Raw genomic sequence first — 114,464 nt, 5'->3', positions numbered from 1 at the left:
TCTGGGGCTTCGAAGAGCAGGGCGTGGTGCCCGACATCATCACAATGGCCAAAGGGATGGGCAACGGCCATCCACTGGGCGCTGTGATAACCCGCCGTGAGATTGCCGAAGCATTAGAGGCCGAGGGGTATTTTTTCTCCTCGGCAGGCGGCAGTCCGGTCAGTTGCCGGATTGGTATGGCGGTGCTGGATGTCATGGAAGAGGAAAAGCTCTGGGAAAACGCCGAAATCGTCGGCGAGCATTTCAAGTCCCGGCTGCAGGCCCTGATCGATATCCATCCGCTGGTCGGCGCAGTTCACGGCATGGGCTTTTATCTGGGCGTCGAGTTAGTGCGCAATCGCCAGAGCCTGGAACCCGCCACAGAAGAAACCGCCTACCTGTGCGATCGCCTGCGCGATCTTGGCATCTTTATGCAGCCCACCGGCGACTACCTGAACATCCTGAAAATCAAACCACCGATGTGCACCACCCGCCAAAGCGTGGACTTTTTTGTGGATAGCGTGTCGAAGGTGTTGGCTGAGTTGGAATGACTGCTGATGCTCTCGCGGCCAAAGCCGCTCTCTTGAAAGCATGCAAACTACTGGGATTGAAATGCATTTCTGTAGGAGCTGCCGAAGGCTGCGAAGCATTTCTCCTGGTACACCGCGATCGCAGCCTCCGGCAGCTCCTACAGGCCCTGTGTTTGCTGCGCGACCGGGCTTGTACAGATTAAATTGTAGATTTATGTCGGCCTTAAAGCCTGAAATATGTATTTAATTCTGCTTTTTAGCTTTTAACCCCGATTTTTATCGTCTATAAAGTCGCCAACTATCGATTGTTCGATTCGACGCCTCACTGGAGACCTGATCACCCATGACCACTCTCAACAGCACTCCACGCGCCGACGGCTTTTATATGCCTGCCGAGTGGGCTCCTCAGACCCAGACCTGGATGGTCTGGCCTGAGCGTCCGGACAACTGGCGTCTGGGTGGCAAGCCGGTGCAGACGGCTCATGTTGCAGTCGCCAAAGCCATCGCCCGTTTCGAGCCCGTGACTGTCGCGGTCTCGGCAGCCCAATACGACAATGCCCGCGCGCGCCTGAACGTACCCAATATCCGCGTAGTGGAGATCAGTAACGACGACGCCTGGGTGCGCGACACCGGCCCGACCTTCGTGATCAACAATCAAGGCGAAGTGCGTGGTGTGGACTGGGATTTCAATGCCTGGGGTGGATTCGATGGCGGCCTGTACGCGCCCTGGAATCTGGATTCGCAGCTGGCCAGCAAGGTGATGGAAATCGAAAGGTGCCCGCGCTACGCGACGCCAGGATTTGTACTGGAGGGCGGTTCGATCCATGTTGACGGCGAAGGTACGCTGATCACCACCGAGGAATGCCTGCTTAATCGCAACCGTAATCCGCACCTTTCTCGTGAAGAGATTGAAGCAGTGCTTAGCGCCAACCTGGCTGTGGATAAAGTTGTCTGGTTACCGGACGGGCTGTTTAACGACGAAACCGACGGACATGTCGATAACTTCTGCTGCTATGTGCGTCCTGGCGAGGTGTTGCTGGCCTGGACAGATGATCCCAAAGACCCCAACTACCCAAGATGTCACGCGGCATTGAGTATTTTGGAAAACACCCGGGATGCAAAGGGCAGGGCATTTGTCGTCCATAAGATGCCAATCCCGGGTCCTTTGTTCGCCACTGAAGAAGAATGTGCGGGCGTCGATCAGGTGCACGGCAGTCAGGAACGCAATCCTTCGGTGCGTCTGGCGGGTTCTTACGTGAATTTCCTGATCGTTAATGGCGGGATCATTGCCCCCAGCTTTGACGATCCGATGGACGAAAAAGCCTTGGAAATCCTCCAGCAACTGTTCCCGGAGCATGAAGTGGTCATGGTCCCGGGTCGCGAGTTACTGCTGGGTGGCGGCAATATTCACTGTCTCACCCAGCAACAGCCAGCGCCCCATCGGGCCTGAATGAATAGGGGCGGTTACAATCGCGTTACATAGTTGGCGTCGTTCTTGCTGTGATCAAGCCCATCCAAGTGATGGGCTTTTTTGTGGGTTTCGCTTCTGGCGTCTTAACCTGGTGGATGGGTCGACGGCCGGTATTGAAACGTCCCCGCTTAGCCTTTCTGTCACAAAGGGCCAGTACATTTAGCCCCTCACGACTTAAGAGGTTGTCCTATGAACGCAGGTCTAGAGCATCGCGCTCGTGGTTTGTCTGCTAGTAGCGAAACGCGCCAGATGATGGCTGACTGGTTGAGAGCGACCAGTATGCGTAAACCTCAACGCCCGGACGTGAGGCAGATGTTGCTTCAGCGTTATCCGGCGGGCCTTTTCAACGAGGCCGAGCTTGAAGCGCTCCTGAGCGTGCTCAAGGATGAAGGCCTGTCCAAAGACGGTCGAGCAAGACAGTTATAAGCATAGAAAGTTTCGTAAATTGACACTTTTATGACCGGCGGCTAGGATTCGCGTCCTCCGCCTGTGGCCCTTGCGCCATGTACGTGCATCAGTAGTCCACTGCGATGATTTCGTGCGGGCTCCGCGAATATGACATTCGGGAGCCGCAGACACCCTCTGGGTTGTCGCCACAGCGCGTGATCAAATCAGCAGAAAAAAGGACAACTAGAAATGCTCAATAAACGCATCAGTTTGCTTGCACTGGGTCTGATCAGTGCCGGCCAGGTCATGGCTGACAGCCAGGCAGATTCCAAGGGTTTCGTCGAAGACAGCCACCTGAATCTCGCACTGCGCAACGCTTATATCAATCGCGATTACAAAAACGTCGCACCAAACTCTGACCGTGCTGAGTGGGGTCAGGCTTTCACCGCCAACTTCGCATCCGGCTTCACCCAAGGCACCATCGGTGTCGGTGTCGATGCTTTTGGTCTTTACGGTGTTCGTCTGGACGGCGGTAAAGGTCGCAGCGGCGGCGCTGGTATCGACTTCTTCAAGCAGGGCGACAGCGGTGAAGCTGCTGATGATCTCGCGCGTGCCGGCGCTGCCGTCAAAGCACGTATTTCCAACACCGTCATCAAGTACGGCGACCAAATGCCTGCGCTGCCTGTGTTGAGCTATGACAACGGTCGTCTGTTGCCAGAAAGCTTCACCGGTACTCTGATCACTTCCAAAGAAATCGATGGCCTGGAAGTCAACGTCGGTCGCTTCACTCAGGAAGCCCGCAAGTCTGCCGAAGGGCGTGACAGCGGTGGCCTGAAAAGCATCAATGTTTACGGCGCCAGCTACAAGTTCACCGATGAGTTCACCGCAGCGTTCTACGCTTCGGACAACGAAGACGTGTTCAAGAAGCAGTACGTGAACCTGAACTACGTGTTTGCCTTGGCTCCTGACCAGTCGTTGACGTTCGACTTCAACGGCTACAAGACCAAGATGGACAGAAACTTCTCGACAGCCACTGAAGCTGGCGCCCGTGACAACAAGATCTGGAGCCTGGCGGCTACCTGGGCTGTGGGTATCCACTCCTTCACCCTGGCGCACCAGCGCAGCACTGGCGAAACCGGCTACAACTACAGCGGCTACCAAAGTGCAGGCGGCTTCGGTGACGGTGGTAACACTATCTACCTGGCGAACTCCTACTGGTCCGACTTCAACGGCAAGGACGAGCGTTCGTGGCAAGCAGCCTACGGCGTTGACCTGTCCGGTCTGGTCACTCCTGGCCTGAGCTACAAAGCGGCCTACGTGCGCGGTAGCAACATTGATGACGGCACCACTCGTGGCAATGGCACAGAGCGTGAAATCTTCAGCCAGCTGACTTACGTCGTGCAGAGCGGCCCGGCCAAGGACTTGTCCCTGCGTCTGCGCAACTCGTTCCTGCGTGTTTCCAACAACGCCAGCGAATACAACGTTAGCGGCAACGAAACCCGTATCTTCGTTGACTACCCGATCAACGTTTTCTGATGATCGTGTAAAGGGGCGCGCGTAGCGTTCCCCGTGGGACCGGTTAAAGCCGGTCCCACAACGCGTAGATACAATCTTCCTGCCCCATGTACGGCTACTATGTGCTCCAACTTAGCCTGACTCGGTCACTCCCCATGGCCCTCGCTGCACCTCCTGACCTTTCTGATACCGCCGTGCCTGTGCAACCTCTGGCGCGTACTTATCCACGTGGGCGTTACATCGAGCCGCATGAACATGTGTGGGGTCAGGTGCTGTACGCCACCTCGGGTGTAATGTGGGTTGAAACGCCGCTCGAAGCTTTGGTTGTGCCGCCGCAGCGTGCCGTGTGGCTGCCGCCTGGCGTGATACATGGCATTCGCGTGGTCACTGATCTGGAGATGCGCAACATCTACCTGCGTCCAGCCATTGCCGACACGCTGGAAAAAACCGTACAGGTCTTCGAGGTTGGCCGCCTGCTGCGCGAATTGATTCTGGGTTTGGTCGAGCAGGCCGATAATCAGGAGTCGCAGTATTACGATGCACTCGTCGGGCTGGCGCTTCTGGAGCTGCGGCGCGCCAAACGCTCCATTCTGAAAATCCCCATGCCGGATAACTCTGACCGGCGTCTGCGGAGTCTTTGTCAGGCGGTCATGAGCGAGCCGTCGCTGGATATCCCGTTTGAGCAGCATGCCGAAAACGCCGGCGCGAGCGTTCGAACCCTCGCGCGCCTGTTCCAAAGTGCATTAGGCATGGGCTTCGCTGAGTGGCGAAGACAAGTACAGTTGGCGACAGCGGTGGCTGAAATCATCCAGGGCGTACCGATCAGCACGATCGCGCGCTCATTGGGCTATTCGCCCAGCAGCTTCAGCGACATGTTTCGACGTGAGCTGGGCGTGGCGCCTTCGCAGTATTCAGTGGGGGATCGGTAGCGACGCAGCTCCAGGCAAACAAAACATACGCTAATGAATTGAAATGCATCCCTGTAGGAGTGAGCTTGCTCGCGATAGCGTCAGGCCAAAAAATAATTCTCAACAGGTCTACCGTTATCGCGAGCAAGCTCACTCCTACAGGTCCCCGTGTGTTCCTATAGATACGTGTGCATTCATCCTGACCGATATTCAGAAGCCCTTGGCCGATAGCTTTTTCCACCCGCCTCTAAACTGCGTGCATTAGCAAATTGTGCACGGGGTTCATCATGAGTTACCTCATTTCCATCGTTATCGGCATCGGCGTAGGCCTGCTCTATGGCGCTCTTGATTTCCGCTCGCCAGCACCGCCCGCCGTGGCACTGGTTGGCCTGACCGGCATGTTGCTGGGTGAAAAGCTATGGCCAATGGGTAAGCAACTGGTTGCGACCTGGCTGTCCTGATCGATTATTCCTACTTAAAGGAGGCTCCCATGAAAGCCCTGCAATTTTCAAAAACCGGCGATCTTGCAGCCCTGCAATACGTCGAGCTGCCAACGCCCGTACCTGCCCAGAACGAAGTCCTGATCGAGGTCAAAGCCGCTGGCCTGAACCCCAGTGACGTGAAAAACGTTCTCGGGCGTTTTCCCTACACCACATTGCCGAGAGTGCCGGGTCGGGATTTTGCTGGCGTGGTCGTCCAGGGCCCCAAGGAATTGTTGGGGCAGGAAGTCTGGGGTACGGGTAAAGAGCCGGGTTTCTTTCGCGACGGCTCTCACGCGCAGTTTCTGACATTGCCTGCTCAAGGGGTGGCGCTCAAACCAAAGAGTTTGAATTTCAGTCAGGCTGCCAGTCTCGGTGTGCCTTACACCACCGCGTGGGATGCTTTGCAACGCAGCCTGGTTGGCGCCGAAACGCGCTTGCTGGTCATCGGGGCCAATGGCGCAGTGGGTAGCGCGGCACTGGCGCTGGGCAGAATTCTCGGCGCTCGGGTACTGGGCGCAGTGCGTCGCCCGGAGCACATCGTCGCGCTGCAAGAACAGGGTTTCGAAAGCATTCTGCTGGACAAGCCAGAAGGACTTGCGGCGCAGGTTAATGGCGTCTTCCAGAGCGGTGCCGATGTGATTTTCGACACCACCGGCTTCTGGCTTGCGGCTTCAGTGCCTGCGCTGGCCACGTTCGGTCGTATCGCGATCATCGCGGCTCCGGTGGACGGCCACGTAAAGCTGCCGTCGCTGGCGCTGTACCGTAAAGGCGGATCAGTGGTGGGGATCAATTCGCTGCTTTATGACTGCAACGCTTGCGCGAAGATGCTCGATCAGTTTGGCCGGTTCTTCGACGAAGGCAGCTTGCCGCTGCCAACAGGTTTGGTCGAGTCACCGCTGAGCGAAGGCCTGGCGCGGTACGAAGAGGTCAATCAGGGCGCAGGGGAAAAGGTGATTTTGTTGCCATAAGGATATTGTGGGTTGATGCATTCTTAGCAACACCCCTGCCTCGTTGTCCCTGGCAACGCGCTGTCGCGAAGCAAGCATAGGACCTGTAGGCGCTGCCGAAGGCTGCGAAAGCGGTGTGTCAGGATGAATGCTTCGCAGCCTGCGGCAGCTCCTACAGAAATGCCATTCCCGTTCAAGGGTTGGCATTCTGTTTGATGGAGGCGATGCTGCTAGCGGTTAAACCGCTCAACCAATGCGCGCAGTCCGCGGGAGGTGTTTTCCAGTTCGGTGCCCCGTGCTACCGCCGCGTTGGCATTGCTTGCGGAGGTTTCGAAGGTCGCTGCGACGTTATTGATTTGCCGGGAAATGTCCTCCGCCACATGGGACTGTTCTTCGGAGGCGGTCGCCATTTGGTGACCCATATTACTGATACGTGCGATGACCTCGCGGATACCCTGCAAGGCATTTTGCGCTTCGATCACCTGTGCAACGCCATTGTCGGCTTCGCTGATGCCTAGCTGAGCGATGCTCACTGCTTCGTCCGCACCTTTTTTAAGCGACTCGATCACCGCCTGAATCTGTTGGGTCGACTCCCGCGTTTTGCCTGCCAGCGCGCGAACCTCGTCAGCCACCACGGCAAAACCGCGACCTTGTTCCCCGGCTCTGGCTGCTTCGATCGCTGCGTTGAGTGCAAGCAGGTTGGTCTGATCGGCGATCGCCTGAATGACGCTGGCCGCCGACATGATCTGTTGGGTTTCGTTGGCCAGATTATCTACGGCATTGCTGATGCTGGTTACCGTCCCTGCCAGACGCTGAATGGCTTCGCGGGAGGTGCCTGCAACCTTGCTGCCCTGTTCCGCCAGCTCGTTCGCTGTCGTGGCTTCTGCCGCTGTGTGCTGCACGTGTTTGGATACTTCGTTGATGGATGCTGCCATCTCGGTCATGGCCGCAGCCGTCAGGTCGGTTTCCGCACGTTGCTCCAGCAAGGCGTGCTCGCTTTGCGTGGACAGATGCGAAGAGTGCCCGGCTGCTTCCGAGACTTGTGCCGCCAGGTCGCTCAGACGGGTCAGCGCGGTGCGCAGACGAGCATCTTCGCTGACCAACACCATCTCCAGACGAGCGCTGGTCCCGTAGGCGTCGCTGTAGGTCAGGGCGCTCACCGGGTCGGTAAAGGCGCCGGGTGCACTGCGAATGATGCCTGACAGTTGCTGCTCAAAGCGCATGTGCGCCCACCCACCCAAGGCCAGAAACAGCACGGCGGTCGCCACATGAGCAATGGTGCCAGGGAAGAGCACGTTGACACCGACCCCCAGGACGGCAGCAATTGCCGGTACAGCCATTACGCTGAGAAACGCAGTGAGATGACGCGAGCTGGCGACCGCTTTTTTACCGCTGCGCAATCTGGCGTAAAGGGCTTCCGCGCGGCTGACTTGCTCCCTTGTTGGCTTGACCCGTACGGACTCGTAGCCGATCAGTCGGCCGTCTTCGAGGATCGGCGTGACGTAAGCGCTGACCCAGTAATAGTCGCCGTTCTTGCAGCGGTTCTTAACGATGCCCATCCAGCTTTTACCGGCCTTCAGGTAACTCCACATTAATCCGAAGACAGCTGCGGGCATATCAGGATGGCGCACCAGATTGTGCGGGCTACCAATAAGTTCGGCTTGCGAGTAACCCGCGATTTTCGCGAATTCATCGTTGCAGTAGGTGATTTTGCCTTTCGTATCAGTCGCTGAAATCAAGCGTTGTTCGGCAGGGAAAGTTTGTTCAGTTTGAGTGATATGTTTGGCCATCTTCAGCATCCGTATGAAGTTACTTCAGGCACCGGTGAAATCCATTTGCGAGGAATGGGTTCGACCTGTCGGGTGGTCTGTATTCGAGGTTAAAGCTATCTAAAACAGCAGGTTATAGATTATCGCTCGGCCAGCGTCTCTGTCTGGCTTCGAATCGCCGCTTGATTGAGGTCTTCCGTGATGGCTGTGTACACACTCAAATGATGGAGGGAGTATAGATAGCGTCACGCGCTTATCAAATGTCCTGCCTATGACGTTGAAACCTGCTGTCTGGTGGCCTGCTATCGGCCTGCTTCGGGCGTTCTAAAGTCGCAGATGATCAATGGTTGAAACGATTCATCAGCGTGCTGAAAGAAAGTTGTTCGGCCCGGCAACATTGACAAGCGCCATACGAAAGTTTTAAAAACATCGCATTGTTTAATGGCGTGCATGTTTATGCTTCCTACCACCGGTTACGAACTTTCCGCTTTTGGCTTTAATGCCAAGGCGCAGACTCGTGCCTGTGCCGCCAATAAATCGAAGAAACAGTCGCTCATGTGACCGGGGCGCGCTGTCCCGTCAGATGAGCTGACAGGACAATGAGCGCCACGCAGACACTGCCCGCCGCACACCTCCTTTCTCTCGCTTCTGACGGTGACTTTTCGGTCAATCATCAGGAGAACACGCATGTCATCGTTTCAAGGAATCTGGGTTCCGGTCGTCACCCCTTTTCAGAATGACGCCATCGACTTCGGCGCGTTGCGTCGTCTGGTTGCTCATTTGCTGGAGGGTGGCGTTGCAGGGTTAGTAGTCTGCGGCACGACTGGCGAAGCGGCGGCGTTGAGCAAGGCTGAGCAATTGGCAGTGCTTGATGCGGTGCTGGAAATGACCTCGCCAGACAGGGTCGTAATGGGCCTTGCCGGTAATAATCAGGCCGAGCTGTTGCGCTTTCAACAGGACATTCTGCAGCGTCCCATCGCTGGCTTGCTGGTGCCCGCGCCGTATTACATTCGCCCGTCCCAGGCAGCGCTCGAAGTGTTCTTCAATACCGTCGCCGATGCCTCAAGCGTGCCTGTCATTCTCTACGACATTCCTTATCGCACCGGCGCAACCCTGCACAAAGACACCTTGCTACGCATCGTGCAGCATCCTCGAATAGCTGCGATCAAAGACTGTGGCGGCAATCAGGATACGACCCTTGCGCTGCTGGCGAGCGGCAATGTTGATGTACTCGCCGGTGAAGATGCCCAAATGTTCAGCGCCATGTGCCTGGGTGCGACCGGCGCAATCGCTGCCTCAGCGCACATCCATCCACAGCAGTTCGTGCGCTTGCATCGAGAAATCCAAGACGGCCAACTGCAGGCGGCGCGTGACAATTTCTTCCAATTATTAACGCTGATTCAGACTCTGTTTATCGAACCCAATCCCGCCCCGGTTAAAACCGCATTGGCACTGCAAGGCTGGATCAACGACGAGGTGCGTGCGCCGATGCTGGCGAGCTCAGAAGCGATGATTGAGCGATTGCGGGGGATGATCTGAGCGCTAGGGGAGCTTGAGGGCGGCGGCGGGCGTCAGTTTCAGAAAAAACTGACCTGAGAATAAGTCACTGGAATACTTTCTTCTGACCCAACATTGCTCGCTCATTCACGTAACCATTCAAAGTGGCAAATGAACGCTGATAGAAGAAAAGACATATGGCCGTTGCAAGGTGTGATGTGTCACATCACAATGCGTCGATGATTCTTGGGTGGAAACACAAAGGGTTGAGGCTGTTTTTCGAAACGGGTTCAACCAGTGGGATCAGGCCCGATCACTCAAGGAGGTTAGCTCACATACTCACAGTCTTGAATCGCGCGGAAAATCCAGAGGACTTGAATCTCCCTGGCTGGCGGTTGCATCAGCTTAAAGGCAATCTTTCAGGTTTCTGGTCTATCACAGTTACTGCCAATTGGCGGGTGATTTTCAGATTCGTCGAGACGGATGTCGAGTTGGTCAGCTATCTGGACTATCACTGAAGGAGATTGTAATGGGAATGTTCAACCCGCCTCACCCCGGAGCGATCCTGCGCGAGGATGTCATTCCTGGCTTGGACACGACGATAACCGAGTTTGCTAGACACTTAGGCTTTGCCCGAGAAACACTTTCCAGAATTTTGCATGGTCATGCACCGATCAGCCCTGATCTGGCAGTCAGGCTTGAACGGGCAGGGATCAGCACTGCTCGCCTTTGGTTAGGTATCCAGGCTGACTATGATCTGTGGCAGGCGGAGCATCGTGAGCAGCCACCCATTGAGCGCTATGCTCGGGCTAATAATTAAAGCTCCTCCTGAGCGTCGATAGCATTCTGTCGGGTGTCAACTCGCTGATCTGATACGGGAGCTGTGGATGCAATGTTCACAGCTTTTCTCGTGCTGGGACTCTCGTTGCGCAGCGTGCCCCCATTGTCTCGCTTGTAAATTCTGATTCGCACTCTTCTCCATTTTTAGTGACATCCATCACAAATTTTCCCCCGCCCCGGAACTTTTCTCAGATCGGCTGTCTGTTTCAGCGTTGATACACTTTGTTTAAATTTTCCGATGTTTGATGGCACTTTGCTGCTATTTGCCGGTATCTAGCCGGTATCCAGGCTTGCACCTCGCGGTTGATTTTTCCTCTTGCTGGCGCATTTCAAACGAAACGCCTGCGACATATCGATGGAATGTTTATGTTTGCCTCCCCACGGACGTGGCTGCATTCGTGCGCCCTTTTGTTTGCTATCGGTTCGCCTGTGTTCGGCGCAACAGTGCCAACCCCAGGTGATCAGGACCTGATTCGTGATCGACAGAATCGCCTGATTGAAGAACAGCAACGCCGACTCCAGGAACTCAAGGAGCTGCCAGGCTCCAGCACTGAGCCTGCTAAACCGGCTTCGCCCGAAGATGCCCGCTGCTTTCCCATCAAGACGATAGAACTCCAGGGTGCTGAGCGCCTTGACGGCGTTGATCGTGACCGGCTGCTTAAACCTTATGTGGATCGTTGTCTGGCCGTAGCTGACTTGAATGAGCTGCTCAAGGCCGTTACCAACTACTACCTCGATCAAGGGCTGGTCACCAGCCGGGCATATTTGCCGCAACAGGACCTGTCCAAAGGGCACCTGATTGTGTTGGTGGTGGAAGGCAAGCTCGAAAGCCTGAAGAGTGCGCCAGGCAGCAATGTGTCCGACCGCGAGCTGGCGATGGCCTTTCCGGGGAAAAGCGGCGAGGTCCTGAATCTGCGTGAAATCGAGCAACTGGTGGACCAACTCAATCGGTTGCCGTCCAGACAGGCGCAGATGGAGTTGGCGCCAGGTAAAGAGGTGGGTGGCAGTGACGTGCTGGTGCGCAACGAGCCACAGAAGCCTTGGCGTGCAAGCCTTTCGCGCAATAACGATGGGCAGAAAAGTACCGGCGAGCAGCAAGTCGACGCCGGTCTTGAATGGGACAGCCCGTTGGGTATCGCCGACCAGTTGATTGTGCGTGGCGGACACGACGTGGTCAGTGATCACAAGTCCACCTCCAAAAACGCAATGCTCTATTACAACGTCCCGTATGGCTGGTGGAACTTCAGTTACAGCTACAGCCAGAGCGAGTATCGCTCGCAGGCTCAAGGTGATGGGTTCAGCTTCAAACAGAACGGTGACAGCCAGAATCACCAGTTTCTCGCCGAGCGTCTGATCCATCGCGATGCCGTCAGCAAAACCTCGGTCAGTGCCGGATTGGCTCACGTGCGCACCAACAACTACATCGAAGACAGCCGACTTGAGGGCAGCAGTAACCGGATTACTGAAGCGCAGTTCGGTATCAACCATGGTCGGCGGATCGGCAACTCCTTCGTCAACCTTGATCTGGGCATGCAGCAGGGTATCGGTGCATTAGATGCGCAACAGGATGCTCAGCGGCGCGACGAATTGGGCAACCTCACTGCCACTCCGCGCTATCGCAAATACACCGCTACCGCGAGTTACTTGCTGCCGTTCAACTGGCTGGGTGAGTCATTCAGCTTCAGCAGCCTGGCAACCGGGCAGCGCAGTGAAGACGTGCTGTTCAGTTCGCAACGTATCAGCGTCGGTGGCAGCTCTTCCGTGCGTGGCTACAAGGATCAATTCCTGTCTGGCTCCAGTGGTGGCTACTGGCGGAACGAGCTGCGCTGGACGCGGCCGGTAACGCTGGATTGGTTGCGCCCCGCATTCAATCAGTACGGCACCAGCGTCGGTTACGACCAGGGTGTGGTCAGTAACGATCGGTACAGCGGTGGCTTCAACGGGCGCGTGTCGAGTAACTCCCTGCAGCTGTTTGCCCGAGGCGAGCACGTCAGCGCCAGCGTGACGTTCGCCCACTCGCTGGAGCGCCCAAGCGTGCTCACCGAGCGTGAAGCTCCGATCTATTTCCAGGTCGACCTGTTTCTCTAATTAATCAAATTTGTTGCCGCGAGACTTCGAAAATGGATGTTCATCAGTTTGCATTTCTGGCCCGCCAACCTTCCGCTGAGTTAAACCCGCGCAAGCGCTTCCTTGGCGTGTCCAAGCGTGGGTTAGCGGTGCTGATGATCAACGTCGTGTTCTGGCAGCCTATCTGGGCGCAGGCTGGCGGCATCGTGGTGAGCGGCGGCACAAAAACCACCGTGGGGCAGGCCGGTAATGGCGTCACGGTGATCAACATCGCCAAGCCTAACGGCTCTGGGCTGTCCCATAACCAGTTCACCGACTACAACGTCGGCAAGAACGGCGTGATCCTCAATAACTCCACTAATAGCGTGGAGAAGACCCAACTGGGTGGCTATATCAACGGCAACAGCCAGTTGGGTGGCAAAGCAGCCGGGATCATCCTCAACGAAGTCAACGGCGGCAGCGCCAGTCAGCTCAACGGCTACACCGAGGTAGCGGGCAAGTCGGCGCGCGTTATCGTTGCCAACCCTTACGGCGTGACGTGTAACGGCTGCGGCTTCATCAACACGCCTCGCGTTACGCTGAGCACCGGTAAGCCCGTGATTGACGGCAACGGCAAGCTTGATCATTTCGAGGTCGACGGCGGTAGCATCAATATCGAGGGCGATGGCCTCAACGCCAGTAATGTTGACCAGTTCGACATCATCACCCGTTCGGCGAAAATCAACGCAAACATCTACGCCAAGCGCCTGAATATTGTGGCAGGCGCCAACGACGTTAAAGCTGACACGCTGGAGGCCAAGGCCCGCGCAGCCAATCCTGCGGACAAGCCAGAACTGGCCATCGATTCCTCTGCGTTGGGTGGCATGTACGCCAACACCATCAAACTGGTGGGCACGGAACAAGGCGTCGGCGTAAAACTCGCGGGCGATATGGCTGCCAGCGGCGGTGACATGCAGATCGATGCGAACGGGCATCTGACCATGGCCAAAGTCGCCACCAGCGGCGCCGTCAAGATCAATGCCGAGAGCCTTGATGCACAGGAATCGGTTTATGCCGGGACATCGGTTGATGTCAAAACCCGCGGCACCCTGAAAAACCAGAAAGTGCTTGCCGCGCGGGACCGCATCACGTTGAGCAGCGATGGGCAGCTGAATAACAGCGGTACGATTCAGGCCGGCATCAACGCCGACAACACCCGCAACGCCAACGGTGACGTCAGCCTCAACGGCAATACGATCAGCAACACAGGCAATGTCATCGCTAGCCGTAACCTGACAGCCACTGCCGCGCAATCACTGGACAACAGTGGTGCGATCCAGGCGGTTGCTGCTGCAAGCGCGCCAGTCGATAGCGGCAACGTCACCCTTAACGGTAAAACGGTCAATAACACCGGCACTGTCGTTGCTAGCCAAAAGCTGTCGACCGCTGCCACCGAAAGCCTGAGCAACGACGGCGGCACGATGGCTGCCGGTAAAACGTTGGTCGCTAAAGCTGCGACGTTGAGCAACCAGAATAAAGGCCAGATCCTGAGCGACGGCAGCATTGAGCTGACGGCTGATAGCCTGGTCAACACTCAAGGTGGCTACATCAGCAGCGCGGGCGCATTGATCGCAAGAGCTGGCGCAATCAACAATCGGCTTGGCGTCATCGAAAGTGGCACTACGCTGGATTTCAGCGCCAGCAGCCTGGACAACACTCAGGGCGAAATTCGTTCTCTGGGCCGTGGCGGCAAAACCCGCTTTGCCATTGGCGGCCTTTTGGACAACAGCAACGGCAAGCTGGAAACGGCCAACACCGACCTGAGCCTTGCCGCGAGCAGCTTCCAGAACCTGGGCGGCAGTGTGTTGCACGTTGGCAGCGGCGCGCTTGATCTGGACGGTTTGAACCTTAATAACGCTGGCGGCAGCATCGTCACCCAAGGTGATCTGACCTTCAAAAAGACCGGCTGGACCAACAGCAGTGTCATTCAGGCGAATCGGCTGGATCTCGACGTCGACAACTTTGAGCAGACCGCTACGGGTCAGCTCCTGGGCACCAACAGCTTCGTCGGCAAAGGCCTCAACTGGAACAACAGCGGTGTCATCGCCAGTGATGGCACCGTCGATCTGACCCTTTTCAATCAGTTGACCAACAGCGGTCGCATCACCTCCGCGACCAGCGTTGGCATAAATGCGCCACGCGTTACTAACCTCGGCACCCTGGCAGCCGGTCAGGTACTGGCGGTCAGCACGGGCAGCCTGCTCAATGACCACGCGCTGATTTTCAGTGGCGGCAATATCGACCTGCGGGTTGATGAGCTGAACAACCGCTACTCGGACATCTACGCGATGGGTAACCTGAGCGTCGACCGTGACGGTCTGGGTGGATTGGCCCGCCTGATCAGCAACAGCTCTTCGAACATACAGGCTGACGGCACGCTTAGTCTGGCAGCCAGCACTATCGAAAATATCCGGACCATTTTGACCGTCGAGTCCGGGATTTACAGTGCATCCATTACGCCTACCGCATGTATCGAAGGTGTAACAGGCGGCGACTGCCGGGGTGGTAAGGAAAACCGTGTTTTCCTGATCAGCCAGCGCGACCATCTGGCCGTAACCGACGCCAGTGCAGCCTCGAGTATTACTTCGGGCGGCAGCATGTTGCTCACCGGCGGCAGCTTGACCAACAGCAGCAGTAGCATCGCGGCTGGCGGTGACCTCACTGCCGTTTTCGATCAAGTAACCAACACCGCGATTGAAACTCACGACACCCAGACTGACCGCGTATTTGCGACCGTGCGCACGCGCAACCCGGGCGGCTGGAACAGGCTGGCTGCTGCCTTCACCAGCAAGTATTCGCAGGAAAGCCCGACTTACGACCCGAACGCTCTAGGTGGCCTGGAAGCCGATTTGGCGCAGTTCATCGGTACGACTCAAAACGAAGTTCCTGGCCAAGCCTCAACTACCCAATTGTCGACGCCTGACCAAAGCTACTCTGCGGTCATACAGGCGGGCGGCGCAGTCAACGTAAAAGCCAAAAACGGTATCGACAACACCGTCGTTCGCGGTGGCTACACCTACGTTGGCAGCGGCGCGAAAACCGATACCAGCGAGCCGGGTTACTCCACGGTCGTCAAACTGAACCCGCAACTGCCGCCGGATCAAACGCAGCAGCCGGTCAACCCGATAGACCTGCCGGGCTTCCAGCTGCCAACCAGCCAATTCGCCTCCAACCCGCAAAAGTACCTGATCGAAAGCGATCCGGCGTTCACCAATCTGGGCCGCTTCTTGAGCTCGGATTACATGCTCGACAAGCTGGGCTACAACCCCGACGAAGCCCAAAGACGTCTGGGTGATGGTTACTACGAGCAGAAGCTGATCCAGCAAGCAGTCATTGCCCGTACCGGCCAGCGTTTCATCGACGGCCAGACCAGCGATGCAGGCCTGTTCAAATACTTGATGGACAATGCTATTGCCAGCAAGGACGCCCTCAATCTGTCCGTGGGCGTGAGCCTGACCGGCGAGCAAGTCGCAGCGCTGACCCACGACATCGTGTGGATGGAACAGCACGAAGTCGCGGGTCAAAAAGTGCTCGTGCCTGTCCTGTACATGGCCCAGGCCAACAACCGGCTCGCTCCTAACGGCGCATTGATCACCGGCAACAACGTCTCCCTGATCAGCGGCCAGAACCTCAATAACAGCGGCACCCTGCGCGCCACCAACAACCTCGGCGTCAGCGCTGGCAGCAACCTGACCAACTCAGGCCTGGTCGAAGCGGGCAACCTGCTGCAGATGCGCGCCAACAACAACCTGACCAACACCGCAGGTGGGGTGATCGCCGGGCGCAATGTCGAACTCGTCGCCGTCAATGGCGACCTGCTCAACGAGCGCAGCGTCACCACGCACCAAAGCGACAGTGGCTACCGCTCCGAGCGCACCCAGTTCGTCAATAACGCCGCGCGCATCGAAGCCGCCGACACCCTGACGATGCAAGCCAAACGCGACGTCAACAGCATCGGCAGCGTGATCAAGAGTGGCGGCGACACCACTGTTCAGGCGGGACGCGACGTCAACATCGTCTCCGCCCAACAGGAAAACAGCGGTGCAATCGGCACACGTTCAAATCATCAGAACCTCACCCAGTACGGCTCTGTCGTAGAGGCCGGCCGCGACTTCCAGGTCGTAGCCGCGCGCAACATCAGCGCCGTCGCCAGCCAGATCAGCGCCCAGCGCAACCTGACCCTGGACGCCGCCGAAAACCTCAACATTGCCTCCGCGGCCGATGAGCAGCATTCGTACAGCAAGAGCAAAAAGGTTAAGGCTCAGGAAGATCATGTCAGCCAGGTGTCGAGTGTGCTCAAGGCGGGTGGCGATGCGACGCTTCGCGCCGGGCAGGACATGGCGCTGACTGCCAGTCAGGTCAATGCGGGGAATGAAGCCTATCTGGTCGCCGGTAACAACCTCGCCATGCAGGCAGCTGAAGATCAGGACTACAGCTTCTACAGCAAGACCAAGAAAAGCTCCTCCGGCAAGAAATTCCGACTGGATGAAACCAGCAGTACCACCAATGTGGGCAGTCTGGTCAGTGCGGGCGGCGACAGTGTTGCAGTCGCTGGTCAAAACCTTCTGCTTGCTGGCAGCGCTGTCACCTCCGAAAAAGGCGCTGCAAAGCTGGTGGCAGGTCAGGACGTACAGATTCTCGCAGTCACTGACTCTGCCGGTGAGCGCCATGAGCGCAAAGAAAGCAAAAGCAGTTGGGGTGGCCTGAAGTCCAGCAAACTCCAGACAAAAGTTGACGAAAAAACCACCAGCGCAGCAGGCAGCATGGTTTCCGGTGAAACAGTCACTGTTTCAGCAGGGCGTGATGCCGCTGTCACGGGTTCGTCCTTGGTCAGCACCGGTGACCTCGTGGTCGAAGCCGTACGCGATCTGAAAGTGGATGCTGCGAAGAACACCTTCTCGCGCACTGATATGCACAAGGAAAAAAGTCGTGATCTGACCGGCGTCCTCACGGCCAATAACCTTGGCCTGGACGACATCACTGGCAATCAGCATCTGTCCATCAGTAGCCAGAAACACAATGGCACCGCAGCAGAAACCACCTTGAGCGGCAGCACTATTGGTTCCAGCGCGGGCAACGTTTCGCTGGTTGCCGGACGAGACCTCAGTGTGACGGCCAGTGATTTGGTTAGCACCAAGGACATGTCCTTGAGCGGTTCCAATGTCACCATCAGCGCTGGCACTGAAACAGCCAGACAAACCACAGAGGACAGTTCCAAGAGCCTGGCAGTTGGACGCGTTGTGGGCGGCTCGGTGGTCGACACTGCCAGAAGCATTCGCGACGCCAGTAAAGCGGCTCAAGACGCAGACGACCCGCGCCTCAAAGCCGTGAAAATAGCCCAGGCAGCTATGGCCGCCTACAACCTGGGCGGCCAGGCCATGGAGGCCAACGGCCAGAGCACTGGCTTCAAAGACAAGCAAGGCGGCACCGCCAGCAATGGCTCACTGATTAAAATCGGTACTGAGCTGGCTAACACGCGCAGTAAGAGCAGTAGTGAGTACAACGCGCAGACGGCCAGACAGAGCACATTAAAGACGGGTGGTGACCTGTTAATTGTTGCTACGGGCCAAGCCGCGGATACCCAAGGTGATATCCGGATAACGGGCAGTAGTCTTGAAGCTGCAAATACCTTTTTGCTTGCAAAAAATGATGTGGTTTTGCAAAGCGCGCAGAACACCATGGACCGTAAAAACGACGGTTCCAGCAATAAAACCGCCATTGGTGCCAGCTTTAACATTGGTGAACAAAACGGCTTCACGCTGGACTTGGGGGCTCAGGCCGCCAAAAATATGGGCGACGGGAACTCTGTAACGCAGGTCAATACCACGCTCGATACCGGGTCATTGGTTTTGCAGAGCGGTAGAGATACCACCTTGGCCGGAGCTCAGGTCCGCGCCGATGCCATCACAGCCACAATTGGCCGTGACCTCAATATTCTTTCCCGCCAGGACACTGAAAGCTCCAGCAGTAAGCAAAGCAGTGGCGGTTTCGGTGCGAGCATCTGTGTCCCACCGTTCTGCTACGGTTCGACAGTCGCTGGCTCGGCCAATATTGCCGCTGGCAACATGAACAGTGACTATCAGGCAGTTACCGACCAGAGTGGATTCTTCGCCGGTAAAGGCGGCTACGACATCAACGTGGGCAAGACCACGACGCTGCAAGGCGCGGTCATCGCCAGTGAAGCCTCTGCCGATAAAAACCGTCTCAGCACTGATCGCCTTAGCGTCAGCGACATAAAAAATACCAGTGAGATAAGCGTCAAGTCAGCCGCGCTCAGCATCTCGTCCAGCAGTGCTGGCGGTACTTCTCCGGGGGGAAGTATTCCGCTTGCCCTTTCCGAGGACGCCAGTAGTGACACTCGCAGCGCCGTGAGTGACGGAACGGTAATTGTCAGAAATGCCGAGGGAGCAAATGATCTGGTTGGGCTTAATCGTGATACTGCGAACGCCAACCAGCAACTCGACCGACCAGACCAGAAGGCTATCCAAGAGCGGGTTGACCTGGTACAGAGCACAGCACAGCTATCCAGTGATGTGATCAGTGCTGTCGCCAAAGCCAAGGCAGAGGACGCGAAGGAGCAAACCCGAAAAGCTGTAACGATCGAACAGATACAGGCTGCCACTCTGGCCCGCGCCGAGGCCGCGCGTTGGCAGGTGGGCGGTGACAAGAAACTCATGGCTGACATCGCCACTGGTTTGCTGGCTGCTGGATTGGGCGGCGTCGGCGGTAGCACGGCTGTCGGTATCGTAGCCAAAACGTCTTCCAGCGATATCTTCAACAAATTGGGTGATTTCGCAGACGCCCAGCGAGATAAGGCAACTGGCGCAGCCAAGGCCGCATGGGCAGACGGTGGCGCTGCGCGGATCATGCTTCATGCGCTGGGTGGCGCTGCCATTGGTTTGTCCAGTGGCAGTGCAGCGAGTGGCGCCGCGGGTGCCGGGGCCTCGGCCGCGTTAATTCCATCCCTTTCCCAAGCGATGCTTAAAAGCGGCATGAGTGAAGCCGACACCGATACGGTTTCGGCCCTGATTGCTGCAGGTGTTGGTACTACGGTGGGATCCGCCAATGGCGTAAGCGGTGCAGCCGTCGCTGGCTCGACGGCCGTCGATGTAGAGAGATTCAACCGTCAACTTCACAAGTCGCAAGAACTTCCAATCCTGAAGAAAAAGGCCGGAGAGCTTGAGGCCACTGTTGGTAAGACTCGATCAGGTGCGCTTTGGCAAGATTTGCTCCTATTGGCCAGTGGCGCTCAGATTGATGCGGCTGATCAGAATCGTTTAAAGCAGATATTAGGCAAAAGCAGTGGCTCCGACCCTGAGTCGCGTAATTTTGCCGAGGATATGAGTGTTGCCTATGGTGTTGTCGCTCAACTGGCCGCTCAGAAGGTTCCGCTGACCTGGAGCGACGGCAGCCCGATCATTGCCAATGGTGACGTGGTTTACGCGTTCAACTCCACCGACAAACAATTCAAAGACGCCAGTCTCTTCAACTCCACGCGGACCAATGCTTACGGGTCAATGTCGGACTTTGATCTCTGGATGCAGTTCGGCAAAGATCAGGCTCAAGCGCATGACGCTGAAATCCTCCCGCTTTCGACCTCGACCTACAATGTTGGCGAGGCAGTAGATCGGCTGTCGGCAGTTGCAGGCAAAGGCATTCTCGATGTCAGTGCCATTGATGATGCAATCCTGTCGATGACCGGGCTCAAGGGCGGCAAAGTCGCTATCGATCTGGCGCTTGAGATTATCAGCAAGCGGCAGGCTGCGAGGGCTGAGCTTCTTGCTGCCAGAGAAGCAGGCGCAGCGTCTGTGAAGAAAGATCCTTGCTGTTTCGCAGCAGGGACAAAAGTTTCTACACCGGATGGCGATCGCACAATTGAGTCGCTCAAAGTCGGTGATGTGGTCTGGAGCAAGCCCGAGAAGGGCGGGAAGCCATTCGCTGCCGCCATTCTGGCAACGCATGAGCGCTCCGATCAACCCATCTACCGGCTCAAACTCAAGAATGTCCGCGGCGACGGTTCTGCCGAAGGCGAAACCCTGCTGGTTACACCAAGTCACCCTTTCTATGTCCCGGCCAAAGGCGACTTCATTCCAGCCATCGATCTGGAGCCAGGTGACTTGCTGCAGTCGCTGGCTGATGGCGACTCGGAAAACACGTCATCACAAGTCGAGTCATTTGAACTGTACTTGCCGGTTGGTAAAACCTACAACCTGACGGTCGACATCGGACATACGTTCTACGTTGGCACGCTCAAGACCTGGGTGCACAATACGGGGCCGTGTGATCTGCCTCCGAATTATTTTACAAGTGGAGGCAATAAGGGGGGGGCTGAAAATGCGGTAGACGGTGTTCCCCAAGTCACCCAGAATCACAGAAACGGCTCAGCGTTTGAGAAGCAAGTAATTGAAGCATTTGGTCACGTCGGTGGCGAAAAAAACACGACGTTGGTGACGGTTCAGCTCCCGAATGGTAAGACGGTGACAACAATCCCCGACATGTGGGAAGACAGCACAGTTGGAATTCTCGAAGTCAAAAATGTTAAAGAACTGTCGATGTCCGACCAACTGCGTGCACAGTTGCAGCTGTCGGAAATGACTGGACAGCCTTTTAACCTGGTTGTCAGTCCTCGAACGCAGAGTGTTTCCGCGCCGCTAAGAGCCAGGATCGAGGCGGTGACAAGCAAAGTAGGTGGTGGGTTATATCGATATGATCCTGCAACCGATGTACTGACACATTTTTAATCTGATCGGGTGACCTATGCTGCGCATGTCGGTAATAACAAAAACAGATACCAAGAGCTGGCTTGTCGGTGAGCGAGTCATCTCGGTTTTTTCAGATAGGCATCCAAAACTTTTGCCGGAAAGCCTGTTTCAATGGGAAAACAAAGTAGCAGATTTTGAAAGCACCGCTGCATCTGAGAAGTATTGGGCTCAAACGGCGACTCTAGAGGTTCAGGGCTCGACAATGGAGTTTCCAGTCGGGCTTCGCTGGAAAAGAAAAAAAGTAGCGAAATACGACGCTGAGATTAATCACACGCAGCGAAATATTAAGGGTGAGTTGATAGATGGCTCTCTCAATGTACAGGCGCAGTTTAATAATAAAGTCGATTGGCTAGACGCCTTCAGGTCGTCCTGTCTAGCAATGGATGCGCATTTTGCGCTTCTACATATTTTTTCCAGCTGCGAGACTGCTAATTTAAAGTCAGGAACACCCGAGAGCTATTTCTTTTCCGGGATTCTGCACCGTGGCGAGATACCGAATATTGGATGGGCTATGTTCTATGGCGGTGCATTAGCTGAATCAGTTGACTTTAAGAGAATCGCGAATGCCGGGTTCCCTATTGAGAAGATAGGGGAGGGGTATTTGGTTAGAGTCACAGAAGATATAGAAGATATTGTTAACGACTTCTCCCTATTCTCCCAGCGCAGAGCCGAGCTGAAGGCGTTATTCGATGGGGGCTTTTTTCTGATTCAGCACGAGCCCTTAGTGTAGGTTTGATGATGAGTGACCATTGGCAGAGAAAAATGGGTCAGACCACGATTCTTCTAGAATTTCCATTTGCTTAATAATGGTCTGCCCCCAATTCTCCCTTGGTATCTCATTCCAGGAATTGATCAATAACAGCCCGAAAAAACATCAAAACCAATCATCAGGATTTCAAAGGCATGATCATGCCAGTCTCCGAGATACCAAAATGAGAGTCGATGCCGCGCTCCGGTTACTAGCCGTACCGTTGTGCGGAGCGCTGGTCTACGCCGCCGTTATGCCCGTAATCAAGGGGTTGAGTGCCACATCGCTTTTTACGGGCTTGCTCTACGGTTTCATCGTTTCAATGGCGGTGGGCGTTCCGCTGTTGCTGTTGGGGGACAGGTTTTTCCCTGCGTCCAAAGCTCGCCATATCGTCAGCAGCTTGCTGCAGAGTTTGCTGATCTACGTGGTTTATGGCGGCTTCTCCGGACGCCTGCTGCTCGTGGCAATCGTCGGTGGCCTTGTACTCGGTTTGCTGTACACCGCAGTCGCTAAAGGCATAGAACGTTACGCGGCGAAACATCAAGAGCGACAGCAGGGCAAGGCTTACGTGCTGGGCATTCCGCTCTGCGGAGGTATACCGGTAGCTGTCCTTATCACGTCGGCAATCGGCGATGGATCCGGGACGACTCTGACTTCCTGGATTTTCCTCTTCCTGGTGGGCGCTGGCCTCAGCATGCTGGCCGGTCCTTTGGCTGACCGAGCGAATTCTCACGACCCATTGGCGCTATGTCATCGGAGGAGTGATCACCGGATTGCTGATATGGCTGCTCTTTGGTGCTCCGGGCTTGCATCCGACTCCTGCCGCACAGCACATGAGTTTTCTGATGCACCAGATCAAATACGGTGTGCTTCTTTTTGTCTCGATGGGTTGTGTATCCGGTTTGCTGTTTACCGGCTTCCATTGGATCTATTCGTGGTTAGCCCGCCGCAAAGGCAACGCTGCCCATTAAGCGCAATTGCTTCTGACACAGCAGCTTAAGCGCGACACCCTGTTTCACTCTACGGAATAATCGACTTATGAAAAAAGTAACACTCCTGGTATTGGCTGTTGCTCTGGCAGGATGCCAATCCAACGTCAGAAGCTCCGCACCCACGCTGCTCAAAGACGGCGTTCAACTGCAGCAAAAGCAAGTTGTCGCGGATGCTGAGCACGCCAAGATCATCATGAAAGCCACCGGCTTCACTTACCCGGTTCAATTCTCGGTGCGCCGTGCTGCTGACCCTGATCAGCGCCCGGAGATACTGGGGCGCGTGGTCGATTCCGGTCGTGGCAAGGTCTTTGGCTGGATTGCCAAGATGAACGAGGTCGCCAACAGCGCAGCAGTCAAACGCTTCCCTCAACTCGAAGTACAGGCAGACCCCGGGCAATCCATAGAGGTGATTGGTGAATCCAGAGTCATTCAGGAGAACGGGATTTTCCCAGACTCCGTGGTGTACGACTGCGGCCCCATGCGCTCGATGTTCAAGCCTGAAAAGCAGAAAACCTATCTGGTTGAATTTGTGATCATCGGGAAGGGCTGCGAACAGCATGTCTATGACGTAACTCAGCCCAATGCACGTGTACCTGTCAGTACCGAGCAGAGTGGCAGTTGAAAAAAAGGCGTGAACAAGTGCGTTGTGCGGGAGTAAGACACGTCACAAGAGGGGCCTTCTTATGCGGGACGAGCCTTCGATCTGAGACGCTGAGGGTCGAGGTCTTGAACCTGGTCATAGTCAACCGGGACCTCACGAACTAGTTCCCAATTCCCCAGTCAGATCAGCGCCCGATTTCGATCATCAGAGCAGCCTCGTCTCATGCGCCTGACCTCACGTTTCACCTCGCTGTGCTTCATCGCCTTGCTCCCACTTTTCGCCAGCCACGCTCATGCCACCGAGGAGCGGCAACTGGTCTCGGTCATCAACGACTATCGCGCACAGCCTTCGCGTTGTGAGGGGCGAGTGGTGCGTGGTTTATCGCCGCTGGAGCTGAGGCAGGATCTCGCGCTGCCCATTGGTTTTGCCGGCGACATGCGCGACGCCTTGAAAGCTTCCGGCTACCGGGCAGTGGCAGTGCGTAGCATTCGGCTAGTCGGTGCTCAGGACGCGAAAGGCGCCTTTGCCATGCTGCAAAGCCGCTACTGTGGCGCATTGCTGGATAACCAATACGCCGACATCGGCATCACTCAATCAGGCAGGGACTGGCGACTGGTATTGGCCAAGCCTCTGCTCGACGGTCACCTGGGCGATCAACAATCGGCGGGCAAAACCCTGTTGGCTCAGGTCAACGCCGCGCGCGCCAAACCACGCATGTGTGGCCGCCAGCCTTACGCGGCTGCACGACCGTTGAAGTGGAATGCATCGCTGGAAAACGCCGCTCGACGTCACAGCCAGTCGATGGCCAGCGGCGGCTACTTCTCCCATCAAGACCCCAATGGCGACGTCGCCCGAGACCGCGCCCAAGCGGCGGGCTACAACGGGCGTCAGGTCGGTGAAAACATTGCCTGCGGCCAAGGCTCGGCCGACAACGCCATGCAAGGCTGGCTCGCCAGCCCCGGCCACTGCGCCAACCTCATGAACCCGATGTTCACTGAGGTCGGCGCCGCTTACGGCACCAACCCGAACAGCCAGGCGGGGGTTTACTGGACCATGATGTTTGGGGCGCCTTGATGCCTAGCGAACTGCGGCGTACGGGCGATTCTTCCTCGGCAAAAACGCCTGCCACTCAGACTTAAACGGCTACTGCCCGTATGAACGGTGCATGGTGGGCATTTTGCGAGTTTTTCCGGGGACGTGAGGCGGGGGGATGATTGATGGGTGGTTTTTGGAGATAACCTAAGCAAAGCCTGAAAACTGAATCAGCAATCCGACGGCGAACACTGTTCCTGTAGGAGCGAACCTGTTCGCGAAGCGATGGATCTGACACAACGTGTAGTCAAGATGCACACCTTTTCAGCGGACATTGCTCGAGTATGTCCGCTCGTGTGTCTATCTATCACCGCAATATCGCGCCCAACCTTTCCCCACGTGAAATTCAAAGCATTGAAATCAATTCATTCACCCCTCAATAGTCAGAAGTCGCAGCCGGGTTCGAAGTGTCTTCCAATTCAGTCGAGCTAGCGGGACCGGGAAGGCAACCGTTTTTTGAGGCTGCGAGCGTTTACGGGATGCATCGGCATGCACTGAGTCTAAGCAGGGGGGAGGAGCTAATGCGCCAAGCTGAAGGTAGGTTATGAGCAAGATGTTTGTTTGCTGACGCTTTGGTCTCCGGACGCAATTGCATCGATTTGAAGGGATACGAAGGAAATACCTTAATTAACAGATGCTTAGGATTCTCATAAAGATGTTTTCTATACGGCAGTTACACATGAACTATTTTTTCTGGTGCCAACAGCATCGGCGGGTTATAACTTAGTGGTGATGTCGTTGTGCTAGTGGTGCTTGGGAAGCAAGGTATTTGCGCATTTACTCTTGGAGAGTGACATGGAGTTCGAGGAAAAACTTGCGGGTTTGGCCGCAAAAATACGCCAACAGGCGTCTGCAATTCAGACTGAAGAAGCCACAAAAAACGCTTTCATCATGCCGTTTATTCAGTCTGTGCTGGGTTACGATGTATTCAATCCGCTTGAAGTGGTACCCGAGTTTACTGCTGACGTCGGTACCAAAAAAGTTGAGAAGGTTGATTACGCAATACTCAAAGACGGGCAGATCCAAATACTTATCGAGGCGAAAAAGATTGGTGAACCGCTGAACATAAATCATGCAGGCCAGCTTTTTCGTTATTTTCACGTCACGACAGCTCGCATTTCAATTCTAACCAATGGCCAGGTCTATAAGTTTTTCACCGACCTGGACGCGCCTAATAAAATGGATGATAAGCCATTTCTTGAATTCGATTTGTTGGATATAGATGATCACGCGGTGCCTGAGTTGCAGAAGCTAACAAAGAGTGCGTTTGATGTAGAGTCAATTATTAGTGCAGCAGGCGAGCTGAAATATGTAGGCCAAATCAAGCGTGAATTGGCGAATCAGTTCTCTAGTCCGGATGAGGACTTTGTAAAATTTTTCGCAGGCCGCGTGTATGAAGGCGCAGTCACCCAGAAAGTGCGTGAGCAATTCACAGTGCTTACCCGTAAGGCAACAGCACAGTTTCTCAGCGATCAGGTTAACGATAGACTGAAGTCTGCAATCAGCGGCTCTAGCCAGCCGGTGATTATCAGTCAGGTCAAGGTTGAAACGCCAGTTTCTGGAAAGGCAGAATCTATCCTCGACGATAAGGACAAGGTGGTTACAACTCAGGAGGAGATCGAGGGGTTTAATATTATTAAAGCTATCGTACGTTCCGAGGTGGAAGCCAGGCGTATCGTTCCTCGAGATACTCAAAGCTATTTCGGGGTGCTTTTGGATGACAATAATAGAAAGCCTATCGCCCGTTTACACTTCAATCGAACCCAAAAATACTTGGGAATATTCGACAGCGAGAAGAAAGAGACTCGTCATGCGATTGAATCTATTGATGATATTTTTCTCCACGCAGAAAGTTTGCGCGCTACTGCAAAACTCTTCGCGGAGGTTTAGCCGCGGATAGTGACAGTAGCCGGTATGACTTCTCCGGCCACTGTCACACCGTGCCGCTACGACTTAAAACGGGTGGTGATATTTTTGGCAGCTACTTCTTGCTTCTAGAATTTTCCAACCCCGCCACCGAAGCCTCAACCAGCGCTCTTGCAGCCTCGATCTGATGCACAACCGATCTCGCCAACGGACGAAATTCCAGCGTGCTGTTGTCTGCCGTTTCATACGCCGTAGCGGCGGCGCAGCTTAGATATTCCGATGCGAGAACCAGCGCGTCTTCGATCTTGATATCGGGCTTTACAGTGAACAGGCTGAGGTTGCCCAGGTTGGTATTGCTGACGAGGTTTTGCTTTATGGGCTTAGCAGGGGGATGTGGCGTGGATCTGATCATGGTGACTCTCCCGACATAGTTGAGCCATCACTCTTTGCGACTAAACAAAGGGTGGCGGCTGTGCGCGGGTTAGTCGACCGGGAGTCAGGCAGCCCGGCGCACCCGAAGGTGCCCCTTGCACAGCCACCATAAAGCGCCATCACCCGTGTCGTGGGACACGGGCAATGAAGGTGGACCGCACTGCGACCAGACATTAGGCGGGCGACTAAACCCGATCGTTGAAATCAACGACAGGCAGGAAGGTAGTCGCCCCGTCAGGCATCTACAAGCGGACGCAGAGCATATCCTGAATTTTCAGAAAGGTCCTACAGGCCGCGGGTTTTGGGGCTGAAGGTTGTTTCTGATTGTTGGGTAGCTGCACTGAATAATATTCAAATGATCGCGGCTGGCTTTTGCATCGCAAAAACATCAAGAAAGGCACGCCAAAAGTTGACCATGGCGACAGGCAGCAGGCAGCCACAACTTAACGGTGCAGCAATCGAGGAATAACGACCTCAGATTTCCCGACTGCCCCACCGTGTATTTGCCGCCCTACTTTACAGCAGGCACAAGCATCTGCTTAGATAAAGGCACTTTGATATCATGACGCTACTTCGATCCCCGCCGAGATCCCCAAATGGAAAATGGACAAAAGAAACTCAAGGAGCTTTTCGATGGAAGAAAGGTATTTAGCATCCCTGACTATCAACGAGCATATGCGTGGGACAAGACCCGCCAGCTCCCGGACTTCCTTGAAGATATAGAGAACCAGTCGCTAGGCCGCGATTACTTCCTAGGGACCATCCTGTTCCAGGAGCGGGATGAAAAAATGCAAGGCTACGATGTCATTGACGTGGTGGATGGCCAGCAGCGCATCACCACTATCATCATTTTCATGAAAGCCTTGCTTGACGAGCTAGTGAATAGGCTGGGCGCCGAGGAGTTTGTGGACAAAGGGCTTGATCTCGTTACGGAAACGTACATCAAGAGTCGGAACCGCAGCAAACTCAACGCTATTTCTCCCGACAACGACTTCTTCCAAGACTACATCCTCGAAGATCAGGATGGCGCGGACTACATCACGACGCCATCACAGCGCCGGCTTTACAGCGCCAAACGATTCTTTTCCGAAGCGCTAGCGAAAAAGTCGGTCGACGAACTACTGGAGCTGAAGACCAAGCTGGACTCACACACCAAAGTCCTGACGTACTCCGTGAAAGACACGGCGGAAGCAACGCTGATCTTCGAAACCACCAATGATCGTGGCAAGGGCTTGACTCACTTGGAGAAGATCAAGAGCTTCCTTATGTATAAGACCTACCTGGCTACCGGTGAGGACGTCGACATCCACCTTCGCTCCATTCAGGAACGCTTCACGGAAATCTATCGGGAACTCGAGCAATTTGATGAAAAGCTGTCGGAGGACTCGGCACTCCAATACCATTGCATTGCGTTCGAAAAGTGGAGCGACAAGAGCGACTATCAGCAACCGGTCAACTACATACGCAATAAGATCAACCCGCTCATCAACTCCAACAAAAAGGATGAAGCCCTAAGCTTCATCGATCGCTTCAGCAAAGAGTTGAAGGAAAGCTTCACCATCCTCAGGCTGCTGATGCAGTCGCAAAGCGAAGGCTTCAGAGACCTTGTCTGCCTGGACCGTCTTGGCACGTTCTATCCGCTGCTGATCAAGGCTTACAAGCTGGACACCTTGCCCACGAAGGCCAACTTCGACCTGACCTGCAAGTATCTGGAGATGTACAGCTTCCGTGTCTTCTCGATTCAACAGGCGCGTTCGAATACCGGCCAGCCGGCATTATTCGGCGCGGCAAGAGATTTTGCGGGTAAATTCACCCCGTTGTTCGATAAGCTCACGGCCCTGCTCAGCCACCACAGTCCCAACAAGTTCTTCAAGGAAAACCTGCAGTACACCAACTTTTATGAGTACATGCACTCCAAGGACATGAGCTATCTGTTCTGGAAGTATGAAAACCATCTCCGCCAGACAGAACAACCCATCTGCGCCGATATGTCGGAGCGTGAGTACAGAGACGCCACCAGGCGCACCAACCTGACGATAGAACACATTGCTGCGCAAAACCCCGAAGAGCTGGGTATTGTCCGTAACACTTCTATACTTCCGACCTTGAATGAAAAGTTCCTCGAAGACCATATCAACCGGCTCGGCAACCTGACCTTCGACCCCGCCTCTGCCAATTCGTCGAAAGGCAACAGCAACATCCAAGTGAAGAACTCCAGTTACTTCAAGAAGGCCCCCTACAAGACTCAGAACGAACTGGACAGTTTCATTGTCAACGGCAAATGGGCTGCCAACTCCATCGACGCACGTGGAAAAAAAATCATCAAGTTCTGCCTACAACGCTGGAATCCCGAGTATCTAGAACTCCCATGAACCGGGCGGTGGACGTCTGCGTTTATTGACGTGCACAGCCTAAAAATCTTTGCGCCCCGGCGGACCTCTCAGCGCCGGGCCTTACGCAATCCCGTACGCAGCCAATCTGTGCATCAACCAAGTGAGTCCAAAAGCCAACGCGAACACTAATCAAATTTGTAAAATTAATAATTCAAGTTTATTAAGTGTTCAGTCTCGCTCTATGAGAGCGGTAAAGAAATGCGATTTTTACTTTAAGTAGCAGCGGGTATTTCTTTAAGATCATATGCTAAGAGATTTTGTTAAATAGTAGGAAGATGGCAATCCGAGGTACCCTTAGAGGGTTGCTGATTTGACAGTTTTGCTCGGATTTCTGATATGAAATATAACTTGATGAATAGTTTTGTTTATGATGACAAGGAAGTGCATGTATATGTCTGATCCAAAAAAGCACCACTATGTTCCAAAAGGTGTACTAAAGAATTTTACATTTGACAAACATAAGAAAAAAATAAATTTCATCGATAAATATTCTGGGTTGTCATTGAGTAGCAGCATAGCAAAGGTTGCAAGTGAGAGATATTTATATAGGTTTTCCGATGGAGGAGTTTGCCTTGAAAAAAGCTATTTTGGTGAGATCGATGATTCCGGTGCAAGTGTCATAGACAAAATAATATGTGACTCATCAATCAATAATTTGACGCTTAAAGAACAGCGAGATTTGCGTAGATTTGTTTCTGCTCAGATGTTGAGGGTGCCAGCCGTTCTAAAGCAGTTAGAGAATTTTGAGGAGGATATCTCAAGCGCATTTGATGGGGAACATTCAGTAATAAAGGAAACTGCGCATACTGACTTCCTTAAATCCATTCTGAAAGGAGTGGAGCTCTATGAAGCTCTCCTAGCAAAAAAACACATGATTGTACTGGTCCAGAGAAAATCATCAGAATGCTTTGTAATCGGTGATGTACCAGTTGTTCAGAGAAACTATGGGGCTGACTCGACTTCACAGGTTGGTCATTCGTTGCCGATTATTGATTGGGATTTTGTCGCTCTTCCTATATCACCTAAGTATCTGTTGGTGTATTTCAATCAGGCTTGTCAGGTCGATATTAGGCAGTTCGCGCTGGAAAATAATGACTGGCAGTTTATACAGGCTGATAAGTTTGTCTATTCTGAATCGAAGGAGAGATTGTCGTTCGCGCTTAAAATATACCACCAGAATTCTTATCGATATATAGAGTCGGTTCGACCTGACTACATAGAAAGGTATTCTATAAAATATGGAGACAAGGTCGAGATCGGCTCTCCAAGGCTGGCATTCACGGATGTTGCTAGGAAACAGTTAAGAGATTTATTTTCTAGGGTTTCGAAAAGCAAGTAGACCGGTTGTGGGGTTTGGGAGAAAAATGGGGTCAGACCACGGTTTTCGGTATTTAATTGAAAATGTAGTCTTACCCTGTCCCTTGTACCTATTCCTCCGTAGTTAATCAAAGATGTCTATTCCGTTTCTATTGGCCAGCTGGAGCGTCCCAACAATCGGCTTTGCGCGAACAGACATCGTATTGCCGGTCCATAGCGGTCATGCGGTCAATATGAGCCTGCTTTGCAATCTTGAATGACTCCTCACTGGTCATTACGTACTGTATGAGTCGATCGTTCATACGCGTACTCCATTGTTGCCTGGTCTTTTCATCCAATGTTTTGGGTGCGGTCGACATCACCTGAAGCGTGCTGCTGTCTACCCGATCCAGCTCGTCGTTGTAAGTCTTGATGTACTGCTCGCGAGCAGCATCATGCTGATGGTTAAGGTCGAATTGAAGGGCTTCCAGGTTTTGTTTGTAAAGTTTCCAATAGCTGTCAGGTAACGTGAATCCGATTTCCTTACGCAACATGGCAATACGACTATCGTTACTTTGTGTTGGATTGAGTACCGGTTTGTGCGATGAAATAACAGTTGGGTCACTGGCGATAATTCGCTCGATCATCGCAGTGCGCTCAGTATTTTGGGGAATGATCTGGCCCAAGGGCTCAAGCTGCACAGGCGCACTCTGTGAAGCAGACTGTGGCGCTACGCAACCGGCAAACAGCATGCAGGTCGATAACATTGTGATTGCAGCAGTGTTGCGAAGCATAGTCTCTCCATGAGTATTGATACGGTAGGCAAGTGCGCCAACGCGCGGCACGCCGAATGTTATCGGCTTATCTGTCAGGCACTTGAGCACTGTGTCGGAGGCCTCTCCGGCCGTCCTTGATGTCTTCGCCGCCAACGCTCACAGAAGATTGTGGAAAACGGAGCAAGAGCACGATTTTCGGTACTTAATTGAAAATGTGGTCTGAGTCGGCTCCTACAGGGTGAGGATAGCGGGGCATTTGTCGTTGTATTGGATGACGCCTTCGCAGCCTTCGGCAGCGCCTACAGAAAACACACGCGCACAAAAAAGGCCCACCTTTCGGTGAGCCTTTTTCGATGTAGCGTATGGTGCCGGCACCAGGAGTCGAACCCGGGACCTACTGATTACAAGTCAGTTGCTCTACCAACTGAGCTATACCGGCGTGATGGGCGCTGAGTATATAGAGTTTTTTTTGCCTGTAAACCTTAGCTCACTGATTTCGCTTAAAAATTTCCTGAGCGGTTCGCTCCACGCTGTCGGGTCGCGCAAGCTTTGAGGGAGTGAGCCTTTATCGGCGTTGTGCGGCATAGCTGGAGGGCGGTTCGTCAGGTGGGGCGGGGTTTTTTTGGGGTTTGTGCGCTGGGCTTCAGCTTGGCGTGTGGGGCGTTTGCGGTGTGGCAAAGCTTGCTAATATGTCGCGTCGCAATGGATAGCAAGCTCAATGCCCAGAACACGTACGTATTACGACGAGCTCAATGTCGCTCGGGATGCCTCGCCAGAGGATATCAAGCACGCCTTCCGCAAGCTGGCGCAGCAGCTGCATCCTGACCGCAATCACTCGGCCAACGCGTCTGATCAAATGGCGGTGGTCAATGCTGCTCATGACGTGTTGGCCAATCCCGAGAAGCGTGCTGCGTATGACGCCAGTTTGATTGCGCAAGCGCAGTCGGCGCGTCAGGCGGCGACTCAGCGACGTCAGACAGCGCCGCAATCCGCCGCCCGGCCGCAGGCTCGCCCTTCCGCAAAACCCACAAATAAGTCAGCCAAATCAGCGAAGCCAGCGCGGCGCGGCAGTCGTTTGCGTTGGGTTGCGGTGTTTGTGGTTGCCTGTGGCGCGGGGGCCTGGATGGGTTATGACCGCGACGCGGGCAAGGCGTCTATTCCGCCGCCACCCGCTGTGGTGGACGACATGGCGATTCTGGCTGAGGCGCAGGCCAAGGCGGAGGCCGTTGCTGAAGCGGCCAGGGTTGCTGCTGCGGTGCCGGTTAATACGCCCGTGAAGATTGTCGAGCCGGGGCAGCCGGAATGTGTGCCGCCGCTGGTTGACCCTTTGGGAGCGCCTTGGCCGTCTACGGCAGGTTATATCGCGGGCATGCCGTTGATGCGTGACGGTGGCTGGTCGGAGATCACTGTGGATAACACCGCGGGCGAGCAGGCGGTGTACGTGAAGATTACGGATACGACCGGCAAGCGGGATTTCCGGCATGCCTACATTCCGGCGCGCAGCCGTTTTACGTTTGGGCGCATGGATGTGGGTTATTACCAGCTCAAGTACAAGATGCTTGATACCGGCTGCGCCTATGCGTCGAGCCGGATTCGGCTGGAGGAGACGCTGGTGGGGGACCGGATCAAGTCGAGCGTTTACAAGCTGACGCTGCGCAAGCTGCAGAATCGGAATTCGCAGTTTTCGAATGTCAGGAGTGAGGAGTTTTAAGGGATCAATACCGCGCTGGTTCCAGGGTCAGCTCAGTGGTTGATATCTGGTTGACCCTATCGCGGGCAAGCCTCGCTCCCACAAGAACGTACTCCACTGTAGCGGCCGAGCTTGCTCGCGATGAAAGATAACGCAGCGTGTCTGTTCAGCGTTCCGTTTTAGTTGGGAGGACGTCGGGACATTCGCCAAAATCTCCTTCGCCATACATATTGCTCCCCCGGCTGAAGCCGGTCCTACGGGTGCAGTTCAGAGGATATTGCGATGTTGTGGGGCCAGGATGTGGCCCCACACTCAGGCGATTACATCAGCAAGCGCAGCACTTCCGGCATTTTGGTCATGGCGGCGAGGTTGTTGATGACCAGCATGTCGAGCAGCTTGAGGATCATGAAAGCCAGGATCGGCGAGATGTCCAGACCGCCAAGGTTTGGCAGGATCCGGCGCAGCGGGGCCAGCAGCGGCTCGGTGATCTGGTTGACCAGTTGCGCGCCTGGGTTGTGACTGGCAGGGGCGACCCACGACAGGATCACGCTGATGATCAGGGCGTAGAAAAAGATGTTCAGGAACAACCCGGTCACGCCGATGATTGCCCAGAGCAGCAAGTGCAGCGGGTCGCCGGTGATGCCGTAAGCCAGCAGCAGGGTCAGTGCCATCAGGATCATTTGCACGATGATCGCCAGGATCAGCGAGGACATGTCCAGGCCGAACAGGCTCGGAATAATCCGGCGCAGCGGCTTGAGCAGTGGCTGGGTGGCTTTGACTGCGAATTGGCTCAGCGGGTTGTAGAAGTCCGCGCGCACCAGTTGCAGCACGAAGCGCAACAGGATGATCAGCAGGTACATACTGCCGATGGTTTGCAGCACGTAGATTGCAGCGGTGTTCAGTCCGATCATCGGTCTGCTCCTCAATGGCCTAAAAAGATTACTTGCCCAGTTGCTCGGCCATTTCTGCCGAACGATGTGCGGCGGCTGTCAGCGCGGTGTCTACCAACGCTTCGAAGCCTCCGGCCTGGAATGACTTGATTGCGGCTTCCGTGGTGCCCGCTGGCGAGGTGACGCGGCGGCGCAGCTCGGCAGCATCCACGTCGCTACCGGTCGCCATCAGCGCAGCGCCCAGTGCAGTTTGCATCGTCAGTTGTGCGGCCACGTCCTGTGGCAGGCCGAGTTTCACGCCTGCTGCGGTCATGGCTTCGATCAACAGGAAGAAGTACGCCGGGCCGCTACCGGAAACGGCCGTGACGGCGTCCAGTTGCTGCTCTTCTTCCAGCCACAGCGCGATGCCGACGGCCGACAGCAATTGCTCGGCCTGGGCGCGTTGCGCGTCGTTGACTTGCTCGGTGGCGTACAGGCCGCTGACACCCTGACGCAGCAGCGCCGGGGTGTTGGGCATGCAACGCACGATAGGTTGCTCGCCCAGCCAGTTTTTCATGCTGGCGCAGGTGATACCGGCCGCGATGGATACGATCAACTGGTTTGGCTTGAGGCTCGGGCGCAGCGCTTCGCAAACGGCTTTCATGGCTTGCGGCTTGACCGCGATCAGCACCACGTCGGCACCTTCTGCGGCTTCGGCGTTGTCAGCGAAAACTGTGATGCCGTGTTCGGCGGCGATCTTGGCGCGTGTTTCAGCACCGGGATCGCTGGCGCGGATCGAGTCGGCTTCGACGCCTTGGGCGCGCAGCCCTCCGATCAGGCTGGCGGCCATGTTGCCGGCGCCGATAAAGGCGATGCGGGTCTTGCTCATGTCGGGTTCCTTGCGTCAGAGGTCATGGCTGGCCGTAATCACGGGCGCCAAAAAGGGCAGTGCCAATCCGCACCCAGGTGGCGCCTTGTGCGATGGCGGCCTCCAGGTCGTGGCTCATGCCCATGGAAAGTGTGTCCAGCGGCAGGTTCAGTTGCGCCTGCAACGTGCTGACAGTCGCGAATGCAGCGCTCTGTTCAGCAGGGTCATCGGTGGGTTCAGGGATCGCCATCAAGCCACGCAGCTTCAAGCGAGGCAAGGCGCTGATCGCTTCAGCCAGGGCGGGCAGGTCGGCGGGTGTACAGCCGGACTTGCTGGCTTCGCCACTGACGTTGACCTGAATGCAGATGTTCAGCGGTGGCAGTTCAGCCGGACGTTGCTCGGACAGGCGTTGCGCGATTTTCAGGCGATCCACTGAATGTACCCAGGCGAAGTTCTCGGCGATTGCGCGAGTCTTGTTCGACTGAATGGGGCCAATGAAGTGCCAGCACAAGGGCAGGTCGGCCAATTCGAGCTGTTTGCCCAACGCTTCCTGCAAATAGTTTTCGCCAAAGTCCCGCAAACCTGCTGCATACGCTTCGCGCAGGGCTTCGGCCGGTTTGGTTTTGCTCACTGCGAGCAGGCCGACGGACGCCGGGTCGCGCTGCGCGGCTTGTGCGGCGGCGCTAATTCGCTCGCGGAGCGTTGAAATGTTCGCTGCTATCATGGACATTGATTTGCGCCAGCAGGGCTAAAGTCTGCGGCATTCTATGTGATTGAGGAGCTGTATGGATATTACCGAGCTGCTGGCATTCAGCGCCAAGCAAGGCGCATCGGACTTGCACCTCTCGGCTGGCCTGCCGCCGATGATTCGTGTGGACGGTGATGTGCGCCGGATCAACCTGCCCGCATTGAATGCCAAGGACGTGCAGGCGCTGATTTACGACATCATGAACGACAAGCAGCGTCAGGATTTTGAAGAGTATCTGGAGACGGATTTTTCTTTCGAAGTGCCGGGCGTGGCGCGTTTTCGGGTTAACGTGTTCAACCACAATCGCGGCTCAGGCGCGGTGTTCCGGACCATTCCAGCGAAGATCCTCACCCTTGAAGAGCTGGGCATGGGAGAAGTGTTTCGCAAGATTACCGACGTTCCTCGCGGTCTGGTTCTGATCACCGGGCCGACTGGTTCGGGCAAGTCGACGACGCTGGCGGCGATGATCGATTACCTGAACGTCAATCGTCATCACCATATCCTGACCATTGAAGACCCGATTGAATTCGTTCACGAGTCCAAGAAGTGTCTGGTCAACCAGCGTGAAGTGCACCGCGACACACTGGGCTTCTCCGAAGCGCTGCGGTCGGCACTGCGTGAAGACCCGGATGTGATTCTGGTTGGGGAAATGCGTGATCTGGAGACCATTCGCCTGGCGCTGACGGCAGCGGAAACCGGGCACTTGGTGTTCGGCACGCTGCACACCACGTCGGCGGCGAAAACCATTGACCGGATCGTGGATGTGTTCCCGGCTCAGGAGAAATCCATGATCCGCTCGATGCTGTCGGAGTCACTGCACGCGGTGGTGTCTCAGGCGCTGTTGAAGAAGGTCGGTGGCGGTCGGGTTGCCGCTCACGAAATCATGATGGGCACCCCGGCGATTCGTAACCTGATCCGTGAAGACAAAGTCGCGCAGATGTATTCGGCGATTCAGACGGGTGGATCGCTGGGGATGCAGACACTGGACATGTGTCTAAAAGACTTGCTCGCCAAAGGCCTCATCACCCGCGACGCCGCGAAGGAAAAGGCCAAGGTGCCGGATAATTTCTAAAAGTGCGAATCCCTGTAAGCGCAGCCTCCGGCAGCGCCTACAGGGATTTGCGTATCAACGCTGAACAACCCGCAACGGCGCGGTCTGCTTCGGCAATACGCGCTTGGCAACCATGTAATGGCTGTTCCAGTACGGCTTCTTCAGGGTGTCGACACTGACTTTCTTGCCACGACGCGGGGCGTGGACGAAGCGGTCGTTGCCCAGGTAAATCGCGACATGATTGACCTTGCGGCTTTTGATGTTGAAGAACAGCAAGTCGCCGGGCTTCAAATCTTTGCGATCAACCTTCACGCCGTGGCCTTCAGCCATTGCATTGGAAGTGCGCGGCAAATCGACTTCAGCCACGTCGTTGAACGCATATTTCACCAAACCGCTGCAGTCCAGCCCTTTACCTGGGGTGTTGCCGCCCCAACGATAAGGAGTACCGACTGCTTGCAGAGCACGGCTGACGACCGAGTTGCTCTGCTTGATGTTTGGCCCGCCTGGCGTCGGCAGCGTTTTCACGTTGGCGACGGCTTTGGAATTCTTTGCCGGAGCGCGGTAAATAACGGTCCGGGAGCTGTGGCCACGTGGAGAGATGACAGACGCAGGCTCGGTGGTTTGAGTGGTCGCGATGGCTGGCGAAGAATGAGTTTTCGCGGTGTAGCCGGTGAAGCTCGCGGGTAGTTGTTGCTCACGATTGGTGGCGTGGGCGGCCAGTGGCATAAGTAGGCAGATGGTTAGCCATGACTTGAAAAAAGGACGCATTCGGCAGGGCTCTTGTGGGTTAGCGCGCAACTTTATAACAGCTTTTTGCGGTTTTCTGACCCCTCATGACAGAACGATTACGGCACGATCGTTTCAGATTCTGCGACAAACTCTCTCAAAACACGGGTAAATCCCTTGTGTTACAAGGGTTTGTTATAAGCGTCAGAGGTTCCTGCCATACGTCGGACAACGGTAAAAAAGTCACACGCTTTACGGATATTTTTTTCTATCAGCGCAAAAGAGGTCCAAATGAACACCTATCAACATGATTCACAGCGTCAGGACACCCACAGCAAATTGCTCGGTTACCTGCTGTGGATTGTCGGCTTCACCGGCGCTCATCGCTTCTATTACGGCAAGCCGGTCACGGGCACGATCTGGTTCTGCACGCTGGGCCTGCTGGGCATTGGTTGGCTGATCGATTTGTTCCTGATTCCAGGTATGGATCGCGAAGCCGACCTGCGTTTCACGGCAGGCCCAACCGACTACAACGTGGCCTGGCTGCTGCTGGCGTTTCTCGGTGTATTCGGCGTGCATCGCATGTATCAAGGCAAATGGATCACCGGGATCATTTACCTGTTCACGGGCGGGCTGTTTCTGGTGGGCGTGCTGTATGACCTGTGGACGTTGAACGATCAGATCTCGATCAAGAATGCCCAGCGCGGTTAACGTAGGTTAGTGGGTGCTCCCACAGCGGTTCGCGGTCACCGGTAGGAGCGAACGTGTTCGCGAAGCAATGCGCCTGACACACTGCTTCGCGAACAAGTTTGCTCCTACCGTGAGCCTCAACCGGTGTGCGTAATCCGCCCATCCACGAGCGTGTAACGCACGGCACCCGGCAAGCAATGACCGAGGAACGGGCAGTTTTCGCCTTTGGACAGCCACTTCTCACCGGCAACCGTTGAGGCGGCAGGGTCAAACAGCACGATGTCGGCGGGTGAGCCTGCGCTCAGTTGTCCAGCAGGCAGGCGCAATGCTGCTGCCGGGCCGCTGCTCAGGCGGGCGAGCAGGGTTGGCAGATCCAGAAGGCCATCTTCAACCAGTGTCATCGCCAGTGGCAGCAGCAATTCAACGCTGCTGATGCCCGGTTCGGTCGCGCCGAATGGTGCCAGCTTGGCGTCGCGCTCGTGCGGCTGGTGATGGCTGGAGATCGCGCTGATCACGCCGGATTTGACCGCTTCACGCAGGCCGTCACGGTCCGCGCGGGTGCGCAGTGGTGGTTGCACGTGATATAGGCTGGAGAAGTCGATTAGCGCTTCGTCGGTCAGGATCAATTGATACAGCGCCACGTCAGCCGTGACCTTCAAGCCACGGGCCTGTGCCTGCGCGATCAGTGCCGCGCCGCGAGCACTGGTCAATTGGCTGAAGTGTGCGCGTACACCGCTTTGCTCAACCAGCAACAGGTCGCGGGCCAATGCCACGGTTTCAGCGGTTTCAGGAATGCCTGCCAGGCCAAGGAAGCTGGCGGTCGGGCCTTCGTGAGCCAGGCCACCTTCGGCCAGATCACGGTCCTGAGAATTGAAAATCACCGTCAGGTCGAACGTTGCAGCGTATTCCAGCGCGCGGCACAGGGTGCGGGTGTTGCGAAAGCTCTCCAGACCGTTGCCGAAGGCCACGCAGCCCACGTCGCGCAACGCAACCAGTTCGGCCAGTTGCTCGCCTTCCAGGCCTTTGCTGAGTGCACCAATCGGGAACACCTTGCTGTGCCCGGCTTCGCGGGCGCGGTCCAGGATCAGCTCAGCGACCGCCGAGGTATCCAGAATCGGTTTGGTGCGCGGCGGGCAGCACAGACTGGTCACGCCACCGGCTGCGGCGGCGCGGGTTTCGCTGGCGATCGTGCCTTTGCGGCTGTAACCCGGTTCACGCAGCGCAACGTTGAGGTCAACCAAGCCGGGCGCGGCGATCAGTCCGGTGGCGTCGATGGTTTGTACCGGCTCGAAACCCGCTGGCGCTTCGCCGATCGCGAGCACCTTGCAGGCTTCCAGGTGCAAGTCTGTAATTTGGTCCAGACCACTTTTGGGGTCGATGACGCGAGCGCCGAGGATGCTGAGCTTCACTGGGCGTTCTCCTGTTCGAATTGTCGTTGCGCGGTCTGGCCGCTCATGGCCATGGACAGCACAGCCATGCGCACGGCGATGCCGTAGGTCACTTGATTGAGGATTACCGAATGCGCGCCGTCGGCCACTGCCGATTCGATTTCAACGCCGCGGTTGATCGGGCCGGGGTGCATGACGATGCAGTCTGGCTTGGCGCCCGCCAAACGTGCGGTGGTCAGGCCGAACAGGCGGTAGAACTCGCCCTCGCTCGGCAGCAGGCCGCCCTGCATGCGTTCGCGTTGCAGGCGCAGCATGATCACGACGTCGACGTCTTTGAGGCCTTCGTTGAGGTCGGTATAGACCTTCACGCCGTATTGCTCGACGCCAACCGGCAACAAGGTTTTCGGCCCGATCACGCGGATGTCAGGGCAGCCCAGCGCTTTGAGGGCGATCATGTTCGAGCGTGCCACCCGCGAGTGCAGGATGTCGCCGACGATGGCCACAGACAGATTTTCGAAGCCGCCTTTGTGGCGACGAATCGTCAGCATGTCGAGCATGCCTTGGGTCGGGTGCGCGTGACGGCCGTCGCCGCCATTGATGATCGCCACTTCCGGGCACACATGCTCGGCAATGAAGTGCGCCGCGCCCGAGTCACCGTGGCGCACGACGAACATGTCGGCAGCCATGGCTTCCAGATTGCGCAGGGTGTCGAACAGCGTCTCGCCCTTGCTGGTCGAGGACGTGGACACGTTGAGGGTGATCACGTCCGCCGACAGCCGCTGTGCCGCCAGTTCAAAGGTGGTGCGGGTGCGCGTGGAGTTCTCGAAGAACACGTTGCACACGGTCTTGCCGCGCAGCAGCGGGACTTTTTTCACCGCCCGGGCACCGACTTCCAGAAAGGAGTCAGCGGTGTCGAGAATTTCAGTGAGCAGCTCGCGAGGCAAGCCATCGAGGGACAGGAAATGGCGCAGCTGACCTTGATGGTTGAGCTGCAGCGGGCGCTTGGCGTCGAGGGGCGTCATCGCAAAGGACTCTTTCAAGGGCGGTTAAAGGGCGGAGGCGGTGGACAGGTCTTGAATGTCGAGGGCCAGCGGGGCAGGGCCGCTCAGCTTGACCCGCTCGTTGGCAGCCAGCGTCAACGTCGCGCCAACCACATCAGGGCTGATCGGCAGTTCGCCAGCGTCCAGGTCCAGCAGGCACACCAGCGTCACGCTGGCCGGGCGGCCGTAGTCGAACAACTCGTTGAGGGCGGCGCGAATCGTCCGGCCACTCATCAGGACGTCATCAATCAGCACCAGATGCTGACCTTCGATTTCGAATGGCAGCTCGGAAGGGCGCACTTGTGGGTGCAGGCCGTTCTGGCTGAAATCGTCCCGGTAGAACGAAACGTCCAGCGTGCCCAGCGGCTCTTCGCGGCCCAGGGTTTTGAGCAGTTCCTGCGCGACCCACACGCCGCCAGTGCGAATGCCGATGAAGCGAGGTTCGCTGACGCCGCGCTTGTTGAGGTGCGCGTTCAGGTCAGTGGCCATCTGACGAATCAGTTCGGCGGGGTTCGGCAGGTTCATGAAGTTGCTCCTGAAAGTACCCGAGCCGGGGCAAGGCCTGGCTCAGGCGGAAACGAAAATTCAGATTGTTAACGCCAAGCCTTGTACAGGCTAAATGTGTCAGGCACTGAACAGCTCGGCGTTTGCATCCATCCAGCCCTGCAACAAGAGCATGGCGGCGATGGCATCGACCGGGTTGTCTTTGTAGCTGCTGCCGCGCTGACCGCCGCGGCTCATGCGCTCGCCCTTGGCTTCGAAAGTCGTCAGGCGTTCGTCATGGGTATAAACCGGGATGTTGAAGCGACCGTTGATCCGCCGGGAAAACTTCTCCGCCTTGACGCTCATGTCGCTGGGCGTGCCGTCCATGTTCAGCGGCAGGCCGACGATAATGGCGTCGGGTTTCCATTCGCGAATCAGCGCTTCGATCTGGCTCCAGTCCGGAACGCCTTGCTGGGCTTTCAGGGTGCAGAGATCGCGCGCCTGGCCGGTAATCACCTGGCCCACCGCAACGCCGATCTGTTTGGTGCCGTAATCGAAACCCAGCAGTAAACGCAGTGCGGCCATCAGGCGTGGCCTGCCTGACTAGTGAGCAAGCTCAAATTAACGCCAAGGCGCGCAGCAGCGGCGTTCAGGCGCTGGTCACTGTCCACTTCAAAGAGGATGGCTGGGTCGAACGGGCAGGTCAGCCAGGCGTTGGCAGCCATTTCAGCTTCCAGTTGGCCTGCATCCCATCCGGCGTAACCGAGGGTGATCACATTTTGATCAGGCCCGTAGCCGTCTGCGATGGAGAACAACACGTCCTGCGAGGTAGAGAGCGCCAGGTCGCCGAGTTCGACGGTCGCTTGAAAGATCTGCCCTCTGGGGTGAAGCACGAAACCGCGATCGGTTTGAACCGGGCCGCCGGTGTGGATCTGTATGTCCTGGCAGCGCACCGGAGCGGGGAGCTCGGGGCGCAATTGCTCAAGGACATCCGCCAGCGTCAGGCTTTGCGGTCGGTTGATGACCAGCCCCATGGCTCCATTGGCGTTGTGCTCGACGATATAAGTCAGCGTCTGCGCAAAGTTCGGGTCCACCATGTGCGGCATGGCGATCAGGAATTGATGCTTGAGATAACTCACAGATACGTTTTTCATGAGCCCTAGTGTGGCGCTGCGCGGCGGGCCTGACAACTGGCAGTTCTGACAGGCCTGCAGGTTTGTGAAGGAGCCGTCAGTTACTGGAAAGCTTGTCGCCCCGGGCGAATTTCCAGGTCCGGATGATTTCAAGCCGGTCAATGTCAGCCAGATCGCCGGTGAACGGTGCAAATGGAGCCGCCAATCGCACGATTCGCTGCGCAGCCTGATCCAGCAACGGTTGCCCGGAGGACTCCAGCACCAGCACTTCATACAGCGAGCCGTCGCGATTGATCGAGACCATCAGGCGTAAATTGCCGTAAATCTGTTGGCGGCGGGCTTCTTCCGGGTAATTCAGGTTGCCGACACGCTCGACCTTTTTGCGCCAGTCATCTTTGTACCAAGCGCCTTTGTCGCGCATGGTCGACGCGGCATTGAGGCGATGAATCTTCGGCCGCTTGGCGTACAGCTGTTGCTCATTGGAAAGCTCGGCTTCGAGGCTGGCGATTTCGCTGCTCAGTTGCGAGCTGTCGAATTCTGGTGCGGCCTTGGGCGTTGGATCAGGTTTGACCTCTTCACGTTTGGCAACAGTCTTTTCCGGGGTCTTGGCCTTGGTGGCGACCACGGTTTTCGACGATTCCTGCTTTTGCACAGGCTTGGCGGCCGGAGGCGGGGTCACTTTGTTGATTTTGGTGTCCTGAAACGGCGCAAGCTCAGTGGTCTTGGGGATTTCCGCCTTGTCCAGGGTGCCGCTGCCTTCCTGATTGTCTTGAGCCAGAAAGTCAGCCTGTTTGGGCTTGGTTTCGCTTTTGAAGGTGGCGAGGGTGATTTCCAGAGTCTGGCTGATCTGTTCAGGTTTGACGTAGGTGAAGCCCACACCAAGGATGATCGCCACGTGAATCAACGCCGCAATCAACAGGGTAAAGCCCAGACGATCCGCCGGGCGCACGCCTGATTGGGTAAGTTCGTATGGGAGATCGACAGCAGTCATCAGCGGTTTAGCGTCTCTTGGGGCGGAATTCTTCGGGCCGCGCATCATAACTCAAGACCGGGCGCGAACCCTGTAGGAGTGAGCTTGCTCGCGATAGCGTCAGATCAGTCGATGACTTGATCGCCTGTGAAAATCGAATCGCGAGCAAGCTCACTCCTACAGAGAATTGCGCTCCCGCAGATTTATCGAGCGTTCAGCTTCTTCTCGATCACATCCATCAGCATCCCGCCAATGTTAGTGCCGAATGCATTGTCGATTTCACGGATGCAGGTCGGGCTGGTGACGTTGATTTCGGTCAGATGCTCACCGATCACATCCAGACCGACGAAGATCAGGCCTTTTTCGCGCAAGGTTGGGCCGATTTGCTCAGCGATGTAGCGATCTTTTTCGGTCAGCGGACGCGCTTCGCCACGACCGCCTGCAGCCAGGTTGCCACGCGTTTCGCCAGCTGCCGGAATGCGCGCCAGGCAATACGGGACCGGTTCGCCGTCGACCATCAGGATGCGTTTGTCGCCGTCCTTGATGGCAGGCAGATAACCTTGCGCCATGATTTGCTGGGTGCCGTGTGCGGTCAGGGTTTCGAGAATCACCGACAGATTCGGATCACCCACGCGATGGCGGAAGATCGACGCGCCGCCCATGCCGTCCAGCGGCTTGAGGATTACATCGCCGTGCTCGGCAGCAAACTCACGCAGGATGTCGGCACGACGGCTGACCAGCGTCGGCGGCGTCAGGTGTGGGAACTGGGTGGCAAACAGCTTCTCGTTGCAGTCGCGCAGGCTCTGCGGCTTGTTGACGATCAGTACGCCAGCGCGCTCGGCTTGTTCCAGCAAGTAAGTGGCGTAGACGAACTCCATGTCGAACGGCGGATCCTTGCGCATCAGGATCACGTCCAGATCGTCCAGGCCGCTGTCCACTTCGGTACCGAATTCGAACCACTTGGCCGGGTCGGCGAAAACTTTCAGCGGTTTCATGCGAGCGCGGGCCTGGCCAGCGTTCTGATACAGGTCCTGCTGCTCTATGTAGAACAGCGACCAGCCGCGTTCTTGAGCGGCAAGCAGCATGGCCAGTGAGCTGTCCTTTTTATAGGAGATGCGCTCAATCGGGTCCATGACAATCCCTAGGCGAACGCTCATGGGCAAATTTCCTCTGATCGATAACGGCCGCGTCGGCCTTGAAATAGGCGTCAGGGTGGCGCTCCGCTTGCTCCGGGTCAAGAGGCAAGCACGTGGCGGCCGCCTTTATGGATTGAGTCTGGAGAGTGTGCTAAAAAGGCTCGGCGCCTGAATTTGGCATTTGGCCTTCAGCCCCTGTAAATCAGGAGCTGGCAGTACGATCAGGCTCCCGTGCCGGGCTGAACACGCATAATCACGCCACGGCGATGGAAGAGCAGATATGGAACAGCATTCATCAGCACTGAAAGTCATGGTCATCGATGATTCAAAGACGATTCGTCGCACAGCCGAAACGCTGCTGAGGAACGTCGGGTGTGAGGTCATCACGGCAATCGACGGGTTCGATGCGCTGGCCAAGATCGCCGATAATCATCCGCGGATCATCTTTGTCGACATCATGATGCCGCGTCTGGATGGCTATCAGACCTGCGCGCTGATCAAGAACAACCGGGCGTTCAAATCGACGCCGGTGATCATGCTCTCGTCCAAGGATGGCCTGTTCGACAAGGCCAAGGGACGAATTGTCGGCTCCGATCAGTTTTTGACCAAACCGTTTAGCAAGGAAGAACTGCTCAGCGCGATCAAGGCCCACGTGCCGGGGTTCGTTGCGGTAGAACAACAAGTTTCGTGACGCCTGCTGCCCACAAGGGCTGCGGGCATTCATCCTTATGGGGAACACCATGGCTCGAATTCTGATCGTCGATGACTCGCCGACTGAAATGTACAAATTGACCGGCATGCTGGAAAAGCACGGTCATGAAGTCCTCAAGGCCGAAAACGGTGCCGACGGCGTTGCCCTGGCACGCCAGGAAAAGCCCGATGCTGTGTTGATGGACATCGTCATGCCAGGCCTCAACGGTTTTCAGGCCACCCGCCAGCTGACCAAGGATGCGGACACCAGCATGATCCCGGTGATCATGATCACCACCAAGGATCAGGAAACCGACAAGGTCTGGGGCAAGCGCCAAGGTGCGCGTGATTACCTGACCAAGCCGGTGGACGAAGAAACCCTGATGAAAACCCTGAACGCGGTACTCGCCGGCTGACCGCCGGTTCGTCATGGCTGAGTCTCAAACCGCTTTCCAGCTGCTGTTCGACATCGACCAACGCTGTCGAGCACTGGCGGCGGGCCTGCCGTTTCAGGAAACCCGTCAGCAGGACTGGAGCGGTATCGGTTTTCGCATGGGCGAGCGTTGCTACGTGGCGCCCATGGGCGAAGTCAGCGAAATCCTTCACGAGCCACGCTATGCAGCGCTGCCCGGCGTAAAGCCTTGGGTCCGGGGCGTGGCCAATCTGCGTGGCAAGCTGTTGCCCATCATGGATCTGTGCAGCTTTTTCGGTCATGACCTGTCGCCCCTGCGTAAAGAGCGGCGGGTGCTGGTCGTTGAGCACCATGATGTATTCGCCGGTTTGCTGGTTGATGAAGTTCTCGGCCTGCAGCATTTCAGTCAGGTCAGCCTGATGCCCCGGGAAGTGGCTGACATGGATGACGACATCACACCGTTCATTCGCGGTCAGTTTCTGCGTGATCAGGCCTGGCTGGTGTTCAGCCCGTGGGCGCTGGCGCAGTCGCCGGGCTTCATGGACGTAGCGCTGTAAACGTATTGGGCAGGCCAGCGACGCTGGCCTTTTTTGCTTGCGCGATAAACATCGCATTCGGTCCAGGTGGGACATGAGTAAGACAGGCAGATCCTTGGAAGGCCTACGCAGCCGCTCGCAAATCGTCGTGCTGTTCGTCGCGCTGATCATTTTCATCATATTGCTGTTCGTCAATTTTGCTTACCTCAACACGCAATCGACTTACGACAAGCAATACATCGGTCACGCTGGCGAGCTGCGCGTGTTGTCCCAGCGCATTGCCAAGAACGCCACCGAGGCCGCTGCGGGTAAGCCGCAAGCCTTCAAATTGCTTGCCGATGCCCGCAACGATTTCGACATGCGCTGGGGTTACTTGCGCAAGGGCGATAAAGCCACGGGCTTGCCGCCAGCGCCTCAAGGCGTGCGCGACGAGTTGCAGACGGTGCAGACCGACTGGGAAGCCCTGCGTAGAAGTACGGACGTGATTCTGGCCAACGAGCAGACCGTCCTGTCGTTGCATCAAGTGGCCGCGACCCTGGCCGAAACCATTCCGCAATTACAGGTCGAGTACGAAAAAGTCGTCGATATCCTGCTGCAAAACCGCGCGCCTGCCAGCCAGGTGGCGGTCGCCCAGCGGCAGTCGCTGCTGGCTGAACGGATTCTCGGTTCGGTCAACAAAGTGCTGGCGGGTGATGACACCGCTGTTCAGGCTGCCGACGCCTTCGGTCGCGACGCCAGCCAGTTCGGCCGGGTGCTCAGCGGCATGCTCGACGGCAACGTGAACATGCGCGTCGCTCAGGTTGACGACCCGGACGCCCGGGCGCGTTTGGCAGAGATCGCCGAGTTGTTCCAGTTCGTGTCCGGCTCTGTAGATGAGATTCTCGAGACTTCGCCTGAGCTGTTCGAGGTGCGCGAGTCCGCAGGCAACATTTTCAACACGTCGCAAACCCTGCTCGACGAAACCTCGGTGCTCGCCAACCGGCTTGAGCATCTGGCCAATGCGCGCTCGTCGAACACCATCGGCGGATACGTGTTGGGCTTGCTGGCCTTGATGTCGATCATCCTGATTGGCCTGGTCATGGTGCGCGAAACCAACCGCCAGCTTCGCGAGACCGCCGAGAAAAGTGAACGCAACCAGAACGCGATCATGCGTCTGCTCGATGAAATCGAAAACCTGGCGGACGGCGATTTGACCGTGGCCGCGTCGGTGACCGAAGACTTCACTGGCGCGATCGCTGACTCCATCAACTATTCCATCGACCAGCTGCGCGAGTTGGTGGCGACCATCAACCTCACCGCCGAGCAAGTGTTCGGCGCGGTCAAGGACACTCAGGGCACTGCCACGCAACTGGCTGCGGCGTCGGAGCATCAGGCGTTGCAGATTGCTGCCGCGTCCAACGCGATCAACCGCATGACGGGCTCCATTGACCTTGTGTCGGCTAACGCCCATGAGTCCTGGTCGGTGGCCGAGCGTTCAGTCGCCATTGCCAACAAAGGTAACGAGGTGGTGCACAACACCATCAATGGAATGGACAACATTCGCGAGCAGATCCAGGACACGTCCAAACGGATCAAGCGTCTTGGCGAGTCGTCTCAAGAGATTGGCGATATCGTCAGCCTGATTGACGACATCGCCGATCAGACCAACATCCTCGCGTTGAACGCTGCGATTCAGGCGTCGATGGCCGGTGATGCCGGACGCGGCTTTGCAGTGGTGGCCGACGAAGTGCAGCGTCTGGCCGAGCGTTCTTCCTCCGCAACCAAGCAGATCGAAACCCTGGTGCGAGCGATTCAGAACGACACTAACGAAGCGGTGATCTCCATGGAGCAAACCACCACCGAAGTCGTGCGCGGTGCGCGGCTGGCGCAGGATGCCGGGGTGGCGCTGGAAGAGATCGAAGGCGTGTCGAAAGTCCTCGCGGCACTGATCCAGAGCATCACCAATGCTGCTCAGCAGCAATCCGAACTGGGGCTGCAGATTTCCCAGACCATGACCGTTATTCAGCAAACCACCTCGCAGACCACCTCGGGCACCGCAGCCACGGCGCGCAGCATGGGTAACCTGGCGAAGATGGCCAGCGCGATGCGCCGCTCGGTGTCGGGCTTCACCTTGCCGTCGTCGAAGGATCGCGGGTGATGAGCACGAAATGTATAGCTCCGCACGCTCATGGAGCCTTGAAATACATGATCTGTAGGAGCTCACCGAGGTTACGAGGCCAGCGATGGCGGAGTGTCAGACAAACCGCTATAGCTGGCCTCGTAACCTCGGTGAGCTCCTACAGGTTCGGGTTCAACTTCGGTATAAGCAATCAAGCTGGGTATTGGAGTCGTCATGGCTGATCGGCACGACTATGTGGCGCTGGAGTGGGTAAAAGGCGAAATCGCCGAAACCCTCAAGCAGGCCCGCCACGCCCTCGATACATACATTGCCGATCCCGGTCATACGGCCGCGATGGACGAGTGTCTGGATTGCGTGCATCAGGTGCACGGCAGCCTGCAAATGATCGAGTTCTACGGCGCAGCGTTGCTGGCCGAAGAAGTCGAGCAACTGGCGCTCGCCTTGCAGCAGGATCGCGTGGCGGAACGTGCCGAGGCGCAGCAATTGCTGACCCAGGCCCTGACGCAACTGCCTGCCTATCTGGACCGCATTCATTCTGCCCGGCGCGATTTGCCGCTGGTGGTCTTGCCGTTGCTCAACGACTTGCGCAGCGCTCGGGGTGAAAGCCTTCTCTCGGAAACCAGCCTGTTCGCGCCGCAACTGGTCAGTGTTGCGCCGCTGGATGCGCAAACTCTCGCGCAACGGGACAGCCCCGAGCTGGCCGCGCTGTTGCGCAAATTACGCCAGACCCTACAAACCGCACTGGTCGGCCTGTTACGTGAACAGGACGTGCAGACTCAGCTTGGCTACATGGGCAAGGTCTTCGCGCGCCTCGAACAGCTGTGCGATAACGCGCCACTGGGGCCGCTTTGGCAGATTGCCTCGGCGCTGGTGGAAACCATGCTCAATGGCAATTTCACCAACAGCCCGGCATTGCGCAGCCTGTTCAAGGATGCCGACAAAGAACTCAAACGTTTGTTGGAGCAAGGCATCGTCGGCATCAATCAGCCTGCGCCGGACGAGCTGCTCAAAAGCCTGTTGTTCTACATTGCCAAGTCCGACAGCCAGGCGCCGCGAATGGTGGACCTGAAGGACCAATACGGTCTGGACGAAGCGCTGCCCGACACCACGCCGCCCAGCCAGCAGCGGACGAGCCTTGGGCCCGACCGCGACGCGATGCGCTCGGTGATCAGCGCCTTGTGTGAAGAGCTGGTGCGGGTCAAAGAACGCCTCGATGTGTTCGTGCGCGGTGATCGAAAGTCGGTCAGCGAGCTAAACAGTTTGTTACCCCCGCTGCGGCAGATCGCCGACACCCTGGCGGTATTGGGTTTCGGTCAGCCACGTAAAGTCATCATCGATCAATTGGCCGTGGTGCAGGGGTTGGCGCAGGGCCAGCGCGAACCGAGCGACGCAGCACTGATGGATGTGGCCGGGGCGCTGCTCTATGTCGAGGCAACACTGGCCGGAATGGTTGGCCCGGTTGAGCAATCCGCCAATCGTGAAGACAGCCGTCTGCCCACTACCGACCTGACGCAGATCCATCAACTGGTGATCCGTGAAGCGCGGGTCGTGTTGCAGCAAGCCAAGGATGTGATCATCGATTACATCGACGGTGAATGGGATCGCCAGCGCCTTGAGCCTTTATCGGCGCTGCTGGTGCAAGTGCGCGGTGCGCTGGCGATGATTCCTCTGGCCCGCGCAGCGAGTTTGCTGGCGGCCTGCAACGACTACATTCTTGAACACCTGCTGATCGACGAAACCCGCCCGGCCTGGACCCAGCTCGACAGCCTCGCAGACACGATTACCGGCATCGAGTATTACCTGGAGCGCATGGGCGAAGACCATGAGGCGCCGGGCGAACAGGTGCTCGACATGGCACAGGAAAGTCTCGCGCGGCTGGGCTACACGCCAGCGTCGGATACCCTCGACGTGCCGGTGCTGGAAGAGGTCATCAGCCAGGACGAGATTCTCGAGCTTGAAGCCCGCAATGCATTGGTCAGCCCGACGCAAACCATTGCCGATGTGCTGGCCAGTCCGATGTCTGGCGTAAACCCGCCCGCGCTTGATACCCCCGACAGCCTGTTGCCGCCGCCTGCCGATGAAGAAGCGGTGGACGACGAGTTACTGGAAGTCTTTCTCGAGGAAGCCGAGGAAGTTCTTGCAGCCTTGCGCGAATACCTGCCGCAATGGATTGGCTCTCTCAACGATGCGCGCAGCAACACCACCGCGCTGACCGAAGTGCGTCGCGCTTTTCACACCCTCAAGGGCAGTGGGCGGATGGTGCGTGCGCTGATCCTTGGCGAGCTGGCATGGGCGGTGGAAAACCTGCTCAACCGCATACTGGAAAACAGCGTCAAGCCCGACGAGCATGTTCAGCAACTGCTCAACGAAGTGCTGGCGCTGCTGCCGTCAGTCCTCAAGGATTTTGCTCAGGGCGCTCAGCGTCAGCGTGATGATGTCGACCGCCTCGCTGCCCGTGCGCATGCCTTGGCCAGAGGGCAGGGACTGCTGACCTTCGACGTCGCAGCCGAAGACGAAAACGACGAACTCGACCCGCAACTGCTGGAAATTTTCCGTCAGGAAGCCTTGAGTCATCTGGACAGCCTCAAGCGTTTTCTGGAAGGCAGCGCCAACGATCCCGAGCCCGCCATCAGCGACGATTTGCTGCGTGCGCTGCACACCCTCAAAGGCAGCGCCTCCATGGCGGGTGTGCTGCCAATCGCCGAACTGACCAGCCCGCTGGATCAATTGGTGCGTGAGTACAAGGCGCACATGCTGGCGCTGGGGCAGGCCGAGCTGGAATTGCTGCGCAGCGCCGAGCCGCTTTTTCTCGCCGGATTGGCGCAATTGTCGAGCAATCCGCTGGGGCCGATTCCCGGTGCGGCCGCGCTGATCGAAACCGCCCAGAATTTGCTTCAGGAACGGCTCGCGGCGGTATTGAGTGCGTCCAACAATGGCCTGCGGGTCAAACGTAATCCACAACTGATCGAGCGCTTTCTCGCCGAAGGCATGGACATTCTGCTGGACGCGGAAAACCTCTTGCAGCGTTGGCGTGAACATCCTGGCGAGCGGCAAGAACTCTCTGCGCTGCTGGATGAACTGACCACGTTGGGGCACGGCGCGCACCTCGCCGATCTGCCGCAAGTAGACGAACTCTGCGAAGCCCTGCTTGACCTCTATGGCGCAGTGGAAGAAAGCAGTCTGGCGGTTAGCGAACGCTTTTTCGATGAGGCCGAGCAGGCTCACGAAGCGTTGATCTGTCAGCTCGATCAACTGGCCGCCGGGCAAGAAGTCGAAGCCTGTCCGGCACGTATTCAGGCGTTGCGAGACCTGCTTGATCAAGCGCTGGCCCCCTCGGCCACTGGCTTGATCAAAAGCGACGGCAGCCAGACGCTGAGTATCACTGAGCTGAACGCGGCCACTGAAAAACTGGCCAGTCATGCGCCTATTCACGACGACCCGCTGACTCTGGACGACGAGATCGTCGAGATCTTTCTTGAGGAAGCCTTCGATATCCTCGACAGCGCCGGGCAGGCTCTGCAACGCTGGCTCGATGACCCGGAAAACCCGCTGCCGCTGTCGGCTTTGCAGCGTGACCTGCACACCCTCAAAGGTGGCGCGCGCATGGCGGAAATCGGTCCCGTCGGCGATTTGGGGCATGAGCTGGAAAGCCTGTACGAAGGCCTCATCGACCGTCGCTACAGTCATTCTCCGGCATTGGCCGATTTGCTGATTCAGAGCCACGATCAGTTGGCGTTGATGCTTGAACAGCTGCAAAAACACCAGGCGTTGAGTGATCCGACGGCGCTGATTGATGCCATTCAGGCGTTGCGCTTGGGCACCACGCCGGTATTGACGGGTGAGCCGGAAGCCAAACCGACACAATCCAAAATCCAGGCCGATGCGCCACCGGAGCGCGACAACGAGTTAATCGAGATCTTTCTCGAAGAAGGCTTCGACCTCATCGAAAGCTCCGGCGCAGCGCTGACACGGTGGCAGGCCGACCCCGAGAATTTGCTGGAAGTGGAAAACCTGCTGCGCGATCTGCACACCCTCAAAGGTGGCGCGCGCATGGCCGAAATTGCACCCATCGGCGATCTGGCTCACGAGCTGGAGGCGCTGTATGAAGGTCTGTCAGCCGGAACACTGAAGCCTGACCCGATCACTGTGAGCCTGCTGCAAAGTGGCCACGACTTGCTCGGCGACATGCTCGACGCGGTGCGCTCCGACAAGCCGTTGCCGGGTGCTGCGCTGCTGATCGAGAGCATTCGCAAGCAAGCCTCGGGTGACCTTTCAACTGCTTTGCCGGTCTCGCCGGTCATGCTCGAACCGTTAGCGCCCATACTGATGCCCGAGCCTGGCCCTGCCGCTGATGCCGATGGCGAGCGCGCGGCCAGCGAGATGGTCAAGGTGCCGGCGCAAGAACTGGAAACGCTGGTCAATCTGGCTGGCGAGACATCGATTTTTCGCGGGCGCATCGAACAACAGGTCATCGACGCCGAAGGCACCCTCGCAGAAATGGCCACTACGATTGAGCGGATGCGCGATCAGTTGCGGCGCCTGGACATGGAAACGCAAGGCAGCATCCTCAGCCGCGAGCAGGTGCAGGCCGAGCGTTTGGGCTACGAAGATTTCGACCCGCTGGAAATGGATCGCCACTCTCAGCTGCAACAACTGTCCCGCGCCCTGTTCGAGTCCGCGTCTGACTTGATGGACCTCAAGGAAACCCTCGACGCACGCGCCAATGACGCGCAAACCCTGCTGCTGCAACAGGCGCGGGTCAACACCGAACTGCAGGAAGGCCTGATGCGCACGCGCATGGTGCCTTTCGAACGCATGGTGCCGCGCCTCAAACGCATCGTGCGCCAGGTGTCCGCCGAGCTGCACAAAAAAGTCCATTTCGAAGTCGGCAATGCTGAAGGCGAAATGGACCGCACTGTGCTTGAGCGTATGGTCGCGCCGCTGGAGCACATGCTGCGCAACGCCATCGATCATGGCCTTGAAAGTACCGAGGAGCGGCTGGCCCAGGGTAAGCCCGAATTCGGCACCATTGTGCTGGACCTCAAGCATGAAGGCGGCGATATCGTCTTCGAGATGAGTGACGACGGTAAGGGCGTTGACCTGGAGGCGGTGCGCAAAAAAGCGATCAAGCGCGGCATGATCCCGGCTCATGCGCAGCCGGGTTATCACGAAACACTGCAGTTCATTCTGGAGCCGGGATTCTCCACGGCCGAAACCGTCACCCAGATTTCCGGACGTGGCGTTGGCATGGACGTAGTGCACGCCGAGGTCAAGCTGCTGGGCGGCACCATGGTCATCGAGTCGGAGTCAGGGCAGGGCGCGCTGTTCCGTATTCGGCTGCCGTTCTCCGTGTCGGTCAATCGGGCACTGATGGTGCAGTGCGGCGAAGAGCAGTACGCCGTACCGCTCAATACCGTTGAAGGCATTGTGCGAGTCATGCCGGGCGAGCTGGAAAAATGCTACTTGTCGACGCCTCCACGTTATCAATACGGCGAGCGGGTCTACGAACTGCGCTACCTGGGCGAACTGCTCAACAACAGCCAGCCGCCCTCGCTGATAGGTCAGACCCAACCGTTGCCGGTATTGCTGGTGCATGTTCAGGATCAGTGGGTAGCGGTACAGGTTGATGCGTTGGCGGGTTCGCGGGAAATCGTCGTCAAAAGTCTCGGACCGCAGTTTGCCCGGGTGCAGGGTATTTCCGGTGCGACCATTCTGGGCGATGGCCGCGTGGTGCTGATTCTCGATTTGCTGGCGCATATTCGTCGGCTGCATGGCCGCTTGCAGGCCGAGCAAGCTGCGGGGCGCAGCCTACCGGTGTGGCGCGACGCGGAGCAGGGTCGACCGCTGCTGGTATTGGTGGTCGACGACTCGGTCACGGTGCGCAAGGTCACCAGTCGCCTGCTGGAACGTCACGGCATGAACGTACTGACGGCCAAAGACGGGGTCGACGCCATGCTGCTGCTCAAGGAGCGCGTACCGGACGTCATGTTGCTGGATATCGAAATGCCGCGCATGGACGGCTTTGAAGTCCTCGGCCACGTTCGTGCCGACGAGCAGCTCAAGGAATTGCCGATCATCATGATCACCTCCCGCTCCGGCCAGAAGCATCGCGATCGGGCCATGGGGCTGGGCGTTAATGAATACCTGAGCAAGCCGTATCAGGAATCGACGCTGCTCGAAAGCATCGCTTATTGGAGTCAGGTCAATGCCTAACGCTGCCAGTGTCACGCAACTGACCGGCTTGATCCTGCCCCTGAGCGACCGCAACCTTCTGCTGCCCAACGTTGCCGTGGCAGAGCTGATCGACTATCAGGATTGCAGCGCCGACAGTGATGCGCCTGATTGGTATCTGGGTCCGATCAGCTGGCGCCAGCGCAATTTGCCCCTGCTCAGTTTCGAAGCCGCATGCGGCGGCCGGACCCTTGTTGGCGGCCGTGCACGTATCGTCGTGCTCAATGCCCTGGGCGGCCGTGATGAGCTGAAATTCATCGCCCTGCTGACTCAAGGCATTCCCCGTTCCTGCAAGGTCGACAACCAGCTCAGCTATGTTGACGTCCCCCTCGATGCGCTTGAACTCGCGGCCGTACAAATCGGCGAGACCGTCGCGAAAATCCCCGATCTGGTGGGGTTGGAGCAATGGTTGGTGGATGCTGGCCTGACACAGCATTCCCTGTAGGAGCTCACGAGCGCCGCGGGGCAGCGATAGCATCTGCCTGACACACCGCCATCGCGACCTCGCGTTGATCGTGCGCTCCTACAAAAAATCGCATCCCGTCAGGAAGGTGAGCCGATTAAATCGGCTATTCGGCTCACCTAATGAGCCGAATAGGGCTATTATTCGGCTCATGTGCATAACGGCCGTCATCATGAACGAACCCTTGAACTGGATCTGGCAGCATCCTGACTGGCCGCATTTTCGCTGGCAGACAGAGCGGCTTGCTTCACTGTTGCGCTGCTGCTCCCAGGCGCAGGGCCAATTACTGGGCATGTTGGGTGCGGCCGGTGTCGATGCGAGCGCACAGACGGAGCTTGATGCGCTGCTGCAAAACATCATCACCTCTTCGGCCATTGAAGGGGAGCAACTGAATGTCGGCTCGGTACGTTCCTCACTGGCCAAACGTCTGGGCCTTGAGGCTGATCAGCGGGTCAGCCCACGCAGCGAAGGGCTGGCCGAGCTGATGCTTGATGCCACCCAGCAACACACTGCGACGCTCACGCTTGAGCGGATACTGCACTGGCATACGCTGCTGTTTCCGGCTCAGGAGTCTCTGCTGTCGCATGACATTCGGGTCGGTGCGTTGCGGGGTGACGAGCTGATGCAGGTGGTGTCGGGGCGTGTGGACCGGCCAACCGTGCATTTCGAAGCCCCGGCGCGCGAAGGCCTGGAGGGACAACTCGATGCGTTTCTCGATTGGTTCGCCGCCAGCCGGGAAGATGTCAGCCTTGACCCATTGCTGCGTGCGGGCATTGCGCACTTCTGGTTCGTGACGCTGCATCCCTTCGATGACGGCAACGGCCGTCTGACGCGAGCAATCACCGACCTTGCTTTGGCGCAGGCCGAGAACCAGGCGATCCGATTTTACGCCATGTCCGCCAGCATCCTTGCGGATCGACGCGGCTACTATGAAATCCTGGAGCGCAGTCAGAAAGACGGTCTGGACATCACGCCGTGGCTTGAGTGGTTTCTGCAAACCCTGCTGCATACCCTTGAGCAAGCGATCAAACGCATCGACCGCGTATTGGCGAAGGCGCGCTTCTGGCAGCAACACCGGGAAGACGGTTTATCGCCAGAGCAAATCAAAGTGCTCAATCGTTTGTTGGACGGAAGTTTGCTGGCCGACAAACCGGGTTTCGAAGGCGGCATCAGCGCCGCGCAATATCAGGCCGTCGCCAAGGTCAGTAAAGCCACTGCAACCCGGCACCTGGCTGATCTTCTGGAAAAGGGCTGCGTGCTGAAACTGCCGGGGGGAGGGCGGAGTACGCGGTATCGGTTGGTCTTGGATTGAGCGTTGTTGTCGATTAGTAGTTACCGCATTTGTAGGAGCTCACGAGCAACGCGAGGCAGCGATAGCGTCCTGCCTGATACACCGCCATCGCGGCCTCGCGTTGCTCGTGCGCTCCTACAAAGTTCGCGTTTACATCTTGCGTGCACGCCACTGGTGCGATGAGTTAGATGTTTGTTACCCGCCGAGATATTGAGCCACAACTTCCCCGCTCTACAGCCAGACATCGCCCTTTCCCTTGAGTGAAATTTCCGAAAAAAATTTGGACCAACTAAGCATTTCGTTGATGTCGAATTCTAATTACTTGAATTTCTTGATCGTTTATTCGGTAAAGCGCTAAAAATGGGTAGCGAACAAAAACCAGCTCACGAACCCCTGGACGTAGAGCCGGGCGCCCCATGCTGCTGAAAATCGTTAGTGGGTCCAGCTTTTCGAGGAGGTGGAGAATAATGCCAGCTGCTACCTTTGGACCTGCGTTTGCAACGTAGTATTCGTGGATAGAAAGCAGGTCGCTTCGAGCTTTCTCAGTCAGCGCTATTGTTCGCACGTGCTAACCACTCAGCTTTTACTATTTCAAGATCGGTGAGACGTCCCGCTTCAGCGTCTGCAATACCTTCGTCTATCGCCTGCAACTCTTCGAATGCTGTCGCCAAATATTGTTCTAACGCCCGTTGCAGATGGTATTGGCGGTCTCGATTTGAAGCCGACACGAGCTCGTCGAGTTTTGCTGCCAATGAGTCATCAATAAAGAATGACAACGTGGATGATGCCATGACGTACTCCCCGAATTGGCAATTATAGGTTTGCGCGCAACGCTTGGGAGTATACCGCTGCTGTGAGTGCAGAGAGGTTTCGCTATTCAGGTGTGTCATTGCTTTGAAGTTTTCGCAGGAAATTTGGGCTTTGAAATTTATCAAGGGATGCCTACTTTTTTGAGTTAGATATTTATTGCCTGCGCAGATGTTGACTCGTTCTATGGCCGTTCGATAGCAAGAAGCCTCCCTTTCACTTGAGTGAAATTTCCGAGAAAATCCCGGCCTATTGCGCCCTGTGAATTGGGTCTCTAACCTCCTACCGTCGCTGCAAAATCAGCGATCAGGTTTGGTAGACCTAGGTTATGTAGGCGCAAGGCGCCACCTTCAGCGAGGCGCTTTCTTACGGTCTGTTTATGGTGGCCGTGCGCATGGCGTCCTCGGACGCGCCGGACGCCTACACCGGTTCTACCAACTTGCGTACGGCCGCCACCCTTCGTTTGGTAGCGAAGGCAGCGGCTCCTTAAGTCATGTAGGAATTAAATAAAATGCCCGAAACATCACCCCAAATACCCTTCCTCGCCAATCACGCCCTGACCCAGGAGCAAGCCCTGACTCACGCCTCGGACCTGCTGCGCTGCGCCATGGCCACCGCTTACGAATGCGGCGACAGCCTGACCGGTTCGAAGCGCGATCTGGCGTTTTCCGTTGTGCATCTGGTTGAAATGGCCAAAGCGATGGTTGAGCGTTCGCTTCGATAGTTGCTGCGAAGCTGCTGCCTCCTGTGGGAGCTGAGCTTGCTCGCGATGAACGATGATGCGATCTGCCTGAAACACCGCGGGCAAGCCCAGCACCCACAATAATCTGAGCCTTGCACTACAGCTTTTGGGCCAGCATTAGCCGCCATCAACTGATCATTACTCCAACCGTAACGATCCCACGCTCTACTTGATTGATGCCCCGCACCCTTAGCTCCTAAGGTGGCCCACGACAGCGAAATCGTGGAGTGGACATGACAACAATAACGACCCCCGACGCGCGCTGGTCGCGTCGTCGCACCGAGAAACAGCGGCGGCTCGAGCAGGTGCGGCATCTTGCCGATGGTGTGGTGTTGCCGACCGACAACATCGTCGCGGCGCTGGAAGCCTTGATGGTGTCCGGTGACCGTGTGGTGCTGGAGGGCAACAACCAGAAGCAGGCGGACTTTCTTTCCCGTGCCCTGGCCAAAGTCGACCCGGCCAAGCTGCACGACCTGCACATGATCATGCCCAGCGTCGGGCGCTCGGAGCATCTTGATCTGTTCGAACGCGGCATCGCCCGCAAGCTCGATTTCTCTTTTGCCGGTACGCAAAGCCTGCGCATCAGCCAGTTGCTGGAAGACGGCCTGCTGGAAATCGGTGCAATTCATACCTACATCGAGCTGTACTCGCGGCTCGTGGTCGATCTGATTCCCAACGTCGTGCTCTCCGCCGGTTTCATGGCTGATCGGGCGGGCAACATCTACACCGGGCCAAGCACCGAAGACACTCCCGCCTTGATCGAACCTGCCGCGTTCAGCGACGGCATTGTCATCGTTCAGGTCAACCAGTTGGTGGACGACGTCAGCGATCTGCCTCGCGTTGATATCCCTGCGTCGTGGGTCGACTTCGTGGTGGTGGCCGACAAGCCGTTTTACATCGAGCCGCTGTTCACCCGCGACCCGCGCCACATTAAACCGGTGCACGTGTTGATGGCGATGATGGCGATCCGTGGCATCTACGAAAAACATAACGTGCAGTCGCTCAACCACGGCATCGGTTTCAACACCGCTGCCATCGAATTGATCCTGCCGACCTACGGCGAATCACTCGGCCTGAAGGGCAAGATCTGCCGCAACTGGACGCTCAACCCGCACCCGACACTGATCCCCGCCATCGAAAGCGGCTGGGTAGAAAGCGTGCATTGCTTCGGCACTGAGCTGGGCATGGAAAACTACATCGCCGCCCGGCCGGACGTGTTCTTTACCGGTCGCGATGGCTCAATGCGTTCCAACCGTATGGTCTGCCAACTGGCCGGGCAATACGCGGTGGATCTGTTCATCGGCGCGACCTTGCAGGTGGACGGCGACGGTCACTCTTCAACCGTGACCCGTGGTCGCCTCGCCGGTTTTGGTGGCGCGCCAAACATGGGTCACGACCCTCACGGTCGTCGCCATCCAACCCCCGCGTGGCTGGACATGCGTCAACAGAGCGGCGATGGCCCGGACGCTTATCTTGAACGCGGTAAAAAGCTCGTGGTGCAGATGGTCGAGACGTTCCAGGAAGGCGGCAAACCGACCTTCGTGGAAACCCTCGACGCGGTCGAAGTGGCGAAGAAAAGCGGCATGCCCCTCGCGCCGATCATGATCTATGGCGATGACGTCACCCATTTGCTCACCGAAGAAGGCATCGCCTATCTGTACAAGGCACGCAGCCTGGAAGAGCGTCAGGCGATGATTGCGGCGGTGGCCGGCGTGACCGTGATCGGCATGCGCCACAACCCCAAAGACACCGCCCGCATGCGTCGTGAAGGCTTGATTGCGCTGCCTGAAGATCTGGGTATCCGTCGCACCGATGCCAGCCGCGAACTGCTCGCCGCCAAGAGCATTGGTGATCTGGTTCAGTGGTCGGGCGGCTTGTACAACCCGCCTGCCAAATTCAGGAGCTGGTGATGAGCGCACTCGCACACAAAGCCAAATCTGACAGCCCGTTGTTCGCCGAACAGCTGGCTGACCTTGCCGTCGACGCGTTGATTGACGAGGCTGATCTGTCTCCCAAGCCGGCGCTGGTGGATCGGCGTGGCAGCGGCGCGCACAGCGATCTGCATCTGGGCCTGATGCACGCGTCGGCGCTGTCGCTGTGGCCGATGTTCAAAGACATGGCTGAAGCCGCCGAACAGTTCGGCGAAATCGGCCAACCCTTGCGCGAGGCCTTGGGGCGCATTGGCCGCGAAGGTGAAGCAGCGATGCTTCGCACGACCAATGGCGTAAACACCCACCGTGGTGCGATCTGGGCGTTAGGCCTGCTGGTTACCGCTGCCGCGCTTGAACCGGATAACTGCAGCGCAGCGCAGTTGAGCTTGCGTGCTGCAAAGCTGGCCTTGATTGAGGACCGCAACGTGGTCGCGCAACTTAGCCACGGCGCACAAGTGGCCCAGCGTTACGGCGCCATGGGCGCGAAAGAGCAGGCGCAACTGGGCTTTCCAGCCGTCATGCAAAAAGGCCTGCCGCAACTGCAACGCAGTCGGGCGTCCGGCAGTGGCGAGCAGAACGCGCGACTTGATGCCTTGCTGGCGATCATGACCACGCTGGCGGACACCTGCGTCTTGTATCGCTCCGGCCTTGAAGGCTTGCACGCCATGCAGGAGGGCGCGCAACGGGTGCTGGATGCAGGCGGCAGCGCGAGCCTGGCCGGTCGTCGCTGTTTGCATGCACTGGATCAGCAGTTATTGCAGCTCAACGCATCCCCCGGTGGCGCTGCCGACTTGCTCGCCGCATGCCTGTTCATCGATAGCCTTGAGCCTGTGCTCGGCTCTGAATCGAGGAGTGTTTGACCATGGAAACCCTGTCTTTTGAATTCCCCGCCGGGCAGCCGCCGCTAGGCCGTGCGCTGGTGGGTTGTGTCGGCTCCGGTGATCTGGAAGTGCTGCTCGAACCCGGTGTGCCCGGCAAGTTGTCGATCAACGTGGTGACGTCGGTGAACGGTGCGTCTGCCCGCTGGCAGCATTTGTTCGAGCGCATGTTTGACGGTCAAACGCCGCCTGCACTGGCCATCGATATTCATGACTTCGGCGCGACGCCGGGTGTGGTTCGTTTGCGTCTGGAACAAGGCTTCGAGGAGATCGGCCATGACTGATACCGCACGCTTGCTCCAGCAACACAGCTTCGTCGAATTGGGCGCTCGGCAACGGGCCAAGGTCTTGCTCGACGAAGGCAGCTTTCGTGAATTGATCGGGCCTTTTGATCGTGTCATGTCGCCCTGGCTGATCAAGCAAGGCATCGTTGCTCAGGCGGATGACGGGGTGATTGTCGCCAAGGGAACGGTCGGTGGTTTGCCAGTGGTTATCGCCGCCATCGAAGGTGCGTTTCAGGGCGGCAGCATGGGCGAAGTGGGCGGCGCGAAAATGGCCGGTGCTCTGGAACTGGCCGCTGAAGACAACCGCAACGGTATCCCGACTGCCGCGATTTTGCTGCTGGAAACCGGTGGCGTTCGCTTGCAGGAAGCCAACCTTGGCCTGGCGGCGATTGCCGAAATTCACGCCGCGATTGTCGACCTGCGCCAATACCAGCCGGTGATCGGCGTGGTGGCAGGCAGTGTCGGTTGTTTCGGTGGTATGTCCATTGCGGCGGGCCTGTGCAGTTACCTGCTGGTGACTCAGGAAGCGCGGCTTGGCCTGAATGGCCCGCAAGTGATCGAGCAGGAAGCGGGCATCGAAGAATACGACTCCCGCGATCGGCCTTTCATCTGGAGCCTGACCGGAGGTGAGCAGCGTTACGCCAGCCACCTGGTGGACGGTTTTGCCGCTGACGATGTGCAGGCGATCCGTGAACAAGTGACTGGCTGGATCAGCCTCGGTGTTCCGGCTCAGGAGCGCAGCAGTCAGTACGACACCTTTCTGCATCGTCTGGCGCGTCTGGATACGACTTCCCAAATCGAACCGCAGGCAGTTCGCGATCTGTATGTAGGAGAAAAGCGATGAGCGCTTCCCAACGAGGTTTGAACTGGTTCAAGGCGCTCAGCGTCAATGCTGCTGAAGTGGTCGGTTTGCCGCATTCAGTCAAAGCAGCCGACGGTGTGTTGGGCGATCAGCCGGTGCGCTTTCTGGCGGTGGTTGCCGATGCTGAAAACCGTTTCCCGCGTGCCCGCAGCGGCGAGGTCGGCTTGCTGGAAGGGTGGGGCCTGGCCAAAGCCGTGGATTCCGCCATCGAGCTGGATCGCGATAACGAACACAAGCGGGCGTTGATCGCCATCGTCGATGTGCCAAGCCAGGCATATGGACGACGCGAAGAGGCGCTGGGCATTCATCAAGCGTTGGCGGGCGCTGTGGACAGTTATGCTCGCGCGCGATTGGCGGGCCATGCAGTGATTGGTTTGCTGGTGGGCAAGGCCATGTCCGGGGCGTTTCTGGCTCACGGTTATCAAGCCAATCGACTGATTGCCCTGCGCGATCCGGGCGTCATGGTGCATGCCATGGGCAAAGAGTCGGCAGCGCGGGTCACGTTGCGCAGCGTCGACGAACTGGAAAAACTCGCCGCCAGCATCCCGCCCATGGCGTACGACATCGAGAGTTACGCCAGCCTTGGCCTGCTCTGGGAAACCTTGTCGGTGAGCCAGATCGAACAGCCTTCCGCGACTGATATCAGCCACGTTCAAGACGTGCTGAACAGTGCGATCAAAGACGTGAAGGCCACTGGGAATGACTTGAGTAGCCGACTCGGCGCGAGCAATCGTCAGGCCTCGTCGAAAGTACGCGAACTGCTGCGGGCGCAGTGGTAAATGAACGCTGACCTGACGGTGCTGCCCCACGACTTGTTGTGGGGCATGCCCGTGTCCGCATTGCCTGCCGATGCGCCGGACTGGGTGGTTGAGGCCGTGCGCTTCGGGCATCCGGTGGTGGTGCGTCGTTCGCTGGCGCCGCGAGCGCTCGTCGCGGTGGGCATTCGTGGCGAGCGTCGTGAGCAGCGGTTTGCAGCACTGATGCCGCGAGATGCTATCGAGCGTTGTGTTCGTCCTGAGCAGTTGATCCATGTTCGTGGGCAGCACGATTGGCCTGCACTGCAAGCGCTGGATCAGATTCGGCCGTTGATGGATCTGCTGGGGCTGCCTTGGGGCGTGAGCGGTAGCGCTGGTTTCGAATTGGCCAGCGGCGTGGCGGCACTGCATCAGAACAGCGACCTGGATTTGATTGTGCGTACGCCGCGATTTGTCAGCCGCGATTGGGCGGCCGAACTGGTACAGGTTCTGGATCGTTCTGTGTGCCGTATTGACGTGCAATTGCAGACGCCTTTTGGCGCGCTGGCATTGCGCGAGTGGGCAGGGGCTTCGCGTCAGGTGTTGCTCAAAAGCGAACTCGGCGTCTGGCTGGTCACTCAACCGTGGCAGCCCACCGAGGCCTGCGCATGAGCAGCTTCTGGGTGTTCCCCGGCCAGGGCGCGCAGCAGCCGGGCATGTTGAATCAGTTGCCCGATGAGCAACTGATACGTGATTGCCTGAGCGAAGCCAGCGATGCGTTGGCGGAGGATGTATTACTGCTGGATTCAGCCGACGCATTGCGATCTACCCGCGCCGTTCAACTGTGTTTGTTGATCGCCGGTGTCGCCAGTGCTCGGGTATTACAAGCACAAGGCTGCGCGCCTGACACCGTTGCCGGACTGTCCATCGGCGCCTATCCGGCGGCGGTCATTGCGGGTTCATTGGCATTTGCTGACGCCGTGCGTCTGGTGGCGTTGCGTGGCGAGTTAATGCAAAGCGCTTATCCCGAGGGCTATGGCATGACGGCAATTATCGGGCTGGATCAAGCCGCCGTCGAAGCGTTGGTCGCTGACGTGCACGGTCACGCGTCGCCTGTGTACCTGGCCAATATCAACGCCGAAAACCAGTTTGTGATCGCCGGAAGCGCCGAGGCGATGGCTGAAGTGGCGCGCCTGGCGAAAGCCGGAGGCGCGGCAACGGTCAAGCGTCTGGCGGTGAGTGTGCCATCCCACTGCGCGCTGCTTGAGCAATCGGCGCAGACCCTGGCCGAGGTTTTCGCCACTGTGACGATTAAAGCTCCCGCCGTGCGCTATCTGAGCGGCAGCACGGCACGGCCGATGCTGACTGCGGACAAGCTGCGCGACGATCTGGCCTTCAACATGTGCCGTGTCATCGACTGGCGCAGCACGGTGCAAACCGCGTATGAGCGGGGCGCTCGCCTGCACATCGAGTTCCCGCCGGGCACCGTGTTGACCGGGCTGGCGCGCAAGGTATTTGAACAAGGAACGGCAGTCGCTTTTCAAGGCGCTCGCCTGGACAGTCTGGTCGCGTTGTCGCGTGAGGAGGGCAGCCGCAACCCATAGATCGCAAGGACGCAGGACCGTTTCGAAGAACAAGAACAACAACTTCGTAAGGCAAACTGAGGAATAACAATAATGATTATCTACGGTGTAGCACTGCTGGCTATCTGCATGCTTGCAGGGGTGATTCTCGGTGACTTGCTGGGCGTAATGCTGGGCGTCAAATCCAACGTGGGCGGTGTCGGGATCGCGATGATCCTGCTGATCTGCGCCCGTTTGTGGATGGAGAAGCGTGGCGGCATGAGCAAGGAATGCGAGATGGGTGTTGGCTTCTGGGGGGCGATGTACATCCCGGTAGTCGTCGCGATGGCGGCTCAGCAAAACGTTGTCACGGCCCTCAAAGGCGGCCCTGTCGCCGTACTTGCAGCCGTGGGGTCGGTGGTCTTGTGCGGTTGCACCATTGCCTTGATCAGCCGCATCAACAAGGGCGAGCCGCTGCCTCCGGAAGAGCCGGTGATCATTCCGGGCATCACGCCGACGCCAACCTCATCGCCAGTAACAGCAGGGAGCCGCTGATATGTGGGAAATCATTGATAAAGGCTTGATCAGCAACGGGCTGGTCACGGCGTTCGCATTCGTCGGCGTGGTGATGTGGATTTCCGTCGTGCTCTCCAAGCGCCTGACGTTTGGTCGGGTGCATGGTTCAGCCATCGCCATTGTCATCGGCCTGATTCTCGCCTGGGTCGGCGGCACGATGACCGGCGGGCAGAAAGGCCTGGCGGATGTCACGTTGTTTTCCGGCATTGGCTTGATGGGCGGCGCCATGCTGCGTGATTTCGCCATCGTTGCCACGGCGTTTGAAGTGCAGGCGACTGAAGCACGCAAAGCCGGTTTGATCGGTGTGATTGCCTTGCTGCTCGGCACGATCCTGCCGTTCATTGTCGGCGCGAGCATTGCCTGGGTGTTTGGCTACCGCGATGCGGTGAGCATGACCACCATTGGCGCGGGCGCAGTGACCTACATCGTCGGCCCGGTTACGGGTGCAGCGTTGGGGGCGACGTCTGATGTGATGGCGCTGTCGATCGCAACAGGCTTGATCAAGGCAATCATCGTGATGGTCGGCACACCCATGGCCGCACGCTGGATGGGTCTGGACAATCCACGCTCGGCGATGGTTTTTGGAGGTCTGGCTGGCACCGTCAGCGGCGTGACGGCGGGGCTTGCCGCAACGGATCGGCGACTGGTGCCTTACGGCGCACTGACTGCAACGTTCCACACCGGGTTAGGTTGCCTGCTGGGTCCGTCGTTGTTGTACTTCGTGGTGCGCGCTATCGTTGGTTGACCCACGTCATCAGTGTCTTGTGGGAGCCGAGCTTGCTCGCGAAGAGGGCGCCGTGGATGTCTGGTCAATCGTGTTCAGTCTTATCGCGAGCAAGCTCGGCTCCCACAGGTATGAGGTGATCCCACGATTTGCGCCGTGCCTTGGGACCGGCTTTAGCCGGGAAGAGGCCGGTACAGTCACAACATTTTTATCGTCCGAAATGCCATTTCCCGGCTAAAGCCGGTCCCACGTCAGATTTTGGGTGAGCATTGAATTTCCTACAGGAGACCGCATTCCACTTCGGTTTAATCGGCGGACAACCTGTTTGAATACATCCGCCCCTCCGCAATCAATGCCAATAGATTCGGGTCGCGCTCCTTCGACTTTAGAAACACCATGCCGATGTGCTGTTGCATGCGGTAGCGCTCTTGCAGCGGGATCAGCTTTACCCGATTCTCGTAAACCGCTGCGATACGCCCCGGCAACAGCGCATACCCCACGCCTGAGCTGACCATGCTCAGCAAGGTGAAGATGTCATTCACCTGCATCGCCACTTTGGGTTCAAACCCGGCCTGCTGAAAAACCCGGATGCCATCGCGATGGGTGGCGAAGCCTTGGGTCAGGGTAATGAACGTCGCTTCGCGCAGGTCGCTCAGGTCCACTTCGCTGTGTTGTGAGAACGGCGAATCAGCCGGGACCGCGAGAAAGATGTCGTCGGAAAACAGCGGCAGATGTTCGCAGTCCGGGTCGTTGACGCTTTCGTCCAGCGACACCAGGATCGCGTCCACTTCCATGTTCTTGAGCTTGTAGAACAGATCGATGTTTGAGCCCATGATCAAGTCGATGTTGAGCTCGCTGCGGCGTATCTTCAGGCCCATGATCAACTGCGGCACGGTCTTAACTGTCAGCGAATACAGCGAGCCGAGCTTGAAGCGTGCAGCGGAAAACCCGGCGGCCTGACGTGTCAGCTCAACCGTGGCGAGCACGTCCTGAATCAGCTTCTGTGCTCGCTCCTCCAGCACATAAGCGCTTTCCAGCGGCGTCAGGTTGCGGCCTTCATGCTTGAACAGCGGGCAGCGCAGGGCGCTTTCCAGTGAGTGAATCGCGCGGTGCACACTGACGTTGCTGGTGTTCAGATCAGCGGCCGCTTTCGTCAGGTTGCCGGTGCGCATGAAGGCCAGGAAAATTTCCAGCTTTTTCAGGGTCAACTCATCGTCGATTTGCATGTCGTGAGGCTTCTTGTTTGAGTGCCCCGATTGTGCACATTTCGACAGCCACTGGCTGTAATAAAAAACTGATTGGCTAATGCATCGCTTGCGCTTTACGTCCCTAACCTAGAGCCTTGCGCAGCGGTTCAGATCAACGAGGTAGTGTGCGGATGTATTACGGAGAAAAATTCAACGCCTGGTCCCATCTGGTCGGCGCGGTGTTGGCTTTGGTAGGTGCTGTCTGGTTGCTGGCCATTGCCAGTTTGCAGGGCGATATCTGGAAGATAGTCAGTGTCGCGATTTACGGCGTAACGCTAGTGTCGTTGTACAGCGCGTCCACCGTGTACCACAGCGTTCGTGGGCGGGCGAAAGCGATCATGCAGAAGGTTGATCACTTTTCGATCTACTTGCTGATCGCGGGCAGTTACACGCCATTTTGTCTGGTGACCTTGCGCGGCCCTTGGGGCTGGACCCTATTCGGCGTGGTCTGGGGGCTGGCGGTGATCGGCATCCTGCAGGAAATAAAGCCGCGATCCGAAGCGCGGATCATGTCCATCGTGATCTACGCGGTCATGGGCTGGATCGTGCTGGTCGCCGTCAAACCGCTGATCGCCGCGCTTGGCACTGTAGGCTTCACATGGCTGGCAGCAGGCGGTGCGCTGTACACCATCGGCATCATCTTCTTCGCCTACGACACCCGCTTTCGCCACTGGCACGGGATCTGGCATTTGTTCGTGATTGCCGGGAGTCTGCTGCACTTCGTGGCGATTTGTTTTTATGTGTTGTAAGTAGGCAGTGCTCTCATCAGACAAAATTTAACTATCTGATTTGGAGAGCATTTTCTGTAGGAGCTCACGAGCTTCGCGAGGCAGCGATGGCGTCCCGTCTGACATACCGCTATCGCGGCCTCGCGGTGCTCGTGCGCTCCTACAGGTGCGCGGTTTGCCGCGAGACAGCGCAGAAATATCGATTCACCTGACGCCCCGCATCAGTGCACACCGTTGTACGCTTCCAACCGATCGCCCACCCACTCTCCTCGTAGCGCGCCGCCCCGTGCGGCCGCACCAAATCGGCAGGCTTTTGCACTGCATTGAAGCATTTAATTCATTATTTAAAACTGTTGAATTATTTGATTCTTGCTCCTAGTCTGTTCCTCGACCCGCCTGCTGGCGACTTCTTGAAACGACTGAGTTCGGGAGCAATTGATGAACGTGAAAGTACTCTTGAGTATGGCGGTGGCCACTGCGTTTTCGGCGTCTACATGGGCTGCGGACTGGACGGTGGGTGCCAACGTCGGCAACGTTCCGTGGGAGTTTCAGGACGCTAAGGGCGAGATCGTCGGCTTTGAAGTCGATGTGGTCAAAGAAGTCGCCAAGCGGGCCGGGAAGACGGTCGAGTTTGTGAATATTCCTTTCAACGGCCTGTTCAGCGCCGTGCAGTCCAAGCGCGCAGACATTGCCATTTCGTCGATCACCATTACCCCCAAACGTCTCGAATCGGTGGGCTTCGCTCAGCCGTATTACGACAGCGATCAGTCACTGTCGGTGCTGACCAAATCGGGCATCGATGGCCTCAAAGGCATGCAGGGCAAAGTGGTCGGCGTAGACACCGGTTCGACCGGCGACATGTGGGTCACTGCGCATCAGGCCGAGTACAAGTTTGGTGATGTGTCTCGCTACGAAGGGCTATCCCCAGCGATGCTCGACCTGGCTTCCGGGCGTATGGACGGCTACATCAGCGATATCCCTGCCGTGCTCTATTACATCAAGGACAAGCCGCAATACCGGGTGGTTGCCCGCATTCCCACCGGTGAGAAGTACTCGTTGATGCACGCTAAAGGCTGGGCGTCTGCGACTCAGGTCAACGACATCATCACCGCCATGAAAAAAGAAGGTGTGATCGCTGATTTGCACAAGAAGTGGTTTGGCGCAGACGCCGATCCAGAGTCCAGCACCGTCAAGGTTGTCGACGTTCTGAAATAAGCCTTTCAAATAACGACTGACGTTTTAAACCCGGCGCCCGGCGCTTTCACCAAGGAGTCCTGATGGAGCTGGTCCAGACTTTCTTCAACTGGGGTGTGTTTGTCGACGCACTGCCGCAGATGCTGCGGGGCCTCGGGGTGACGGTGTTGCTTGGCGTGGTCAGCATCATTCTTGGTCTGGTCGGCGGCCTGATGCTGGCCATGCTGCGTCTGTATGGCTATGCACCGATTCGTCTGCTGGCACGGATCTACATCGATGTGATGCGCTCGATTCCATTGCTGGTGTTCCTGGTGTTGATCTACTACGCGCTGCCGTTTGTGGGGATTCGGCTTTCCTCGTTCGCCGCAGCAGTGGCAGCGTTATCGCTGGTGTCGTGCGCTTACTCAGCTGAGATTTTTCGCTCCGGCATCGAAGCCATTCCCCGTGGCCAGTTCGAAGCGGCGGCCTCGCAGGGCATGAGCTTTTTCAACACCATGCGCGACGTGATCCTGCCGCAGGCGATGCGGATCGTGTTGCCACCGATGACCAGCAACTGCATCAACGTCATGAAAGACACGGCGCTCGCTTCGGTGGTCGCCATGCCGGATCTGCTCAAGCAGGCAACACAGGCGCAGGCACTTGCTGCCAACCCGACACCGCTGGTGGGAGCCGCGATCATGTATTTGTTGTTGCTGCTGCCCTTGGTGCAACTGGTTAGCTGGGTCGAGCGGCGCAACAGTGCGGGGAGGAAGAACGGATGAGCGCAGTCATCGAGATCGATGGGGTCGCCAAGTTCTACGGCCGGTTCCAGGCGCTGGTGGATATCAACCTGTCGGTGGAGCAGGGCGAAGTGGTGGTGATTCTCGGACCGTCAGGCTCAGGCAAGTCGACGTTGATTCGCTGCATCAACTTGCTGGAGCAATACCAGGAAGGCGAGATTCGGGTCGCGGATCAGCGGGTCGAGACCGGTCCGAAGCTGGCGGGTATCCGTTGTGAAGTCGGCATGGTCTTCCAGAATTTCAATCTCTACCCGCACATGACGGTGCTGGCCAATGTGGCGCTGGCGCCTGTGCGTGCGCGCGGCTTGTCACGCCGTGATGCGCAGGACCGAGCGCGGGTTTTACTGGAAAAAGTCGGCATGAGCGCACATGCCGAAAAATACCCCAGCCAGCTTTCCGGTGGTCAGCAACAGCGCGTAGCCATTGCCCGAACCATGGCCATGGAGCCTCGGGTGATCCTGTTCGACGAGCCGACTTCTGCGCTGGACCCGGAAATGGTCGGTGAAGTGCTCGACGTCATGCAAAACCTGGCGCGCTCAGGCGTGACCATGGTCGTGGTCACCCATGAAATGGGCTTCGCTCGCAAAGTCGCAGACCGGGTGATCTTCATGGAAAGCGGCCGGATCATCGAACAAAACAATCCGCATGATTTTTTCACGGCCCCTCGCGAGCCGCGAACCCAAGCCTTTTTGCAGGCCATCCTGCACCACTGATTCCTTTTGGAGACTGCCCAATTGAACGCCCTCGATATCGATTATGTTCGCCGCCAGTTCCCCATGCTGGCCGATGGTTTTGCGTATCTGGACAACCCCGGTGGTTCGGCGGTGCTCGGGCGGGTGGCTGACCGGGTCCGCGATTACCTGATCCACAGCAGCGTGCAATTGGGGGCGTCCTACAAAGGTTCAGCTTCAGCAGGGGCGTTAGTGCTGCAAGCCCGGGAGTCCGTGGCGCAACTGATCAACGCGTACCACCCCGAAGAATGCGTGATGGGCGGCTCGACCACGCATCTGCTGCAAATCCTTTGCCGCGCTGTTGCGCCGTCGATCAACAGTGGCGACGAAATCATCGTCACCCACAGCGATCACGAAGCGAATATCGGCCCGTGGCAGCGGTTGTGCGAGGAGCGGGGCGCGACGTTGCGAGTGTGGTCAGTCGATCCGCAAACGCTGGAACTGGAGCTCGATGACCTGGATGCACTGCTTGGCTCGCGTACCCGCTATGTGGCCATGACCCATGCGTCGAACATCTTGGGCAGCGTCAACCCTGTGGCCGAAGTCGCTCGTCGTGTGCATGCCGTTGGCGGCAAATTGTGCGTCGATGCTGTGGCGTACGCGCCCCATCGTCTGGTGGATGTGCAGGCCAGCGGCGCTGATTATTACGTGTTCAGTTTCTACAAGGTATTCGGCCCGCACTTCGCTGTCCTGTGGGGCCATCGTGAGGCGCTGCTGGAGCTGCCGAGCCTCAATCACTTTTTCATCGGGCAGGACGTGATCCCTTACAAGCTGCAACCGGGCAACCTCAATTACGAACTGTCTTACGGCTGCATGGGCATCAACGAATACCTGCTGGATATCGGTCAGCGTCTGGGCGCCAGCGGCAGCCCGCGCCAGATCATGCAAGCCGCATTCGATGCGTTCGAAGTACAGGAAGATCTGCTCGCCGAAACCTTGCTGTCATTTCTGCGTGAAACAACCGGCGTGCGGATTATCGGTAAGCCGCAAGTGACGGCGGGTGATCGGGTGCCGACCATCAGCTTCGTGGTTGAGGGTGTGCAATCCGAAGCCATCGTGCGGCGTATCGATGAGCACGGGATCGGGATTCGCTTCGGTGACTTCTACGCGCGACACTTGATCGAACACTTGGGCCTGGCCCGGTTCGGCGGTGTGGTGCGTGTCTCGATTGCGCACTACAACACGGTCGACGAAATGCAGCGTCTGGTCAGGCATCTGGCCGAGGCGATCAACGATTTGCGTCCATCCTGATTTTTACGAGCGACCTTCCATGTCAGCAGTACCTCAAACCCTTGCCGAGCTACGTGCGGCTATCGTCGAGCAGCAGGATCGCTTGACCGCACGCATGCGTGATGCGGCGTGCTACCTCACCGAGCATCCCCATGACGTGGCGCTCAACACAGTGGCTGCGCTGGCGGAACGCTCGGGGATTGCTTCATCGGCTTTCATTCGTCTGGCCAAGGCGCTGGGGTTCAACGGTTTCAGCGACTTGCAGCGATTGTTCAAGGCACCGTTGCAGCAGGCGGGTACATCAAGTTTCAGCGAGCGGATCCGCCACTATCAAGGCGAGGAACTACTGGAAGATCCGACCGATGTGGGTGCCATTCTGACCGCGTTCAGCCGGGCCAACATCGTGTCTCTTGAACACCTGGCAGAAGGTCAGCAGGTCGAAGCGCTGGAGCAGGCCATTACCTTGCTGCAATGTGCACGGACTACGTTCGTGGTGGGCATGCGCCGGTCATTCCCGATGGCCAGTTACCTGAGTTATGCGCTGAGTCGCGTCGGCCGCCGCGCCGTACACATCAGTGGCCTCGGCGGTTCGCTGCGCGAGCAAGTCGGCGCGCTGCACAGCGATGACATTCTGGTTGCCGTGAGCTTCCCCCCTTATGCCCCGGAAACCATAGAAGCCTGCCAGCAGGCGGTGGCGGCAGGTACGCCTATCGTGGCGATTACCGACAGCCTGCTCAGCCCGATCGGCCAGCACGCGGCGGTGATCATTGAAGTCAACGATGCGGAGCTATTGGGTTTTCGCTCACTGACGGCGGCGTTCTGCGTGGCCCAGACCCTGGCGATGGGCCTGGCTTTTCGCGACGGTCAGTCGATGAGCGGCCCTGATCATGATGCTTTGAAAAACATCGACTGCTGAGCTCGGGCTTTGCGGTCTGTTCGAACCCAACCATCTGCGCCTGTGCAGGAGATTGCTCATATGGCTTTACCCCTTCGCGATCTGGTCGGCTACGGCCAAAACCGTCCTCAAGGCACCTGGCCTAATGGTGCGCGGTTGGCAATCAGTCTGGTCATCAATTATGAAGAAGGCTCCGAGCGCTCGCTGGCAATGGGCGATCCCGATCAGGAAAGCATGACCGAGTGGGGCAGCTACCAATTCCCTGATGGCGTGCGCAACCTGGCGATGGAATCGATGTATGAATACGGCTCGCGCGTCGGTATCTGGCGGATTCTGGAGATCCTCGAAAAAGCTGGCGTGCCGTCGACCTTTCACGCCTGTGCGGTGGCGTTTGAGCAGAACCCTGACGTTGCCAAGGCGGCCGTCGCGCTGGGCCATGAAGTCTGCAGTCACGGCTATCGCTGGGAGGAAGTGTTCCGCCTGACCGAAGCCGAAGAGCGTGAGCACATTCGTCTTGCCGTGGAATCGTTCGAGCGCACCTGCGGCAAGCGTCCCGTTGGCTGGTATTGCCGCTACGGCGCAAGCGTGCGAACCCGGCGTCTGGTGGCCGAAGAGGGCGGTTTTCTCTACGACTCCGATGCCTATAACGACGACTTGCCGTACTACGTCGACGTTGAAGGCAAACAGCACTTGGTCGTCCCTTACACCAGTGACGTGAATGACTTCCGTTACTGGAACTCGCCTGGCTTGTCCCAGGCTTCGGACTTTTTCGAGTACATGAAGGAAAGCTTCGAAGTGCTCTACGAGGAGTCTGCCGACGGCCTGCGCATGATGTCGGTGGGCTTGCACCCGCGCATGGTCGGTCGTCCGGGGCGCGTGCGGGCGATCAAGCGATTCATCGAATATGCCCAAGGCCACGAAGGCGTCTGGTTCGCGACCCGCGAGCAGATTGCCAAGGCCTGGATGAGCCGTAGCTAAACCCACCTTGAGGAGCACCGCGATGCAGGCTTTTGATTTAGTCATTCGCAACGCCAAAGTCATCACGGCCGCGGACAGTTTTGTCAGTGACATTGGTGTGCGCGACGGGCTGATCGTTGCGCTGGGTCTGGGGCTTGCGGGCGCATCTCGGGAGATTGATGCTGCCGGGCGTTCGGTGACGCCAGGCGGCATCGACAGCCATGTGCATCTGGATCAGCCCACCGGCGACGGCTCAGTGATGGCTGACGATTTCGAAAGCGGAACCCGTTCAGCGGCCTGCGGCGGCACGACGACGGTGATTCCGTTCGCCTGCCAGCAGAAGGGGCAAAGCTTGCGCGCCGCTGTCGATGATTATCACCAGCGAGCGGATGGCAAGGCGTTGATCGATTACGCTTTCCATTTGATCGTGACGGACCCCACCGAAGATGTTCTCCGCCGGGAGCTGCCTGAACTGATCGCTGAGGGTTACACCTCGTTCAAGATCTACATGACCTACGACGCGCTGAAGCTGGATGACCGGCAGATACTTGAGACGTTGTCTGTTGCGCGTGCTCAGGGTGCGATGGTCATGCTGCACGCTGAAAACAGCGATTGTATTGCCTGGCTTACGGAGCGTCTTTTGGCGGCGGGGTTGAGTGCTCCGCGCTATCACGCAACATCGCGCCCGATGTTGGTGGAGCGCGAAGCCACCCACCGCGCGATTGCCTTGGCTGAACTGGTGGATGTGCCGATTCTGATCGTTCATGTTTCGGGGCGTGAAGCCATTGAGCAGATTCGCTGGGCGCAGGACCATGGCTTGAAGGTGTATGCCGAGACCTGTCCGCAATACCTGTTTCTGACCGCTGACTCATTGGGCTGCGATGACAGTTTTGAAGGCGCCAAATGCATTTGCAGCCCGCCACCGAGAGACGCTGCGAACCAGCAAGTCATCTGGGACGGCCTGCAGAATGGCTCGTTTGAGGCGTTCTCCTCGGACCATGCTCCGTTTCGCTACGAAGGCCCTGACGGCAAGCGCGCACATGGGGAGCATGCGCCGTTTTCGGAAGTCGCCAACGGCATCCCCGGCATTGAAACGCGCATGGCGTTGCTCTGGTCTGAAGGCGTCTGCACCGGGCGTATTACGGAGCAGGAGTTCGTCGCGCTGACCTCGACTAACGCTGCTCGGCTGTATGGCTTGTATCCGCGCAAAGGCAGCATCGCGATTGGTGCCGACGCGGATCTGGTGATCTGGGACGAAGGGCTGGATTTCGAGTTGCAGAATGATCGCCTGCACCACCGCGTGGATTACACACCATACGCGGGCATGCGCTTGACGGCCTGGCCTGCGCTGACCCTTTCACGGGGCGACGTGGTGTGGGACGGCGCGGCGCTTGGACAGCCTGGACGCGGGCAATTCTTGCCCTGCGCAAGACCGGAACCGGCCAAGGCCCGGCGCAGGAAAACCGAGTTGCCGGTTTGAGTCAGCAATTGCTATTGGAGTCGCCCCGGTGTCCCTGACACCACGCTGTCGCACAGACAACAGGGGACCTGTAGGAGCGCAGGAGCACCGCGAGGCCGCGATCGCGGTGTATCAGACAGACCGCAATCGCTGCCTCGCGTTGCTCGTGAGCTCCTACAGAAAGGTATTCCAAATCAGGTAGTTATTTTTGTTTGATAGTAATGAGCATTGCTCGGGTAGTTAAAAATCCCCCCACAACTGCTGCGCCACGCTCAGCGCAACCACGGGTGCGGTTTCGGTGCGCAGCACGCGTGGACCGAGGCGGGCGGCGTGGAAGCCAGCGTCCTGGGCTTGATCGACTTCGGCGTCGTTCAAGCCGCCTTCCGGGCCGATCAGGAAGGCGAGGGTGGTTGGCTTGCTGTGGCTGGTCAGCGGTTCTGCTACCGGGTGTAGCACGAGCTTGAGTTCAGCATCGCTGCGCTTGAGCCATTCGGTCAACGGCATGGGCGGGTGAATCACTGGAACCACCGAGCGCCCACATTGTTCGCAGGCGCTGATCGCGATCTGCTGCCAATGGGCCTGACGCTTCTCGGCGCGTTCGTCCTTGAGGCGCACTTCGCAGCGCTCACTGACAATCGGAGTAATCTCCGTGACACCCAGTTCGGTAGCCTTCTGAATCGCCCAGTCCATGCGCTCGCCACGGGACAAGCCCTGGCCGAGATGGATACGCAACGGCGACTCGGTCTGACCGGGGAAGGTTTCGTCGAGCTGAGCGCGCACGCGTTTCTTGCCGACTTCCAGCAAGGTGCCGCGAAACTCATGGCCTGAGCCATCGAACACTTGCAGCGCATCGCCTTCGGCCATACGCAACACACGCCCGATGTAATGCGCCTGGGCTTCAGGCAGTTCGTGTTCACCGAGGCTCAGGGTGGCGTCGATAAAGAAGCGTGACAGTCTCATGGTGGGTCTCTGAAATTTTGGTTTGACCTCTGTAGGAGTGAGCTTGCTCGCGATGGCGTTTTTCCTTCCGACATATCAGGTGACAGGCAGACCGCCATCGCGAGCAAGCTCACTCCTACAGGGGGAGCGCATTTCAAAATCAATAATTAGTACCTAACCCGGATCACGAAAATCCGGATGAAAATTCTCTCTCACGGCAACGCTGATGTTTTTACGCGTGGCGATGTCGATGCCTTCAGTCGCGACTTTGGCGAGGAAGTCGATCTGCTCCGGTGTGATCACATACGGCGGCAGGAAGTACACTACGCTGCCCAGCGGACGCAATAACGCGCCACGCGTCAGTGCGTGCTGAAACACCTGCAAGCCACGGCGCTCCTGCCATGGATAAGCGGTTTTGGTGGCCTTGTCCTGAACCATCTCGATGGCCAGCGCCATGCCGGTCTGGCGCACCTCGGCGACATGCGGATGATCCACCAGATGCGCAGTGGCCGTCGCCATACGCTGGGCCAGGGCTTTATTGTTTTCGATGACGTTGTCTTGCTCGAAGATATCCAGCGTCGCCAACGCCGCCGCGCACGCCAGCGGGTTGCCGGTGTAGCTGTGCGAATGCAGGAAGGCGCGAAGCGTCGGGTAATCATCGTAGAACGCGTCGTAAACGTCGTCGGTGGTCAACACCGCCGCTAATGGCAGATACCCGCCCGTCAGAGCCTTGGACAGACACAGGAAGTCCGGGCGGATGCCAGCTTGCTCGCAGGCAAACATCGTCCCGGTACGGCCGAAACCCACGGCGATTTCATCATGAATCAAATGCACGCCGTAGCGATCACAAGCCTCACGCAGCAGCTTGAGGTATACCGGGTGATACATGCGCATACCGCCCGCGCCCTGAATCAAAGGCTCAACGATGACGGCTGCAACGGTGGCGTGGTTTTCAGCCAGCGCGTGCTCCATGGCGGCGAACATGTTGCGCGAGTGTTCTTCCCAGCCCATGCCTTCGGGGCGATGGTAGCAATCCGGGCTTGGCACCTTGATGGTGTCCATCAGCAGCGCTTTATAGGTTTCGGTGAACAACGGCACATCGCCCACTGACATCGCTGCCATGGTTTCGCCGTGGTAGCTGTTGGTCAAGGTGACAAAGCGCTTCTTGTTCGGCTGGCCGCGGTTGAGCCAGTAGTGGAAGCTCATTTTCAGCGCGACTTCGATGCAGGACGAACCGTTATCGGCATAGAAGCAGCGAGTCAGGCCTTCGGGTGTCAACTTGACCAGGCGCTCGGACAGCTCGATCACCGGCTGATGACTGAAGCCTGCAAGGATCACATGCTCCAACTGGTCGACCTGATCCTTGATGCGCTGGTTGATGCGCGGGTTGGCGTGGCCAAACACATTGACCCACCAGGAACTGACAGCGTCCAGGTAGCGTTTGCCTTCGAAGTCTTCCAGCCACACGCCTTCACCCCGCTTGATCGGAATCAGCGGCAGGCTTTCGTGGTCTTTCATCTGGGTGCAGGGGTGCCACAGAACCTTGAGGTCGCGTTGCATCCACTGATCATTCAGGCCCATTGGTTTTCTCCGGATAACGACTCGCATGATGCGAGGACGAGCAATCGCGCAAGCCTATGCAATGCCCGGCCGTGGAACAACCTTTAGTGCAACAAACCGAGCCCCGGTCGCTCCTACAGTCATGTATTCCATTTCAAGCGGCGTTTGATGTTTGGCAGGCGCTCGATGGACATCACTGGCAGGCCTGCTGCGGCTGGCGTATCCTTCGCGCCTCTGTGGCGTATCAAGCGTCATCTACCGAAACCTCCCCCTGCTTTTTTCGGAGTCTGCTGAATGCTTTCTGGTTGGCTGCGCGCCTGTGCGCTCGTTTTAGTTGGGCTGGTCAGCGTTTCGGCGCTCGCTAATGAAAAACAAAAGACTGCGATCGTGGTCGGCGGTGGGCTTGCAGGCCTGACAGCGGCGTACGAGCTGCAAGCCAAAGGCTGGCAAGTCACGCTGCTGGAAGCCAAGCCAAGCCTGGGCGGCCGCTCGGGTCTGGCTACCAGCGAATGGGTCGGCAACAGCAAGGCTCAGCCAGCGCTGAACCAGTATCTGGACCGCTTCAAGCTGACCACCGTGCCTGCGCCGGAGTTCGTCCGTACGCCGGGCTACCTCATTGATGGGGTGTATTTCAGCAAGGCCGATCTGGCGCTCAAGCAACCGGCGACTGCCGAGGCGATTAAGCGTTACGAGGAAACCCTCGACAACCTGGCGCGCTCCATCGACAACCCGGAAAGCCCTGCGTCGAACAGCACCCTGTTTGCGCTGGATCAGATCAACGTCGCGAACTGGCTGGATCGTCTGACCCTGCCAGCCACCGCTCGCCAGTTGATCAACCAGGAAATTCGTACCCGCTACGACGAGCCGTCGCGCTTGTCGCTGCTGTACTTCGCGCAGCAATCGCGGGTCTATCGCAACGTTGACGACCGTGACCGCCGTGCAGCACGGCTGCCAGGTGGTAGCGCAGTGTTGGCCGAAGCCTTCGCCAAGCAGATCAAAACGATCAAGACCAACTCGCCCGTTTCCGCCATCGTCCAGGAAAAGGACGGCGTAACGGTCAAGGCGGGAGCAGTCGGTTACAGCGCTGATTACGTGGTGCTGGCTGTACCGCTGCGGGCGTTGAGCAAGATTCAGATGACGCCTGCGCTGGATGCCCAGCACATGGCTGCAATCAAGAGCACCAACTACGGTTGGCGCGACCAGATCATGCTCAAGTTCAAGACGCCTGTTTGGGAAAGCAAGGCGCGCATGTCTGGCGAGATTTTCAGCAACACCGGTCTGGGCATGCTCTGGATCGAGCCTGCAACCAAGGGCGGCGCCAATGTGGTGATCAACCTTTCCGGCGATAACGCACGGATCATGCAAGCGTTTGGCGACAAGCAACTGGTGGATCAGGTCCTGATCCGCCTGCACACGTTTTATCCACAGGCTCGCGGCGCTTACACCGGCTACGAGATCCGTCGTTACAGCGTTGACCCGTCCACGGGCGGTTCGTACCTGGCATTCGGGCCAGGGCAGATCAGTAAGTTCTGGCGTGTGTGGGAAAAGCCGATCCAGCGCGTAGCCTTTGCCGGTGAGCACACTGACGCGCTCTACCCTGGCACAGTTGAAGGCGCTTTGCGCACAGGCCAACGTGCTGCCAGTCAGGTTCAAGACCTGGCCGCTGGCAAGTCGTTCGAGCCGGTCAAAATTGCCCCTGCGCCAGCACCTGCTGCGACGAAGAAAGACGAAGGTGGTTTCTTCAGCAACCTGTTTGGCGGTTCGTCTGACAAGGCTGAAGCCAAAAAGCCTGAGCCAGCCAAAGCGGCTGACGAAACCAAGGCTAAAGAGAAGGGTGGTTTCTTCTCGTGCTGGTTCGGCTGCGCTGAAGAGCCTGTCGCCAAGCCTGTAGAGAAGGCGCCTGAGCCAGCACCCGCTCCGGCGCCAGAGCCTGTAGCGCCAGTGGTCGCGCCTGTCGTTGCCCCGGTCAAAGCCGAGCCTGCCAAGGTCGAACCCGCTAAAAAGGCGCCGGTGAAGAAGGCTGAGCCTGCCAAGAAAACTCAGGCCAAGGAGCCAGCGAAAAAGGCCCCTGCGAAAACGCCAGCCCAGATCGAAGCTGAAAAGAAAGCCGCTGCTGCCAAGGCGAAAGCCAAAGCTGCCGCTGAAGCTAAAAACTGATCGGACTGCAGTAGCAAGCGAAAAGGGCGCGATCGTGAGATCGCGCCCTTTTTGTTTGGATGGATGTCGCGTTGCCATCGGTGAATACAGCCCCTGTAGGAGCTCACGAGCAGCTCGAGGCAGCGATGGCGGTGTTTCAGGCAAACCGTTATCGCTGCCTCGCGCTGCTCGTGAGCTCCTACAGGTCGGTGTTTGCGGAAGGAGGCAATGCCTACAAAAAATGAAACCGATTATTTGGCGCCACTCGTAACAAAGCTTTTGATCCCGTCAACGCGGCGATCTTCTTTGAGAACCCACTGCGGTTCGCTCTTGCACTTGTACTTCACGCCTTTGCGCCGCGTTATGGCGCTCACCGTTGTCATGCATTCTTCTCTGGATGCGTAGGCGTCTCCCGGCCTTCGCTCTTCCACACAGCCTTCCATACCACTGCACATTGTCATAACGACAAAATAGACAGTCATCATCGCGGTGTTGCTCCATTGATCAGTGCGATCTAAAAGTTCTGCGCCAGTGCTCGTTACTGTCTGAAGACGGGTTGCAGTAATGGGGGGGCAGGCACGGGCAAGAGACGCACAGGCTCATCCCTTGTAGGCCTGAGAAGATGCTGAGCCTTATTCAGGCCGCCAACAATGGCCTAAGGCTTCCATCCGTCGGAATAACGTCACTTGTTGCGATTTCATTGAGTGGTGTCATTTTAATGGACGCAGATTTAGTCATTAAATTGACTTTTGCTAGGCTAATTCCCTTTGCTGGAAAAATTGCCAAGTCCTGTAAGGGGCAAGCGGAGGAGGCGGGCAGTGCCGCTCATCGTGACTGATGAGCCGATGGTCATGGCAAGGTTTTGTTACGAAGGAATTCTGGCGATGCTGGGCCGGAGCACTACGTTGGTTATCGCTTTTTCATCTATCAAGAGCCGCTGGCTACGCCAATCGAGGCAAAGATGGAATATACGAAAAACGTAACAATCGTATTATTCGATGCTTCAAAGCAAAATTTTGCGCTTTCATTCGATAGATAAAAAGCTAGTCTGGCATCAATTCCTACAGGGTAATGGCAATGCAGTTACGCAACTCATCCTCTCGCTACGGTCTGGTCAGCATGGTGCTGCACTGGGGCGTTGCTGTTGCAGTGTTTGGTTTGTTCGCGCTAGGGCTGTGGATGGTAGGTCTGGATTATTACGACACGTGGCGTAAAGCCGGACCTGATCTGCACAAGAGCATTGGCATCACGTTATTCGCCTTCATGTTGTTCCGCATCGTCTGGCGCTTGCTCAGCCCGCCGCCGCCGTCTCTGGCCAGCTATGGCAAGTGGACGCGGATCGGTGCGCACGTTGGGCACATGTTTTTGTATGTCGGTCTGTTTGCTGTGATGTTCGCCGGTTACCTCATTTCCACCGCCGACGGCGTGGGGATCCCGGTATTTGGTCTGTTTGAAATACCTGCGCTGGTCAGTGGTCTGCCTGAACAGGCAGAAACCGCAGGCTGGATTCACCTGTACCTCGCTTGGGTATTGGTTGTCTTCGCAGGGCTGCACGGTCTTGCTGCACTGAAACACCACTTCATTGATCGCGATGTGACCCTCAAGCGTATGCTGGGTCGCGCTTAATTGTTCAACCAAAACGGGAATAAAAGCATGTTGAAGAAGACTCTCGCCGCTCTGGCTCTTGGTACCGCACTGTTGTCCGCCGGTCAGGCGATGGCCGCTGATTACACCATCGACAAAGAAGGCCAGCACGCTTTCGTTGACTTCAAAATCAGCCACCTGGGTTACAGCTTCATTCACGGTACGTTCAAGGACTGGAGCGGTAAGTTCAGTTTTGACGCTGCCAAGCCAGAAGCGAGCAAAATCGACGTTGAGCTGAAAACTGCCAGCCTGTTCACTAACCACGCTGAGCGTGACAAGCACATCCTGAGCAAAGACTTCCTGGACGCCGGCAAATTCCCGGAAGCCAAGTTCGTCTCTACCGCTGTTAAGTCTACCGGCGAGAAAACCGCTGACGTGACCGGCGACCTGACCCTGCACGGCGTGACCAAGCCGATCGTGATCAAGGCTACGTTCAACGGCGAAGGCAAGGATCCATGGGGCGGCTACCGTGCCGGCTTCAACGGTACTTCGACGCTTAACCTGAACGACTTCGGCATCAAAGGCCCAGGTCCTACCTCGCAAACTCTGGACCTGGAAATCAGCTTCGAAGGCGTTCAAGCCAAGTAAGCTTTTCCGGTTAATCAAAAACGCCGACCTCAGGGTCGGCGTTTTTGTGTGTGATCGTCTTTAGGGCACGGCGCTGTCTTACGGCAAACACACAAATACGTAGTTCGCTTGACCGCTTCATCGTCTGGGTTTGGCGGGTATACCCTGTTCTGCCTGCAGGATTGCATTTCCCTGTGGGAGCCGAGCTTGCTCGCGATAAGGCCGGACGCAGTTCACTTTAAATCGCGTCCAGCTTCATCGCGAGCAAGCTCAGCTCCCACAGAGGCCTAAGAGGTCAAAGGCACATGAGCAGGCTTGCAGGCCAACATAGAAGCTCCCCCAGAAACCTGACAGCCACACACAAAAACGCCCCGAACCAGTCGGGGCGTTTTTTGTTCCAGCTTTGTTTAACCTTCGCGGTTGCGGGTCAGCAGTGCTGGTTTTTCACCGCGTGGGCGGCTTGGTAGTTGGTCGAGTTGTTCAGCGGACGGGAAGCGATCGCTTTTCGACTCTTTGTGCATGATTTTCGGTTGCGGCTGGCTCTGGCTGTCACGAGGACCGCGAACTGCCGGTTCCTGGCGGGCTGAGTCATCGCGTGCCGGACGACGGTTGCGCGGGTTCTCGTCACGACGAGCCTGACCATCGCGCGGAGCACCGTTGCGTGGACCGTTGCGCTTGGCTGGCGGCGTGCCAGTTGTTGCGCCGCCGCTGCGCGGACCGCTTGGGCGAGGGCCGCGTGCGGCAGGCGCTGCACCTGTCGCTGCGCCGGCACCAGTGGATGGAGCGCCTGGGCGACGACCACGACCCTGGTTCTTGTTCTGGTACGGGCTGACGTAATCAGCGCGGTTGCCGAAGTTATCCACTTCGTCATCCAGAAACTCGTCCGGGGCACGATCTGAAGCAGGACGCGGCGCGGCAGTTGCGCGAGGAGTAGAAGAGCGTTGTTCACGCGCAGGTGCGCCGTCACGAGGCTTTTGCTGATCACGCGGCTTGCGGGCCGGACGTTCGCCAGCAGCGGCAGCCGCCGGTTTTTCCTTGCCCTTATCTTTGCCTTTGTCTTTACGACCGCCGCCACCGCCACCACCGTTCGGGCCATCGCCACGCGGACCGCGCGAATTGCGCGGGTTACGCACATCCGGACGCTCGCGAACTTCAGGCTTCTCGGCTTCAACGGCAGACATGTCAAAGCCCATCAGATCGCCGTCGGCAATCTTCTGTTTGGTCATGCGCTCGATGCTTTTCAGCAGCTTTTCTTCGTCCGGAGCTACCAGCGAAATCGCTTCGCCGTTACGACCTGCACGGCCAGTACGGCCGATGCGGTGCACATAATCTTCGTCTACGTTCGGCAGCTCGAAGTTGACCACGTGCGGCAGTTGGTCGATATCCAGGCCGCGAGCGGCGATATCGGTTGCCACCATGATGCGTACGTCACCGGCCTTGAAGTCGGCCAGAGCTTTGGTGCGGGCGTTCTGGCTCTTGTTGCCGTGGATTGCCACGGCACTCAGGCCGTGTTTGTCCAGGTACTCGGCCAGACGGTTTGCACCGTGCTTGGTACGAGTGAAGACCAGCACCTGCTCCCACGCACCTTGAGTGATCAAGTGCGCGAGTAGCGAACGCTTATGATTGGCTGGCAGGCGGAACACGCGTTGCTCGATACGCTCGACCGTGGTGTTCGGTGGCGTGACTTCGATGCGCTCCGGGTTGTGCAGCAGCTTGCCTGCCAACGCCGTGATGTCGTTGGAAAATGTTGCCGAGAACAGCAGGTTCTGGCGCTTGGCGGGCAGACGTGCGAGCACTTTCTTCACGTCATGGACGAAGCCCATGTCGAGCATCCGGTCGGCTTCATCGAGCACGAGGATTTCAACGTGGGACAGATCGACACTGCCTTGACCACACAGATCGAGCAGGCGGCCAGGGCAGGCTACCAGCACGTCTACGCCACGGGCCATGGCTTGAACCTGAGGGTTCGTGCCCACGCCGCCAAAGATGCAGGCGCTGACGAACTTAAGGTCGCGGGCGTACAGCTTGAAGCTGTCATGCACCTGGGCGGCGAGTTCGCGGGTCGGGGTCAGGACCAGTACACGCGGTTGGCGTGGGCCGTGACGCTGGGATTTGTCCGGGTGACCGTTGGGAAACAACCGCTCCAGAATCGGAAGGGCGAAACCACCGGTTTTACCAGTACCTGTCTGGGCGGCAACCATCAGGTCGCGACCTTGCAACACGGCGGGAATGGCCCGCTGTTGCACCGGAGTAGGCTGGGTATAGCCCGCTGCCTCGATGGCGCGAACTAGAGCCTCGGAGAGACCGAGGGAAGCAAAGGACATGAGTAATCCTGTTTTAGTTAGAGCTTATGCTCAAAGGGAAGTCTTGCCTGGCGCGAATGGCGTTCAGGCTTCGTCGAAACTGCCAGAGCGTCGACCATGCTGTTCGGGGAACAGGGTGATCGCGGCTCGGTGTTTTCGTTCAAGCTTTGGAGAACGCAGTCCCGTCCGGTCCTGCTGGGCCTTCAGGGCATCTCGTGACGCTGCGCAATTAACGAAGATGCGCTATTGGCGTGATCGAGGAGCCTGAAACAAGACCGAGCATCCGGGCGTAAGCCTGGCGGGAAGGCCGGAGTATAACAGAGCAAACGCCAAGCGCTGCTTTCCTGCTGCTCAACGGTGTCGATACCGACTGAATGCTTCGATTTTCTGGAAGCGCCGGCAGGTCACAATGCGTGAAACCTGCCAGCCGTGCAACCGTGTCGCTTAACGCGGCAGCTTCAAGTTGTTCCAGATGGCCAGGCTCGGTTCGGCCTGGTTCAAGGTGTAGAAATGCAGCCCCGGCGCGCCACCTTGCAGCAGACGTTCGCACATCTCGGTGATGACCTGTTCGCCAAACGCCTGAATGCTTTGCACGTCGTCGCCATAGGCTTCCAGTTGTTTGCGGATCCAGCGCGGGATTTCCGCGCCGCAGGCATCGGAGAAACGCGCCAGCTTGCTGTAGTTGGTGATCGGCATGATGCCCGGCACGATTGGCAGGTTGACGCCTTTCTTCTGTACGCGTTCCAGGAAATGGAAGTAGCTGTCGGCGTTGAAAAAATACTGGGTGATTGCACTGTCGGCACCGGCCTGGGCCTTGTGCACGAAGTTCTTCACGTCGTCGTCGAAGTTACGCGCCTGAGGGTGCATTTCAGGATAAGCCGCGACTTCGATGTGAAAATGGCTGCCTGTTTCTTCACGAATGAACGAAACCAGATCGCTGGCATAACGCAGCTCGCCGCTGGCCACGCCCATACCGGAAGGCAGGTCGCCACGCAGGGCAACGATACGCTTGATGCCGGCTTCCTTGTACTGGTTCAGCAGGCCGCGCAGGTCGTCCTTGCTGTCGCCAACGCAGGACAGATGCGGTGCGGACGGTACTTGAATTTCGTTTTGTAACTGCATGACGGTGTTGATCGTACCGTCGCGCGTGGAACCACCGGCACCGTAAGTGCAGGAGAAGAAAGCGGGGTTGTAGCTGGCTATCTGACGAGCAACGTTCAGAAGCTTTTCATGGCCAGCCTCGGTCTTCGTCGGGAAGAATTCGAAGCTGAAGCTGCGGTCTTGGGACATGGTCGGTAACCTTGGGAATTCGAAAGCCTAACGCTGCCCCCTGTAGGAGTGAGCTTGCTCGCGATAGCGTCAGGTCAGTTGATGCAGATGTCTACTAACCTGACGCTATCGCGAGCAAGCTCACTCCTACAGGGTGGCTGCCGTTTCGATGAGCGAGTGTCCGCAATAATTGCGGGCACCCGCTCAATCAATCAGTAACGGTAAGCGTGCGGCTTGAACGGACCGTCAACGGTCACGCCGATGTAGTCGGCCTGGGTCTTGGTCAGTTTGGTCACAACGCCGCCGAAGCCGCGAACCATTTCCAGAGCCACTTCTTCGTCGAGTTTCTTCGGCAGTACTTCGACGGTCAGACGCTCGGCTTTTTGCTCCGGGGACAGATCGGCGTACTTCTGACCGAACAGGAAGATCTGCGCCAGAACCTGGTTGGCGAACGAGCCGTCCATGATGCGGCTTGGGTGACCTGTGGCGTTGCCCAGGTTAACCAGACGGCCTTCGGCCAGCAGGATCAGGTAGTCGTCGTTCTGGGCATCGAATGCGCCAGGGCCGGTACGGTGGATCTTGTGTACTTGCGGCTTCACTTCTTCCCATGCCCAGTTCTTGCGCATGAAAGCGGTGTCGATTTCGTTGTCGAAGTGACCGATGTTGCAGACCACAGCGCGTTTTTTCAGCGCTTTGAGCATGTTCGAGTCGCAAACGTTGACGTTACCAGTGGTGGTCACGATCAGGTCGATCTTGCCCAGCAAGGCTTTGTCGATGCTTGCTTCGGTGCCGTCGTTTTCACCGTTGATGAACGGCGAAACCAGCTCGAAACCGTCCATGCAAGCTTGCATGGCGCAGATCGGGTCGACTTCGGTGATTTTAACGATCATGCCTTCCTGACGCAGGGATTGAGCCGAGCCCTTGCCCACGTCGCCATAACCGATAACCAGTGCTTGCTTGCCCGACAGCAGGTGGTCAGTACCACGCTTGATGGCGTCGTTCAGGCTGTGACGGCAGCCGTATTTGTTGTCGTTCTTGCTCTTGGTCACCGAGTCGTTGACGTTGATGGCCGGGATTTTCAGCTCGCCTTTGGCCAGCATGTCCAGCAGGCGGTGAACGCCAGTGGTGGTTTCTTCGGTCACGCCGTGAACTCGGTCCAGAATGGCCGGATATTTCTTGTGCAGCAGCTCGGTCAGGTCGCCGCCGTCGTCGAGGATCATGTTGGCATCCCAAGGCGCGCCATCTTTCAGGATGGTTTGCTCCAGGCACCACTCGTATTCTTCTTCGGTTTCGCCTTTCCAGGCGAACACAGGAATACCGGCAGCAGCAATGGCAGCAGCAGCCTGGTCTTGAGTGGAGAAAATGTTGCAGGACGACCAGCGAACTTCGGCACCCAGGGCAACCAGGGTTTCGATCAGAACGGCAGTCTGAATGGTCATGTGGATGCAGCCGAGAATCTTCGCGCCCTTGAGTGGTTGCTCGCCAGCGTATTTGCGGCGCAGGCCCATCAGGGCAGGCATTTCGGATTCAGCGATGATGGTTTCGCGACGGCCCCAGGCAGCCAGGGACATGTCGGCTACTTTGTAGTCGGAAAAATCTGCGGGCGTGATTACTGCACTCATTAAAGAGTCTCCATTCGTAGTGTGCGAATGGGCGCCGTTGTGCGTTTAAGGTTCGACAGGGACAACCCGATCGAACAACGCCCCATCCGAGCCTGACAGGAAAACCTGCTGCAGCGCCCCTCGGACAGGTGGCGGGAACGGTATCAAGTGAAGATGACCGTTTTGAAACGGTGGGGATTATAGCCAAGCTGGCTCATCTTCCCAAGGTTTTCTATCGGCGGCTGCCGAGTCAACTTCAGTCCGTTGTCCAAAAAATACCGGGGACCGGATGGACGGTGCCGCTACCCTATGGATTCGATAGGGAGCGATGACTGTGCTGATACCCGCCGTGTCTGCCATGATTACCCGCATCAATCGGCAGACGTCAGGAGCAAGCATGAATTTCCACACTCGCAAGTGGGTGAAACCTGAAGATCTTAACCCCAACGGCACCCTGTTCGGTGGCAGCCTGTTGCGCTGGATCGATGAGGAAGCGGCGATTTACGCCATCGTGCAGTTGGGCAACCAGCGCGTGGTGACCAAGTACATTTCCGAGATCAACTTTGTCAGCGCTTCACGTCAGGGCGACATCATCGAGTTAGGTATTACCGCCACCGAATTTGGCCGTACCTCGATTACTCTCACGTGCCAGGTGCGCAACAAGATCACCCGCAAGAGCATCCTGACGGTTGAAAAGATGGTCTTCGTCAACCTGGGCGAAGACGGCTTGCCCGCACCGCACGGCAAGACCGAAATCACCTACGTGAAAGATCAGTTCAAGGAAGAGGCGATCGACGGCTGATTACCTGCGACCCAAACCCGGTAGGAGCGAACTTGTTCGCGAGAGAATATTACTGTTTTCACAGGGCCGATGCCTCGCCAACAAGTTGGCTCCTACCTGAGACCGCGTGGTTAAGGACGCGCTGTTGCCTTCATGAACTCGCCAAGCGGTTCGGCATAGAAGCGAGCCATATTAGTCGTACCGTGCCCGCGGGTTTCAGCGCTGGCAGGAATCAATACCAGACGCGCATTTTTCAACTGGGCGAGTGATTTTTGCATCGTCCCGGTCTCGGGCGGATTGCGCTCGTCGTCTGCACTGTTGATTGCCAGCACCGGCGCTTTGATTGCCGAGAGCTTCGGCGCGGCATCGTAGTCCGCAGAAGACTGCCATTGGTAGATGAAGTCGTTGGCGTCCCCCGGCAGCGGCGCTGCCAGCCGTTCATCAACCAGTTTGTCTGCCTGCGCTCTTGTAGGCGCCAGGGCCTGATAAGCAAGGGTGCCGCCGCTGGTGCCGAAGCCAAACATCACGTTGGCCAGACGAAGCGAGGGCGGCGGGCTGGTGTAATTGCCCTCGTTCCAGGCCGGGTCCTGCTTGATGGATTCGATCAGCATGCGCCGCATGATCCAGTTGCGCGCCGACATTGCAGTAGGCTGCGAGGCCATCGGTACCAGCGCGTCCATCATGTCTGGCCATTTCTGGCCCCACATCCAGGTCTGCATGCCACCCATGGAGTTGCCCATGACCAGCCGCAGATGCTTGATGCCCATCCCTTCGGTCAGCAGACGATGTTGCGCCTCGACCATGTCGTCATAGTTATAGGCGGGGAATTTCATGCGCAAACCGTCAGACGGCTTGCTCGACTTGCCGACGCCGATGCCGTCGGGCGCGATGATGTAGTACTTGCTGGCGTCCAGAGGTTGACCTGGACCAAACAGCTCACCCCCGAAATCCTTGCCTAGCATGTCGCTGGCTGGTCGATTGGTGCCGTGCAGAAAGAGCACCGCCGGGTTCTTCGGATCGCCCACGGTGATGTAGCTCATCCGCAGGTTGTCCAGTTTTTCACCGGTGTGGAAGGTGAAGCTGGGGGCCATCCATAAACCTTCCACTGCTGCTGGAACGCTTGCCGCATAGGCCATGCCCGTCTGCGCTACGATCAATAGCGCAGCGCACAGGCCACTTTTGAATCCTCGCATGTTCAGTTCCTCTTTTTATTTTTATGAGGTGTCACTGTTCAGTCTGTGTTGCCACGGCCCACTTTAATCAGCGCTTGAGGCTCTGCCAATCGCGCAGCCATTGCAGGCCAGTGCTGGTGTCGCCCTTTGGCCGGTATTCGCAGCCAATCCAGCCGGTGTAACCCAGGCGATCGATTTCTTCGAACAGCCAGTGGTAGTTCAGCTCGCCCAGATTCGGTTCGTGACGATCCGGCACGCCAGCGATCTGGATATGACCGACGCCAGCAAAATCACGACGCAGTTTGGAGATCACATCGCCTTCGACGATCTGGCAATGATAGAAGTCGAACTGCACCTTGAGGTTGGCCGCGCCAACTTCCTTGCAGATGGCTTGCGCCTGATCCTGACGATTCAGAAAGAACCCCGGCATGTCACGGGTATTGATCGGCTCGATCAGTACCGTAATGCCGACCTTGGCAGCTTGTTCAGCCGCGTAGCCGAGGTTTTCCAGGTATACCGCCTGATGGCGTTCACGCAACTCTTCACTGGGCAGCAACCCCGCCATCACGTGAATCCGGTCGTTGCCCAGCACGTCGGCGTATTCCAGCGCGCGGGCGATGCCTGTGCGGAACTCTTCTTCACGCCCTGGCAAAGAAGCAATGCCTCGTTCGCCTGCTGCCCAGTCACCCGGCGGTGCATTGAACAGCGCTTGCACCAGTCCGTTGTCACTCAGGCGCTGCTTGAGCTCCTGAGTGCTGTAGTCGTACGGAAACAGATACTCGACGGCGCCGAAACCATCGGCGGCCGCTGCGCTGAAGCGCTCGAGAAAATCATGTTGCGGGTAGAGCATGCTGAGGTTGGCAGCGAAACGAGGCATGTGAGCTCCAGTCTTGTTAGATCAGACGAATGGCCAGATCACCAGGGTCGCAAGGAAACCCAGGGTGCCGAGGATAGTAACCAGCACAGTCCAGGTGCGCAGACCGTCGGCGACATTAAGGCCAGCCAGTTTGGTGAACATCCAGTAACCAGCGTCGTTGATGTGCGACATTGCCAGACCGCCACCGCCCATGGCCAGGCACAGCAGCGCCAGGTGGTTGGGAGTCAGGTTCAGGGTCACGATCAGCGGGCTGAGAATACCGGCCGTGGTCACCAGTGCAACGGTGGTGGAACCTTGCACGGCACGCAGCAGCAGGGTCAGCAGGAAGCCCAGCGCCAGAACCGGCAGGCCGGTGGTGCGCAATGCTTCGGAAACGACAGCGCCAATACCGGTATCTACCAGCACTTTGCCGAACACGCCACCGGCACCGGCGATCAGGATCACCATGGCCACGCCTGGCAATGCCGAGCCGATCACGTCAGACACCTGAGTGCGGCTCCAGCCACGACGAGTACCCAGCAACCATGCACAGAGCAGGGTGTCGATCAGCAGCGCAACCAGCGGCGCGCCCAACACAGTCAGAACACTGCGTAGCGTCGAATCGACAGGCAGCATGGTGGTGGCCAGCGTACCGAGCAGAATCAATACGATCGGCAGCAGGATCAGCGCGATGATCAGACCAAAACCTGGCGCCGGAGCGGGTGGCAGCGATGCGGCAAGACTGCTGGCGCTTTCTTCCAGACCCGGCTTGTTCGAATGCGTCGATTCGCTGCTGGTGTTGGAGTAGTCGCCGTTATGCCAGGCTTGCAGATCCGCGTTGGAGATGTGCGGGCCGTAAACCTCGGCGCGGATATCGTCAGTCATCGGGTAGAACTTGCGCGTCATGCGACCCGCAATGAAGTAACCGATCAGGCTCAATACCGCCACCATCGGGATACCGAACATCAGTACGCGGCCAAGATCCGCACCCAGTTGGCTGGCCGCAGCGACAGCACCTGGATGAGGTGGCAGGAACGCATGCACCGCAAGCAATGCCGCACACATCGGCAAGGCGAACAGCAGCAGTGGTTTGCGCGCCGCACGGGCCACGCCGTAGGCCAGTGGCATGAGGATGATCACGCCCACTTCGAAGAACACCGGAATACCGACGATAAAACCGGCAACGGTCAGCGCCAGCGGTGTACGCCGGTTGCCGAAACGATTGATCAGGGTTTTCGCCAATGCTTCAGCGCCACCGGACAACTCGATGATGCGTCCGATCATCGCGCCCAGGGCAATGATGATCGCGATGTGACCGAGGGTTTTGCCCATGCCGCCTTCGATGGTGGCAACCAGATCAGCCGGTTTCACACCCGCGACCAGCGCGACAATGATGCTCACCAGCATCAACGCCACGAACGGCTGGAATTTGTACTTGAGGACCAGGAACAGCAGCAGCGCAATGCCCGCGCCCGCGATCAACATCAGCATTAGTGGCGTCATACTTTAAAGTCCCATTGTTATTGTTTTCCGGCTGGGCCGGGTCTTGTCGAAGGCCGCTGAACAGCCCTCAATCAAATGCCTTGAACTACCACTTGGCCCCAAAAACCTCGCGCAACTCGTCCAGTGCAGCCTGGTCGAGCGGAGCGGGTTTGGGGTGGGTCATCAACCAGAGTCGAGCGGTTTCTTCCAGTTCTTCAAGGGCGTAGGCGGCCTTGGCAACCGAGCTTTCCCAGATAACCGGTCCGAGCCGTTCGAGCATCACGCCGCGCACACTGTTGGCCAGTTGCGCGACGCGCTGGGCGACTTTCGGCGAGCCGGGACGCTCATAACCAATGAGTGGAATCTGCCCGACTTTCATCACCTGATAAGGCGTCAGTGGCGGCAGGATGTTGTCCTCCTGCCAGACGCCCGCCAGGGTCAGCGCAACCAGATGGGTGGAGTGGGTATGCACCACACCGCCCACACCTGGATTGCGGTCGTAGACCTCGCGATGCAGCGCGAGGGTCTTCGAAGGTTTGCTGCCCGACACCCATTCACCGGCCAGATTGACCTTGGCGATTTCGTTCGGATCGAGGCGACCCAGGCAGGCGTCAGTCGGCGTGATCAGCCAGCCGTCATCGAGCCGTGCGCTGATATTTCCCGCGCTGCCAACGGTATAGCCGCGGCCATACAGCAGCCTGCCAATGTCGCAAATCTCTTCGCGAAGCTTGTTTTCAGCACTCATGAGGCTTCCCCCGCCAGCTGCTTTAGGGCTTTGCTGAAGAAGTCACGGCCACCGAAGTTGCCGGACTTGAGTGCCAATGCCAGCGGTTGAGCGCCACTGCTGACGGTGGCCGGAACGCCTGGATCAATCTGCGCGCCGATCTTCAGCAGTTGCACGCCCAACGCCTGAACCACAGCGCCGGAGGTTTCACCGCCCGCGACCACGAAGCGGCGCACGCCAGCATTGAGCAAACCTTTCGCGATTTGCCCCAGCGCGTCTTCAACCAGCGCGCCTGCGCGTTCAACGCCCAGTTGCTGTTGTACGGCTTTGACTTCATCTGGCGAGCTGGTGGCGTAGATCAGCACGGTTTCGCCTGCTTTGCGGGCGAACTCCAGCGCCTGCTCAACCACCGGACGACCAGCGGCCAACTCCAATGGATTGATGCGCAGGGCAGGGCGATTGGCTTCAAGCCAGGCCGCGACCTGACCGTTGGTGGCGACCGAAGCGCTACCTGCCAACACGACTTCACCACCCACAACCGGCTCAAGTCTGGCAGCGTCGATGTCACGCAATTTGCCCGCCTTGCGGAAGTTGCCCGGCAAGCCCAGGGCCAGGCCCGAACCACCGGTCAGCAATGGCAGGTCGGCACAGGCTTCGCCCAAGGTGTAGAGATCGGCATCGGACAGCGCATCGGCAATCGCCATGCTCACGCCGTCAGCGCGCAACTCGGCAATTTTGCTGCGCACGCCGCCAACACCTTTGGCGATGCTGTCGTAGCGCAGCAGACCGACTTTCTGCTGGGTTTGCGATTGCAGCACACGCACCAGATTGGCGTCGGTCATCGGCGTCAGTGGGTGATGCTGCATGCCGCATTCATTCAGTAACTGGTCCTGAACGAACAAGTGGCCGCGGAAGATCGTGCGACCGTTTTCCGGGAACGCCGGACACGCCAGGGTGAAATCGCTGCCGAGTTTTTTCAGCAGTGCTTCGCTGACCTGACCGATGTTGCCCGCAGCGGTGGAGTCGAAGGTCGAGCAGTACTTGAAGAAGATCTGCTCGCAGCCACGCTCGCGCAGCCATTGCAGTGCAGCGAGGGATTCCTCGACGGCTTCGGCGGCAGGCGTAGTGCGTGATTTCAAGGCAATGACGATCGCGTCGGCGTCGAGATCCGCCGCCATTTCAGCCGTCGGAATACCAATGCTTTGCACGGTGCGCATGCCGCCGCGTACGAGCATGTTGGCCAGATCGGTTGCGCCGGTGAAATCGTCGGCGATGCAGCCCAGCAACGGGCGCACAGGAGAATTACTCATCGGTTGCCCCTTAAGCTTGTTCTGGCTTGGCTTTCGGCAATTCGATGCCCGGGAAAATCTTGATCACGGCGGAGTCATCTTCACGACCGTAACCGGCGCTGGAAGCCTGCATGAACATCTGGTGTGCAGTGGCCGAAAGCGGCAGCGGGAACTTACTGGTGCGAGCGGTATCCAGTACCAGGCCCAGATCCTTGACGAAGATATCCACAGCCGACAGCGGCGTGTAATCAGCGTTAAGGATATGCGGCACACGGTTCTCGAACATCCACGAGTTGCCCGCGCTGTTGGTGATCACTTCGTAAAGAGCGTCGGCGTCGACACCTTCACGCAGGCCCAACGCCATGGCTTCGGCGCTGGCTGCGATGTGAACACCGGCCAGGAGCTGGTTAATGATTTTGACTTTGGAACCCAGGCCGTGAACGTCGCCCAGGCGATAAACCTTGCCCGCCATGCCATCGAGAATGGCCTGAGCCTTGGCGTAGGATTCAGCCGGGCCGGAGGTCATCATGGTCATCTGGCCTGCGGCCGCTTTGGCTGCGCCGCCGGAGATCGGGGCATCGAGGTACAGCAGGCCTTTATCGGCCAGACGTTGACCCAGCTCGACTGCGAAGGTCGGCGCGACGGTGGCGCAACCGATAACCAGGCTGCCAGGACGCAGTGCTGCAATGGCACCGTTCTCACCGAACAATACGGTTTCGGTCTGCTCAGCGTTGACCACAACGGTGATGATCACATCACAAGCGGCTGCCATGGCGGCAGGGGAGGCGCAGGCAACGCCGCCTTCGGTGGCGAACTGCTCGGTGACGCTGGTGCGGACATCACACGCATGCACATTGAAACCACTGCGCAGCAACGAGCGGGCAATGCCCAAACCCATCGCACCCAAGCCAATAACGCCGACATTCTTGTTAGTCATGCTGTCTTCCTCGGATGGTTGCCGATGCTCGTCACTGCCAGCAATCGGTCGGAATTGTTCTGATCTGTGAATCCGATAGTGAATCAGTGAGCGAATAATGTGAAGTATTATTTATCCTTAACATATATTCACATCTGTGGGAGCAGAGCTTGCTCGCGATAAGGCTGGACGCGGTTCGCTTTGGATCGCATCGCCCTTATCGCGAGCAAGCTCTGCTCCCACAGATCAGGAGCACGTCAGGGGGGCTATTTCCTGCTTCTGATCTCAACCAGCCTGCCGTCGATGAACCGCAGGTTGCGGTACATGCCGTTCTCTGGCCCGTAGACCCAGGTTTCGACTGTGACAGCGCCGTGTTTCAGCTGGCCATTGCCGGCCAGTGCAGGCGGAGTGATCTGGCGCTCGGCAGGCGGACCGCATTTGCGCAGCACCTCCACCGCCAAGTCACCTTCGTTGATCAAGGCGCTGTTGCAGCGCATCGATGCGTGGGCGTTTCCACTCAGCAGGGCCAGGGCGGCCAGCAGTGAGCGGATAACCATGATTCAGCGCTGTCCGGACGCTGGCGCTAGCAGCAATTCGACCCGGTGCTTGCGGATACCGTCCGCCGCAGCTTCAGCCAGGGCAGCGTCGCTGATGATGATGTCGAACTGTTCCAGCGCAGCGATCTTGTACATGCCGAAGGTGCCGTATTTGGAGCTGGTTGCTACCAGCACGGTTTGCGAGGCGGACTGCATGGCCGCCTGTTTGACTTCGACTTTGAGCGCCGACGGCGTAGTCGTGCCGCGCTGCAAATCCCAGGAGCTGGTGGACATGAACGCGATATCAGTCGCGAGTTGGCGCAACGTCGCGGCAGCAAGACCGCCAACGCAGGATCGGTTGGGGTGATCAAGCAGGCCGCCGGTGTGGATCACATCCACATGGGTTGCGTCAGCGAGTGCGTTGACGATACCGAAGTCGTTGGTCACCACGGTCATGCCCGACAGCGCCGCGATGTGCGGGACAATTTCCAGAGTGCTGGTGCCTGCATCCAGGTAAATCGTCATGTCGTCATGCAACAAACCGGCAGCCAGTCGCGCCATGCCCTGCTTTTGCGGCAGCTCGACCACGGCTTTGGATTGATGGCTGGGTTCGCTGTGCAACTGGCTGGCGATGCGCACGCCACCGGTGACCGAATAGGCCCGGCCTTCCTGTTCCAGCAAGGCAATGTCGCGGCGGATGGTCATGTGCGAGCAATCGAACATTTCCACCAACTGGTGCACGCTGAGTACCTGGTGCTTGCGCAACTGACGCAGCATCAACTCCCGACGCTGATCGGGAATCATTGGTGTGCCGCCAACGACGGCGATCTCCTCTTTGCTGGACATGCGTGCTCCTGAGCCTCGGTAAAACCGCCAGCACGGGCTGGCGGTCGTGGCATCTTAGCCAATCGAGTCACGCATGACAGCAGTCGCGACTCAGTGAGCGGTATTTTGCTCGGTCGGCTGATCGCGGGTAACCGCCTTGACCAGCTTGCCAATGCTCAATCCCTGCAACAGGATCGAGGACAACACCACGATGTAGGTGATGCTCAGCAGCAAGTCGCGCTCCGGCCCCAGTGGCAAGGCCAGCGCCAGTGCGACGGATACACCGCCACGCAAACCACCCCAGGTCAGGATGCGGATCGTGCCTTTTGGCACGGTGCGCCAGCGACGCAGCAGCAGGATGGCCGGTGCAACGGTGACGAACCGCGACAGCAGAATCGCCGCCGCCAGCAAGCCTGCTGCTAGCATGTGCGACCACGAGAATGGCAGCAGCAACAGCTCCATGCCGATCAACGCAAACAGCAGCGCGTTGAGCATGTCATCGAGCAATTCCCAGAAGCCGTCCATGTAGCGACGGGTCATGTCGTTCATCGCCAGATTACGGCCCAGGTTGCCGATGATCAGACCGGCGACAACCATCGCAATCGGGCCTGATACATGCAGCTCGGTGGACATGGCCGAACCGCCAATCACCAGCGCCAGGGTCAGCATCACTTCGATCTGATACTGCTCGATGCTCTTGATCATCAGGTACACGGCATAACCGATCAGGCCGCCGAACAGCACGCCACCGATAGCTTCGTGGACAAACAGCATGGCGGTTTCGCCGACCGTCGGGGTTTCACCCAGTTGCGCAATGCCCAGCAACACGGTGAACACCACAACAGCGGTGCCGTCGTTGAACAGCGACTCGCCGACAATAGTGGTTTTCAACGGTTTGGAGGCATTGGCGGTACGCAGTACGCCGAGCACCGCGATGGGGTCGGTCGGGGAGATCAGTGCGCCGAACAGCAGGCAGTACAAGAAACTGACGTGCCAGCCGAACCAGCCAAAGATCCAGTAGGCCAAGGTGCCGATCACGGTGGTGGCAATCAACACGCCGAAGGTTGCCAGCAAGCCGATGGGCCAGCGGTAACTTTTCAGGTCCGTCAGATTGACGTGCAACGCGCCCGCAAACAGCAGGAACGACAGCATCCAGTTCATCAGCAAATCGCCGAAATCGATTTGGCTGATCAACTGTTGCACACGCTCTTCGAGACCGGGGAAGCCGAGGAAACTCAGGCCTTGCAGAATCAGCGAAAACATCAGCGCAGTGACCATCACGCCGATGGTAGGCGGCAGGCCGATGAAACGAAAGTTCACATAGGTGAGCAGCGAGGTGAGGCAGATAAAAGCAGCAACGAGTTCAAGCATTGGTCTTCCTGTTATTGCGATTCAAAGCGTGCCCAGAGGCGATTCAGACATGAAGCGGGCAGGGGTTTGATGGGCCGCTGGCGTGTGCGGACACATATTTTTCCATATCCATGGGGAGTGGCATGGACCACAGGAGGCCGGCAGCGTTGCAAATAAGTGCCGGACATTGGCACATCGGCTATTATCGCTGCTCGTTAATGGGAATCATCCGCAAATGCGGTGCTGGATTTTGGTTTTGTAGGAGCTGCCCAAAGCTGCGATAGCGGCATGTCAGATTTATCCCTATCGCAGCCTTCGGCAGCTCCTACAAGAGCCCAGACTGCCCCAGCACTATCAGGAACGAAATGAGCGCTGAACCCACCGCCAACCCTTCGCCGCCACGCATCCTGGTGGTCGACGATCACCGCAAGATCCGCGATCCGTTGGCGGTGTATTTGCGTCGCCATTCGTTTGATGTGCGCACTGCTGAAGATGCGGCGGGGATGTGGCAGTTGCTCAAGCAGCAGTCGTTTGATGTGGTGGTGCTGGATGTGATGCTGCCGGATGGCGACGGCTTTGAACTGTGCGGGATGTTGCATCGCCGGGCCAACATTCCGGTGATTCTGCTGACCGCTCGCGACGCATCCGCTGACCGGGTCAAAGGGCTGGATCTGGGCGCGGATGATTACGTGACCAAACCCTTCGAGCCGCGTGAACTGGTTGCCCGAATCAACAGTGTGTTGCGTCGGCGCACTACGCCAGTGAGCGTCGATCAGGCATTGAGCGCTTCATCGGCGCAGCGTTACGAATTCGCCGGTTTGAGTTTCATCACTGCGACTGAATTGTTGCTGCGTGCTGATGGCGCTCAGGTCCAGCTCAGCACCGCTGAAAGCAGGCTGCTGACGGTTTTCCTGAGGCATCCCAATCAGACCCTTGATCGCCAGCGTCTACTGGATCTGACGGCGCGTCCCGGCAGCGATGTTTATGATCGCGCCATCGACCGCCAGATCAGCCGTCTGCGTCGCAAGCTGGTGGATGATCCGTTACAACCGCAATTGCTGCGCACTGTTTGGGGCGGTGGTTACATGTTGGCGGCGGATGTCAGCGTGCAACAACTATGAGTTGGCTGAGCCGTTGTTGGCCCAGGCGGATGACCCATCAATTGGGCCTGCTTCTGCTGCTGGCGCTGCTGGCATCCAACGGCATCGCCATGTTGTTTTTGCAGCGCACCGGCGCGCTGATTCATCCGCTGTCCCGCACCCTGACGCTTGAGCGATTGACCACGGCGTACCACGTCGCTCATGAGCTGTCGGCGGCTGATGCGTCCCGGGTGCTGGCAACCATGCAGACGCAAGATGCGCGTTTCTGGATCGCTCAGCAGCCCGAGGTCAGCCCTTTTGATATGCACAAAGAAGAGCGGCGTCTGGCGCAGGAACTGCGCACACGACTGGCGCTGACGCCGGAGATGGGAGTGAATATCCAGCTGGAGCGAGTCACGGGTGGCCCGGCCCGGGAGGCGGTTTTTTTCCGTGCAGGCTGGGCACCGTTACGTTTGCGCACCAGCATCGTGTTGCCTGATGGGCAGACGCTCAACGCCTTGCAGCATCCGGCGGGTGCCTATGAGTGGAGCCGTTTGCTGGCTTACACCTTGCCGGTAACGACCATCCCGGTCTTGCTGATTGTGATTTTCTTCATGCGCCGGATCGTGCAGCCGGTCAAGACGCTGGCCGAGGCGACTGAGCGAGTCAGTCGAGGCGAATGGATTGCGCCGCTGCCGCTGTCTGGTCCGCAGGAGGCTCGGGATCTGACCATCGCATTCAACGTGATGCAGGAGCGCATCGCCCGCCATGTTGAAGGTCGTACCCGAATGCTGGCGGCGGTGAGTCATGACCTGAATACGCCGATCACTGAGCTGCGCCTGCAGGTTGAATTGATCGAAGACGGTCCGTTGCGTGATGACATGCTGGAAAGCCTGGATGAGCTGCGGGCGATGGTGCGCGAGACGCTGGATTTCGTGCGTGGCGATGCGGTTCAGGAGGCGACGGTAACGGTATCGCTGAATGAGATGCTCGACGATCTGGCGCGACGTTACCGGATCATGGAGCAGCCGGTGACGTGGGAAGGCAGTGAGCAGTTCAGTTGCCGCTGTCGACCGCTGGCGTTGAAGCGAGCGTTGACCAACCTCATCGATAACGCGTTGCGCCATGCCGGTGACGCGCAGATCAGCCTGAGCCTTGAGGGGACGGGCATGATCCGTCTGGAGATTCTCGATCATGGGCCGGGGATTGAATCTGCGTGGCTGACCCAAGTATTCGAGCCGTTCGTGCAGTTAGGGCGGGGCGGGGCGGATATCAGCCAGGGGGGAGGGCTTGGCCTGGGGTTGGCCATCGCACGCGCTTGTATTCAAGCGCATGGTGGGGAACTGGTATTGGAAAACCGCCCGCCTGCTGGTTTGTGCGCGGTAGTGCGATTGCCTGCGGCGGTTTGAATCGCTTTGGGGTATATCAATACTTTTGTCTTGGAATGAGGTCCCGTGGGAGCTGGGCTTGGTCTGGGCGGCATTCCGACGATAAGACTGGACACGACCTAAAGTGAACCGAGTCCAACCTTATCGCGGGCAAGCCCAGCTCCCACAGGTTCTGCGCATCCAGTGCGATCGGTGCGTGCTTTAAAATCGCACGGTCGTCGATGCCCACAGCGTGCGGCCGTAGTTCACGGTGCCGTAGGTTTCGTCGTCCAGTCGTTTGTCGGTCAGGTTGTACAGCGCGGCGTTGAACGAGACATTTTTGGTCAGTTCATAAGAGCCGCCAAAGTCTGCCGTGGTATAGCCCGGTGACGATTCGTCTGTGATGGTGTTGCCGTACTCCTCGCCGTAGTAATTGACCGCTGCCCAGAGCTGGGTCTTGTCGGATAGCGTCCAGTCAGTGCGCACGTTGGCTTTCTGCTTGGGCGTCAGTGCCAGCGGTGCACCGGCATTGGCCCCGGTTTTTTGTTCTGAATCGGTGTAGGTGTAGTTGGCTTTCAAGGCCAGATCGCTATTGATATCCCAACGACCATTCAGCTCCACACCCTTGATCACGGCTTTGTCGACGTTGACCCGATCCATGACGATAAAACCATTCCAGGTTTCGGTGGTGGTGACCGTGGACAGTTTGTCCTTGAAGTCGTTGTAGAACACTGTCGCACCGGCCGACAAGTCGTCGCGATTGGACCACAGGGCCGACAGCTCGTAGTTGGTGCTCGACTCAGGCTTGAGGTCCGGATTGCCGAACATCACGAACCGGTTACGACGCAGGTAGGCGTAGTCTTCGATCACAGCGCGCAACTCAGGGGCCTTGAAGCCGCGTGCGACGCCGCCCTTAATGGTCCATTCGTCAGTCGCGTTCCAGACGCCGTAAACACGCGGGCTGAAATGCACGCCGTATTCTTCGTGGTGGTCCATGCGCAGACCGGTGGTCAGGGAGAAGGTGTCGGTCATAGCCCACTCGTTCTCAGCGAACAACGCCTTTTGCACGACGGAGAAGTCGTAGTCGATGCGATCACCCAGGCCCTGGTTCCAGTCAGTGACCGTCGTCTCGTTCCATTGCAGGCCAGTGGTAGTGATGTTGTGTTCGGTCGGGATTACCAGCTTGGCGTCAAACACCGAGTTCTTCACCGTGGGCTTACGACCCAGCACATCGGCCTGTGCAGCGTCGGCCTTGCCTTCGCGGCTGGATTCTTCCTGTGCGAACGAGATGTCCGACGTCGCCCAGTCCCAGCGTCCCTGGTGAGAGATCGACCAGTGATCGCGGTTGTTTTCCTGTTCTCGGGTGGCCCAGTTGGGGCTCAGGCCGTCGCCGTTTTTCAGGCGGGTGGCACCGGCTTCCAGCAGGATGTCGTGGTCGATGGTCGGGGTGAAAGCCAGGCGCGCGGTCAGGTCCTTATGGTCAGCCTTGCTGAAGCCATTGGTTTCTTCAACGTCATCGTCAGCCTGACGATCCAGATAACGTCCCCAGACCTGCAACCCAAGGGTGTCCTGAATCAATGGACCATTGAGGTAGAACTGAGTCTGCAGCGCATTGCCCTGATCGCTGTGCTGACGTGCCGAATAGTCGTAAGTGACCGAGCCACCCCATTCGGTGGAGACTTTACGGGTGATGACGTTGATCACGCCGCCAATCGCATCGGAGCCGTACAGCGAGGACATTGGGCCACGCACCACTTCGATTCGCTCAATGGCTTCGGCTGGCGGGATGAAGCTCTGCTCATAACCCGAGTTGCCGTTGACCCTTGATTCCCGAGCGCTCTGGCGTTTACCGTCGACCAGGATCAGCGTGTAGTCGGCAGGCATGCCGCGAATCGAAATATCGGTTTCGTTGGCGCTGCCATTGACCGTCACGCCTTCGACATCGCGCAGGGCGTCGGTCAAGTCGCGAAAAGATCGCTTGCGCAGCTCATCGCCGGTGATGATTGTCACGGAAGCGGGTGCATCCTCTACGCTCTGCTCGTAACCGGCAGCGGTGACGGTCACGTCTTCCAGAGTGATCGCCGGGGCGGCGGTAGTTTCTTGAGCCTGAACGCAGGCGCTTTGGGCGATGAGGCACGCCAGCGCGAGCTTCGTCATGGCGACAGTCGGCCGCAAACGAAAAACAGAGTGCATGGAACTTCCTTACGATTCGGGGTTAAACGTTAATCGTAAGGATTCTCATTGGCGAAGGTTGGACAAGGTGTGACAGGGGCTGTTGAATTTACGGTGGCTCAATTGAGCGCATGCAACACTCTCAATTGAAATGCGTTCCTGTAGGAGCTGCCGAAGGCTGCGAAGCAATAATCCTGACATGCCGCCATCGCAGCCTTCGGCAGCTCCTACAGATCCGATGTTGCTTGCGGTGTCAGATACGGCAGTCTGAATCTGAAACAGGGAGAGTGTTTTGCTGGCTACTGCGTTGGTGTTGATCGCGGCGATACTGCACGCGACGTGGAATACCCTGATCAAATTCAGCGGTGAGCGGTTGCTGGTCATCGCCAGCATGGATTTCGTGGCGTTGCTGTTTGCGGTGCTGGCCGTGGGTTTTGTCGAGCCTCCACCTGCTGCAATCTGGCCGTGGATGATCGCCTCGGCGTTGTTCGAACTCTTGTACAGGTATTTGCTGATCCAGGCGTATAGAGTCGGCGACCTCGGGCTCGTCTACCCGCTGATGCGAGGGCTTTCGCCGCTGGTGGTGCTGGCTCTGACCCTGATCTTTGTCGGCGAAGAACTGAGCACTCAGCAAATCCTCGGTATTCTGTTGATCCCTTGCGGCATGATTTGTCTGCTTTGGCAGGGCGGCGGCGGTGATCGATTACCCTGGTCGCTGCTGCCCGTGGTTGCATTGATCGGGGTGTGCATCGGCTGCTACACCTGGATCGATGGCCAGGCACTGCAAATGGGCGTGCATCCGCTGGATTATCTGGTCTGGCTCACCCTGATCAGTGCCTGGCCGTTTCCACTACTGGCAATCACCTACAAGCGTGCACCGTTCAGTCTGTTTTGGCGTGAGCAATGGCGACTGGGTTTGAGCGTCGGCTTATGCGTGTTGCTCAGCTACGCTCTGGTGTTGTGGGCAATGCAATTGGGGTCGGTGGCGGAGGCTGCTGCCTTGCGCGAAGTCAGCGTGATTCTGGTGGTGCTGTTTGGCATGCGCTATCTGAAAGAACCTTTTGGTCGGCCCCGGCTCTTAGCATGTGGCCTGGTTCTGCTTGGCATGCTGGTTATGAAAATCAAACTATAAGGATTCTGCTATGACGGTTGCATTCTGGTGCGTATTGGTCGCGATTATTCTGCCGATCGTTTGTGCAGGCATCGCCAAGTTTTCCAGTGGCAAGTTCAATGGCAAGCACAACCACAACCCGCGTAATTTCCTGAATAACCTTGAAGGTCTGCCCGCGCGTGCCAATGCGGCGCAGCTCAACAGCTTCGAAATCCTGCCGGGCTTTGCCGCAGCAGTGATCATCGCCCACATTGCGGGCAACGCGCAGTTGGTGACGATCGACGTAGTTGCGGTCCTGTTCATCACCAGTCGCCTGCTCTACATCATTTTTTATCTGGCGGACCTGGCTGCCGCGCGTTCGGTGGCCTGGTTGGTGGGGATTGGTCTGATCGTCGGGCTGTTCATCGCTTCAGCCACGCCGCTGCCTGCCTGACTGCGGCAATCGAGCGCTTGGTCTTCAAGAGGCGGCCGAGGATACTGGCCGCCATTTCTGCGGACCCTGCTGGATACAACTTTGAAAAGAATGTGCGCTGTGCTGCTCGCCTGCCTGACCGTGAGCGCGTGTGGCGGTGTAGACCCGAATTCGCCATTGGCCCAGCGCAAGGCAATCTTCAAGGACATGCTCAAGACCAGCGAAGACCTGGGCGGCATGTTGCGTGGGCGAGTGGCGTTCGATGGTCAGCGATTTGAAGAGGGGGCGCTCAAGCTCGAGAGCTTGGCTCATCAGCCGTGGAAACACTTCCCTGAGGTGAAAGAATCAGATCACACCAGCGCCACGGACGCCGTTTGGCAAAAGCAGGCTCGTTTTCAGGAGCTGGCTCGTTCGCTGGAGTCAGAGACTGCTGAACTGGTCGTCGCCAGTCATGAACGCCCTTTCAAATCAAGCACACTGACGCCGGCCATGAACAAGGTTCAGGCAGTGTGCGAGGCGTGTCATAAAGAGTTTCGTAATCATTGAGTTGCTGCAACCGCAGGACCTGTAGGAGCGCACGAGCAGCGCGAGGCCGCGATAGCGGTGTGTCTGACAGAACGCTATCGCGGCCTCGCGCTGCTCGTGCGCTCCTACAGGGAATACATTTGAGTTCAAAGGATTGAGCCGTTCGCGATTCATTCCTGCGGCTGAAGGTCTTCGAGTTCTGTCTGGGCGTCCTGCAGTTCTTTGCGGGATTCGGCCAGTTTGTCTTTGCGCTTGTTGATTTTTTCCGGGTCGCCCTTACTCATCGCCTTGCTCAGATCTGACTCACGCTTTTTGACTTCGCGCTTGGCATCCAGCACTTTTTGTTCGTGTTCTTTGAGTAGCGAGGCTTCGGTGCAATTTGCGTTGTTTTCGCTCAGGGCTTTTTCCAGGCCAGCCTGCTGAGCCTTGTTGCCGTCAGTTTTTGCCTCTTCGATCTTTTTGCTGATTTCCTGACTTTTAACCACGCATCCGCTGGCTTCTGGTGCCGTTTCAGCCGCCAGAAGCGGGGTTGCCAGCATGCTGCAGCAGGTCAGCAGTATCAGTGGTGAAAAAACCTTCATATGAACTCCTTTTGAAAACCATAACGTCCAGGCTTGATGATTAAACGCCTGGCACTTTAAAAACCTGAAATACCCTGAGCTCGTAATTGTTCACTCAAGGCCTGAACTTGGGGATGCTGAAAGAAGGCGACCAACTGGCTGGCACGACCCGAACCTATGCCCGGTTCCATCTGCCATTGCTGTGCCGTGCGCTTCTGCAACTCACTCCATTGCTCGCCCAATTGGGCATTCCCCGTGGGCGGCAGGCCGATAGCCTTTAGCCACACAGCAAACGGCTTTGAGCGAGCCTCCTGCAAACTGTCGAGCAGTTTAGCGCTGCTGCGCTCACCCAGCCCGGAAATGTTAGCAAGCTGTTCTTTTTCCAGGGTCAGCCAGTCGAGCAACCCGTTGATTTTTCCGGCGCTGATCAGGTTATCCCAGGTCCCGGGACCGACTCCGGTCAGCGCCAGACCTTTCTTGCCGCTGAGCCAGACAAGCCTTGCGCGAAACTGGCTTTCACAACCGGGGCTGGGTTGCCAGCAACTGAGTGCATGAAAGTCTTTGGCCTCGGGAATCTGCAAATCGCTGCGCTCGACACTGCGTGAGACGACGCTGTCCAGCCGTGGAATGGTCAGGCCTGCCAGGCTCACCGCCACCTGATCGCCGGGTCTTATATCCAGCGCCTGCCAGCGTTGCAGCGAGCCGACGCTGATGCGGCTGATCTGCCGGTCATCCAGACGCACAGGTTCCAACTCCAGCACGGGGGTTATCCTGCCGCTACGGCCGATGTTGAAATTGACCTTGCGTACCTCCGCCAACGCTTGCGCAAACGGGTATTTCCAGGCGGCGATCCAATAAGGTGCCCTGGCTTGCCAGCGCTGTACGGGAGGTCGCTCGCCCTGTCGGATGATGACGCCGTCAGTGGCAAACGGCAGCGGGTTGCTATACCAGTACTCGCGCCAGCGATGCGCCTGAGCAAAGCCTTTCAGCGGCTGGCTATATTGAGCACTGTCGTCGAAGCCCAATGCGTTCAAGACAGCCAGGCGCTCGGTCATTGAGGCCGGTCCGGCAGGCCAGTCCCATACAAACAAGCCAATCTGGTCTGCCTCCTCAGTGCTTAACTCGTTACGAGCCAGCATGCCGGCAACCTTGCTGCGCGCGTTCACGCTCCCGGCCTTGGCTTGCACGTGATTATCCAGACGCAGATACAACTCGGCCTGCAGCACCAGGGTTTCCTGCCAGGGCAGATGGGTGGGAATGGCTGCGATGTGTTTTGCGTGTACGGTCCAGTCTTGGCCTGCATCTCCGTCGCCGCGACTGATCGCTTGTACCAATTCCCCGTGTTCATAAACCAGCGTTACCGCCACGCCATCAATCTTGGGTTGAATCCAAAGATCCGACCGGCCCTTCAGCCAGTCGCGCACTGCAGCTTCATCGCTGAGCTTGTTGACGCCGGTGTGCGGAACAGGATGACGAACCGTCCCTCTGGCTGTCTTCAAAGGGTTATCGGCTTCACTGTTGGGCTTGGCAAAACATGTTCGCCAGAACGCTAGACGCTGTCGGGACTGGTCATAGAGTTCGTCGGCAATCAGCGAAACGCCTTGTCGGTGATAGCTGTCATCCCACGTGGCGATTTGTGTTTGCAGGGCGGTGATTGAGTGGCGGGCTTTGGCGGGTGTCCAGTCGGGACATGGGGTGGCGTGGGCGGTAAGGCTGGTGAGCGTGAGGGTGATGGCGGCCAATATGCGCATCGAAGCATCCTTGCTTGAAGAGGTGCGTGTGAGGCTAGCGAGCGCTGAGTGACATGTCTGGTTGCGCTGATTACTGAATCATTCAGCCAGTACAGATGCCGCTCTTTTGATTCGCGACTGTGTCTTTGAAGAGTGAAATGCTGCCTTCACTATTGCTACTCCCTTGTCCAAGTGCTGATGGGTGACTCATGGATATCTCGACTCTGGCGGTTTTCGTGCCGGCCTGCTTTGCGCTGAACATGGCGCCCGGTCCCAACAATCTGCTTTCGATCAGTAACGCGACCCGCTATGGCTTTGCCCGCGCCTGCATCGGCGGGCTGGGACGTTTGCTGGCCTTCGCTATCATGATTGCGCTGGCAGCGCTGGGGCTGACCGCAGTGCTGCACACTTCAGAGTGGTTGTTCCATGCGATCAAAATCTTTGGTGCGGCGTATCTTTTTTATCTCGCGGTGCAACTGTGGCGGGCGAGTCCTGAGGAAGAGGGCAGCGTGGTCGGTTTAGAGAAAGGTCTGTTCAGCCTGGCTCGGCAGGAGTTTCTGGTGGCGATTGGTAATCCGAAAGCGATTCTGTTGTTTACCGCTTTCTTGCCACAGTTCGTTGATCAGGCTGGAGCCGTGACGGAGCAGTTCGCGGTACTCGGCGTTTTGTTTCTGGCGCTGGAATGCCTCGCCATTGCGATCTACGCCTGGATGGGCATTCACGCCCGCCGATTGTTTGCGCGGCCCAGTGGCAAGCGACTGTTCAACCGGGTGTGCGCAGGGTTGCTGGCCAGCGCGGCTTCGGTTTTGTTGGTGGCCAGGAGGGCTTAGAAAACCCAATGAGATTTCCTGTAGGAGGCCATCCAGCATCCCTGACACAGCTTTGTTGCGCAGCAAACGGGGACTTGTAGGAGCGCGCTTGCCCGCGATTCGGTCTGTCAGTCGATGAACATAGCGCCTGTGCTGACGTGATCGCGGGCAAGCGCGCTCCTACAGGTTTTACCTGACCAAAACCAAAAAGCCCCTGACGACCATAGTCGCCAGGGGCTTTTTGTTACGCCTGAAACTTAAGGCGTATTACAGACCGGCAGCGGCGCGCAGGGCGTCGGCGCGGTCGGTTTTTTCCCAGGTGAACGTGGTGAAAGTATCGTCACCCACGGTCTTGGTTTGCGGTGTGCGACCGAAGTGGCCGTAGGCTGCAGTTTCCTGATACATCGGGTGCAGCAGGTCGAGCATGGTGGTGATCGCGTATGGGCGCAGGTCGAAGATGTCGCGGACCAGTTTGATGATCTTGTCATCGCTGATCTTGCCGGTGCCGAAGGTATTCAGCGAGATCGAAGTCGGTTGTGCGACGCCGATAGCGTAGGAAACCTGAATCTCGCAGCGCTCGGCCAGGCCCGCAGCAACGATGTTCTTGGCAACATAACGGCCAGCGTAAGCAGCCGAGCGGTCAACCTTGGATGGATCTTTACCGGAGAACGCGCCGCCGCCGTGACGAGCCATGCCGCCGTAGCTGTCGACGATGATCTTGCGACCGGTCAGACCGCAGTCACCCACCGGGCCGCCAATGATGAACTGGCCAGTCGGGTTGATGTGGAACTGGGTGTCCTTGTGCAGCAGCTCAGCTGGCAGCACGTGCTTGACGATCAGTTCCATCACGCCTTCGCGCAGATCGTTGTAGGAAACTTCAGGGTTGTGCTGAGTAGACAGAACGACTGCGTCGATGCCGACAACTTTGCCGTTCTCATAGCTGCAAGTCACCTGGGACTTGGCATCCGGGCGCAGCCAAGGCAGCAGGCCGGATTTACGGGCTTCAGCCTGACGTTTGACCAACTGGTGCGAGAACGCGATTGGCGCTGGCATCAGCTCTGGGGTTTCGTTGCTGGCGTAGCCGAACATCAGGCCTTGGTCGCCAGCGCCCTGATCTTCAGGCTTGGCACGGTCAACACCCTGGTTGATGTCAGGGGACTGCTTGCCGATGATGTTCATCACGCCGCAAGTGGCACCGTCGAAACCGACGTCGGAGCTGGTGTAGCCGATGTCGCTGATCACATCACGAACGATCTGCTCGAGGTCAACCCAGGCGCTGGTGGTCACTTCGCCAGCAACGATGGCAACACCGGTCTTGACCAGGGTTTCAACGGCTACGCGAGCGTGTTTGTCCTGAGCAATGATTGCATCCAGAACCGCATCGGAAATCTGGTCGGCGATTTTGTCTGGGTGCCCTTCGGACACGGACTCGGAGGTGAAAAGGGAGTATTCGCTCATCTCTACGGGTTTCCTGAATTTTACCGATGGTGAGTGTCGCCAGCCGGTCGCTGAAAATGGCGGACCTGGATCTGGAAACCATTACGTAAGCCTACATAGAGGCTTTCCCCGGGAACTAGCCCCGCAGCGATGGCCCAACGGGCCAGATCTTCCTGTTCAAACCCTAACCAGAGATCGCCACAGGCCTCCTTGGCCCAGCTCTGATCGTGGCTACACAAGTCTGTCACTAACAGGCTACCGCCCGGTTGCAACAGAGTTGCCAGTTGTTTGAGTGCATCTGCCGGCGCGGCGAAATGGTGCAGGACCATATTCAATACAACGCAGTCGGCGCTTACATCCACGGCATCCAGTGCATCGGCGAGCTTGAGCTCTACATTAGCCAATGCCTGCGCCGCGCATAGCTGGCGGGCTATTTCGAGCATCGCCGGGCTGTTGTCCAGCGCCGTTACGTGCTGAAAGCGTCGTGCCAGGTCCGGCAGAAACCCGCCATCCCCCGGACCCACTTCCAGTGCGGTTGCTTGCGGCCCGAAGTTCAGCTTGTCGAGCAGCGACAGCAGGCTTTCCCGGTATTGGGCAAGCCCGGCAATCAAGTCCTGCTGGGCGCGAAATTTTTCTGCCGTACGGGCGAAAAAATCCTGACTGGCGTTGGCCCGCTGACGATGCACCAGGCCAATACGCGACTGCACATCGTTGGGCAGCGCCAGCATGTCGACTTCATCCAGCATGGCTGCATGCAATCTGCCGCCCGGTTGTCCGGTATGGGGCAGGGCGCGTCGGTAGAAAATGGCATTACCTTCACGTCGTGTTGCAACCAGATCCGCTTGGGCCAGCACCTTGAGGTGGTGGCTCATGCCGGACTGACCAATGGCGAATATCTGCGCCAGTTCCAGCACGCCGAATGAGTCGTTGGCCAATGCGCGCAATACATTCAGTCGCAACGGGTCGCCGCCGGCCTTGCACAAGGCAGAGAGGTCGTCGCTGTCATCGTGACGAATTGCAGGTACGCGCAGGTTCATAGGGCTGGCAGTCTAGTTAGCGACCGTCTATGTCGCAAGGGCAATATCAAAAAGTTTTGATATTGCTTGATGGGCGGTGATTTCAGGGCTATTCAGGACCGTTACTCCGGGCCGGGAGCGTGCCATGGATGAACAAATAACGAAGCGCGAGCAGGAAAAACAACCACAAGCCGCTATCTTTCATTGCTCCCAGGCAGTGCCTGAGGGAAAATGCTCGCCTTTTTCAGATCCATTCTTTTCCAGTTCTCAGGAGATCAGCGATGCCCAGCCGTCGTGAGCGTGCCAACGCCATTCGTGCACTCAGCATGGATGCCGTGCAAAAAGCCAACAGCGGCCATCCCGGTGCCCCTATGGGCATGGCGGATATCGCCGAAGTACTTTGGCGCGACTATCTGAAGCACAACCCGAGCAACCCGAATTTCGCCGACCGTGACCGCTTCATCATGTCCAACGGTCATGGCTCGATGCTGGTCTACTCGCTGCTGCACCTGACCGGTTACGACCTGTCGATCGAAGACCTGAAAAACTTCCGTCAGCTACACAGCCGCACTCCAGGTCACCCGGAATTCGGCTACACGCCGGGCGTTGAGACCACCACGGGTCCGCTTGGTCAGGGTTTCGCCAACGCCGTCGGCTTCGCGGTTGCAGAGAAGACGCTGGCTGCCCAGTTCAACCGTCCAGGCCACAACATCGTCGACCACCACACCTACGTGTTCATGGGTGATGGTTGCATGATGGAAGGCATTTCCCACGAAGTCGGCTCGCTGGCCGGTACTCTGGGCCTGAACAAACTGATCGCTTTCTACGACGACAACGGCATCTCCATCGATGGCGAAGTTGAAGGCTGGTTCACCGATGACACGCCGAAACGCTTCGAGTCCTACGGCTGGCTGGTGATCCGCAACGTTGACGGTCACGATGCCGAAGAGATCAAGATCGCCATCGACACCGCTCGCAAGAGCGACAAGCCGACCCTGATCTGCTGCAAGACCACCATTGGTTTCGGTTCACCGAACAAGCAAGGCAAAGAAGAGTCCCACGGTGCTCCGCTGGGTGCTGAAGAAATCGCCTTGACCCGTGCTGCCCTGAAATGGACCCACGGCCCGTTCGACATTCCGGCTGACATCTACGCCGAGTGGAGCTGCAAAGAGAAAGGCCTGGCGACCGAAGCTGATTGGGATCAGCGTTTTGCTGCCTACTCTGCCGAATTCCCGGAGCTGGCCAACGAGCTGATTCGTCGCATGAGCGGCGAGCTGCCAGCTGACTTCGCTGAAAAATCTGCTGCTTACGTGGCTGAAGTCAATGCCAAGGGCGAAACCATCGCCAGCCGCAAGGCCAGCCAGAATGCACTGGGTGCTTTCGGTCCTTTGCTGCCTGAGTTCCTCGGCGGCTCGGCTGACCTGGCCGGTTCCAACCTGACCATCTGGAAAGGCTGCAAGAGCATCACCGGCGAAGACGCCAACGGCAACTATCTGCATTACGGCGTGCGTGAATTCGGCATGGGCGCAATGATGAACGGTATCGCCCTGCACGGCGGCTTCGTACCTTATGGCGCGACCTTCCTGATCTTCATGGAATACGCCCGCAACGCGGTGCGTATGTCCTCGCTGATGAAGAAGCGCGTGCTGTACGTGTTCACCCACGACTCTATCGGTCTGGGCGAAGACGGCCCGACGCACCAGCCAATCGAGCAACTGACCAGCCTGCGCACCACGCCTAACCTGGACACCTGGCGTCCTGCGGATGCTGTGGAATCGGCAGTGGCCTGGAAGTACTCCATCGAGCGCAACGACGGCCCGTCGGCGTTGATCTTCTCCCGTCAGAACCTGACTCACCAGACTCGCGACGAAGCCCAACTGGCGGATATCGCCCGTGGTGGTTACGTGCTGCGTGACTGTGTTGGAGAGCCAGAGCTGATTCTGATCGCTACCGGTTCGGAAGTGGGTCTGGCCGTTCAGGCGTTCGAAAAACTCAGCGCTCAAGGCCGCAACGTGCGTGTGGTTTCCATGCCATGCACCAGCGTTTTCGATGCTCAGGATCCAGGCTACAAGCAAGCGGTTCTGCCGCTGCAAGTCAGTGCTCGTATCGCCATCGAAGCTGCTCACGCGGACTTCTGGTACAAGTACGTCGGCCTGGAAGGTCGCGTGATCGGCATGACCACCTTCGGCGAGTCGGCCCCTGCGCCAGCCCTGTTCGAAGAGTTCGGCTTCACCCTGGAAAACATCCTGGGTCAGGCTGAAGAACTGCTGGAAGACTGATAGCGATTTACCTGCTGAAGCGGACCCTTTTGGGAGCAGGGCTTGCCCGCGATAAGGTCAACACGGTGCTTGAGACCGAGCTGACCTTATCGCGGGCAAGCCCTGCTCCCACAGAGTTCGCTTGGTAGTTTGCCCAACGAGAACCCCATGCCTCAGCACCGCCCTTACAAAGTTGCACTCAACGGCTACGGCCGTATCGGTCGTTGCGTCGTGCGCGCACTGTGCGAGCGGGGGGCGAAAGCCGGGTTTGAAGTGGTTGCCATCAACGATCTGGCCGACATGGCCAGTCTCGAATACCTCACGCGCTTTGACTCCACACATGGCCGGTTTCCCGGCGAAGTTCGGGTCGAAGGGCAATACCTGCATATCAATGATCATAAGATCAGAGTGTTGCGCAGCGAGACGCCCGAAGGTGTTGACTGGGCGGCGCTGGAAGTTGATCTGGTGCTCGAATGTTCAGGTGTCTACAACACTCGTGAAGATGGCCAGCGCTTCATAGACGCTGGCGCACCGCGGGTGCTGTTTTCCCAGCCTATGGCCAGCGAAGCCGACGTCGACGCCACGATTGTGTTTGGCGTCAATCAGCAAAAGCTGACCGGCACCGAGCTGTTGGTGTCTGCCGCATCCTGTACCACCAATTGCAGCGTACCGTTGTTGCGTTTGCTGGATCAGGCTGTCGGGCTGGAATACATCACCATCACGACCATTCACTCGGCGATGAATGACCAGCCGGTGATAGACGCCTATCACCATGAGGATTTACGCCGTACGCGCTCGGCTTTTCAGTCGATCATTCCGGTGTCCACTGGTCTGGCGCGCGGTATTGAGCGGCTGCTTCCGGAACTTGCGGGCAGAATTCAGGCCAAAGCAGTTCGCGTGCCGACGGTAAACGTGTCCTGCCTCGATATCACTTTGCAAACTGCGCGTGATACCGATGCCGTCGAGATCAACCGCCTGCTTCGAGACGCGGCCACCAGCGGACCGCTCAAAGGGTTGTTGGCCTATACCGAGTTGCCGCACGCCAGTTGTGATTTCAACCATGACCCTCATTCGGCCATCGTTGATGCGAGTCAGACCCGAGTTTCCGGCCCGCGGCTGGTTAATTTGCTGGCCTGGTTCGATAACGAATGGGGTTTTGCCAATCGAATGCTTGACGTTGCTGAGCACTTTTTGCACGTCGCAGACCCACAACAGTAAAAACAGGGATTCACTCATGACCGTGTTGAAGATGACCGAGCTCGACCTGCAAGGTAAGCGTGTATTGATTCGCGAAGACCTGAACGTCCCGATCAAGGACGGCAAAGTCAGCAGTGATGCACGTATCCTGGCGTCGCTGCCGACCATCAAACTGGCGCTGGAAAAGGGCGCGGCCGTGATGGTCTGCTCGCATCTGGGTCGTCCAACCGAAGGCGAGTTCTCTGCCGAGAACAGCCTCAAGCCCGTTGCCGAATACCTGAGCAAGGCCTTGGGTCGTGAAGTGCCTCTGATTTCCGACTATCTGGACGGTGTCGACGTTAAAGCGGGCGATATCGTGCTGTTCGAAAACGTGCGCTTCAACAAGGGCGAGAAAAAGAACGCTGACGAACTGGCGCAGAAATACGCTGCCCTGTGCGACATCTTCGTCATGGACGCTTTCGGCACGGCACACCGCGCTGAAGGCTCGACCCACGGCGTTGCCAAGTTCGCCAAAGTCGCAGCAGCAGGTCCGTTGCTGGCTGCCGAGCTGGAAGCACTGGGCAAAGCCCTCGGCGCTCCGGCCCAGCCAATGGCCGCTATCGTTGCCGGTTCCAAGGTTTCTACCAAGCTTGACGTACTCAACAGTCTGAGTGCCATCTGCAACCAGTTGATCGTGGGCGGCGGCATTGCCAACACCTTCCTGGCGGCTGCTGGCCACAAGGTTGGCAAATCACTGTACGAGCCGGACCTCCTGGACACCGCTCGCGAGATCGCAGCCAAGGTCAGCGTGCCTTTGCCGGTTGACGTAGTGGTCGCCAAAGAATTCGCTGAAAGCGCAGCCGCGACGGTCAAACTGATCGCCGATGTTGCTGATGACGACATGATTCTGGATATCGGCCCGCAAACTGCAGCGCATTTCGCCGATCTGTTGAAATCTTCCAAGACTATTCTGTGGAACGGTCCGGTTGGCGTGTTTGAGTTCGATCAGTTCGGCGAAGGCACCAAGACCCTGGCCAAGGCGATTGCTGAAAGCTCGGCGTTTTCCATCGCAGGTGGGGGTGACACTCTGGCGGCGATTGATAAATATGGCGTAGCGGATCAGATCTCCTACATTTCTACCGGTGGTGGTGCATTCCTGGAGTTTGTCGAAGGCAAAGTTCTGCCAGCCGTGGAAATCCTGGAACAACGCGCCAAGGCCTGAGGATCAGGCTTTGCAAAAGGGAAATGAAATGCTCAGGCCGTTACCGCTACTCATCCTTGCCGCACTGCTCGCTGGCTGTGCCAGTGAGCCGGAAGCCGAAGAGGTCGTGCGTGAGCCTGCGCTTGTCCAGTTGAGCTGCTATCAGGCCAACTGGCAGGCAGAAACCGTGCCTGTGATCTACAAGCGCGGGGGCGAGGCGGTGCTGGACAAGTACGAGTTCATGCCCAATCTCGGGCCAGTGGGCTGCCGTTAAGGCGCTGTCGTGCAGATGAGTTTGGCAACATCTTGAGCCTGTGGTGGTCATTAAAGGGTGGATAACTTTTCTGGATAAGGAACTTCGCCATGAAAATCGCCGCCCTGGCCTTGATGAGTTGTGTGATATTTACCGGTTGTAGCGGTTCTGGCCCTCGTGCCAAGACCTGTGAAGTGTTCAGCCCGGCATCCGTAAACGTGCCAACAACCCAGAATACTCAGCGGGTTGAGGCGCAGGCCACGGGTGAACCGGCCGATGATCGGAATCAGGAACAGAACTGCCCCTGAGGGTTGAAGCGACTGGCATTTGCCTTGCTTCCCAGGGCAGGCCAGGAGACGTAATGAAAGGCTTGATTGCCCTTGCGACACTTGCAGTGCTTGGTGGTTGCGCCAGCATGAAGGCTCCACAAACAGACAACACCTGGACCTCTTGGGTTTGCGACAGTAAAGCTCAGGTCCATTGGCGCTATGCCGACAAGGCCAAGACCGAAGTCGATGTACGCTTGAACGAAAGCGATCAGGTCTTCCGGTTGAAAGCCGAGCCTGGTTCGCCATCGCTGTACAGCAATGGCGTGCTGGCTTTCCAGAACAAGGGCGACGAAGGCCTGGTGTACTGGGGCGCCACCAATGATTTGATCGGGCGCGGTTGCAAGAAGCGTTAAACAGACTGCACCGATGATCCAGCGCATGGCCTCAGGGCTGATGCGTAGAACTTGAATAGCAGCCGCCGCTACGGCAGGTTTGCACGATAACGACCCTACCGGGAGAGAGACAGACAATGGCACTTATCAGCATGCGCCAGATGTTGGACCACGCAGCCGAATTCGGTTATGGCGTCCCAGCTTTCAACGTGAACAACCTGGAACAAATGCGCGCCATTATGGAAGCGGCCGACAAGACCGATTCCCCGGTGATCGTTCAGGCTTCGGCCGGCGCCCGTAAATACGCTGGCGCGCCATTCCTGCGTCACCTGATCCTGGCGGCAGTTGAAGAATTCCCGCATATCCCGGTGGTCATGCACCAGGACCACGGCACCAGCCCTGACATCTGCCAGCGTTCGATCCAGCTGGGCTTCAGCTCGGTGATGATGGACGGCTCGCTGGGTGTCGACGGCAAAACGCCGACCACCTATGAGTACAATGTTG

At 57.7% G+C, this 114,464-nt stretch carries 99 protein-coding genes, 1 tRNA gene, 4 pseudogenes and 1 riboswitch (2 of these 105 running past the window's edge); of the genes and pseudogenes, 66 read left to right on the top strand and 38 right to left on the bottom strand.

Features of this window, described 5'->3' with window-relative positions:
• The 7 genes from ABRP31_RS26415 to ABRP31_RS26385 form a co-directional block, all read left to right on the top strand.
• Positions 1–530: the 3' end of an aminotransferase gene (locus ABRP31_RS26415; RefSeq protein ID WP_349971175.1), read on the top strand. 2,383 nt of this gene lie to the left of the window's left edge; 530 of the gene's 2,913 nt are visible here — the last part of the coding sequence; the start codon falls outside the window, past its left edge; the stop codon is at positions 528–530.
• A 322-nt stretch (positions 531–852) separates the two neighbouring features.
• Entirely contained in the window at positions 853–1,959 is a 1,107-nt protein-coding gene (gene aguA, locus ABRP31_RS26410; RefSeq protein WP_087271814.1) for an agmatine deiminase, read from the top strand.
• A 210-nt stretch (positions 1,960–2,169) separates the two neighbouring features.
• On the top strand, positions 2,170–2,406 hold the full coding sequence (locus ABRP31_RS26405) for a hypothetical protein (RefSeq protein WP_349971174.1): 237 nt from the start codon (positions 2,170–2,172) through the stop codon (positions 2,404–2,406).
• 210 nt (positions 2,407–2,616) lie between these two features.
• Entirely contained in the window at positions 2,617–3,903 is a 1,287-nt protein-coding gene (locus tag ABRP31_RS26400; protein WP_349971173.1) for an OprD family porin, read from the top strand.
• 134 nt (positions 3,904–4,037) lie between these two features.
• Positions 4,038–4,811, top strand: coding sequence for a helix-turn-helix transcriptional regulator (locus ABRP31_RS26395; RefSeq protein ID WP_349971172.1), 774 nt, complete (start codon positions 4,038–4,040; stop codon positions 4,809–4,811).
• Positions 4,812–5,077: 266 nt separating this feature from the next.
• Entirely contained in the window at positions 5,078–5,251 is a 174-nt protein-coding gene (locus ABRP31_RS26390) for a DUF1427 family protein (RefSeq protein ID WP_087271802.1), read from the top strand.
• Positions 5,252–5,280: 29 nt separating this feature from the next.
• Entirely contained in the window at positions 5,281–6,240 is a 960-nt protein-coding gene (locus ABRP31_RS26385) for a zinc-binding alcohol dehydrogenase family protein (protein WP_349971171.1), read from the top strand.
• 209 nt (positions 6,241–6,449) lie between these two features.
• Here the strand turns inward: ABRP31_RS26385 and ABRP31_RS26380 are convergent.
• Together ABRP31_RS26380 and ABRP31_RS26375 are read right to left on the bottom strand one after the other, a co-directional pair.
• Positions 6,450–6,941 (bottom strand): annotated as a pseudogene (locus tag ABRP31_RS26380) (methyl-accepting chemotaxis protein); the annotation flags it as partial.
• Between the two features lie 792 nt (positions 6,942–7,733).
• A pseudogene (locus tag ABRP31_RS26375) lies at positions 7,734–8,009 on the bottom strand (PAS domain-containing protein); the annotation flags it as partial.
• Positions 8,010–8,675: 666 nt separating this feature from the next.
• Between ABRP31_RS26375 and dapA the strand changes: the two are divergent.
• The 10 genes from dapA to ABRP31_RS26325 all read left to right on the top strand — a co-directional run bounded on the left by dapA (position 8,676) and on the right by ABRP31_RS26325 (position 26,516).
• On the top strand, positions 8,676–9,527 hold the full coding sequence (gene dapA / locus ABRP31_RS26370) for a 4-hydroxy-tetrahydrodipicolinate synthase (RefSeq protein WP_349971170.1): 852 nt from the start codon (positions 8,676–8,678) through the stop codon (positions 9,525–9,527).
• Between the two features lie 197 nt (positions 9,528–9,724).
• Positions 9,725–10,003 carry a type II toxin-antitoxin system RelE/ParE family toxin gene (locus ABRP31_RS26365; protein ID WP_349971229.1) on the top strand — a complete coding sequence of 93 codons (279 nt, stop codon included), beginning with the start codon at positions 9,725–9,727 and terminating at the stop codon, positions 10,001–10,003.
• Between the two features lie 11 nt (positions 10,004–10,014).
• On the top strand, positions 10,015–10,305 hold the full coding sequence (locus ABRP31_RS26360) for a HigA family addiction module antitoxin (protein ID WP_087271793.1): 291 nt from the start codon (positions 10,015–10,017) through the stop codon (positions 10,303–10,305).
• 386 nt (positions 10,306–10,691) lie between these two features.
• Positions 10,692–12,413 carry a ShlB/FhaC/HecB family hemolysin secretion/activation protein gene (locus tag ABRP31_RS26355; protein WP_349971169.1) on the top strand — a complete coding sequence of 574 codons (1,722 nt, stop codon included), beginning with the start codon at positions 10,692–10,694 and terminating at the stop codon, positions 12,411–12,413.
• Between the two features lie 32 nt (positions 12,414–12,445).
• Positions 12,446–21,172, top strand: a complete 8,727-nt coding sequence (locus ABRP31_RS26350) for a hemagglutinin repeat-containing protein (RefSeq protein ID WP_349971168.1) — start codon at positions 12,446–12,448, stop codon at positions 21,170–21,172.
• 16 nt (positions 21,173–21,188) lie between these two features.
• The gene (locus ABRP31_RS26345) at positions 21,189–21,923 is read left to right on the top strand and encodes a hypothetical protein (protein ID WP_349971167.1); all 735 of its coding nucleotides are present in this window, start codon (positions 21,189–21,191) and stop codon (positions 21,921–21,923) included.
• Between the two features lie 19 nt (positions 21,924–21,942).
• Positions 21,943–22,941 carry a hypothetical protein gene (locus tag ABRP31_RS26340; protein ID WP_349971166.1) on the top strand — a complete coding sequence of 333 codons (999 nt, stop codon included), beginning with the start codon at positions 21,943–21,945 and terminating at the stop codon, positions 22,939–22,941.
• A 38-nt stretch (positions 22,942–22,979) separates the two neighbouring features.
• On the top strand, positions 22,980–23,555 hold the full coding sequence (locus ABRP31_RS26335) for a hypothetical protein (protein WP_349971165.1): 576 nt from the start codon (positions 22,980–22,982) through the stop codon (positions 23,553–23,555).
• A gap of 201 nt (positions 23,556–23,756) precedes the next feature.
• Positions 23,757–24,608, top strand: coding sequence for a CAP domain-containing protein (locus tag ABRP31_RS26330; protein ID WP_349971164.1), 852 nt, complete (start codon positions 23,757–23,759; stop codon positions 24,606–24,608).
• An 813-nt stretch (positions 24,609–25,421) separates the two neighbouring features.
• Complete coding sequence (locus tag ABRP31_RS26325) at positions 25,422–26,516, top strand: type I restriction endonuclease (protein WP_349971163.1); 1,095 nt, start codon at positions 25,422–25,424, stop codon at positions 26,514–26,516.
• Positions 26,517–26,607: 91 nt separating this feature from the next.
• On the opposite strand, the gene ABRP31_RS26320 is transcribed toward ABRP31_RS26325, so the two are convergent.
• Positions 26,608–26,904: a DUF6124 family protein gene (locus tag ABRP31_RS26320; RefSeq protein WP_349971162.1), complete on the bottom strand. Its 297-nt coding sequence runs from the start codon at positions 26,902–26,904 to the stop codon at positions 26,608–26,610.
• Positions 26,905–27,520: 616 nt separating this feature from the next.
• Here ABRP31_RS26320 and ABRP31_RS26315 point away from each other — a divergent pair.
• The gene (locus ABRP31_RS26315; protein ID WP_349971161.1) at positions 27,521–29,296 is read left to right on the top strand and encodes a DUF262 domain-containing HNH endonuclease family protein; all 1,776 of its coding nucleotides are present in this window, start codon (positions 27,521–27,523) and stop codon (positions 29,294–29,296) included.
• Between the two features lie 412 nt (positions 29,297–29,708).
• A complete protein-coding gene (locus tag ABRP31_RS26310; RefSeq protein ID WP_349971160.1) occupies positions 29,709–30,656 on the top strand; it encodes a DUF4238 domain-containing protein in 948 nt (315 codons plus the stop codon).
• Between the two features lie 127 nt (positions 30,657–30,783).
• Here the strand turns inward: ABRP31_RS26310 and ABRP31_RS26305 are convergent, their stop codons facing one another.
• Both ABRP31_RS26305 and ABRP31_RS26300 read right to left on the bottom strand, forming a co-directional pair.
• On the bottom strand, positions 30,784–31,407 hold the full coding sequence (locus tag ABRP31_RS26305) for a hypothetical protein (RefSeq protein ID WP_349971159.1): 624 nt from the start codon (positions 31,405–31,407) through the stop codon (positions 30,784–30,786).
• 345 nt (positions 31,408–31,752) lie between these two features.
• A tRNA-Thr gene (locus ABRP31_RS26300) sits at positions 31,753–31,828 on the bottom strand.
• Positions 31,829–32,107: 279 nt separating this feature from the next.
• On the opposite strand from ABRP31_RS26300, the gene ABRP31_RS26295 reads away from it, so the two are divergent.
• Complete coding sequence (locus ABRP31_RS26295) at positions 32,108–33,100, top strand: DnaJ domain-containing protein (RefSeq protein WP_349971158.1); 993 nt, start codon at positions 32,108–32,110, stop codon at positions 33,098–33,100.
• A 299-nt stretch (positions 33,101–33,399) separates the two neighbouring features.
• On the opposite strand, the gene ABRP31_RS26290 is transcribed toward ABRP31_RS26295, so the two are convergent.
• The 3 genes from ABRP31_RS26290 to ABRP31_RS26280 are packed head-to-tail and all read right to left on the bottom strand — an operon-like array spanning position 33,400 to position 35,546.
• On the bottom strand, positions 33,400–33,990 hold the full coding sequence (locus ABRP31_RS26290) for a YggT family protein (RefSeq protein WP_087265651.1): 591 nt from the start codon (positions 33,988–33,990) through the stop codon (positions 33,400–33,402).
• Positions 33,991–34,018: 28 nt separating this feature from the next.
• The gene (proC, locus tag ABRP31_RS26285; protein ID WP_349971157.1) at positions 34,019–34,837 is read right to left on the bottom strand and encodes a pyrroline-5-carboxylate reductase; all 819 of its coding nucleotides are present in this window, start codon (positions 34,835–34,837) and stop codon (positions 34,019–34,021) included.
• A gap of 22 nt (positions 34,838–34,859) precedes the next feature.
• Entirely contained in the window at positions 34,860–35,546 is a 687-nt protein-coding gene (locus tag ABRP31_RS26280) for a YggS family pyridoxal phosphate-dependent enzyme (protein WP_349971156.1), read from the bottom strand.
• A gap of 55 nt (positions 35,547–35,601) precedes the next feature.
• Here ABRP31_RS26280 and ABRP31_RS26275 point away from each other — a divergent pair, with 55 nt between their 5' ends.
• Positions 35,602–36,636: a type IV pilus twitching motility protein PilT gene (locus ABRP31_RS26275; protein WP_087265655.1), complete on the top strand. Its 1,035-nt coding sequence runs from the start codon at positions 35,602–35,604 to the stop codon at positions 36,634–36,636.
• 54 nt (positions 36,637–36,690) lie between these two features.
• On the opposite strand, the gene ABRP31_RS26270 is transcribed toward ABRP31_RS26275, so the two are convergent.
• Positions 36,691–37,383 carry a C40 family peptidase gene (locus ABRP31_RS26270; RefSeq protein WP_349971155.1) on the bottom strand — a complete coding sequence of 231 codons (693 nt, stop codon included), beginning with the start codon at positions 37,381–37,383 and terminating at the stop codon, positions 36,691–36,693.
• A 249-nt stretch (positions 37,384–37,632) separates the two neighbouring features.
• Between ABRP31_RS26270 and ABRP31_RS26265 the strand changes: the two genes are divergently transcribed.
• Positions 37,633–38,052 (top strand): TM2 domain-containing protein, encoded by a 420-nt coding sequence (locus ABRP31_RS26265; protein WP_349971154.1) that lies wholly within the window; start codon positions 37,633–37,635, stop codon positions 38,050–38,052.
• Positions 38,053–38,168: 116 nt separating this feature from the next.
• On the opposite strand, the gene ABRP31_RS26260 is transcribed toward ABRP31_RS26265, so the two are convergent.
• The 7 genes from ABRP31_RS26260 to gshB form a co-directional block, all read right to left on the bottom strand.
• Positions 38,169–39,440, bottom strand: coding sequence for a dihydroorotase (locus ABRP31_RS26260; protein WP_349971153.1), 1,272 nt, complete (start codon positions 39,438–39,440; stop codon positions 38,169–38,171).
• A complete protein-coding gene (locus tag ABRP31_RS26255) occupies positions 39,437–40,441 on the bottom strand; it encodes an aspartate carbamoyltransferase catalytic subunit (RefSeq protein WP_027898382.1) in 1,005 nt (334 codons plus the stop codon). The genes ABRP31_RS26260 and ABRP31_RS26255 overlap by 4 nt, the downstream gene beginning before the upstream one ends.
• Before the next feature lie 24 nt (positions 40,442–40,465).
• Positions 40,466–40,984: a bifunctional pyr operon transcriptional regulator/uracil phosphoribosyltransferase PyrR gene (gene pyrR / locus ABRP31_RS26250; RefSeq protein WP_349971152.1), complete on the bottom strand. Its 519-nt coding sequence runs from the start codon at positions 40,982–40,984 to the stop codon at positions 40,466–40,468.
• Between the two features lie 99 nt (positions 40,985–41,083).
• Positions 41,084–41,527, bottom strand: a complete 444-nt coding sequence (gene ruvX, locus ABRP31_RS26245) for a Holliday junction resolvase RuvX (RefSeq protein ID WP_087265665.1) — start codon at positions 41,525–41,527, stop codon at positions 41,084–41,086.
• Positions 41,527–42,096, bottom strand: coding sequence for a YqgE/AlgH family protein (locus ABRP31_RS26240; protein WP_087265666.1), 570 nt, complete (start codon positions 42,094–42,096; stop codon positions 41,527–41,529). The genes ruvX and ABRP31_RS26240 overlap by 1 nt, the downstream gene beginning before the upstream one ends.
• 76 nt (positions 42,097–42,172) lie before the next feature.
• The gene (locus ABRP31_RS26235; protein ID WP_087265668.1) at positions 42,173–43,066 is read right to left on the bottom strand and encodes an energy transducer TonB; all 894 of its coding nucleotides are present in this window, start codon (positions 43,064–43,066) and stop codon (positions 42,173–42,175) included.
• 182 nt (positions 43,067–43,248) lie between these two features.
• Entirely contained in the window at positions 43,249–44,202 is a 954-nt protein-coding gene (gene gshB / locus ABRP31_RS26230; protein ID WP_349971151.1) for a glutathione synthase, read from the bottom strand.
• Between the two features lie 259 nt (positions 44,203–44,461).
• Here gshB and pilG point away from each other — a divergent pair, with 259 nt between their 5' ends.
• The 8 genes and pseudogenes from pilG (at position 44,462) to ABRP31_RS26190 (ending at position 55,944) form a co-directional block, all read left to right on the top strand.
• On the top strand, positions 44,462–44,872 hold the full coding sequence (pilG, locus tag ABRP31_RS26225; protein ID WP_027898388.1) for a twitching motility response regulator PilG: 411 nt from the start codon (positions 44,462–44,464) through the stop codon (positions 44,870–44,872).
• A gap of 49 nt (positions 44,873–44,921) precedes the next feature.
• Positions 44,922–45,287 carry a twitching motility response regulator PilH gene (gene pilH, locus ABRP31_RS26220; RefSeq protein WP_003316741.1) on the top strand — a complete coding sequence of 122 codons (366 nt, stop codon included), beginning with the start codon at positions 44,922–44,924 and terminating at the stop codon, positions 45,285–45,287.
• A 13-nt stretch (positions 45,288–45,300) separates the two neighbouring features.
• Complete coding sequence (locus ABRP31_RS26215; RefSeq protein ID WP_087265671.1) at positions 45,301–45,840, top strand: chemotaxis protein CheW; 540 nt, start codon at positions 45,301–45,303, stop codon at positions 45,838–45,840.
• A gap of 73 nt (positions 45,841–45,913) precedes the next feature.
• Complete coding sequence (locus ABRP31_RS26210) at positions 45,914–47,956, top strand: methyl-accepting chemotaxis protein (RefSeq protein WP_087265673.1); 2,043 nt, start codon at positions 45,914–45,916, stop codon at positions 47,954–47,956.
• A 195-nt stretch (positions 47,957–48,151) separates the two neighbouring features.
• Positions 48,152–50,665 (top strand): annotated as a pseudogene (locus ABRP31_RS26205) (Hpt domain-containing protein); the annotation flags it as partial.
• A 237-nt stretch (positions 50,666–50,902) separates the two neighbouring features.
• Positions 50,903–54,151: pseudogene (locus tag ABRP31_RS26200) on the top strand (Hpt domain-containing protein); the annotation flags it as partial.
• Positions 54,144–54,614: a chemotaxis protein CheW gene (locus tag ABRP31_RS26195; RefSeq protein ID WP_349971148.1), complete on the top strand. Its 471-nt coding sequence runs from the start codon at positions 54,144–54,146 to the stop codon at positions 54,612–54,614. The pseudogene ABRP31_RS26200 and the gene ABRP31_RS26195, both read left to right, overlap by 8 nt.
• Before the next feature lie 190 nt (positions 54,615–54,804).
• On the top strand, positions 54,805–55,944 hold the full coding sequence (locus ABRP31_RS26190) for a Fic family protein (protein ID WP_349971146.1): 1,140 nt from the start codon (positions 54,805–54,807) through the stop codon (positions 55,942–55,944).
• Between the two features lie 268 nt (positions 55,945–56,212).
• Here ABRP31_RS26190 and ABRP31_RS26185 read toward each other — a convergent pair whose 3' ends face one another.
• Positions 56,213–56,488: a type II toxin-antitoxin system RelE/ParE family toxin gene (locus tag ABRP31_RS26185; protein WP_349971145.1), complete on the bottom strand. Its 276-nt coding sequence runs from the start codon at positions 56,486–56,488 to the stop codon at positions 56,213–56,215.
• Positions 56,466–56,714, bottom strand: a complete 249-nt coding sequence (locus ABRP31_RS26180) for a CopG family ribbon-helix-helix protein (protein ID WP_122666968.1) — start codon at positions 56,712–56,714, stop codon at positions 56,466–56,468. The genes ABRP31_RS26185 and ABRP31_RS26180 overlap by 23 nt, the downstream gene beginning before the upstream one ends.
• 527 nt (positions 56,715–57,241) lie before the next feature.
• Here ABRP31_RS26180 and ABRP31_RS26175 point away from each other — a divergent pair.
• From ABRP31_RS26175 to madM, 10 genes are all read left to right on the top strand, one after another.
• Positions 57,242–57,454, top strand: a complete 213-nt coding sequence (locus tag ABRP31_RS26175) for a DUF6124 family protein (RefSeq protein ID WP_349971143.1) — start codon at positions 57,242–57,244, stop codon at positions 57,452–57,454.
• A 251-nt stretch (positions 57,455–57,705) separates the two neighbouring features.
• Positions 57,706–59,382: a malonate decarboxylase subunit alpha gene (mdcA, locus tag ABRP31_RS26170; RefSeq protein WP_027901332.1), complete on the top strand. Its 1,677-nt coding sequence runs from the start codon at positions 57,706–57,708 to the stop codon at positions 59,380–59,382.
• Positions 59,382–60,263 (top strand): triphosphoribosyl-dephospho-CoA synthase, encoded by an 882-nt coding sequence (locus ABRP31_RS26165; RefSeq protein ID WP_349971141.1) that lies wholly within the window; start codon positions 59,382–59,384, stop codon positions 60,261–60,263. Before mdcA ends, ABRP31_RS26165 begins: the two co-directional genes overlap by 1 nt.
• A gap of 2 nt (positions 60,264–60,265) precedes the next feature.
• A complete protein-coding gene (locus tag ABRP31_RS26160; RefSeq protein ID WP_087265683.1) occupies positions 60,266–60,565 on the top strand; it encodes a malonate decarboxylase subunit delta in 300 nt (99 codons plus the stop codon).
• Positions 60,558–61,409 carry a biotin-independent malonate decarboxylase subunit beta gene (locus ABRP31_RS26155; protein ID WP_349971139.1) on the top strand — a complete coding sequence of 284 codons (852 nt, stop codon included), beginning with the start codon at positions 60,558–60,560 and terminating at the stop codon, positions 61,407–61,409. Before ABRP31_RS26160 ends, ABRP31_RS26155 begins: the two co-directional genes overlap by 8 nt.
• Positions 61,406–62,206: a biotin-independent malonate decarboxylase subunit gamma gene (gene mdcE / locus ABRP31_RS26150; RefSeq protein WP_349971138.1), complete on the top strand. Its 801-nt coding sequence runs from the start codon at positions 61,406–61,408 to the stop codon at positions 62,204–62,206. The genes ABRP31_RS26155 and mdcE overlap by 4 nt, the downstream gene beginning before the upstream one ends.
• Complete coding sequence (locus tag ABRP31_RS26145; RefSeq protein WP_349971137.1) at positions 62,207–62,833, top strand: malonate decarboxylase holo-ACP synthase; 627 nt, start codon at positions 62,207–62,209, stop codon at positions 62,831–62,833.
• Entirely contained in the window at positions 62,830–63,765 is a 936-nt protein-coding gene (gene mdcH, locus ABRP31_RS26140; protein WP_349971136.1) for a malonate decarboxylase subunit epsilon, read from the top strand. Before ABRP31_RS26145 ends, mdcH begins: the two co-directional genes overlap by 4 nt.
• 72 nt (positions 63,766–63,837) lie before the next feature.
• Positions 63,838–64,278: a malonate transporter subunit MadL gene (madL, locus tag ABRP31_RS26135; protein ID WP_087265693.1), complete on the top strand. Its 441-nt coding sequence runs from the start codon at positions 63,838–63,840 to the stop codon at positions 64,276–64,278.
• Between the two features lies 1 nt (position 64,279).
• Entirely contained in the window at positions 64,280–65,044 is a 765-nt protein-coding gene (gene madM / locus ABRP31_RS26130) for a malonate transporter subunit MadM (protein WP_111758493.1), read from the top strand.
• Between the two features lie 284 nt (positions 65,045–65,328).
• Here the strand turns inward: madM and ABRP31_RS26125 are convergent, their stop codons facing one another.
• Entirely contained in the window at positions 65,329–66,249 is a 921-nt protein-coding gene (locus ABRP31_RS26125; RefSeq protein ID WP_349971135.1) for a LysR substrate-binding domain-containing protein, read from the bottom strand.
• Between the two features lie 152 nt (positions 66,250–66,401).
• Between ABRP31_RS26125 and ABRP31_RS26120 the strand changes: the two genes are divergently transcribed.
• From ABRP31_RS26120 to hydA, 8 genes are all read left to right on the top strand, one after another.
• A complete protein-coding gene (locus tag ABRP31_RS26120) occupies positions 66,402–67,019 on the top strand; it encodes a hemolysin III family protein (RefSeq protein ID WP_349971134.1) in 618 nt (205 codons plus the stop codon).
• A 417-nt stretch (positions 67,020–67,436) separates the two neighbouring features.
• Positions 67,437–68,213: a transporter substrate-binding domain-containing protein gene (locus ABRP31_RS26115; protein WP_087265699.1), complete on the top strand. Its 777-nt coding sequence runs from the start codon at positions 67,437–67,439 to the stop codon at positions 68,211–68,213.
• A 62-nt stretch (positions 68,214–68,275) separates the two neighbouring features.
• Positions 68,276–68,953, top strand: a complete 678-nt coding sequence (locus ABRP31_RS26110) for an amino acid ABC transporter permease (protein WP_087265701.1) — start codon at positions 68,276–68,278, stop codon at positions 68,951–68,953.
• A complete protein-coding gene (locus ABRP31_RS26105) occupies positions 68,950–69,684 on the top strand; it encodes an amino acid ABC transporter ATP-binding protein (RefSeq protein WP_349971133.1) in 735 nt (244 codons plus the stop codon). Before ABRP31_RS26110 ends, ABRP31_RS26105 begins: the two co-directional genes overlap by 4 nt.
• Before the next feature lie 21 nt (positions 69,685–69,705).
• Positions 69,706–70,953 (top strand): cysteine desulfurase-like protein, encoded by a 1,248-nt coding sequence (locus tag ABRP31_RS26100; RefSeq protein ID WP_349971132.1) that lies wholly within the window; start codon positions 69,706–69,708, stop codon positions 70,951–70,953.
• Positions 70,954–70,972: 19 nt separating this feature from the next.
• Positions 70,973–71,848 carry a MurR/RpiR family transcriptional regulator gene (locus ABRP31_RS26095; RefSeq protein ID WP_349971130.1) on the top strand — a complete coding sequence of 292 codons (876 nt, stop codon included), beginning with the start codon at positions 70,973–70,975 and terminating at the stop codon, positions 71,846–71,848.
• A gap of 60 nt (positions 71,849–71,908) precedes the next feature.
• Entirely contained in the window at positions 71,909–72,805 is an 897-nt protein-coding gene (locus ABRP31_RS26090; RefSeq protein WP_349971129.1) for an allantoinase PuuE, read from the top strand.
• A gap of 22 nt (positions 72,806–72,827) precedes the next feature.
• Positions 72,828–74,264 carry a dihydropyrimidinase gene (gene hydA / locus ABRP31_RS26085; RefSeq protein WP_349971128.1) on the top strand — a complete coding sequence of 479 codons (1,437 nt, stop codon included), beginning with the start codon at positions 72,828–72,830 and terminating at the stop codon, positions 74,262–74,264.
• 219 nt (positions 74,265–74,483) lie between these two features.
• On the opposite strand, the gene ABRP31_RS26080 is transcribed toward hydA, so the two are convergent.
• Positions 74,484–75,203 (bottom strand): 16S rRNA (uracil(1498)-N(3))-methyltransferase, encoded by a 720-nt coding sequence (locus tag ABRP31_RS26080; protein ID WP_349971127.1) that lies wholly within the window; start codon positions 75,201–75,203, stop codon positions 74,484–74,486.
• A 153-nt stretch (positions 75,204–75,356) separates the two neighbouring features.
• Positions 75,357–76,763: an adenosylmethionine--8-amino-7-oxononanoate transaminase gene (locus ABRP31_RS26075; RefSeq protein WP_349971126.1), complete on the bottom strand. Its 1,407-nt coding sequence runs from the start codon at positions 76,761–76,763 to the stop codon at positions 75,357–75,359.
• Between the two features lie 273 nt (positions 76,764–77,036).
• Between ABRP31_RS26075 and ABRP31_RS26070 the strand changes: the two genes are divergently transcribed.
• From ABRP31_RS26070 to ABRP31_RS26060, 3 genes are all read left to right on the top strand, one after another.
• Positions 77,037–78,899 (top strand): FAD-dependent oxidoreductase, encoded by a 1,863-nt coding sequence (locus ABRP31_RS26070; protein ID WP_349971125.1) that lies wholly within the window; start codon positions 77,037–77,039, stop codon positions 78,897–78,899.
• Positions 78,900–79,955: 1,056 nt separating this feature from the next.
• Positions 79,956–80,504, top strand: coding sequence for a cytochrome b (locus ABRP31_RS26065; RefSeq protein WP_087265722.1), 549 nt, complete (start codon positions 79,956–79,958; stop codon positions 80,502–80,504).
• 27 nt (positions 80,505–80,531) lie between these two features.
• Complete coding sequence (locus ABRP31_RS26060) at positions 80,532–81,110, top strand: YceI family protein (RefSeq protein ID WP_087265723.1); 579 nt, start codon at positions 80,532–80,534, stop codon at positions 81,108–81,110.
• Positions 81,111–81,496: 386 nt separating this feature from the next.
• Here the strand turns inward: ABRP31_RS26060 and ABRP31_RS26055 are convergent, their stop codons facing one another.
• The 3 genes from ABRP31_RS26055 to ahcY form a co-directional block, all read right to left on the bottom strand.
• Positions 81,497–83,413, bottom strand: coding sequence for a DEAD/DEAH box helicase (locus ABRP31_RS26055; RefSeq protein WP_349973792.1), 1,917 nt, complete (start codon positions 83,411–83,413; stop codon positions 81,497–81,499).
• A gap of 423 nt (positions 83,414–83,836) precedes the next feature.
• The gene (gene metF, locus ABRP31_RS26050; protein ID WP_087265727.1) at positions 83,837–84,682 is read right to left on the bottom strand and encodes a methylenetetrahydrofolate reductase [NAD(P)H]; all 846 of its coding nucleotides are present in this window, start codon (positions 84,680–84,682) and stop codon (positions 83,837–83,839) included.
• 191 nt (positions 84,683–84,873) lie between these two features.
• Entirely contained in the window at positions 84,874–86,283 is a 1,410-nt protein-coding gene (ahcY, locus tag ABRP31_RS26045) for an adenosylhomocysteinase (protein WP_349973790.1), read from the bottom strand.
• A gap of 22 nt (positions 86,284–86,305) precedes the next feature.
• A riboswitch (S-adenosyl-L-homocysteine riboswitch) is annotated at positions 86,306–86,411 on the bottom strand.
• Positions 86,412–86,659: 248 nt separating this feature from the next.
• On the opposite strand from ahcY, the gene ABRP31_RS26040 reads away from it, so the two are divergent.
• A complete protein-coding gene (locus ABRP31_RS26040) occupies positions 86,660–87,064 on the top strand; it encodes an acyl-CoA thioesterase (RefSeq protein WP_032625250.1) in 405 nt (134 codons plus the stop codon).
• Positions 87,065–87,174: 110 nt separating this feature from the next.
• On the opposite strand, the gene ABRP31_RS26035 is transcribed toward ABRP31_RS26040, so the two are convergent.
• The 9 genes from ABRP31_RS26035 to ABRP31_RS25995 all read right to left on the bottom strand — a co-directional run bounded on the left by ABRP31_RS26035 (position 87,175) and on the right by ABRP31_RS25995 (position 96,214).
• Entirely contained in the window at positions 87,175–88,236 is a 1,062-nt protein-coding gene (locus ABRP31_RS26035) for an alpha/beta fold hydrolase (RefSeq protein ID WP_349973788.1), read from the bottom strand.
• Between the two features lie 67 nt (positions 88,237–88,303).
• A complete protein-coding gene (gene otnI, locus ABRP31_RS26030; RefSeq protein WP_349973786.1) occupies positions 88,304–89,092 on the bottom strand; it encodes a 2-oxo-tetronate isomerase in 789 nt (262 codons plus the stop codon).
• Positions 89,093–89,113: 21 nt separating this feature from the next.
• On the bottom strand, positions 89,114–90,574 hold the full coding sequence (locus ABRP31_RS26025) for an SLC13 family permease (RefSeq protein ID WP_349973785.1): 1,461 nt from the start codon (positions 90,572–90,574) through the stop codon (positions 89,114–89,116).
• A gap of 85 nt (positions 90,575–90,659) precedes the next feature.
• Positions 90,660–91,298: an aldolase gene (locus tag ABRP31_RS26020; RefSeq protein WP_349973784.1), complete on the bottom strand. Its 639-nt coding sequence runs from the start codon at positions 91,296–91,298 to the stop codon at positions 90,660–90,662.
• Positions 91,295–92,587 carry a 3-oxo-tetronate kinase gene (gene otnK / locus ABRP31_RS26015; RefSeq protein WP_349973782.1) on the bottom strand — a complete coding sequence of 431 codons (1,293 nt, stop codon included), beginning with the start codon at positions 92,585–92,587 and terminating at the stop codon, positions 91,295–91,297. The genes ABRP31_RS26020 and otnK overlap by 4 nt, the downstream gene beginning before the upstream one ends.
• Positions 92,588–92,597: 10 nt before the next feature.
• The gene (gene ltnD / locus ABRP31_RS26010) at positions 92,598–93,548 is read right to left on the bottom strand and encodes an L-threonate dehydrogenase (RefSeq protein ID WP_349973796.1); all 951 of its coding nucleotides are present in this window, start codon (positions 93,546–93,548) and stop codon (positions 92,598–92,600) included.
• Between the two features lie 200 nt (positions 93,549–93,748).
• Entirely contained in the window at positions 93,749–94,039 is a 291-nt protein-coding gene (locus ABRP31_RS26005; RefSeq protein WP_349973781.1) for a DUF2845 domain-containing protein, read from the bottom strand.
• Positions 94,040–94,042: 3 nt separating this feature from the next.
• Positions 94,043–94,864 carry a DeoR/GlpR family DNA-binding transcription regulator gene (locus ABRP31_RS26000; RefSeq protein ID WP_087265747.1) on the bottom strand — a complete coding sequence of 274 codons (822 nt, stop codon included), beginning with the start codon at positions 94,862–94,864 and terminating at the stop codon, positions 94,043–94,045.
• A gap of 90 nt (positions 94,865–94,954) precedes the next feature.
• The gene (locus ABRP31_RS25995; RefSeq protein WP_349973780.1) at positions 94,955–96,214 is read right to left on the bottom strand and encodes a sodium:proton antiporter; all 1,260 of its coding nucleotides are present in this window, start codon (positions 96,212–96,214) and stop codon (positions 94,955–94,957) included.
• Positions 96,215–96,558: 344 nt separating this feature from the next.
• On the opposite strand from ABRP31_RS25995, the gene ABRP31_RS25990 reads away from it, so the two are divergent.
• Together ABRP31_RS25990 and ABRP31_RS25985 are read left to right on the top strand one after the other, a co-directional pair.
• Positions 96,559–97,314 (top strand): response regulator transcription factor, encoded by a 756-nt coding sequence (locus ABRP31_RS25990; protein ID WP_349973779.1) that lies wholly within the window; start codon positions 96,559–96,561, stop codon positions 97,312–97,314.
• 29 nt (positions 97,315–97,343) lie between these two features.
• A complete protein-coding gene (locus ABRP31_RS25985) occupies positions 97,344–98,681 on the top strand; it encodes an ATP-binding protein (RefSeq protein ID WP_349973777.1) in 1,338 nt (445 codons plus the stop codon).
• A 180-nt stretch (positions 98,682–98,861) separates the two neighbouring features.
• Here ABRP31_RS25985 and ABRP31_RS25980 read toward each other — a convergent pair whose 3' ends face one another.
• Entirely contained in the window at positions 98,862–100,832 is a 1,971-nt protein-coding gene (locus ABRP31_RS25980; protein ID WP_349973776.1) for a TonB-dependent receptor domain-containing protein, read from the bottom strand.
• Between the two features lie 271 nt (positions 100,833–101,103).
• Between ABRP31_RS25980 and ABRP31_RS25975 the strand changes: the two genes are divergently transcribed.
• The 3 genes from ABRP31_RS25975 to ABRP31_RS25965 all read left to right on the top strand — a co-directional run bounded on the left by ABRP31_RS25975 (position 101,104) and on the right by ABRP31_RS25965 (position 102,880).
• The gene (locus ABRP31_RS25975; RefSeq protein ID WP_087265761.1) at positions 101,104–101,943 is read left to right on the top strand and encodes an EamA family transporter; all 840 of its coding nucleotides are present in this window, start codon (positions 101,104–101,106) and stop codon (positions 101,941–101,943) included.
• A 10-nt stretch (positions 101,944–101,953) separates the two neighbouring features.
• The gene (locus ABRP31_RS25970) at positions 101,954–102,355 is read left to right on the top strand and encodes an MAPEG family protein (RefSeq protein ID WP_349973774.1); all 402 of its coding nucleotides are present in this window, start codon (positions 101,954–101,956) and stop codon (positions 102,353–102,355) included.
• 90 nt (positions 102,356–102,445) lie between these two features.
• Positions 102,446–102,880 (top strand): cytochrome c, encoded by a 435-nt coding sequence (locus tag ABRP31_RS25965; RefSeq protein ID WP_349973794.1) that lies wholly within the window; start codon positions 102,446–102,448, stop codon positions 102,878–102,880.
• A 149-nt stretch (positions 102,881–103,029) separates the two neighbouring features.
• On the opposite strand, the gene ABRP31_RS25960 is transcribed toward ABRP31_RS25965, so the two are convergent.
• Together ABRP31_RS25960 and ligB are read right to left on the bottom strand one after the other, a co-directional pair.
• A complete protein-coding gene (locus ABRP31_RS25960; protein WP_349973463.1) occupies positions 103,030–103,440 on the bottom strand; it encodes a DUF1090 domain-containing protein in 411 nt (136 codons plus the stop codon).
• Positions 103,441–103,496: 56 nt separating this feature from the next.
• Positions 103,497–105,170: an NAD-dependent DNA ligase LigB gene (ligB, locus tag ABRP31_RS25955; protein WP_349973466.1), complete on the bottom strand. Its 1,674-nt coding sequence runs from the start codon at positions 105,168–105,170 to the stop codon at positions 103,497–103,499.
• A gap of 188 nt (positions 105,171–105,358) precedes the next feature.
• Between ligB and ABRP31_RS25950 the strand changes: the two genes are divergently transcribed.
• The gene (locus ABRP31_RS25950) at positions 105,359–105,979 is read left to right on the top strand and encodes a LysE family translocator (RefSeq protein ID WP_087265771.1); all 621 of its coding nucleotides are present in this window, start codon (positions 105,359–105,361) and stop codon (positions 105,977–105,979) included.
• A 246-nt stretch (positions 105,980–106,225) separates the two neighbouring features.
• Here ABRP31_RS25950 and metK read toward each other — a convergent pair whose 3' ends face one another.
• Entirely contained in the window at positions 106,226–107,416 is a 1,191-nt protein-coding gene (gene metK / locus ABRP31_RS25945; protein ID WP_349973468.1) for a methionine adenosyltransferase, read from the bottom strand.
• A 20-nt stretch (positions 107,417–107,436) separates the two neighbouring features.
• Complete coding sequence (locus ABRP31_RS25940) at positions 107,437–108,432, bottom strand: metalloregulator ArsR/SmtB family transcription factor (protein WP_087265775.1); 996 nt, start codon at positions 108,430–108,432, stop codon at positions 107,437–107,439.
• A gap of 124 nt (positions 108,433–108,556) precedes the next feature.
• On the opposite strand from ABRP31_RS25940, the gene ABRP31_RS25935 reads away from it, so the two are divergent.
• The 8 genes from ABRP31_RS25935 to fba all read left to right on the top strand — a co-directional run.
• A complete protein-coding gene (locus ABRP31_RS25935) occupies positions 108,557–108,709 on the top strand; it encodes a hypothetical protein (RefSeq protein WP_158099105.1) in 153 nt (50 codons plus the stop codon).
• Positions 108,693–110,690, top strand: coding sequence for a transketolase (gene tkt / locus ABRP31_RS25930; RefSeq protein WP_087265777.1), 1,998 nt, complete (start codon positions 108,693–108,695; stop codon positions 110,688–110,690). Before ABRP31_RS25935 ends, tkt begins: the two co-directional genes overlap by 17 nt.
• 147 nt (positions 110,691–110,837) lie before the next feature.
• Positions 110,838–111,887, top strand: a complete 1,050-nt coding sequence (gene epd, locus ABRP31_RS25925; RefSeq protein ID WP_087265779.1) for an erythrose-4-phosphate dehydrogenase — start codon at positions 110,838–110,840, stop codon at positions 111,885–111,887.
• A gap of 16 nt (positions 111,888–111,903) precedes the next feature.
• Entirely contained in the window at positions 111,904–113,067 is a 1,164-nt protein-coding gene (locus tag ABRP31_RS25920; RefSeq protein ID WP_349973473.1) for a phosphoglycerate kinase, read from the top strand.
• A gap of 28 nt (positions 113,068–113,095) precedes the next feature.
• Positions 113,096–113,320 carry a hypothetical protein gene (locus ABRP31_RS25915; protein ID WP_087265783.1) on the top strand — a complete coding sequence of 75 codons (225 nt, stop codon included), beginning with the start codon at positions 113,096–113,098 and terminating at the stop codon, positions 113,318–113,320.
• Between the two features lie 89 nt (positions 113,321–113,409).
• Entirely contained in the window at positions 113,410–113,607 is a 198-nt protein-coding gene (locus ABRP31_RS25910; protein WP_349973476.1) for a hypothetical protein, read from the top strand.
• A 53-nt stretch (positions 113,608–113,660) separates the two neighbouring features.
• Positions 113,661–113,981 (top strand): MliC family protein, encoded by a 321-nt coding sequence (locus ABRP31_RS25905; protein ID WP_349973477.1) that lies wholly within the window; start codon positions 113,661–113,663, stop codon positions 113,979–113,981.
• A gap of 116 nt (positions 113,982–114,097) precedes the next feature.
• Positions 114,098–114,464: the 5' portion of a class II fructose-bisphosphate aldolase gene (fba, locus tag ABRP31_RS25900; RefSeq protein ID WP_087265789.1), read on the top strand. Its footprint extends 698 nt past the window's final position; the window shows 367 of its 1,065 coding nt (coding positions 1–367); its start codon is at positions 114,098–114,100; the stop codon falls past the right edge of the window.

This window comes from Pseudomonas caspiana (genome assembly GCF_040224095.2).
GTDB lineage: Bacteria > Pseudomonadota > Gammaproteobacteria > Pseudomonadales > Pseudomonadaceae > Aquipseudomonas > Aquipseudomonas caspiana.
The sequence above is the reverse complement of the archived record's forward strand: the minus strand, read 5'-3'. Positions and strand labels throughout refer to the sequence as shown.

Bases quoted from the DNA above. Each gene is read 5' to 3' on its own strand.
- aguA (WP_087271814.1), top strand. From the start codon at position 853: ATGACCACTCTCAACAGCACTCCACGCGCCGACGGCTTTTATATGCCT.
- ABRP31_RS26405 (WP_349971174.1), top strand. From the start codon at position 2,170: ATGAACGCAGGTCTAGAGCATCGCGCTCGTGGTTTGTCTGCTAGTAGC.
- ABRP31_RS26400 (WP_349971173.1), top strand. From the start codon at position 2,617: ATGCTCAATAAACGCATCAGTTTGCTTGCACTGGGTCTGATCAGTGCC.
- ABRP31_RS26395 (WP_349971172.1), top strand. From the start codon at position 4,038: ATGGCCCTCGCTGCACCTCCTGACCTTTCTGATACCGCCGTGCCTGTG.
- ABRP31_RS26390 (WP_087271802.1), top strand. From the start codon at position 5,078: ATGAGTTACCTCATTTCCATCGTTATCGGCATCGGCGTAGGCCTGCTC.
- ABRP31_RS26385 (WP_349971171.1), top strand. From the start codon at position 5,281: ATGAAAGCCCTGCAATTTTCAAAAACCGGCGATCTTGCAGCCCTGCAA.
- dapA (WP_349971170.1), top strand. From the start codon at position 8,676: ATGTCATCGTTTCAAGGAATCTGGGTTCCGGTCGTCACCCCTTTTCAG.
- ABRP31_RS26365 (WP_349971229.1), top strand. From the start codon at position 9,725: ATGATTCTTGGGTGGAAACACAAAGGGTTGAGGCTGTTTTTCGAAACG.
- ABRP31_RS26360 (WP_087271793.1), top strand. From the start codon at position 10,015: ATGGGAATGTTCAACCCGCCTCACCCCGGAGCGATCCTGCGCGAGGAT.
- ABRP31_RS26355 (WP_349971169.1), top strand. From the start codon at position 10,692: ATGTTTGCCTCCCCACGGACGTGGCTGCATTCGTGCGCCCTTTTGTTT.
- ABRP31_RS26350 (WP_349971168.1), top strand. From the start codon at position 12,446: ATGGATGTTCATCAGTTTGCATTTCTGGCCCGCCAACCTTCCGCTGAG.
- ABRP31_RS26345 (WP_349971167.1), top strand. From the start codon at position 21,189: ATGCTGCGCATGTCGGTAATAACAAAAACAGATACCAAGAGCTGGCTT.
- ABRP31_RS26335 (WP_349971165.1), top strand. From the start codon at position 22,980: ATGAAAAAAGTAACACTCCTGGTATTGGCTGTTGCTCTGGCAGGATGC.
- ABRP31_RS26330 (WP_349971164.1), top strand. From the start codon at position 23,757: ATGCGCCTGACCTCACGTTTCACCTCGCTGTGCTTCATCGCCTTGCTC.
- ABRP31_RS26325 (WP_349971163.1), top strand. From the start codon at position 25,422: ATGGAGTTCGAGGAAAAACTTGCGGGTTTGGCCGCAAAAATACGCCAA.
- ABRP31_RS26320 (WP_349971162.1), bottom strand. From the start codon at position 26,904: ATGATCAGATCCACGCCACATCCCCCTGCTAAGCCCATAAAGCAAAAC.
- ABRP31_RS26315 (WP_349971161.1), top strand. From the start codon at position 27,521: ATGGAAAATGGACAAAAGAAACTCAAGGAGCTTTTCGATGGAAGAAAG.
- ABRP31_RS26310 (WP_349971160.1), top strand. From the start codon at position 29,709: ATGTCTGATCCAAAAAAGCACCACTATGTTCCAAAAGGTGTACTAAAG.
- ABRP31_RS26305 (WP_349971159.1), bottom strand. From the start codon at position 31,407: ATGCTTCGCAACACTGCTGCAATCACAATGTTATCGACCTGCATGCTG.
- ABRP31_RS26295 (WP_349971158.1), top strand. From the start codon at position 32,108: ATGCCCAGAACACGTACGTATTACGACGAGCTCAATGTCGCTCGGGAT.
- ABRP31_RS26290 (WP_087265651.1), bottom strand. From the start codon at position 33,990: ATGATCGGACTGAACACCGCTGCAATCTACGTGCTGCAAACCATCGGC.
- proC (WP_349971157.1), bottom strand. From the start codon at position 34,837: ATGAGCAAGACCCGCATCGCCTTTATCGGCGCCGGCAACATGGCCGCC.
- ABRP31_RS26280 (WP_349971156.1), bottom strand. From the start codon at position 35,546: ATGTCCATGATAGCAGCGAACATTTCAACGCTCCGCGAGCGAATTAGC.
- ABRP31_RS26275 (WP_087265655.1), top strand. From the start codon at position 35,602: ATGGATATTACCGAGCTGCTGGCATTCAGCGCCAAGCAAGGCGCATCG.
- ABRP31_RS26270 (WP_349971155.1), bottom strand. From the start codon at position 37,383: ATGCGTCCTTTTTTCAAGTCATGGCTAACCATCTGCCTACTTATGCCA.
- ABRP31_RS26265 (WP_349971154.1), top strand. From the start codon at position 37,633: ATGAACACCTATCAACATGATTCACAGCGTCAGGACACCCACAGCAAA.
- ABRP31_RS26255 (WP_027898382.1), bottom strand. From the start codon at position 40,441: ATGACGCCCCTCGACGCCAAGCGCCCGCTGCAGCTCAACCATCAAGGT.
- pyrR (WP_349971152.1), bottom strand. From the start codon at position 40,984: ATGAACCTGCCGAACCCCGCCGAACTGATTCGTCAGATGGCCACTGAC.
- ruvX (WP_087265665.1), bottom strand. From the start codon at position 41,527: ATGGCCGCACTGCGTTTACTGCTGGGTTTCGATTACGGCACCAAACAG.
- ABRP31_RS26240 (WP_087265666.1), bottom strand. From the start codon at position 42,096: ATGAAAAACGTATCTGTGAGTTATCTCAAGCATCAATTCCTGATCGCC.
- ABRP31_RS26235 (WP_087265668.1), bottom strand. From the start codon at position 43,066: ATGACTGCTGTCGATCTCCCATACGAACTTACCCAATCAGGCGTGCGC.
- gshB (WP_349971151.1), bottom strand. From the start codon at position 44,202: ATGAGCGTTCGCCTAGGGATTGTCATGGACCCGATTGAGCGCATCTCC.
- pilG (WP_027898388.1), top strand. From the start codon at position 44,462: ATGGAACAGCATTCATCAGCACTGAAAGTCATGGTCATCGATGATTCA.
- pilH (WP_003316741.1), top strand. From the start codon at position 44,922: ATGGCTCGAATTCTGATCGTCGATGACTCGCCGACTGAAATGTACAAA.
- ABRP31_RS26215 (WP_087265671.1), top strand. From the start codon at position 45,301: ATGGCTGAGTCTCAAACCGCTTTCCAGCTGCTGTTCGACATCGACCAA.
- ABRP31_RS26210 (WP_087265673.1), top strand. From the start codon at position 45,914: ATGAGTAAGACAGGCAGATCCTTGGAAGGCCTACGCAGCCGCTCGCAA.
- ABRP31_RS26195 (WP_349971148.1), top strand. From the start codon at position 54,144: ATGCCTAACGCTGCCAGTGTCACGCAACTGACCGGCTTGATCCTGCCC.
- ABRP31_RS26190 (WP_349971146.1), top strand. From the start codon at position 54,805: ATGAACGAACCCTTGAACTGGATCTGGCAGCATCCTGACTGGCCGCAT.
- ABRP31_RS26180 (WP_122666968.1), bottom strand. From the start codon at position 56,714: ATGGCATCATCCACGTTGTCATTCTTTATTGATGACTCATTGGCAGCA.
- ABRP31_RS26175 (WP_349971143.1), top strand. From the start codon at position 57,242: ATGCCCGAAACATCACCCCAAATACCCTTCCTCGCCAATCACGCCCTG.
- mdcA (WP_027901332.1), top strand. From the start codon at position 57,706: ATGACAACAATAACGACCCCCGACGCGCGCTGGTCGCGTCGTCGCACC.
- ABRP31_RS26165 (WP_349971141.1), top strand. From the start codon at position 59,382: ATGAGCGCACTCGCACACAAAGCCAAATCTGACAGCCCGTTGTTCGCC.
- ABRP31_RS26160 (WP_087265683.1), top strand. From the start codon at position 60,266: ATGGAAACCCTGTCTTTTGAATTCCCCGCCGGGCAGCCGCCGCTAGGC.
- ABRP31_RS26155 (WP_349971139.1), top strand. From the start codon at position 60,558: ATGACTGATACCGCACGCTTGCTCCAGCAACACAGCTTCGTCGAATTG.
- mdcE (WP_349971138.1), top strand. From the start codon at position 61,406: ATGAGCGCTTCCCAACGAGGTTTGAACTGGTTCAAGGCGCTCAGCGTC.
- ABRP31_RS26145 (WP_349971137.1), top strand. From the start codon at position 62,207: ATGAACGCTGACCTGACGGTGCTGCCCCACGACTTGTTGTGGGGCATG.
- mdcH (WP_349971136.1), top strand. From the start codon at position 62,830: ATGAGCAGCTTCTGGGTGTTCCCCGGCCAGGGCGCGCAGCAGCCGGGC.
- madL (WP_087265693.1), top strand. From the start codon at position 63,838: ATGATTATCTACGGTGTAGCACTGCTGGCTATCTGCATGCTTGCAGGG.
- madM (WP_111758493.1), top strand. From the start codon at position 64,280: ATGTGGGAAATCATTGATAAAGGCTTGATCAGCAACGGGCTGGTCACG.
- ABRP31_RS26125 (WP_349971135.1), bottom strand. From the start codon at position 66,249: ATGCAAATCGACGATGAGTTGACCCTGAAAAAGCTGGAAATTTTCCTG.
- ABRP31_RS26120 (WP_349971134.1), top strand. From the start codon at position 66,402: ATGTATTACGGAGAAAAATTCAACGCCTGGTCCCATCTGGTCGGCGCG.
- ABRP31_RS26115 (WP_087265699.1), top strand. From the start codon at position 67,437: ATGAACGTGAAAGTACTCTTGAGTATGGCGGTGGCCACTGCGTTTTCG.
- ABRP31_RS26110 (WP_087265701.1), top strand. From the start codon at position 68,276: ATGGAGCTGGTCCAGACTTTCTTCAACTGGGGTGTGTTTGTCGACGCA.
- ABRP31_RS26105 (WP_349971133.1), top strand. From the start codon at position 68,950: ATGAGCGCAGTCATCGAGATCGATGGGGTCGCCAAGTTCTACGGCCGG.
- ABRP31_RS26095 (WP_349971130.1), top strand. From the start codon at position 70,973: ATGTCAGCAGTACCTCAAACCCTTGCCGAGCTACGTGCGGCTATCGTC.
- ABRP31_RS26090 (WP_349971129.1), top strand. From the start codon at position 71,909: ATGGCTTTACCCCTTCGCGATCTGGTCGGCTACGGCCAAAACCGTCCT.
- hydA (WP_349971128.1), top strand. From the start codon at position 72,828: ATGCAGGCTTTTGATTTAGTCATTCGCAACGCCAAAGTCATCACGGCC.
- ABRP31_RS26080 (WP_349971127.1), bottom strand. From the start codon at position 75,203: ATGAGACTGTCACGCTTCTTTATCGACGCCACCCTGAGCCTCGGTGAA.
- ABRP31_RS26075 (WP_349971126.1), bottom strand. From the start codon at position 76,763: ATGGGCCTGAATGATCAGTGGATGCAACGCGACCTCAAGGTTCTGTGG.
- ABRP31_RS26070 (WP_349971125.1), top strand. From the start codon at position 77,037: ATGCTTTCTGGTTGGCTGCGCGCCTGTGCGCTCGTTTTAGTTGGGCTG.
- ABRP31_RS26065 (WP_087265722.1), top strand. From the start codon at position 79,956: ATGCAGTTACGCAACTCATCCTCTCGCTACGGTCTGGTCAGCATGGTG.
- ABRP31_RS26060 (WP_087265723.1), top strand. From the start codon at position 80,532: ATGTTGAAGAAGACTCTCGCCGCTCTGGCTCTTGGTACCGCACTGTTG.
- ABRP31_RS26055 (WP_349973792.1), bottom strand. From the start codon at position 83,413: ATGTCCTTTGCTTCCCTCGGTCTCTCCGAGGCTCTAGTTCGCGCCATC.
- metF (WP_087265727.1), bottom strand. From the start codon at position 84,682: ATGTCCCAAGACCGCAGCTTCAGCTTCGAATTCTTCCCGACGAAGACC.
- ahcY (WP_349973790.1), bottom strand. From the start codon at position 86,283: ATGAGTGCAGTAATCACGCCCGCAGATTTTTCCGACTACAAAGTAGCC.
- ABRP31_RS26040 (WP_032625250.1), top strand. From the start codon at position 86,660: ATGAATTTCCACACTCGCAAGTGGGTGAAACCTGAAGATCTTAACCCC.
- ABRP31_RS26035 (WP_349973788.1), bottom strand. From the start codon at position 88,236: ATGCGAGGATTCAAAAGTGGCCTGTGCGCTGCGCTATTGATCGTAGCG.
- otnI (WP_349973786.1), bottom strand. From the start codon at position 89,092: ATGCCTCGTTTCGCTGCCAACCTCAGCATGCTCTACCCGCAACATGAT.
- ABRP31_RS26025 (WP_349973785.1), bottom strand. From the start codon at position 90,574: ATGACGCCACTAATGCTGATGTTGATCGCGGGCGCGGGCATTGCGCTG.
- ABRP31_RS26020 (WP_349973784.1), bottom strand. From the start codon at position 91,298: ATGAGTGCTGAAAACAAGCTTCGCGAAGAGATTTGCGACATTGGCAGG.
- otnK (WP_349973782.1), bottom strand. From the start codon at position 92,587: ATGAGTAATTCTCCTGTGCGCCCGTTGCTGGGCTGCATCGCCGACGAT.
- ABRP31_RS26005 (WP_349973781.1), bottom strand. From the start codon at position 94,039: ATGGTTATCCGCTCACTGCTGGCCGCCCTGGCCCTGCTGAGTGGAAAC.
- ABRP31_RS26000 (WP_087265747.1), bottom strand. From the start codon at position 94,864: ATGTCCAGCAAAGAGGAGATCGCCGTCGTTGGCGGCACACCAATGATT.
- ABRP31_RS25995 (WP_349973780.1), bottom strand. From the start codon at position 96,214: ATGCTTGAACTCGTTGCTGCTTTTATCTGCCTCACCTCGCTGCTCACC.
- ABRP31_RS25990 (WP_349973779.1), top strand. From the start codon at position 96,559: ATGAGCGCTGAACCCACCGCCAACCCTTCGCCGCCACGCATCCTGGTG.
- ABRP31_RS25985 (WP_349973777.1), top strand. From the start codon at position 97,344: ATGACCCATCAATTGGGCCTGCTTCTGCTGCTGGCGCTGCTGGCATCC.
- ABRP31_RS25980 (WP_349973776.1), bottom strand. From the start codon at position 100,832: ATGCACTCTGTTTTTCGTTTGCGGCCGACTGTCGCCATGACGAAGCTC.
- ABRP31_RS25970 (WP_349973774.1), top strand. From the start codon at position 101,954: ATGACGGTTGCATTCTGGTGCGTATTGGTCGCGATTATTCTGCCGATC.
- ABRP31_RS25965 (WP_349973794.1), top strand. From the start codon at position 102,446: ATGTGCGCTGTGCTGCTCGCCTGCCTGACCGTGAGCGCGTGTGGCGGT.
- ABRP31_RS25960 (WP_349973463.1), bottom strand. From the start codon at position 103,440: ATGAAGGTTTTTTCACCACTGATACTGCTGACCTGCTGCAGCATGCTG.
- ligB (WP_349973466.1), bottom strand. From the start codon at position 105,170: ATGCGCATATTGGCCGCCATCACCCTCACGCTCACCAGCCTTACCGCC.
- ABRP31_RS25950 (WP_087265771.1), top strand. From the start codon at position 105,359: ATGGATATCTCGACTCTGGCGGTTTTCGTGCCGGCCTGCTTTGCGCTG.
- metK (WP_349973468.1), bottom strand. From the start codon at position 107,416: ATGAGCGAATACTCCCTTTTCACCTCCGAGTCCGTGTCCGAAGGGCAC.
- ABRP31_RS25940 (WP_087265775.1), bottom strand. From the start codon at position 108,432: ATGAACCTGCGCGTACCTGCAATTCGTCACGATGACAGCGACGACCTC.
- ABRP31_RS25935 (WP_158099105.1), top strand. From the start codon at position 108,557: ATGGATGAACAAATAACGAAGCGCGAGCAGGAAAAACAACCACAAGCC.
- tkt (WP_087265777.1), top strand. From the start codon at position 108,693: ATGCCCAGCCGTCGTGAGCGTGCCAACGCCATTCGTGCACTCAGCATG.
- epd (WP_087265779.1), top strand. From the start codon at position 110,838: ATGCCTCAGCACCGCCCTTACAAAGTTGCACTCAACGGCTACGGCCGT.
- ABRP31_RS25920 (WP_349973473.1), top strand. From the start codon at position 111,904: ATGACCGTGTTGAAGATGACCGAGCTCGACCTGCAAGGTAAGCGTGTA.
- ABRP31_RS25915 (WP_087265783.1), top strand. From the start codon at position 113,096: ATGCTCAGGCCGTTACCGCTACTCATCCTTGCCGCACTGCTCGCTGGC.
- ABRP31_RS25910 (WP_349973476.1), top strand. From the start codon at position 113,410: ATGAAAATCGCCGCCCTGGCCTTGATGAGTTGTGTGATATTTACCGGT.
- ABRP31_RS25905 (WP_349973477.1), top strand. From the start codon at position 113,661: ATGAAAGGCTTGATTGCCCTTGCGACACTTGCAGTGCTTGGTGGTTGC.